The organism is Cupriavidus sp. GA3-3 (assembly GCF_000389805.1).
GTDB lineage: Bacteria > Pseudomonadota > Gammaproteobacteria > Burkholderiales > Burkholderiaceae > Cupriavidus > Cupriavidus necator_D.
In genome coordinates, this window is the sequence record NZ_KB944503.1 from 56702 (window position 1) to 171093 (window position 114392).

Annotated in this window: 94 protein-coding genes, 1 tRNA gene and 1 pseudogene (2 of these 96 running past the window's edge); 61 read left to right on the forward strand and 35 right to left on the reverse strand. The window is 66.0% G+C overall.

Features of this window, described 5'->3' with window-relative positions; translation table 11 throughout:
• The 5 genes from C265_RS27000 to C265_RS27020 form a co-directional block, all read left to right on the forward strand.
• A protein-coding gene (locus C265_RS27000; protein ID WP_010809299.1) for a phosphoglycerate kinase crosses the window boundary here: on the forward strand, positions 1-4 show its final stretch. Its footprint begins 1238 nt before the window's first position; only the last 4 of its 1242 coding nucleotides appear in the window; its start codon lies off the left edge, out of view; the stop codon is at positions 2-4.
• A 42-nt stretch (positions 5-46) separates the two neighbouring features.
• Positions 47-1084, forward strand: a complete 1038-nt coding sequence (gene fba / locus C265_RS27005; RefSeq protein ID WP_010809300.1) for a class II fructose-bisphosphate aldolase — start codon at positions 47-49, stop codon at positions 1082-1084.
• 140 nt (positions 1085-1224) lie between these two features.
• Positions 1225-3498 carry an FdhF/YdeP family oxidoreductase gene (locus tag C265_RS27010; protein WP_010809301.1) on the forward strand — a complete coding sequence of 758 codons (2274 nt, stop codon included), beginning with the start codon at positions 1225-1227 and terminating at the stop codon, positions 3496-3498.
• A 129-nt stretch (positions 3499-3627) separates the two neighbouring features.
• On the forward strand, positions 3628-6402 hold the full coding sequence (locus tag C265_RS27015) for an ATP-dependent Clp protease ATP-binding subunit (protein ID WP_010809302.1): 2775 nt from the start codon (positions 3628-3630) through the stop codon (positions 6400-6402).
• A gap of 44 nt (positions 6403-6446) precedes the next feature.
• Positions 6447-6644, forward strand: coding sequence for a hypothetical protein (locus tag C265_RS27020; RefSeq protein ID WP_010809303.1), 198 nt, complete (start codon positions 6447-6449; stop codon positions 6642-6644).
• 66 nt (positions 6645-6710) lie between these two features.
• Here C265_RS27020 and C265_RS27025 read toward each other — a convergent pair whose 3' ends face one another.
• A complete protein-coding gene (locus C265_RS27025) occupies positions 6711-7616 on the reverse strand; it encodes an adenylate/guanylate cyclase domain-containing protein (RefSeq protein WP_011617198.1) in 906 nt (301 codons plus the stop codon).
• Between the two features lie 237 nt (positions 7617-7853).
• Between C265_RS27025 and C265_RS27030 the strand changes: the two genes are divergently transcribed.
• The 5 genes from C265_RS27030 (at position 7854) to C265_RS27050 (ending at position 13540) form a co-directional block, all read left to right on the forward strand.
• Positions 7854-8624, forward strand: coding sequence for a hypothetical protein (locus tag C265_RS27030; protein WP_010809305.1), 771 nt, complete (start codon positions 7854-7856; stop codon positions 8622-8624).
• Positions 8621-9079: a (2Fe-2S)-binding protein gene (locus tag C265_RS27035; protein ID WP_010809306.1), complete on the forward strand. Its 459-nt coding sequence runs from the start codon at positions 8621-8623 to the stop codon at positions 9077-9079. Before C265_RS27030 ends, C265_RS27035 begins: the two co-directional genes overlap by 4 nt.
• A 9-nt stretch (positions 9080-9088) precedes the next feature.
• Positions 9089-11263: a xanthine dehydrogenase family protein molybdopterin-binding subunit gene (locus C265_RS27040; RefSeq protein WP_037025416.1), complete on the forward strand. Its 2175-nt coding sequence runs from the start codon at positions 9089-9091 to the stop codon at positions 11261-11263.
• Positions 11264-11891: 628 nt separating this feature from the next.
• Positions 11892-12488, forward strand: coding sequence for an AraC family transcriptional regulator (locus tag C265_RS27045; RefSeq protein WP_011617193.1), 597 nt, complete (start codon positions 11892-11894; stop codon positions 12486-12488).
• Between the two features lie 149 nt (positions 12489-12637).
• Positions 12638-13540 carry a LysR substrate-binding domain-containing protein gene (locus C265_RS27050; protein ID WP_010809309.1) on the forward strand — a complete coding sequence of 301 codons (903 nt, stop codon included), beginning with the start codon at positions 12638-12640 and terminating at the stop codon, positions 13538-13540.
• Between the two features lie 14 nt (positions 13541-13554).
• On the opposite strand, the gene C265_RS27055 is transcribed toward C265_RS27050, so the two are convergent.
• The 6 genes from C265_RS27055 to C265_RS27080 form a co-directional block, all read right to left on the reverse strand.
• The gene (locus C265_RS27055) at positions 13555-15087 is read right to left on the reverse strand and encodes a class I adenylate-forming enzyme family protein (protein ID WP_037025418.1); all 1533 of its coding nucleotides are present in this window, start codon (positions 15085-15087) and stop codon (positions 13555-13557) included.
• 142 nt (positions 15088-15229) lie between these two features.
• Complete coding sequence (locus C265_RS27060) at positions 15230-16528, reverse strand: CaiB/BaiF CoA-transferase family protein (RefSeq protein ID WP_011617190.1); 1299 nt, start codon at positions 16526-16528, stop codon at positions 15230-15232.
• Between the two features lie 96 nt (positions 16529-16624).
• Positions 16625-17782, reverse strand: coding sequence for an acyl-CoA dehydrogenase family protein (locus C265_RS27065; RefSeq protein WP_010809312.1), 1158 nt, complete (start codon positions 17780-17782; stop codon positions 16625-16627).
• Between the two features lie 51 nt (positions 17783-17833).
• Complete coding sequence (locus C265_RS27070) at positions 17834-18820, reverse strand: tripartite tricarboxylate transporter substrate binding protein (protein WP_010809313.1); 987 nt, start codon at positions 18818-18820, stop codon at positions 17834-17836.
• A gap of 119 nt (positions 18821-18939) precedes the next feature.
• Positions 18940-20148 carry an acetyl-CoA C-acetyltransferase gene (locus tag C265_RS27075; RefSeq protein WP_010809314.1) on the reverse strand — a complete coding sequence of 403 codons (1209 nt, stop codon included), beginning with the start codon at positions 20146-20148 and terminating at the stop codon, positions 18940-18942.
• A gap of 41 nt (positions 20149-20189) precedes the next feature.
• Entirely contained in the window at positions 20190-21494 is a 1305-nt protein-coding gene (locus C265_RS27080) for an acetyl-CoA hydrolase/transferase family protein (protein WP_037025424.1), read from the reverse strand.
• A 255-nt stretch (positions 21495-21749) separates the two neighbouring features.
• Between C265_RS27080 and C265_RS27085 the strand changes: the two genes are divergently transcribed.
• Positions 21750-22916, forward strand: a complete 1167-nt coding sequence (locus C265_RS27085) for an acyl-CoA dehydrogenase family protein (RefSeq protein ID WP_010809316.1) — start codon at positions 21750-21752, stop codon at positions 22914-22916.
• Between the two features lie 149 nt (positions 22917-23065).
• Here C265_RS27085 and C265_RS27090 read toward each other — a convergent pair whose 3' ends face one another.
• Complete coding sequence (locus tag C265_RS27090) at positions 23066-23581, reverse strand: Lrp/AsnC family transcriptional regulator (RefSeq protein ID WP_081050152.1); 516 nt, start codon at positions 23579-23581, stop codon at positions 23066-23068.
• 192 nt (positions 23582-23773) lie between these two features.
• Here C265_RS27090 and C265_RS27095 point away from each other — a divergent pair, with 192 nt between their 5' ends.
• Positions 23774-24790 (forward strand): 1-aminocyclopropane-1-carboxylate deaminase, encoded by a 1017-nt coding sequence (locus C265_RS27095; protein ID WP_010809318.1) that lies wholly within the window; start codon positions 23774-23776, stop codon positions 24788-24790.
• A 42-nt stretch (positions 24791-24832) separates the two neighbouring features.
• Here C265_RS27095 and paaX read toward each other — a convergent pair whose 3' ends face one another.
• Entirely contained in the window at positions 24833-25771 is a 939-nt protein-coding gene (gene paaX / locus C265_RS27100; RefSeq protein ID WP_037025427.1) for a phenylacetic acid degradation operon negative regulatory protein PaaX, read from the reverse strand.
• A gap of 131 nt (positions 25772-25902) precedes the next feature.
• Here paaX and paaA point away from each other — a divergent pair, with 131 nt between their 5' ends.
• From paaA to C265_RS27145, 9 genes are all read left to right on the forward strand, one after another.
• Positions 25903-26889, forward strand: coding sequence for a 1,2-phenylacetyl-CoA epoxidase subunit PaaA (gene paaA, locus C265_RS27105; RefSeq protein ID WP_010809320.1), 987 nt, complete (start codon positions 25903-25905; stop codon positions 26887-26889).
• Positions 26890-26943: 54 nt separating this feature from the next.
• Entirely contained in the window at positions 26944-27225 is a 282-nt protein-coding gene (paaB, locus tag C265_RS27110; protein ID WP_010809321.1) for a 1,2-phenylacetyl-CoA epoxidase subunit PaaB, read from the forward strand.
• A gap of 10 nt (positions 27226-27235) precedes the next feature.
• Positions 27236-27991, forward strand: a complete 756-nt coding sequence (gene paaC / locus C265_RS27115) for a 1,2-phenylacetyl-CoA epoxidase subunit PaaC (RefSeq protein WP_010809322.1) — start codon at positions 27236-27238, stop codon at positions 27989-27991.
• A 5-nt stretch (positions 27992-27996) separates the two neighbouring features.
• Positions 27997-28512 (forward strand): 1,2-phenylacetyl-CoA epoxidase subunit PaaD, encoded by a 516-nt coding sequence (gene paaD, locus C265_RS27120; protein WP_010809323.1) that lies wholly within the window; start codon positions 27997-27999, stop codon positions 28510-28512.
• A gap of 19 nt (positions 28513-28531) precedes the next feature.
• On the forward strand, positions 28532-29608 hold the full coding sequence (gene paaE, locus C265_RS27125) for a 1,2-phenylacetyl-CoA epoxidase subunit PaaE (RefSeq protein WP_010809324.1): 1077 nt from the start codon (positions 28532-28534) through the stop codon (positions 29606-29608).
• Between the two features lie 71 nt (positions 29609-29679).
• Entirely contained in the window at positions 29680-31344 is a 1665-nt protein-coding gene (paaN, locus tag C265_RS27130; protein ID WP_010809325.1) for a phenylacetic acid degradation protein PaaN, read from the forward strand.
• A gap of 70 nt (positions 31345-31414) precedes the next feature.
• Complete coding sequence (gene paaK, locus C265_RS27135; protein ID WP_010809326.1) at positions 31415-32764, forward strand: phenylacetate--CoA ligase PaaK; 1350 nt, start codon at positions 31415-31417, stop codon at positions 32762-32764.
• A gap of 155 nt (positions 32765-32919) precedes the next feature.
• A complete protein-coding gene (locus C265_RS27140; protein WP_010809327.1) occupies positions 32920-33228 on the forward strand; it encodes a DUF485 domain-containing protein in 309 nt (102 codons plus the stop codon).
• Complete coding sequence (locus C265_RS27145; RefSeq protein ID WP_010809328.1) at positions 33225-34889, forward strand: cation acetate symporter; 1665 nt, start codon at positions 33225-33227, stop codon at positions 34887-34889. Before C265_RS27140 ends, C265_RS27145 begins: the two co-directional genes overlap by 4 nt.
• Positions 34890-34920: 31 nt before the next feature.
• On the opposite strand, the gene C265_RS27150 is transcribed toward C265_RS27145, so the two are convergent.
• The 4 genes from C265_RS27150 to C265_RS27160 are packed head-to-tail and all read right to left on the reverse strand — an operon-like array spanning position 34921 to position 53897.
• Positions 34921-35238, reverse strand: a complete 318-nt coding sequence (locus C265_RS27150; protein ID WP_011617180.1) for a hypothetical protein — start codon at positions 35236-35238, stop codon at positions 34921-34923.
• A gap of 38 nt (positions 35239-35276) precedes the next feature.
• Positions 35277-45497 carry a neuraminidase-like domain-containing protein gene (locus C265_RS27155; protein WP_010809330.1) on the reverse strand — a complete coding sequence of 3407 codons (10221 nt, stop codon included), beginning with the start codon at positions 45495-45497 and terminating at the stop codon, positions 35277-35279.
• Positions 45498-45546: 49 nt separating this feature from the next.
• Positions 45547-45906 carry a hypothetical protein gene (locus C265_RS32375; protein ID WP_136227862.1) on the reverse strand — a complete coding sequence of 120 codons (360 nt, stop codon included), beginning with the start codon at positions 45904-45906 and terminating at the stop codon, positions 45547-45549.
• Positions 45907-45962: 56 nt separating this feature from the next.
• On the reverse strand, positions 45963-53897 hold the full coding sequence (locus C265_RS27160; RefSeq protein WP_010809331.1) for a SpvB/TcaC N-terminal domain-containing protein: 7935 nt from the start codon (positions 53895-53897) through the stop codon (positions 45963-45965).
• A 149-nt stretch (positions 53898-54046) separates the two neighbouring features.
• On the opposite strand from C265_RS27160, the gene C265_RS31875 reads away from it, so the two are divergent.
• The 3 genes from C265_RS31875 to C265_RS27170 all read left to right on the forward strand — a co-directional run bounded on the left by C265_RS31875 (position 54047) and on the right by C265_RS27170 (position 55137).
• Positions 54047-54271, forward strand: coding sequence for a LysR family transcriptional regulator (locus C265_RS31875; RefSeq protein WP_081050151.1), 225 nt, complete (start codon positions 54047-54049; stop codon positions 54269-54271).
• A complete protein-coding gene (locus C265_RS27165) occupies positions 54220-54756 on the forward strand; it encodes a DUF3016 domain-containing protein (RefSeq protein WP_011617177.1) in 537 nt (178 codons plus the stop codon). The genes C265_RS31875 and C265_RS27165 overlap by 52 nt, the downstream gene beginning before the upstream one ends.
• 305 nt (positions 54757-55061) lie before the next feature.
• Positions 55062-55137, forward strand: a tRNA-Met gene (locus tag C265_RS27170).
• A gap of 119 nt (positions 55138-55256) precedes the next feature.
• Here the strand turns inward: C265_RS27170 and C265_RS31880 are convergent.
• The 4 genes from C265_RS31880 to C265_RS27185 all read right to left on the reverse strand — a co-directional run bounded on the left by C265_RS31880 (position 55257) and on the right by C265_RS27185 (position 59014).
• A complete protein-coding gene (locus C265_RS31880; RefSeq protein ID WP_010809333.1) occupies positions 55257-55403 on the reverse strand; it encodes a DUF3096 domain-containing protein in 147 nt (48 codons plus the stop codon).
• A 175-nt stretch (positions 55404-55578) separates the two neighbouring features.
• A complete protein-coding gene (locus tag C265_RS27175; RefSeq protein ID WP_010809334.1) occupies positions 55579-55830 on the reverse strand; it encodes a hypothetical protein in 252 nt (83 codons plus the stop codon).
• A 1142-nt stretch (positions 55831-56972) separates the two neighbouring features.
• A complete protein-coding gene (gene hchA / locus C265_RS27180; protein ID WP_010809335.1) occupies positions 56973-57854 on the reverse strand; it encodes a glyoxalase III HchA in 882 nt (293 codons plus the stop codon).
• A gap of 194 nt (positions 57855-58048) precedes the next feature.
• Positions 58049-59014, reverse strand: a complete 966-nt coding sequence (locus tag C265_RS27185; protein ID WP_011617175.1) for an enoyl-CoA hydratase/isomerase family protein — start codon at positions 59012-59014, stop codon at positions 58049-58051.
• 907 nt (positions 59015-59921) lie between these two features.
• Between C265_RS27185 and C265_RS27190 the strand changes: the two genes are divergently transcribed.
• The 3 genes from C265_RS27190 (at position 59922) to C265_RS31095 (ending at position 64184) form a co-directional block, all read left to right on the forward strand.
• On the forward strand, positions 59922-60695 hold the full coding sequence (locus C265_RS27190; RefSeq protein WP_010809337.1) for an SDR family oxidoreductase: 774 nt from the start codon (positions 59922-59924) through the stop codon (positions 60693-60695).
• A gap of 30 nt (positions 60696-60725) precedes the next feature.
• Positions 60726-63500, forward strand: coding sequence for a LuxR C-terminal-related transcriptional regulator (locus tag C265_RS27195; RefSeq protein ID WP_081645165.1), 2775 nt, complete (start codon positions 60726-60728; stop codon positions 63498-63500).
• Positions 63501-63797: 297 nt separating this feature from the next.
• A complete protein-coding gene (locus tag C265_RS31095; RefSeq protein WP_010809339.1) occupies positions 63798-64184 on the forward strand; it encodes a hypothetical protein in 387 nt (128 codons plus the stop codon).
• Positions 64185-64476: 292 nt separating this feature from the next.
• Here the strand turns inward: C265_RS31095 and C265_RS27205 are convergent, their stop codons facing one another.
• Positions 64477-65496, reverse strand: coding sequence for an NAD(P)H-quinone oxidoreductase (locus C265_RS27205; RefSeq protein ID WP_010809340.1), 1020 nt, complete (start codon positions 65494-65496; stop codon positions 64477-64479).
• Positions 65497-65659: 163 nt separating this feature from the next.
• Here C265_RS27205 and C265_RS27210 point away from each other — a divergent pair, with 163 nt between their 5' ends.
• A complete protein-coding gene (locus C265_RS27210) occupies positions 65660-66532 on the forward strand; it encodes a LysR family transcriptional regulator (protein WP_010809341.1) in 873 nt (290 codons plus the stop codon).
• A gap of 173 nt (positions 66533-66705) precedes the next feature.
• Entirely contained in the window at positions 66706-67122 is a 417-nt protein-coding gene (locus C265_RS27215) for a nuclear transport factor 2 family protein (RefSeq protein ID WP_010809342.1), read from the forward strand.
• Positions 67123-67190: 68 nt separating this feature from the next.
• Here C265_RS27215 and actP read toward each other — a convergent pair whose 3' ends face one another.
• The 3 genes from actP to C265_RS27230 all read right to left on the reverse strand — a co-directional run bounded on the left by actP (position 67191) and on the right by C265_RS27230 (position 70870).
• Positions 67191-68762, reverse strand: coding sequence for a cation/acetate symporter ActP (actP, locus tag C265_RS27220; RefSeq protein ID WP_010809343.1), 1572 nt, complete (start codon positions 68760-68762; stop codon positions 67191-67193).
• Positions 68759-69073, reverse strand: a complete 315-nt coding sequence (locus tag C265_RS27225; RefSeq protein ID WP_010809344.1) for a DUF485 domain-containing protein — start codon at positions 69071-69073, stop codon at positions 68759-68761. The genes actP and C265_RS27225 overlap by 4 nt, the downstream gene beginning before the upstream one ends.
• Before the next feature lie 66 nt (positions 69074-69139).
• Positions 69140-70870, reverse strand: a complete 1731-nt coding sequence (locus tag C265_RS27230; protein ID WP_246840256.1) for a fatty acid--CoA ligase — start codon at positions 70868-70870, stop codon at positions 69140-69142.
• A 214-nt stretch (positions 70871-71084) separates the two neighbouring features.
• On the opposite strand from C265_RS27230, the gene C265_RS27235 reads away from it, so the two are divergent.
• The 4 genes from C265_RS27235 (at position 71085) to C265_RS27250 (ending at position 75871) form a co-directional block, all read left to right on the forward strand.
• Positions 71085-71873 carry an SDR family NAD(P)-dependent oxidoreductase gene (locus tag C265_RS27235; protein WP_011617164.1) on the forward strand — a complete coding sequence of 263 codons (789 nt, stop codon included), beginning with the start codon at positions 71085-71087 and terminating at the stop codon, positions 71871-71873.
• Between the two features lie 40 nt (positions 71874-71913).
• Positions 71914-72969, forward strand: coding sequence for a phosphotransferase family protein (locus C265_RS27240; protein WP_010809347.1), 1056 nt, complete (start codon positions 71914-71916; stop codon positions 72967-72969).
• Positions 72970-73079: 110 nt separating this feature from the next.
• Positions 73080-74855 carry an acyl-CoA dehydrogenase gene (locus C265_RS27245; RefSeq protein WP_037025429.1) on the forward strand — a complete coding sequence of 592 codons (1776 nt, stop codon included), beginning with the start codon at positions 73080-73082 and terminating at the stop codon, positions 74853-74855.
• 578 nt (positions 74856-75433) lie between these two features.
• Positions 75434-75871, forward strand: coding sequence for a hypothetical protein (locus C265_RS27250; protein ID WP_010809349.1), 438 nt, complete (start codon positions 75434-75436; stop codon positions 75869-75871).
• Positions 75872-75910: 39 nt separating this feature from the next.
• Here C265_RS27250 and C265_RS31885 read toward each other — a convergent pair whose 3' ends face one another.
• Positions 75911-76405 (reverse strand): 3'-5' exoribonuclease, encoded by a 495-nt coding sequence (locus C265_RS31885; protein WP_011617160.1) that lies wholly within the window; start codon positions 76403-76405, stop codon positions 75911-75913.
• Positions 76406-77076: 671 nt separating this feature from the next.
• Here C265_RS31885 and C265_RS27260 point away from each other — a divergent pair.
• From C265_RS27260 to chrA, 3 genes are all read left to right on the forward strand, one after another.
• On the forward strand, positions 77077-77682 hold the full coding sequence (locus C265_RS27260; protein ID WP_246840257.1) for a hypothetical protein: 606 nt from the start codon (positions 77077-77079) through the stop codon (positions 77680-77682).
• Between the two features lie 25 nt (positions 77683-77707).
• Positions 77708-77920 (forward strand): hypothetical protein, encoded by a 213-nt coding sequence (locus tag C265_RS27265; RefSeq protein WP_010809351.1) that lies wholly within the window; start codon positions 77708-77710, stop codon positions 77918-77920.
• A gap of 109 nt (positions 77921-78029) precedes the next feature.
• Positions 78030-79262 carry a chromate efflux transporter gene (chrA, locus tag C265_RS27270; RefSeq protein WP_010809352.1) on the forward strand — a complete coding sequence of 411 codons (1233 nt, stop codon included), beginning with the start codon at positions 78030-78032 and terminating at the stop codon, positions 79260-79262.
• A 35-nt stretch (positions 79263-79297) separates the two neighbouring features.
• Here chrA and C265_RS27275 read toward each other — a convergent pair whose 3' ends face one another.
• The 3 genes and pseudogenes from C265_RS27275 to ampC form a co-directional block, all read right to left on the reverse strand.
• On the reverse strand, positions 79298-80677 hold the full coding sequence (locus C265_RS27275; RefSeq protein WP_037025433.1) for a YncE family protein: 1380 nt from the start codon (positions 80675-80677) through the stop codon (positions 79298-79300).
• Positions 80678-80713: 36 nt separating this feature from the next.
• On the reverse strand, positions 80714-81160 hold the full coding sequence (locus C265_RS27280; protein ID WP_010809354.1) for a DUF305 domain-containing protein: 447 nt from the start codon (positions 81158-81160) through the stop codon (positions 80714-80716).
• Between the two features lie 157 nt (positions 81161-81317).
• Positions 81318-82468: pseudogene (gene ampC, locus C265_RS27285) on the reverse strand (class C beta-lactamase).
• Here ampC and C265_RS33025 point away from each other — a divergent pair.
• Positions 82361-82615: a hypothetical protein gene (locus tag C265_RS33025; protein ID WP_246840259.1), complete on the forward strand. Its 255-nt coding sequence runs from the start codon at positions 82361-82363 to the stop codon at positions 82613-82615. The pseudogene ampC and the gene C265_RS33025 overlap by 108 nt on opposite strands.
• Before the next feature lie 72 nt (positions 82616-82687).
• Here the strand turns inward: C265_RS33025 and mdeB are convergent, their stop codons facing one another.
• The 3 genes from mdeB to C265_RS27300 all read right to left on the reverse strand — a co-directional run bounded on the left by mdeB (position 82688) and on the right by C265_RS27300 (position 87130).
• Positions 82688-85384 (reverse strand): alpha-ketoglutarate dehydrogenase, encoded by a 2697-nt coding sequence (mdeB, locus tag C265_RS27290; RefSeq protein ID WP_010809355.1) that lies wholly within the window; start codon positions 85382-85384, stop codon positions 82688-82690.
• A 165-nt stretch (positions 85385-85549) separates the two neighbouring features.
• Positions 85550-86029 (reverse strand): Lrp/AsnC family transcriptional regulator, encoded by a 480-nt coding sequence (locus C265_RS27295; RefSeq protein ID WP_010809356.1) that lies wholly within the window; start codon positions 86027-86029, stop codon positions 85550-85552.
• Between the two features lie 168 nt (positions 86030-86197).
• Positions 86198-87130, reverse strand: a complete 933-nt coding sequence (locus tag C265_RS27300; protein WP_010809357.1) for a LysR family transcriptional regulator — start codon at positions 87128-87130, stop codon at positions 86198-86200.
• A gap of 165 nt (positions 87131-87295) precedes the next feature.
• Here C265_RS27300 and C265_RS27305 point away from each other — a divergent pair, with 165 nt between their 5' ends.
• The 6 genes from C265_RS27305 to C265_RS27330 all read left to right on the forward strand — a co-directional run bounded on the left by C265_RS27305 (position 87296) and on the right by C265_RS27330 (position 91986).
• Positions 87296-88060 (forward strand): SDR family oxidoreductase, encoded by a 765-nt coding sequence (locus C265_RS27305; protein WP_010809358.1) that lies wholly within the window; start codon positions 87296-87298, stop codon positions 88058-88060.
• Between the two features lie 130 nt (positions 88061-88190).
• Positions 88191-89045, forward strand: a complete 855-nt coding sequence (gene phnC, locus C265_RS27310; protein ID WP_010809359.1) for a phosphonate ABC transporter ATP-binding protein — start codon at positions 88191-88193, stop codon at positions 89043-89045.
• Between the two features lie 55 nt (positions 89046-89100).
• Positions 89101-90093 carry a phosphonate ABC transporter substrate-binding protein gene (gene phnD / locus C265_RS27315; protein ID WP_010809360.1) on the forward strand — a complete coding sequence of 331 codons (993 nt, stop codon included), beginning with the start codon at positions 89101-89103 and terminating at the stop codon, positions 90091-90093.
• 78 nt (positions 90094-90171) lie between these two features.
• Positions 90172-90984, forward strand: coding sequence for a phosphonate ABC transporter, permease protein PhnE (gene phnE / locus C265_RS27320; RefSeq protein WP_010809361.1), 813 nt, complete (start codon positions 90172-90174; stop codon positions 90982-90984).
• 4 nt (positions 90985-90988) lie between these two features.
• On the forward strand, positions 90989-91525 hold the full coding sequence (locus C265_RS27325) for a phosphonate degradation HD-domain oxygenase (protein WP_010809362.1): 537 nt from the start codon (positions 90989-90991) through the stop codon (positions 91523-91525).
• A complete protein-coding gene (locus C265_RS27330; protein WP_011617128.1) occupies positions 91522-91986 on the forward strand; it encodes a GNAT family N-acetyltransferase in 465 nt (154 codons plus the stop codon). The genes C265_RS27325 and C265_RS27330 overlap by 4 nt, the downstream gene beginning before the upstream one ends.
• A 41-nt stretch (positions 91987-92027) precedes the next feature.
• Here C265_RS27330 and phnN read toward each other — a convergent pair whose 3' ends face one another.
• From phnN to phnF, 3 genes are all read right to left on the reverse strand, one after another.
• A complete protein-coding gene (gene phnN, locus C265_RS27335) occupies positions 92028-92618 on the reverse strand; it encodes a phosphonate metabolism protein/1,5-bisphosphokinase (PRPP-forming) PhnN (RefSeq protein WP_010809364.1) in 591 nt (196 codons plus the stop codon).
• A complete protein-coding gene (locus C265_RS27340; RefSeq protein ID WP_010809365.1) occupies positions 92615-93340 on the reverse strand; it encodes a DUF1045 domain-containing protein in 726 nt (241 codons plus the stop codon). The genes phnN and C265_RS27340 overlap by 4 nt, the downstream gene beginning before the upstream one ends.
• A gap of 130 nt (positions 93341-93470) precedes the next feature.
• Entirely contained in the window at positions 93471-94205 is a 735-nt protein-coding gene (gene phnF / locus C265_RS27345; protein ID WP_011617126.1) for a phosphonate metabolism transcriptional regulator PhnF, read from the reverse strand.
• Between the two features lie 178 nt (positions 94206-94383).
• On the opposite strand from phnF, the gene phnG reads away from it, so the two are divergent.
• From phnG to C265_RS27380, 7 genes are read left to right on the forward strand one after another with little or no spacing between them, the layout of a single operon-like run.
• Positions 94384-94869, forward strand: coding sequence for a phosphonate C-P lyase system protein PhnG (gene phnG / locus C265_RS27350; RefSeq protein ID WP_010809367.1), 486 nt, complete (start codon positions 94384-94386; stop codon positions 94867-94869).
• Between the two features lies 1 nt (position 94870).
• Positions 94871-95488, forward strand: coding sequence for a phosphonate C-P lyase system protein PhnH (gene phnH, locus C265_RS27355; protein WP_010809368.1), 618 nt, complete (start codon positions 94871-94873; stop codon positions 95486-95488).
• A 1-nt stretch (position 95489) separates the two neighbouring features.
• Positions 95490-96608 carry a carbon-phosphorus lyase complex subunit PhnI gene (locus C265_RS27360; protein WP_010809369.1) on the forward strand — a complete coding sequence of 373 codons (1119 nt, stop codon included), beginning with the start codon at positions 95490-95492 and terminating at the stop codon, positions 96606-96608.
• Positions 96605-97507, forward strand: coding sequence for an alpha-D-ribose 1-methylphosphonate 5-phosphate C-P-lyase PhnJ (locus C265_RS27365; RefSeq protein ID WP_010809370.1), 903 nt, complete (start codon positions 96605-96607; stop codon positions 97505-97507). The genes C265_RS27360 and C265_RS27365 overlap by 4 nt, the downstream gene beginning before the upstream one ends.
• Complete coding sequence (gene phnK / locus C265_RS27370) at positions 97504-98280, forward strand: phosphonate C-P lyase system protein PhnK (protein WP_010809371.1); 777 nt, start codon at positions 97504-97506, stop codon at positions 98278-98280. The genes C265_RS27365 and phnK overlap by 4 nt, the downstream gene beginning before the upstream one ends.
• Before the next feature lie 5 nt (positions 98281-98285).
• Positions 98286-99014: a phosphonate C-P lyase system protein PhnL gene (gene phnL, locus C265_RS27375; protein ID WP_010809372.1), complete on the forward strand. Its 729-nt coding sequence runs from the start codon at positions 98286-98288 to the stop codon at positions 99012-99014.
• Between the two features lie 24 nt (positions 99015-99038).
• The gene (locus tag C265_RS27380) at positions 99039-100256 is read left to right on the forward strand and encodes an alpha-D-ribose 1-methylphosphonate 5-triphosphate diphosphatase (protein WP_010809373.1); all 1218 of its coding nucleotides are present in this window, start codon (positions 99039-99041) and stop codon (positions 100254-100256) included.
• Positions 100257-100443: 187 nt separating this feature from the next.
• Here the strand turns inward: C265_RS27380 and C265_RS27385 are convergent, their stop codons facing one another.
• Positions 100444-101280, reverse strand: a complete 837-nt coding sequence (locus C265_RS27385; protein WP_010809374.1) for an IclR family transcriptional regulator — start codon at positions 101278-101280, stop codon at positions 100444-100446.
• 181 nt (positions 101281-101461) lie between these two features.
• On the opposite strand from C265_RS27385, the gene C265_RS27390 reads away from it, so the two are divergent.
• Positions 101462-102448, forward strand: coding sequence for a tripartite tricarboxylate transporter substrate binding protein (locus C265_RS27390; protein WP_010809375.1), 987 nt, complete (start codon positions 101462-101464; stop codon positions 102446-102448).
• 71 nt (positions 102449-102519) lie between these two features.
• Positions 102520-104862 carry a cytochrome P450/oxidoreductase gene (locus C265_RS27395; RefSeq protein ID WP_010809376.1) on the forward strand — a complete coding sequence of 781 codons (2343 nt, stop codon included), beginning with the start codon at positions 102520-102522 and terminating at the stop codon, positions 104860-104862.
• Between the two features lie 11 nt (positions 104863-104873).
• On the opposite strand, the gene C265_RS27400 is transcribed toward C265_RS27395, so the two are convergent.
• Positions 104874-105380: a GNAT family N-acetyltransferase gene (locus C265_RS27400; protein WP_010809377.1), complete on the reverse strand. Its 507-nt coding sequence runs from the start codon at positions 105378-105380 to the stop codon at positions 104874-104876.
• Positions 105381-105537: 157 nt separating this feature from the next.
• Here C265_RS27400 and C265_RS27405 point away from each other — a divergent pair, with 157 nt between their 5' ends.
• Positions 105538-106116 carry a hypothetical protein gene (locus tag C265_RS27405; protein WP_011617120.1) on the forward strand — a complete coding sequence of 193 codons (579 nt, stop codon included), beginning with the start codon at positions 105538-105540 and terminating at the stop codon, positions 106114-106116.
• A gap of 21 nt (positions 106117-106137) precedes the next feature.
• Here the strand turns inward: C265_RS27405 and C265_RS27410 are convergent, their stop codons facing one another.
• Complete coding sequence (locus C265_RS27410) at positions 106138-107043, reverse strand: LysR family transcriptional regulator (protein ID WP_010809379.1); 906 nt, start codon at positions 107041-107043, stop codon at positions 106138-106140.
• 208 nt (positions 107044-107251) lie between these two features.
• On the opposite strand from C265_RS27410, the gene C265_RS27415 reads away from it, so the two are divergent.
• The 7 genes from C265_RS27415 (at position 107252) to C265_RS27445 (ending at position 113137) form a co-directional block, all read left to right on the forward strand.
• The gene (locus C265_RS27415) at positions 107252-109252 is read left to right on the forward strand and encodes an FUSC family protein (RefSeq protein WP_010809380.1); all 2001 of its coding nucleotides are present in this window, start codon (positions 107252-107254) and stop codon (positions 109250-109252) included.
• A gap of 26 nt (positions 109253-109278) precedes the next feature.
• The gene (locus tag C265_RS27420) at positions 109279-109497 is read left to right on the forward strand and encodes a DUF1656 domain-containing protein (RefSeq protein ID WP_010809381.1); all 219 of its coding nucleotides are present in this window, start codon (positions 109279-109281) and stop codon (positions 109495-109497) included.
• Complete coding sequence (locus tag C265_RS27425) at positions 109494-110402, forward strand: HlyD family secretion protein (protein ID WP_010809382.1); 909 nt, start codon at positions 109494-109496, stop codon at positions 110400-110402. The genes C265_RS27420 and C265_RS27425 overlap by 4 nt, the downstream gene beginning before the upstream one ends.
• The gene (locus C265_RS27430; protein WP_010809383.1) at positions 110399-111862 is read left to right on the forward strand and encodes an efflux transporter outer membrane subunit; all 1464 of its coding nucleotides are present in this window, start codon (positions 110399-110401) and stop codon (positions 111860-111862) included. Before C265_RS27425 ends, C265_RS27430 begins: the two co-directional genes overlap by 4 nt.
• Positions 111863-112043: 181 nt before the next feature.
• The gene (locus C265_RS27435) at positions 112044-112397 is read left to right on the forward strand and encodes a hypothetical protein (protein WP_037025442.1); all 354 of its coding nucleotides are present in this window, start codon (positions 112044-112046) and stop codon (positions 112395-112397) included.
• Between the two features lie 92 nt (positions 112398-112489).
• Positions 112490-112696 carry a hypothetical protein gene (locus C265_RS27440; protein ID WP_010809385.1) on the forward strand — a complete coding sequence of 69 codons (207 nt, stop codon included), beginning with the start codon at positions 112490-112492 and terminating at the stop codon, positions 112694-112696.
• Between the two features lie 105 nt (positions 112697-112801).
• Positions 112802-113137: a cupin domain-containing protein gene (locus C265_RS27445; protein ID WP_010809386.1), complete on the forward strand. Its 336-nt coding sequence runs from the start codon at positions 112802-112804 to the stop codon at positions 113135-113137.
• An 11-nt stretch (positions 113138-113148) separates the two neighbouring features.
• Here C265_RS27445 and C265_RS27450 read toward each other — a convergent pair whose 3' ends face one another.
• The gene (locus C265_RS27450; RefSeq protein WP_010809387.1) at positions 113149-114033 is read right to left on the reverse strand and encodes a LysR family transcriptional regulator; all 885 of its coding nucleotides are present in this window, start codon (positions 114031-114033) and stop codon (positions 113149-113151) included.
• Between the two features lie 121 nt (positions 114034-114154).
• Here C265_RS27450 and C265_RS27455 point away from each other — a divergent pair, with 121 nt between their 5' ends.
• On the forward strand, positions 114155-114392 hold the 5' portion of the coding sequence (locus C265_RS27455; RefSeq protein WP_010809388.1) for a VOC family protein. It continues 194 nt past the right edge of the window; 238 of the gene's 432 nt are visible here — the first part of the coding sequence; its start codon is at positions 114155-114157; its stop codon lies beyond the right edge, outside the window.

A 114392-nucleotide genomic window follows, 5' to 3' on the forward strand; every position in this document is an offset into this window, starting at 1 on the left:
CTGAACCCGACCTCACCGATTCTGCAATCAGTAAAGGAGCTTCATCATGGCACTCATTTCCTTGCGCCAGCTGCTGGACCACGCGGGAGAGTTCGGCTACGGCGTGCCGGCCTTCAACGTCAACAACCTGGAACAGATCCACGCCATCATGGAGGCGGCCCAGGAAACCGACAGCCCGGTCATCCTGCAGGCCTCGGCCGGCGCCCGCAAGTATGCTGGCGAGGCTTACCTGCGCCATATGGTGCTGGCCGCGGCCGAGACCCATCCGGACATCCCCATCGTGCTGCACCAGGACCACGGCTCCAGCCCGGCGATCTGCCAGGCCTCGATCCGCTCCGGCTTCACCAGCGTGATGATGGACGGCTCGCTGCGCGAAGACATGAAGACCCCCTCCGACTACGACTACAACGTCGAGGTCACGCGGCGCGTGTGCGAGATGGCGCATGCGATCGGCGTGTCGGTGGAAGGCGAACTGGGCTGCCTGGGCTCGCTCGAAACCGGCCAGGCCGGCGAAGAGGACGGCGTGGGCGCGGCGGGCACGCTGTCGCACGACATGATGCTGACCGACCCGGCCCAGGCGCGCGACTTCGTTGCCCGCACCGGCGTGGATGCACTGGCGATCGCCATCGGCACCAGCCACGGCGCCTACAAGTTCTCACGCAAGCCCACCGGCGACATCCTGGCGATGGACCGCATCCGCGAGATCCACGAGCAGATCCCTGACACCCACCTGGTGATGCACGGCTCCAGCTCGGTGCCGCAGGAATGGCTGGAGATCATCCGCCAGTACGGCGGCGACATCAAGGAGACCTACGGCGTGCCGGTCGAGGAGATCCTGCGCGGCATCAAGATGGGGGTGCGCAAGGTGAATATCGATACGGATATCCGCCTGGCCATGACCGGGGCCATCCGCAAGTCCTTGTCCGACGACCGCAGCGAATTCGATCCGCGCAAGGCGCTGCTGGCGGCCAAGAAGGGGGCGAGAAGCGTGGTCAAGCTGCGCTTCGAGGCCTTCGGCTGCGCCGGGCAGGCCTCGCGGATCAAGCCGGTGCCGCTGGAGCGGGTGGCGAAGCTCTATTCCTGAAGGAGCATCCGCACCACGAGCCCAGGCACACGCACCCCTCTCCCGCGAGCGGGCGAGGGGAGCAAACCGGCAGCAGGAGTTGTTCGCGTGACTAACCCCAACGCCGTCACCAGCAACCTGGCGCGGCACAAGGAGCAAACATGGCCAATCGACGCGAAGTGCCCGGTATCAGGAAGTACGACGGTCCCGCCGGCGGCTGGGGGGCGCTGAAGGCAACTGCCACGGCGATCCGCACGCAGATGGATACCGTCAAGGCGCCGATCACGCTGATGCGGACCAACCAGCCCGACGGCTTCGATTGCCCCGGCTGCGCATGGCCCGACAAGGAGCACCGGTCGACCTTCCAGTTCTGCGAGAACGGCGCCAAGGCCGTGACGTGGGAGGCAACCACCAAACGGGTGCCTCCCGAGTTCTTTGCAACCAATACGGTGTCGTCGCTGTTGAACCGGACCGACTATGAGCTCGAAGACTTTGGCAGGCTGACGCATCCCCTGGTCTATGACCGCGCCACCGACACCTTCCGCGCGGTGGAATGGGAGGCCGCGTTCGCCCGCATCGGCGAAATCCTGCGCGGGCTATCGCCCGACCAGGTCGAGTTCTATACCTCGGGCCGGGCTTCCAACGAAGCCGCCTACCTGTACCAGCTGTTCGCGCGCGAATATGGCACGAACAACTTCCCCGACTGCTCGAACATGTGCCACGAGCCCACCAGCGTGGGCTTGCCGCGCTCGATCGGCATCGGCAAGGGCACGGTGTCGCTGGAGGACTTTGACACCTGCGAGCTGATCATTTCGATCGGCCACAACCCGGGCACCAACCACCCGCGCATGATGGGGACGCTGCATGAGGCGTCGCGCCGCAAGGTGCCGATCCTGGTGTTCAACCCGCTGCGCGAACGGGCGCTCGAGCGCTTTGCCGACCCGCAGAACATGGTGGAGATGGCCACCTATGGTTCCACCCGGATTGCGTCGTCCTACTTCCTGGTCCGCGCCGGTGGCGACGCCGCCGCCATCAAGGGGGTGATGAAGGCGCTGCTGGACCTGGAAGCCAGCCAGGGCAATGTGCTGGACCACGACTTCATCGCGGTCCACACCGAGGGCTTCGAGGCGCTGGCCGACGATCTGCGGTCGACCGAATGGGCGGATATTGAAAAGACCAGTGGGCTGACCCGTGCGGACCTGGAACTGGTGGCGGCGGCCTATGCCAAGTCGAATGCCACCATCGTTACCTATGGCATGGGCGTGACCCAGCACAACGAAGGCACGGCCAATGTGCGCCTGCTGTGCGACCTGCTGATGCTGCGCGGCAACTTCGGCAAGCCCGGCGCCGGCATCTGCCCCTTGCGCGGCCACTCCAATGTCCAGGGGAACCGGACTGTCGGCATTACCGAGAAGCCGTCGGCCGGCTTCCTGCAGCGGATCGAGGACACCTTCGGCTTCAGCCCGCCCGCCGGACACGGGCACGATGCCGTCAACGCGATGCAGGCGATGATCGATGGCAAGTCCAGGGCGCTGTTCTGCCTGGGCGGCAATTTCGCGGTCGCCTTGCCCGATCCCGAGCAGTGCTTCCCGGCCATGGGCAAGCTCGACCTGAGCGTGCATGTCGGGACCAAGCTCAACCGCACGCACCTGCTGGTGGCCAGGGAGACCTATGTGCTGCCTTGCCTGGGCCGCACCGAACTGGATGTGCAGGAGACCGGGCCGCAATCGGTGACGGTGGAGGATTCGATGTCGATGGTGCATGCCTCGGCCGGCAAGCTCGCGCCGGCGTCGGAATTCCTGCGCTCCGAGCCGGCCATCGTGGCGGGCATTGCCACCGCGACCCTGCCTGACAGCAAGGTGCCATGGCTGGAGCTCGTCGCCGACTACGACAGGATCCGCGACCTGATCGAGAAGACGGTGCCCGGCTTTGAGGATTTCAACGCGCGCGTGCGGGTCCCTGGCGGATTCCGCATGCCCTTGCCACCAACCGAGCGCAAATGGGAAACGTCGTCGGGCAAGGCCGAGTTCTACGTGTTCAAGGGGCTGCATGAAGACAAGCAAGTCCATGCCGACGATGTGCTGCGGCTGGTGACCATCCGCAGCCATGACCAGTACAACACCACCATCTATGCCATGGACGACCGCTACCGGGGCGTGTTCGGGCGGCGCGACGTGCTGTTCATGAACCCGGCCGACCTGGCCGCGCGCGGCCTGGAGCATGGCGACCTGGTCGACATCGAGACTATCGCCGCGGGCCGGCAGCTGCGTTTCGAGAAGATCACTGCGATCGAATATGAAATTGCGCCCGGCTCCGTCGCTGCCTACTATCCGGAAGCAAACAGGCTGGTGCCGCTCGACTACATCGACGAGGACAGCGGCACCCCGTCCTACAAGTCAGTGCCCGTGCGCGTGGTGCGTTCGGAGGTGACGTAATGGCAGGCGAGCCCACCATCACGTAAGCACGGCTCATGCCCGCTTTCCAGCGCCGTTGTGCGCGGCCCTGAGCGCGCGCAACGGCCCTCTGTTGAAGCAATGCGACCTACCTGTGGAGGAAAGTCCATCATGCCGACCCTATGCGAAATCTGCAACGCACGTCCCGCCGTGGCGCGGGTGACGGTGGTTCAGGACGGCGAGCGCAAGACGATGTCGATCTGCGACTACGACTACCGGCAGCTGCTGCGCCACCAGGACATGCTCAACCCGTTCGACTCCCTGCTGGGTGGCGGCGGGCTGTCCCGCTTCTTCCGAGGAATGGGAGGCGGGATGGATGACGACGAGCATCCCGGATTCTCCACCGAAGTCCCGCGCGAATCCGTCGACCCCACCGATGCCTTCAGCGAGCAGACCATGGAACTGCTGCAGCGCGCCGCGGAGAAGGCCCACGAGCTGCGGCGCAATGAGCTGGACACCGAGCACCTGCTCTACGTGCTCGCCGATACCGATGTCTGCACGGCGCTGCTCAAGGAGCTAAAGCTCTCGCCGCAGGATATCAGGGGCTATATCGACGAGCACGCGCAGACCGGAACCGCCGGGCCTGACGCGGCCATCGACCGGATGACGATCTCGCCGCGGCTGAAGAAGGCCTTCCAGTATGCCTTCCAGGCCTCGCGCGACCTCGGGCATTCCTACGTTGGCCCCGAGCACCTGCTGATCGGCCTGGCCTCGGTCCCGGAAAGCATCGCCGGGACGCTGCTCAAGAAGTATGGCGTCACCCCCGAGGCACTGCGCCAGAAGGTGGTGAAGGTGGTCGGCAAGGGCGCCGAGGATGGCCGCGTCGATACGCCCACCGGCACGCCCACGCTGGACAAGTTCGGGCGCGACCTGACCGTGATCGCGCGGCAGGGCAAGCTCGATCCGGTGCTGGGCCGTGCGCAGGAGATCGAGAGCGCGATCGAAGTGCTGGCGCGGCGCAAGAAGAACAACCCGGTGCTGATTGGCGAGCCGGGCGTGGGCAAGACCGCGATCGTGGAAGGGCTGGCGCAGCGCATCGTCAATGGCGATGTGCCGGAGGTGCTGCGCGGCAAGCGCCTGGTTGAGGTGAACATCAATTCGATGGTGGCGGGCGCCAAGTACCGCGGCGAGTTCGAGGAGCGTGCCAAGCAGCTGATTGACGAGGTCACCGCCAAGAACGACGAACTGATCCTGTTTATCGACGAACTGCACACCATCGTCGGCGCGGGGCAGGGCGGCGGCGAGGGCGGGCTCGATATCGCCAACGTGCTCAAGCCGGCGCTGGCGCGCGGCGAACTGAGCCTGATCGGCGCCACCACGCTGAACGAATACCAGAAGTACATCGAGAAAGACGCGGCGCTGGAACGGCGCTTCCAGCCGGTGCTGGTGCCGGAGCCGACCGTCGAGCAGACCATCGTCATCCTGCGCGGCCTGCGCGACAAGCTTGAGGCGCACCACCAGGTCACCTTCGCCGACGACGCCTTTGTGGCCGCGGCGGAACTGTCGGACCGCTACATCACCGCGCGCTTCCTGCCGGACAAGGCCATCGACCTGATCGACCAGGCCGCGGCGCGCGTGCGCATCGGCGCCACCTCACGCCCCGCGGATATCCAGGAACTGGAGGCCGAGATCGCCCAGCTCAAGCGCGAGCAGGACTATGCGTCGTCGCGCAAGCGCTTTGACGAGGCCAAGGGCTTCGAGGACCGCATCAACGACAAGCAGAAGCGGCTTGACGAGTTGACCGAGGCGTGGCAGCGCAAGACGGGGTCGGAGACCCTGGAGGTGACGGTTGCGGCCATTGCCGAAGTGGTGTCGCGCCTGACCGGCATCCCGGTGACCGACCTTACCCAGGAAGAGCGCCAGAAGCTGCTGAAAATGGAAGCGCGGCTGCGCGAGCGGGTGGTGGGGCAGGACGACGCGGTGGTCGCGGTCAGCGATGCGGTGCGCCTGTCGCGCGCAGGCCTGGGGCAGGCTAACCGCCCGATCGCGACCTTCCTCTTCCTAGGGCCGACCGGCGTCGGCAAGACCGAGCTGGCCAAGGCCCTGGCGGAAACCGTGTTCGGCGACGAGCAGGCCATCATCCGCATCGACATGTCCGAGTACATGGAGCGCCATGCGGTGGCCCGGCTGATCGGTGCGCCGCCGGGCTATGTCGGCTATGACGAAGGCGGGCAGCTGACCGAGCGCGTGCGGCGCAAGCCCTATAGCGTGATCCTGCTGGATGAGATCGAGAAGGCCCACCCGGACGTGAACAACGTACTGCTGCAGGTCTTCGACGACGGCCGCTTGACCGACGGCAAGGGCCGCGTGGTGGACTTCAGCAATACCGTCATCATCGCCACCAGCAACCTGGGCGCGCCGATCATCATGGACAACCTGGAGCAGCCCGAGGACAAGCGCATGCCTGAGAAGGACTTGCGCGAGGCGCTGATGAAGGTGCTGAAGGGACACTTCCGGCCCGAGTTCCTGAACCGAATCGACGACATCATCGTGTTCCATGCGCTGTCGCGCGAGAACATCCGCGCGATCGTGCAGATCCAGCTGGAGCGTGTGGTGCGCACCGCCGCCGCGCAGGACATCACGGTCAAGCCCGACGATGAGCTGGTCGATCACCTGGTCGAGGTGGGCTACCAGCCTGAGTTTGGTGCGCGGGAACTGCGGCGCCAGATCCGCCAGTCGGTCGAGACCGGCCTGGCCAAGGAGATCCTCGGCGACAAGCTGAAATCAGGCGACAGCGTCGAGCTTGGCTACGACAAGGCAAGCGAAGCCGTGGTCTTCAGGAAGATGGAAGCCGTCAAGAAGCCGAAGGCAGGCAAAGCTGCCGCCAAGGGCGCTGCACCCAGGAAGGCGGACAGCACCGTCGCAGCAGGAGACTCCGGCGCTTGAGTGCAAGAGCCAGGGCAATCACGACTTTCGTGGGAGGTTCGCAAATGCAGGAGTACGACTTTTACATCAATCTGCTGAAGCCGACGCTGGGTCTCTATGTGCGCAAGGGGGAAGGACTTCAGGACCTCGCCGACGCAAAGGAGTGGCAACTTGAAGGGACGGTTCCGGAGAGCGCACTGCCACCCGGCATGTTGAAGGGTCTGGAAGCCAACGGGCACGCCTTCCAGGAACTGGGAGGGTAAGCAGCCACGCGCGGGCCGCGGCCTGCTCCTATGGGTTGCGGCCGCGCGGCTTCCTTCCTGCCAGCATTACTTCTCGTCGACAAAGAACTCGATACCTTCGTCGATGCATTCTTTCGGCTGGGCAAAGGTAATCCAGCCATGACCCCTGAGCGTGATTTCGTCACGGCGCAGGATGAGCGCGCTTTCGCCATCGATCTTCACATGGGTGCCGTTCGAGCTTCTGTCGATCAGGACAAAGCGGCCGCCGCGCGGCTCCACCGTGGCCTGGAATCTCGAAACCTGCCGGTCCGTGACGACAATGCTCATGGTCGTGTCCCGGCCGATGGTGACAGGCGGCGAGGCGGTGTTCATTTCGAAGACGGTTTCCCGATACCGCAGCGAAAGCAGTGCCGAGCGGGCCAATGCAAGATCCACCGGGGCCACCAGGGTCAGGTCGATGCTCTGCTGCCAGATCGCTTCGTACAGCTCGATCACCTGGTGCTTGCCGCGCACCTGTATCGGATACAGGTAGCGTGTCATCTGGCGCAGCCCTGCTGAGAGCTGCTCCACCGCGTTCTTGCTGGTGATGATCTGGCCCCGCGACGCCAGGCTGGCCAGTCGGGCGGCAAGGTTGACGGTGTCGCCGAACAGGTCGCCGGATTCATCCGACAGGATCGGGCCATGGTGAAAGCCGATATGGATCGCCAGCGGAGCGCCGATGATCGGCGGCAGCCCGGCGACGGCCTCCTGCATGTCCAGTGCCGCCCGCATCGCATTCTCCGCGGTGGGAAACAGCACCATGATTTCGTCACCGATGGTCTTGACCACCCGGCCTTGCGCGGCCGCGGAGTGGGACTTCATCAGCGCCAGGCACTGGCGGATTGCGCCAAGCGCCGCCGCATCGCCGGCCTGCTCGTAGAGCCTGGTGCTGTCGCAGACGTCCGCGAACATCACCGATCCATCAGAGGCGTCTTGTCGCGAATCTTGGTCCATATGCATCACAGGCCGTTTGATCGGAGCGCGCCATGCCTTCGATCGGCAGTGCGCTTCGTCTGCATGATTCTGCATCATAGAACTTCATCGCGACATTGCAGCGCTGGTGACCATCCCGCAAAAGTGCTGCTTGCCGATCCGGGCGCCTGGAGCCTCTGCTGCCGTTTCGTCTTGCCAGGGATCGCATCAGGCACTACAACGATCTAGCACGCCGACGACGGTGAAGGAGGAGGCTCCATGAAGCATGACGCCCGCAACCCCCTCGTCGCCGCCATTCGCCAGCTCTTGGCGGGGTCGGTCCTGACGCTTCCGGTGCTTGCCTTCGCTGCCGGGTCCGGCGGATCCTTCCAGCCCACGCAGGTGTCGGCCACGCCGGACCGCAATGCGGGGCTGCAGGCCTTCGCGCAGATCGAGCGTGTGCTGCTGCATGCCCGCTGCCTGAATTGCCACGTGCCGGACGGCCCGCTGCAGGGCGATGCGAAACGGGTGCATTTTCCACCGGTGCAGCGAGGCACCGACGGCAAGGGCGTGCCGCCGCTGCAATGCGCCACGTGCCATGGCACCCAGAACAGCCCGCTCGCGCATGCGCCGCCCGGGCTGGATACCAATGGCCAGCCGGGCTGGCACATGCCGCCGGCGAAGATGAAGATGTCATGGCTGGGCCTGTCCGGGCCGGCGCTATGCAAGGTCTTCCGGGACACCAGGACCAATGGCGGCCGTTCGCTGGCGATGCTCGAAGAACACATGGTGACCGACCACCTGGTGGCTTGGGGCTGGCAACCGGGGCCGGGGCGTGAATTGCCGCCGCTGGACAAGCCCGCGTTCGACGAGCAGGTGCGCCAGTGGATACGCAACGGCGCGCCGTGCGATACGCGCGAGCCGTTGCGCACCTCTGCCGGTCCTACACGCGCCGCCGCCGACGAAGCCTTGCTGAAGAACCTGCGCGCTATCGCCGGATCAGGCGCCTTGACCCAGACGAAAGGCACCAGCAACGGGAGCCAGCCATGATTTCCTTTCAACTGAACGGCAAGACCCAGCAGGTTGACGTGCCCGGCGACACGCCGGTGCTGTGGGTGCTGCGCGACACGCTGGGCCTGACCGGCACCAAGTTCGGCTGCGGCATCGCCGTGTGCGGCGCGTGCACGGTACATGTCGATGGCCAGCAGCGCCGCGCGTGCGTGACACGGGTGTCTTCCATCGCCGGCCGGCAGCTCACCACGATCGAGGGCATCGGCGAGGACCCGGTGGGGCGCGCGGTCGAAGAGGCCTGGGTGCGCAACGACGTCACGCAGTGCGGCTATTGCCAGAGCGGCCAGGTCATGTCGGCGGTGGCGCTGCTCAGGGTCAATCGGCGCCCGACCGATGCCGACATCGAACAGGCCATGAGCGCCAACCTGTGCCGCTGTGGCACCTACGCGCGCATCCATGCCGCGGTCAAGGATGCAGCCAAGGCTATCGGCTGAGGAGATGCCATGAGACTCATGCAGCAGGCAAGCGGCGGCATCGACCGGCGGACCTTCCTGAAACTGAGCTTCGGCTCGGGCTTCGCGCTCTGTGCCGTTCCGCTTGGCGCGCAGACGGAGGCGGCCGCGCAGCCCAAGGCGCCAGTGCAGCCATCGGCCTTCGTCAGTATCGATGCCGACGGCACCGTGATGGTCACGATCGGCAAGCTTGAGTTCGGGCAGGGCGTGCAGACGGCACTGCCGATGCTGGTGGGCGAGGAACTGGACGCGGACTGGAGCAAGGTGCGCTGCCAGCTGGCCCCGGCCGGCGAGGCCTATAAGGATCCGGTGTTCCATATCCAGATGGTCGGCGGCTCGACCAGCATGAAAAACTCGTGGACCCAGTATCGCGAGGTCGGCGCGCGCATGCGCGCCATGCTGCTCGGGGCGGCCGCCAGGCGCTTCGGGGTCCCGGCCGGGCAGCTGAAGGCCGAGGCCGGCGTGGTGACCGCGCCCGACGGCCGCCGGGCCACGTACGGCGAGCTGGCCGCCGCGGCCTTGGCCGAGCCGGTGCCAGCAAGCGTGCAGCTGAAGTCGCCGCAGCAGTTCAGGCTGATCGGCAAGCCCACCGGCCGGCTCGATGCGCGCGACAAGTCCACCGGCAGGCAGCAGTTCGGCATCGACACGGCGCTGCCCGGCACGCGTACCGTGGTCATGGTGCATCCGCCGGTGTTCGGCGCCAGGGTCGCGCGCTTCGACCCGGCGCGTGCCAGGGCCATCGCCGGCGTGGAAGAGGTCTACCAGGTGCCGCTGGCCGGCGGCGCGACCGGGTTGGCGATCGTGGCCAATGGCTTCTGGCCCGCGCGCACTGCGCGCGAGGTGCTGCAGGTGGAATGGGACAGCAGCGGCGTCGAGAAGCCGGATAGCGATGCGCTGCTGGCGCGCTATCGCGAGCTGGCGGCCAGTCCCGGCGTGCAGGCCAAGGCGGCGGACACTTCGGCGCTTGCCACCGCGCCACACAAGCTCACCGCCGAGTATGTCTTCCCCTACCTGGCGCACACGCCGATGGAGCCGCTCAACTGCACCATCGACTTCCGCGGCAACCAATGCACGGTGTGGGCCGGCTCGCAGTTCCAGACCGTCGACCAGGCCAACGTCGCAGCCGTGCTCGGCCTGAAGCCGGAACAGGTGACATTCAACACCATGATGGCCGGCGGCGGCTTCGGCCGGCGTGCGGTGCCCACGTCCGACTACCTGTTCGAGGCCGCGCAGGTGGCCAAGGCGCGCTACGCGGCCGGCCGGCGCGAGCCGATCAAGATGATCTGGACGCGCGAAGACGACGTGCGCGGCGGCTACTACCGCCCGATGCACCTGCACCGCGTTGACATCGGCCACGATGGCAAGGGCAAGGTGCTGGCCTGGAAGCACGTGATCGTCGGCCAGTCCATCACCAGCGGCACGCCGTTCGAGTCCTTCACCGTGAAGAACGGGGTCGACTCGACCATGGTCGAGGGCGTGAGCGACAGTCCTTATCCGTTCCCGATCGCGCTCGAGATCCATCATCCCAAGGTCAATGTGCCGGTGCTGTGGTGGCGCTCGGTGGGGCACACGCACACGGCCTACGTGATGGAGACTCTGGTCGATGAACTGGCGCGCGCCGGCGGGATCGATCCGGTGGCCTACCGCCGCACGCTGCTGCGTGAGCACAAGCGTCACCTGGCGGCGCTGGACCTGGCGGTCGAGCGCTCGGGCTACGGCAAGCGGCGCCTCTCGGCCGGGCGTGCCTGGGGCGTGGCGGTGCATGAATCGTTCGACACCGTGGTGGCCTACATCGTCGAGGCCTCGATGCGCGGCAACCAGCCGGTGGTGCACCGGGTCACCGCGGCCGTCCACTGCAATATGCCGATCAATCCGCGCACGGTCGAGGCGCAGGTCCAGGGCGGCATGATGATGGGGCTGGGCACCACGCTGCCCGGAGCCCAGATCACGCTGAAGGATGGCGTGGTCCAGCAAGGCAACTGGAACGACTACCGGGTGGCGACGCATGCGGACACGCCGCCGCAGATCGCGGTGCACATCGTGCCATCGGCCGACCCGCCGACCGGCATTGGCGAGACCGCGGTGCCGCCGATCGCACCGGCACTGGCCAACGCCGTCGCGGCGCTCACCGGCAAGCGGCATCGCAGCCTGCCGTTCACCTCGTGATCTTCGAGCAGTCGGCATGGCCTGCGTGCGGTGATCTCTCCCCAAGCGGGAGAGCGAGCACCCAGACAAAATGCCAACAGTCTTGGGTGCGCCAAAGCCGCCGGAACCAGCCTAAGCAAGATGTTCTTCCTTTCCCCTCATGGGGAGAGGGCCGGGATGAGGGGTGGTCTAGCCAGGATCCACATCAAGCGGCGCCTTCGGTTTTATCCATCACAATGCCCGTTGAAGTGCGAGGATCCGGAATTCGTGAGGCTGCGTTTTCCGGAAAATCAACCACTTATCAGTGAATTCGGCCAGCGCTTTCCAGTATTAGAAGCGGAAATAGCGAGACTGCACTGACTTGAGCGCGAATTCTGCTTCGCGCAGGTGCTCACTGTCCCTTGCCCGAGACGACGAGAACCCGTACACGTTGACGGGGGTATGCCGGAACCGGCGTTTCCTCTGGCATGCACGAGAAGTCAGCACTGGCGCGGGTTGACGCAACGGGCTTCTGATTCGGCAGTGCGGGAGTCCATCGTACACGAACGGCCATGGGGCGGCGGTGAACGGTGCATTCGGAAATGGCAGAGGCGGGCAATCCGATTAGCGGCGATCATGCAGTCTGATCCTGTCCGCATCCCGAGCCACCATGCACGTCCATCTGCAGTCCCACATGCACGTCAGCCTGCAGCGGCTGTTGCTGGCTTTCCCGCTGGCGGTCTCTGCGGCCCACGGCAGGCTGGTGCTCAGGCGCCGCGGCTATGAGCGTGTGCTGCTGCCGGGCCAGCAGCTCACCATCGAACCGTTTGAAACCTTTGCGCTGCACCTGGATGGCAGCAGCACTCAGCCGGCCGCGTGCACCCTCGAAATCCAGCGCATGATCCCCGCGGCGCAGCAGGAATGCCTGCACCACCGCATCTGCAAGCGGGTCTTCCTGCAACCCCATTACGCCTGGAATGCCGCGTTTATCGCGGAACGGCTGGGCATGTCCACGGCACAGCTGCGCCGCATGCTGTTTTCGCAGGGCACGGCGCTGACCGAGCTGTGCCGCACGCAACGGCTGATGCGGTTGCTGTTCGAGGTCATGGCCGGTGATGCCGGCATTGGCGATGCCCGGCGGCGCGTCGGCTGGCCAGCCAGCAGTGATCTGGACTGCGCTTTCTACGACCGCTTCGGCTTATCGATGGAAGCTGCCAGCCGGTTGGCGGTCGCGCGCGCAGCGCAGCGGCGGCGCTCCGTCGCCTGACTCGTTCCCAAAAATCTACCGGACGTTCGCAAGGATCCGGGATCAGGTCCCGGATGCGAGGGTGCCGGCCACTGCGAATTGCGCCCGCCAGAGTGTACTGAACGCCGCGCTTTGCGAGATAATCCGCCCTTACGCTGCGGAATGATGTCATGCGCTTTGATCTGGTCGACCTGAAACTGTTCACGCATATTGCGGAGGCCCAGAGCCTGACCGGCGGTGCGCAACGCTCGCACCTGTCGCTGGCCGCGGCCAGCACGCGCATCAAGAACCTCGAGGAACACGTCGGCGTCAAGCTGCTGAGCCGCAGCAGCCAGGGCGTGAAGGTGACCGGGGCGGGGGAGACCCTGCTCGCCCACGCGCGCCGCGTGCTGCGCCAGCTGGAGCAACTGAGCGGCGATCTGCAGGAATATGCGGCGGGCGTGAAAGGCCATGTGCGCGTGTTCGCCAACACCACCGCGATGAGCGAATTCCTGCCGGCGGTGCTGCGCAGTTATCTCGTCAGCCATCCGGACGTGACCATCGACATGCACGAGCGCCTGAGCCCGGATATCGTGCGCGCGGTGCAGGAGGGCATGGTGGATATCGGCATCATTGCCGGCAACGTGCGCACGGAAGGGCTGGAGGTGATGCCGTACCGGTGCGACCGCCTGGTGCTGGCCACCGCGCTGAGCCATCCGCTGGCCGAGCGCGGCAGCGTGGATTTTATCGATACGCTGGACTACGACTTCATCGGCCTGCCCGAGGCCAGCGCGATCCACAATTTCCTGCTGCGGGCCGCGACCGACCTGCAGCGCACGCTGCGCTGGCGCGTGCAGGTCAGCAACTTCGAGACCGCGTGCCGGATGATCGAGGCCAATGTCGGCGTCGGCGTGTTGCCGGAGACTACCGCCAGCCGCCATGCGAAGACGATGGCGCTGCGCATCGTCCAGCTCAACGATGAATGGGCCGAGCGCAAGCTGCAGATATGCGTGGCCGACCTCGGCGCCTTGCCGCTGTTTGCGCGCAAGCTGGTGGACCTGCTGGTCGAGGACGGCCTCGGGCGCCAGGACTGAGGGCGCCCGGCGGACTAGGCCTTGTCCGCCAGCATCTGCCGTAGCTGGTGCTTCAGCAGCTTGCCGCTGGCCGTGGTGGGGATCGAGGCAACGCGCAGGATCCGCTCCGGGCGCTTGTACGGCGACAGGCGGTCGACCAGGTAGTCGTGCAGCGCCTGCGCGTCGAATTTCTCGCCATCCCTGATCTCGACGAAGGCGATCACTTCCTCGTTGCCGTCCGCGGTGGGCTGCCCGATGACGGCTGATACGCGCACGGACGGATGCGTGTTGATGACCGATTCGACTTCGATCGGGTAGACATTGAAGCCCGAGCGGATGATCAGGTCCTTGGTGCGGCCGACGATGAACAGCGCGCCGCCGGGGTCCAGCCGGCCGATGTCGCCGGTATTGAGCCAGCCGTCGGGCCGCAGGGCCTCGGCGCTCAGGTCCGGTGCGCGGTAGTAGCCGCGCATCACGCCGGGCCCCCTGATCCATAGCTCGCCGGGTTCCCCCGGCGGCACCGGCTTGCCTTCCGGCCCGACTACCCGCAGTTCCGCGCCTTCGACGATCTCGCCGGCCGAGCAGTCGGTGCGCGGCCGGTCCATGCGGGTCACGAACAGCGACCCCGCATATTCGGTCATGCCATAGCCATGGTGCAGCGGCTGGCCGAACATCGCCTCGACGTCGTGCTTGAGCGTCGGATCAAGCGGCCCGCCGCCGGTGTAGAGATAGCGCAGCCGCGGCGAAGCCTGCAGGGGCGTGCCCATTGCCCGCACATGGGCGACGATGCGGTTGAACATTGTCGGCACGCCCTGCAGCAGCGTGATCGCACCCTGCCGGATCGCGGCGGTGACGTCAGCGGCATTGAAACGCGCGCTCAGGTACAGGCTGGCGCCGGCCTGCAGGGTCGAGACCAGCAGTGTCCCCAGCCCGAACACATGCGACATCGGCATGACCGCATAGGCGCAGTCGTCTGCCTGCATGCGGCGCGACTCGACCGTGACGCGCGCAAAGTGCAGCAGGCCCCGGTGGGTGACCATCACGCCCTTGGGCTGTCCGGTGGTGCCGGAGGTATAGATCAACGCGGCGACATCACGCGCGAGCGCTTCAGGCTCGCGCTCGCCGGCCTCGTCGACAGCGCCCGCCATCAGCGGGCCGAGGCCGGCCGGGGCAATCTCCCTGGCCCGGTAGCGCACGCCGTGCCGCAGGGCATCGGGCGACACCGCGTGGGTGAACAGCATCAGGCGCGGCTGGCAGTGGGCGCGGATCACCTCGATTTCCCGCTCCGACAGGCGGGCGTTGACGACGACCGGCCACGCGCCCAGTTCCGACAAGGCGAACACCAGCGTGATCACCGCCAGGCAGTTCTCGGCCGTGATCAGCACCCGATCGCCGGTGCCCACGCCCTGCGCTTGCAGGTAGCGCTGCGCATCCTCGATGCCCGCCCACAGCTGCGCATAGGTGGTGGTCCGGCCTTCCTCGAAGACGGCCACATGGCCGGGGGTCTCGGCGGCCCAGCGGCGAGGGATGTCGCTGATCCGTGGTGGGGTGTCTCGGTCCGGTGGCATCTCGCGGGAATCCTTGTGCTGGAAAAACCGTTCGGCGAGGCGGGGGCCAGCCGAACGGCGCCAGTGTATGTGCGCCCGTTGCACGGTGCAATCGGTAATCGGCAAAGGCGGATTTCTTGTCTGCCGAAAGCCGCCTGGCCGCTTACACCACGCGCCTGGCGCGCAGTGCTTCCAGTTGCTGCGGGCTCAGCTTCAGGTAGTCGCGCAGCACCTCGTCGGTGTGCTGGCCCAGCGCGGGCGGGGCGTAGCGCAGCGTCGGGGGCGTCTCTGACAGGCGCAGCGGGCTGGCCGTGGTGACCACGTGGTTCACTGGCTCGCCGGCGGGCGGCTGGGCTCCCGGATAGCGCTCTTGCTCGACGCGCAGGCCACGGTGTTGCACATGGGGGTCGGCGTGGGCCTGGGCGATATTGTTGATGGGGCCGCAAGGCACGGAATTGGCTTCCAGCAGCGCGACCCATTGCGCCGTGGACCGGGTGCGCGTGAGCTCCATCATCATCGCGATCAGCGTCTTGCGGTTGTTGACGCGGCCGGTATTGGTGGCATAGCGCTCGTCGCGCGCCCAGTCCACGCCCGCGGCGTCGCAGAAGCGTGCGAACTGCCCGTCGTTGCCGATGGCCAGCAGCATATTGCCGTCGGCGGTCGGGAAGTCCTGGTAGGGCACCACGCTAGGGTGGATATTGCCTTGGCGCCGCGGCACGTCGCCGGCGTTCAGGAAGCCCGCGCCCTGGTTGGCCAGCACCGCCATCGCCACATCCAGCAGGGCGATGTCGATATGCTGGCCGCGGCCGGTGAAGTGGCGCGCTTCCAGCGCGCTCAGGATCGCGGTGGTGGCGTACATGCCGGTGAACAGGTCGATCACGGCCACGCCTACCTTCATCGGGCCGCCGCCGGGCTCGCCGTCGGCGTGGCCGGTGATGCTCATCAGGCCGCTCATGGCCTGGATCAGCAGGTCGTAGCCGGGCCGCGCCGCGTAGGGTCCGGTGTGGCCAAACCCCGTGACCGAGCAATAGATCAGGCGCGGGTTGAGCGCGCTCAGGCTGTCATAGTCCAGCCCGTAGCGCTTGAGGCCGCCGGTCTTGAAATTCTCCACCACCACATCGCTCTGCCGGGCCAGCTCGCGGATCAGCTCCTGTCCCTCGGGCGTGGCCATGTCCACGGTGACCGAGCGCTTGTTGCGGTTGGCGGCGGTGAAATAGCAAGCCTGCCGGGTCGGCGCGCCGGCCTCGTCGGCGAGGAAAGGGGGCCCCCAGTGGCGCGTATCGTCGCCTTCGCCGGGTTTTTCGATCTTGATCACGTCGGCGCCCATGTCCGCCAGGTTCTGGGTTGACCACGGTCCGGCCAGCACGCGCGAGAGATCGAGCACGCGCAGGTGACTCAGGGCGCCGGTGCGGGCGGAGGGGGGAGGAAGGCCAGCGGCCGGCGTAGCGGTGGAATCTGTCATGTCAGGTCAGGCGGTCTCAAGGCAGGCTGCCCGTCCTGGGGACGGGCAGCGTTGCGCGCGGGCATGGTTCAGGCGTATTGGCGCGGGGCGCGGTGCTTACGCGCCGCGGGCCTCACGGATCATGTTGCGCGCGATGATGACCTGCTGGATCTGCGTGGTGCCCTCATACAGGCGGAACAGGCGCACATCGCGGTAGAAGCGCTCGATGCCGAACTCGGAAATATAGCCGGAACCGCCGAGAATCTGTACCGCGCGGTCCGCCACGCGGCCCACCATCTCGGTGGCGAACATCTTGCAGCACGAGGCTTCGGTGGAGACGTTCCTGCCTTCGTCGCGGCGGCGCGCGGCGTCGATCACCATGCATTCGGCGGCATAAAGCTCGGCCTGGCTGTCGGCCAGCATGGCCTGGATCAGCTGGAACTCGCAGATCGGCTGGCCGAACTGCTGGCGCTCCAGTGCGTAGTTCAGCGCGTCGCGCAGCACGCGCCTGGCCACCCCGACGCTGACCGCCGCAATGTGCAGCCGGCCCTTGTCGAGCACCTTCATCGCCGTCTTGAAGCCCTGGCCTTCCTTCAGGCCGATCAGGTTCTCGGCCGGTACGCGCACGTTGTCGAAGATCACGTCGCAGGTATGCGCGCCTTTCTGCCCCATCTTCACGTCGCGCTTGCCGAAGCTGATGCCGGGCGTCCTGGCATCGACGATAAATGCCGAGACGCCGGCCGAGCCCTTGATTTCAGGGTTGGTACGCGCCATCAGCGTGAACATGCCGGCCTGCGGCGCGTTGGTGATAAAGCGCTTGGTGCCGTTGACCACGTAGTGGTTGCCATTCCTGACCGCGGTGGTGCGCAGCGAACCGGCGTCCGAGCCGGCATCCGGTTCGGTCAGGGCAAAGGAGGCCAGGATCTCGCCGGTGGCCAGGCGGGGCAGCCACGCGGCCTGCTGCTCCGGCGTGCCATCCATCAGGATGCCCTGCGAGCCGATGCCCACGGTGGTGCCCAGCAGCGAGCGGAAGGCCGGCGAGGTCTGGCACAGCTCCATGACCACGCGCACTTCCTCCTCCATGGTCAGCTCCAGGCCGCCAAAGCGCTCGGGGATGGTCATGCCGAACAGGCCCATCTCGCGCATGTCCTGCACGATATCCTGCGGGATTTCGTCGGTCTCGGCGACCAGCGCCTCGGCGGGCACCAGGCGCTCGCGCACAAAGCGGCGCACGCTGTCGAGCAGGGCTTCGAGGATGTCGTTATCGCGGATCATGTCGGTTCTTCCTGGGTGTCGGGTCGGTGTCGGTTCGAGGGGGCGGGACCATCAGTCCAGCGTCACGCCCTTGAGCACGCTGGCCCACTGCGTGCGCTCGCGCGCGGCGGTGTTCACGACATCCTGCGTGGTGCCGCTCCACTGTTCGTAGCCCAGTTCGGCATAGCGCTTCCTGAGCTCAACGTCTTCCACGGCCTGCCGCACTGCTGCGGCCAGCTTCTGGGTCTGCTCGGGGGTTACGCCCTTGGGGGCGTAGATGGCGTACCAGCCGCCGGCTTCGTAGTCCTTGAGGCCGGCAATCCCGGATTCGCGGAAGGTGGGCACGCCGGGCAGCGATGCGCTGCGCTTGGGCGAGCCCACGGCGATGGGCTTGACCTTGCCGCTCTGCACATAGCCGCTGGCGGTGCTGATGATATCGAACATCACGTCGATCTGGCCGCCGATGGTGTCGGTCATGGCCGGGGCATTGCCCTTGTAGGGAATATGGTTCAGCTGGACCTGCGCCTGCCGGGCGAACAGGGCCATGGCGACGTGGTTGGAGCTGCCGACGCCCGAGGAGCCGTAGCTGAGCTTGCCGGGATGCGCCCTGGCGTAGGCAACCAGGCCCTGGGTGCCCTTGAACGGCTCCTTGACGTTGGCCACCAGCATGTTGTAGTAGCGCGCCACCGGTGCCACCGGGGCGAGGTCCTTGGCCGGGTCGTACGGCAGGCTCTTCATGATGTTGGGCGCGACCGTCAGCGCCGCGCTGGCGGCGAACCACAGCGTGGCGCCGTCGGGCCTGGCGCGGACCACTTCATAGCCGGCCAGCGTGGCATTGGCGCCGGGCTTGTTGTCGACGATGACGTTGGCGTTGAGCGCCTTGCCCAACGCCACCGCAAACAGGCGCGCGGCCTGGTCGGCGGGGCCGCCGGCCGCGTAGCCGACCACGAGGCGCACCGGCTGGCCGTTGGGCTGTGCCGAGGCAGGGGGAGTAGCCAGGGTTGCGCCGCACAGAGCCAGGGCGGCCAGCATGGCGTGGCGGCGTGAGGTGGAAATCAAGATACTTCTCCTACGTAAAGCAAAGAGCCGATGGCAAAAGCCGAAAAGCAAAAGGCAAAAGGCAGGCTCAGCCCCCGCCGTCGCGCACGGGGGCTGTACGGTGAATGGAGTGGGTTTTCTCAGTAGCGTTCGAAGACCGCGGCAATACCCTGGCCGCCGCCGATGCACATGGTTTCCAGGCCATAGCGGCCGCCACGGCGCTGCAGTTCATGCAGCAGCGTGGCCAGGATGCGCACGCCGGTGGCGCCGATCGGATGGCCCAGCGAGATGCCCGAGCCGTTCACGTTCAGCTTCTGCTCGATCGCATCCTGGTCATGCCATTCCCAGCCCTTGAGCACGGCCAGCACCTGGCAGGCGAAGGCTTCGTTCAGCTCGACCAGGTCCATCTGGTCCAGCGTCAGGTTCAGGCGCGCCAGCAGCTTCTTCACCGCGGGCACCGGGCCGATGCCCATGTGCGAGGGCTCGCAGCCGGCCGCCGCCCAGCCCACCAGCGAGGCCATGGGGGTCAGGCCCAGTTCGGCCAGCTTGTCTTCGGCCACGATCAGGCAGGCGGCCGACGCGTCATTCTGCTGGCTGGCGTTGCCAGCGGTGACGGTACCGTTCGGCATCAGCGTGCGCAGCTTGCCCAGGCTTTCACGCGTGGTTTCCGGGCGGAAACCTTCGTCGCGCGCGAACCGCACCGGATCGCCCTTGCGCTGGGGCACCTGCACGGGCACGACCTCGGCATCGAAGCGGCCGGCCTCCCAGGCTGCCGCGGCGCGTGCGTGGCTGCGGGCGGCGAAGACATCGGCCGCCTCGCGGCTGATGCCGTAGTCGCGCGCCAGGTTCTCGGCGGTCTCGATCATCCCGGAGATCTTGCCGAAGCGCTCGACCGGCTGGGAGCGTTCACGGCCACGGTCGAGGCGGTCGAAGAAGCGCACATTGCCCGAGCGCGCGCCCCAGCGCATGTCGGTGGTGTAGTACTCGATATTGCTCATGCTCTCGACGCCGCCCGCGATCACCACGTCGGCGGCGCCGCTTTGCACCATCATCGAGGCCGTGACGATGGCCTGCAGGCCGCCGCCGCAGCGGCGGTCCAGCTGCATGCCCGGCACCTCGACCGGCAGGCCGGCCTGCAGCGCGGCCCAGCGGCCGACGCAGGGCACTTCGCTGTTGGCGTAGGACTGGGCAAAGACCACGTCGTCGATACGCGCGGGATCGATGCCGCTGCGTTCCACCACGGCGCGCACGGCGGTGGCGGCCAGTTCCTCCACAGGCACCGGGCGCAAGCTGCCGCCGAAGGTGCCGACGGGCGTGCGGAGGGGAGTGACGATTGCAGCTCTGCGCATGGAAGTCTCCTTGGAACTCTGTGTTGGGATGAACAAGTAAGTCAGTTGGCCAGCGTGTGCCCGGGAAGGGCCACGAAGGCCGCGCCGCACTGACGCAGCAGGGCGTGGGCCTGGCGTTCCAGGTCCGCGCGGTGTTCGGGTGCGGCAATGTCCAGCATGCGGCGCACGCGCTGCGACAGCGTCTGGCCGCGCAGGTCGGCCACGCCGTGTTCGGTGACGATCAGGCCCGCGTCCGAGCGGGGCGTGCTGACCGGGCCGGACAACTGGGCCACGATGCGGCTCGCGCCCTTGGCGGTTGCTGGCAGCGCGACGATGGGCAGGCCGCCGCGGCTGCGCGCGGCGCCGCGCAGGAAGTCCACGGCACCGCCGACGGCGCCGACATAGACGCCGGCGGCAACTTCGGCGTTCACCTGGCCGGTGAGGTCGACCTCGATGGCGGAGTTGATGGCGGTCAGCTTGTCGACGCTGGCCAGCACCTCGGGGTGATGGGTATAGGCGGTCTCGCGCAGCTGCAGCTGCGGATTGCGGTGGGCCCAGCGCCGCAGCCGTTCGCTGCCCATCAGGATGCCGGCGATTCCCACGCCCGTATCGATGCTCTTGCGTGCGTTGGTCAGCACCCCGGCTTCGGCCAGCGCCGCAATGCCGTCGCCGATCGCGCCGCTGTGCAGCCCCAGGTCGCGGTGGCCATTCAGCGCAGCGACCACGGCCTCTGGCAGGTTGCCGATGCCCATCTGCAGGGTGGCGCCATCCTCCACCCAGCCGGCGATGTGGCGAGCGATAGCCTGTTCGGCCGGGCCGGGCGCGCTGCGGTCAAGGCTGATCGGCGGGTGCAGCGCTTCGACCTGCAGGTCGATATCGTCCGCGCTCAGGTAGCGGCTGCCGTGGGTCCACGGCACCTCAGGGTTCACCTCGGCGATGATGACGCGGGCGCGGTCGAGCGCCGCGGGGAGGTATTCATGCACCAGCCCCAGGCTGTGGCGCCCCTGCTCGTCGGCGGGCGAGACCTGCACCAGCGCCACGTCCGCCCGCAGCGTGCCCTGGCGGATCAGCCCGGGCAGGTGCGAATAGTGGCTGGGCACGATGTCCAGCACGCCGGCCCTGGCCAGTTGCCGGTGCGGGCCGCTGGCGGCGTAGCCGAAGAAGTCGAGCACATCCGCCTGGGCCGGCTGCAGCGTGTCTGACTGCCCGATGCCGACAAAGACACTGAGCCGTCCGCCCTGGGCGATGGCGTGGCGGTGCTCCACCAGTGCGCGCGTCAGCGTCAGCGGCTCGGCGGTGGCTTGCCCCCACCAGATATGGTCTCCGGGGCGGATCAGGGCTTGCAGGCGGGAGGCGAGGGTGTGCATGTCCACGGGGCAGCGGTCAGTCGGCGCATGCGCCGGATAGCCCGGAGCATGTTCCCAAAGCGTGGTTTGCGCTATTTGACAATGCCAATGGCGGACTTTGGCGAAAGCGAAAGGCCTTAACCGTCGCCAGGACTTAACCCCGGTGGAAGGCGCGCTTTCGGAAAGGCTGATTGTCCAACCGGCCGAACGCCGCGACTATTGCGGTTATCACAAGGAGGCGGCCGTCCGCCAGAGACCGAACGCAAGCCAAGCGCCATGATCGAACAGACCCAATCGAACAACTTCCAAGAAATCCGCGACGCCATCCGCGCGCTTTGCGCGGAGTTTCCCGATGAGTACTTCCGCAAGGTGGACGAGCAGCGCGCCTATCCCGAGGCCTTTGTCAATGCGCTGACCGCGGCGGGCTGGCTGGCGGCGCTGATTCCGCAGGAGTACGGTGGTTCCGGCCTGGGTCTGACCGAAGCCTCGGTCATCATGGAAGAGATCAACCGCTGCGGCGGCAACTCCGGCGCCTGCCACGGCCAGATGTACAACATGGGCACGTTGCTGCGGCACGGCTCCAGGGCACAGAAGGACAAGTACCTGCCGAAGATTGCCTCGGGGGAATGGCGCCTGCAGTCCATGGGCGTGACCGAGCCCACCACCGGCACTGACACCACCAAGATCAAGACCTCGGCGGTCAAGAAGGACGGACGCTACGTCGTCAACGGCCAGAAGGTCTGGATCAGCCGCGTCCAGCACAGCGACTTCATGATCCTGCTGGCGCGCACCACGCCGCTGGCCGACGTGAAGAAGAAGAGCGAGGGGATGTCCATCTTCATGGTGGACCTGCACGAGGCGCAGAAGAAGGGCCTGACCGTGCGCCCCATCCCCAACATGGTCAACCACGAGACCAATGAACTGTTTTTCGAGGACCTGGAAATCCCCGAGGAAAACCTGATCGGTGAAGAGGGCAAGGGCTTCAAGTACATCCTCGATGGCCTGAACGCCGAGCGCACGCTGATCGCGGCCGAGTGCATCGGCGACGGCTATTGGTTCATCGACCGCGTGACCAAGTACGTCAGGGAACGCGAGGTCTTCGGCCGCCCCATCGGCCAGAACCAGGGCGTGCAGTTCCCGATCGCCGAGTCCTTTATCGAACTGGAAGCGGCGAACCTGATGCGCTGGAAAGCCTGTGAGCTGTTTGACAAGCACGAGCCCATGGGGGCCCAGGCCAACATGGCCAAGTACCTGGCCGCCAAGGCGAGCTGGGAAGCCGGCAACGCCTGCCTGCAGTTCCACGGTGGTTTCGGCTTTGCCTGCGAATACGACGTGGAGCGCAAGTTCCGGGAAACGCGGCTGTACCAGGTGGCACCGATCTCCACCAACCTGATCTACTCTTTCGTCGCCGAACACGTCCTGGGCCTGCCGCGCTCATTCTGAGCGATGGACGGCGCGCCAGCCCCAACAATCAAGGGGCTGGCCAGATGGAACCCCGGCAGCAACGGCGCCGGGGTTCCTGCTTCGCCCAGGCCCCGAATTCCCCTCCCTGTCTCCTCTCTTCGCCCGCGCAGCCGGATCCAGCCCGATCCTCAAATCGGAAACTGCGTCGTCGACAGCACCTGCTTGAGCACCATGAACGAGCGAATCTGCCGCACGCCCGGCAGGTAGAGCAACTGCTCCGCGTGGAGGCGGTTGAAGCTCTCGCTGTCCTTGGTCCTGAGCATCATGATGTAGTCGAACTCGCCGGTGACTTCATGGCATTCCATACAGCCTGATACCTTCTGCGCCGCTTTCTCAAAGGCGGCGAAGGACTCGGGCGTGGACCGGTCCAGCACGACCCCGATGATGACCAGCATCCCCGCGTCCAGGGGAGCCGGGTTCAGCAGCGCCACGACGCCGCGGATCAGGCCATCCGCTTTCAGGCGTTCCACGCGGCGCAGGCATGCGGGCGGGCTGAGGCTGACCTTGCCCGCCAGGGCCAGGTTGGAGATGGACGCATCGCGCTGCAAGGCGCGCAGGATGGCCTTGTCCGTGCGATCCAGCACCGGCGCGGGCTGTGCGGAGGTCTCGGATTTCGAACGAAATTTTATTCTGCTTGTTGCCATTTCTACGAAATAAAGAGAATTTCTGGGTGCTTGCTGTCTATTTATCGTGCAAGAAGTTGCAGATCTTTGCAAGCACCTTTCGCCCCAGCCTTCTTATGATGATTCCAGATGCGGCGTCGCGCGGCGTCCGTGCGAATGCCGGGCTTTGCGGCTGCAAGGCGCCCGCATGCCAACCGCAACCTGGAGCCAGTCATGAACCTGAAGCAATTTCCGCGTCATTCCCTGACCTTCGGCCCGACGCCGATCCATCCGCTATCGCGGCTGAGCGAAAGCCTGGGTGGCAAGGTCGAGCTCTATGCCAAGCGCGACGACTGCAACAGCGGGCTCGCCTTTGGCGGCAACAAGACGCGCAAGCTCGAATACGTCATTCCAGACGTGCTGGCGCAGGGCGCCGATACGCTGGTCTCGATCGGCGGGATCCAGTCGAACCACACGCGCCAGGTTGCCGCCATCGCGGCCCACCTGGGGCTGAAGTGCGTGCTGGTGCAGGAGAACTGGGTCAACTACTCCGACGCGGTTTATGACCGCGTGGGCAACATCCAGATGTCGCGCATCATGGGGGCCGACGTGCGCCTGGTCAGCGAAGGCTTCGACATCGGTATTCGCCCCAGCTGGGAAGAAGCCATGGAGAGCGTGCGCAAGGCGGGCGGCAAGCCCTACCCGATTCCGGCAGGCTGCTCGGAGCATCCGCTCGGCGGTCTCGGCTACGTAGGCTTCGCCGAGGAAGTGCGGGAGCAGGAAGCCGGACTCGGCTTCAGGTTCGACTACATCGTGGTCTGCTCGGTCACCGGCAGCACGCAGGCGGGCATGGTGGTCGGATTCGCTGCCGACGGCCGCGCGGACCGGGTCATCGGCATCGATGCATCGGCCAAGCCGGAACCGACGCGCGCGCAGATCCTGCGCATCGCCCGCCATACCGCGGAGCTGGTCGGCCTCGGCCGCGACATCACTGAAGCGGACGTGGTGCTGGACACCCGCTATGGCGGACCCGAATACGGCCTGCCTTCGGCCGGCACCCTGGAGGCCATCCGCCTCAGCGCCAGGCTGGAGGGCATGATGACGGACCCGGTCTATGAGGGCAAGTCCATGCAGGGCATGATCGACATGGTCCGTCGCGGCGAGTTTCCGCAAGGATCGAAAGTCCTCTTTGCGCACCTCGGCGGGGTGCCGGCACTGAACGCCTACAGCTTCCTGTTCAAGGACGGCTGATTCCATGCGCAGGTGCGCAGCCGGGATTCCCCGGATGCCCGGTTAATCGTTGCCCGCCTGCGCGCCGGCCCCAAAGCGCAGGCGCAGGCTCCGGTCAGCATCGTGCAGCGAACCGTCCGCCGCTTCCACCACGCGGTGCAGGTAGTCTTCGCTGGCGTCTAGCAGCGCCCCGTACAGGGTGTGGCACAAGCCGCGCGCGGTGCGGCCGGGCCAGTCTTGCGGCAGCATCGCTTCGGGCAGGTTGGGGTCGCGCAGCAGCACGCGCCGGTATTCGTGCACCAGCAGCGTCCGCACAAAGAAGGCATCGGCCGGAGCAAGCCCGGCGGCCTCTTCGGCCAGCGGCGTAAAGCGGCGCAGCAGCGCCTGCCAGGCAGCGGCCACGTCGCCGAGCTTGAAGGTCTGGTGCATCAGCGCCTGCAGCGGCCGGATGGAAAACGCCTCGAGGCTGCTTGCCTCCATCACCGCCACATCGTCCTGCGCGCGTGCGGCCTGGAGGATTTCGCGCAGCGAGGCGAGGTCCGCATGGGGGTGGGCCATCACCCCTGGCGCGATGGCGCCGAAGCCCTCCCACAGCAATTCCCGCTTCAGCTTCTGCCGGACCGTGGCGCGTACGTCACCGCGCACCATCACCAGGGTCCAGCGGCCGTCCCATTCGGATGCCTCGCCCGCATAGATGCGCTTGCCGGCGTGCAGTACACGCTGCAAACCGGCGTCTGACAGCCCGTAGTAGCTGCGCCGCCCCATCCTGGTCGCGGCCAGCCAGTCGTCGGCGGTAAGGCGGAAGGTGGCGGTGCGCACCAGCCGGTCATTGATGCCGAACGGCGCCGCCAGCCGGATCAGGCTGCCCAGCCAGATGGCCTGCGGCCGCGGCGCCACCACATCGCCGAACAAGGTCACCAGCATGGAATTGGCGCCCAGCTTCAGCCCGCGTGCCAGCCGCGCCACGCGGGGAGAAACCGGATCTGTGCCTGGCGTCGCCATCGGCCCGCTCCCTGAAGTGATACACAAATGCAGATTGATTGAATCAAATTGTATCACTACCATCCGTTGCAACTGACGATGTTGATGCAGGTCAAGACCCCGATTCAGAGCAACCAAGAGCGGAGCAAAGGATGTACGCACAGCTGGTGGAGACAGGAGCGACGAGGCTTCGCGCCATGGAAGAAATGGAGCCGCAGGAGCGCGAGTTCCAGGCGCGCGTCGATGCCGGGATCAAGATCGAGGCCAAGGACTGGATGCCGGAGGCCTATCGCAAGACCCTGGTCCGCCAGATCTCGCAGCATGCCCATTCCGAGATCGTGGGCCAGCTGCCGGAAGGCAACTGGGTCACCCGCGCGCCGACGCTGGAGCGCAAGGCAGTCTTGCTGGCCAAGATCCAGGATGAGGCCGGCCATGGCCTGTATCTCTACAGCGCGGCCGAGACCCTGGGCGTGTCGCGCGACCAGATGCTGGGCGACCTGCACACCGGCAAGGCCAAGTATTCCAGCATCTTCAACTACCCGACGCTGAGTTGGGCCGACATCGGCATGATCGGCTGGCTGGTCGACGGCTCGGCCATCATCAACCAGGTGCCGCTGTGCCGCTGCTCGTTCGGGCCCTATGCGCGCGCCATGGTGCGCGTGTGCAAGGAAGAGTCGTTCCACCAGCGCCAGGGCTACGACATCCTGCTGTCGCTGTGCAACGGCACCCCCGAGCAGAAGCAGATGGCGCAGGACGCGCTCAATCGCTGGTGGTGGCCGGCGCTGATGATGTTCGGCCCGTCCGACGGCGATTCGCCCAACAGCGCGCAATCCATGCAATGGCGCATCAAGCTGTTCTCCAATGACGAGCTGCGCCAGAAGATGGTCGACCAGACCGTGCCGCAGGCAGAGTACCTGGGCCTGGCCATTCCGGATCCCGAACTGAAGTGGAACGAGGAGCGCGGCCACTATGACTTCGGCGAGATCGACTGGTCCGAGTTCTACAACGTCATCCAGGGCAACGGCCCCTGCAACCGCGAGCGCCTGCGCACCCGCGTCAAGGCCTGGGAAGAGGGCGCGTGGTTCCGCGATGCCCTGGTGACCCACGCCGACAAGCAGGCCCAGCGCGCCGCCGCGTGACCCCGCGGCGCCCGGCGCCGCCATCCATCCAACGCAATGACACAGGAGGTTGCCATGAAAGAGTGGCCGCTTTGGGAGATCTTTATCCGCAGCCAGCACGGCCTGGCCCACAAGCACGTGGGCAGCCTGCACGCGCCCGACGGCGAAATGGCGATCAACAACGCGCGTGACGTCTATACGCGCCGCAACGAGGGCGTCAGCGTCTGGGTGGTGAAGGCCGGCGACGTGGTCGCCAGCAGCCCCGGCGACAAGGGCCCGCTGTTCGAGCCGGCCAACAGCAAGGTCTACCGCCACCCGACGTTCTTCCCGATGCCGGAAGCCGTCAAGCACATCTGATACGGCCCGCATGATGGACAACCACAAGCTCGAATACCTGCTGCGCCTCGGCGACGCCACGCTGGTCCTTGGCCAGCGCCTGTCGGAATGGTGCGGCCGCGGCCCGGCGCTGGAAGAGGACATCGCGCTGACCAATGTCGCGCTCGACCTGATCGGCCAGACCCGGCTGTGGCTGGGCTACGCCGCGGAAGTGGAGGGCGCCGGCCGCAGCGCCGACCAGATGGCCTACCTGCGCGACGCGCACCAGTTCCGCAACCCGCTGCTGGTGGAGCAGCCCAACGGCAGCTATGCCGATACGCTGGCGCGGCAGTTCCTGTTCGACACCTGGCACTACTTCCTGCTCGACGGGCTGCAGCGCTCGACCGATGCCCGCATCGCCGAGATCGCCGCCAAGTCGCTCAAGGAAGTGACCTACCACGTGCGCCGTAGCGCCGACCTGGTGGTGCGCTTGGGCGACGGCAGCGAAGAGAGCCACCGCCGCATGCAGGATGCCTTCAACGACCTGTGGATGTTCAGCGATGAGCTGTTCGAGTCCGACGCGGGCGACGCCGCGCTGGTGCAGGCCGGCCTGGTGCCGGATCCCGCATCACTGGCCGAACCGTGGCAGCGCCACGTGGCCGCGGTGCTGGAAGAAGCCACGCTGCAGCTGCCTGCGGGCACGTGGTCACAGAGCGGCGGCCGCCACGGCCGCCATACCGAACACCTCGGCTACCTGCTGGCCGAAATGCAGTTCCTGCAGCGCGCCTATCCGGGCGCCAGCTGGTGAACGCCATGACTGCGCAAGCGATCGCACGCCCGGCGCTCGGGCAGGTCTGGACCTGGCTCGATACGGTGCCCGATCCCGAGATCCCGGTGATCTCGGTGGTGGATCTCGGCATTGTGCGCGACGTGGCATGGGAGGACGACGCCTGCGTCGTCACCATCACCCCGACGTACTCCGGCTGCCCGGCCATGACCGTGATCCGGGAGGAGATCGAGCGCACGCTGGCTGCGCAGGGCATTGCCAGCGTGCGCGTGCGAACGCAGCTGGCGCCGGCCTGGACCACCGACTGGATGACGCCGCGCGGCAAGGCCAGCCTGGGCGGCTACGGCATTGCGCCGCCGGCCCAGCAGGTGATCGACATCAGCGGCATCAGCCGCAAGGCGGCGCCGGCGCTGGTGGTGGCGTGCCCGCACTGCGGCTCGCGGCACACGCGGCTGGTGAGCCAGTTCGGCTCGACCGCCTGCAAGGCCCTGTACCGCTGCAGCGACTGCAAGGAACCGTTCGATTACTTCAAGGCGCACTGAGCCAGACCGGGGTAGTGAGATGAGCAAATTCCATGAACTGACCGTGGCCTCGGTCACCCGCGAAACCCGCGATGCCGTGGCCGTGACCTTTGCCGTGCCGGATGAACTGGCCGACACCTACCGCTACATCCAGGGCCAGCACCTGACGCTGCGCACCGGCATCGGCGGCGAGGACGTGCGCCGCTCGTACTCGATCTGCTCGGCGGTGCAGGACGCGCAGCTGCGCGTCGCGATCAAGCGCGTCGACGGCGGCCTGTTCTCCAACTGGGCCAACGAACAACTGCAGCCCGGCATGAAGCTGGAAGTGATGCCGCCATCCGGCCACTTCCACGTGCCGCTGTCTGCCACGCAGGCGAGGCACTACGTGGCCTTCGCCGCCGGCAGCGGCATCACGCCGATGCTGTCGATCATCAAGACTACGCTGGAGGCCGAGCCCCAGAGCCGCTTCACGCTGTTCTACGGCAACCGCGCCTCGTCTTCGGTGCTGTTCAAGGAAGAGCTGGAAGACCTGAAGGACACCTACCTGCAGCGCTTCAACCTGGTGTTCGTGCTCAGCCGCGAGCAGCTGGATATCGACCTGTTCAACGGCCGCATCGACGGCGAGAAGGTCAATGCCTTGCTCAAGCACTGGGTCAAGCCGCAGGACATCGACATCGCCTTTATCTGCGGCCCGCACTCGATGATGGAAGAGGTGTCGCAGGCGCTGCTCGACAACGGCGTGGACAAGGCCCGCATCAAGCGCGAGCTGTTTGCCACCAGCATTCCCGCGGCCCGCCCGGCGGCGCATGCGCACAAGCAGGTGGGGCAGCAGCAGTGCGAGGTCACGGTGATCCAGGACGGCCGCACGCGCTCCTTCACGCTGGAGAAGAACAAGGAGACGGTGCTGGATGCCGCGCTGGCGCAAGGCATCGAGCTGCCTTACTCATGCAAGGGCGGGGTCTGCTCGACCTGCCGCTGCAAGCGCATCGAAGGCGAGGTCGACATGGACGTCAACTTTGCGCTGGAGGACTACGAAGTCGCGCGCGGCTTCATCCTCAGCTGCCAGAGCTACGCCGTCAGCGACAGGCTGGTGATCGACTTCGACCAGGAAACCTGAAGCGCTTCCCGCGGCAATCCCTTGCCGCCATCCCGAACCATACGCAAACCATTCTGCCCCCGGAGCAAGCCGTGTCCCATCCGTTTTTTGAACGCCACCAGGCGCTGCTGGAACAAGCCACCCAAGCCATTGCCGAGCGCGGCTACTGGAGCCCGTTCAGCGAAATGCCGAGCCCCAGGGTCTACGGCGAAACCGCCAACGCCGACGGCAAGGCTGCCTTCGAGGCCCGCCTGAACCGCCCGTTCGCGCTGTCGCAGCCGGGCACCGTCGGCCAGGCCGGCAAGGAAGTCTCGCCCTACGGCGCGGAACTGGGCATCACCTATCCGAAGCCCGACCTCGACCAGCTCTTTGCCGGCATGGCCGAAGGCATGCCGGCCTGGCGCAAGGCCGGGCCGGAAGCCTGGGTCGGCGTGTCGCTGGAAATCCTGCAGCGCCTGAACCGCCGCAGCTTCGAGATTGCCTACGCGGTAATGCACACCACCGGCCAGGCCTTCATGATGGCCTTCCAGGCCGGCGGCCCGCACGCGCAGGACCGCGGGCTGGAAGCGGTGGCCTACGCCTGGGACGAGATGCGCCGCATTCCGAAGCAGGCCATCTGGGAGAAGCCGCAGGGCAAGAACGAGCCGCTGCGCATGGAGAAGCGCTACAGCGTGGTGCCGCGCGGCGTGGGCCTGGTGATCGGCTGCTGCACCTTCCCGACCTGGAACGGCTATCCCGGCCTGTTCGCCAGCCTGGCGACCGGCAACGCGGTGGTGGTCAAGCCGCACCCGGGCGCGATCCTGCCGCTGGCGATCACCGTCGAGGTGGCGCGCGAGGTGCTGCAGGAAGCCGGCTTCGACCCCAACCTGGTCACGCTGGTGGCCAACGACCCGACCGAGCGCATGGCGTCCACGCTGGCGCTGCGCCCGGAAGTGCGCCTGATCGACTTCACCGGCAGCAGCGCCAATGGCAACTGGCTGGAGCGCAACGCGCACCAGGCCCAGGTCTATACCGAGAAGGCCGGCGTCAACCAGATCGTGATCCACTCCACCAGCGACTTCAAGGGCATGGTGCGCAATATCGCGTTCTCGCTGGCGCTGTACTCGGGCCAGATGTGCACGGCACCGCAGAACATCTATGTGCCGAAGGGCGGCATCGACACGCCGGAAGGGCACCTCAGCTTCGACCAGGTGGCCGCGGCGATCGGGGAGGGCGTGGTCAGGCTCACCAGCGATGCGGCCAAGGCGGTGGAGCTGCTCGGCGCGATCCAGAACGACGGGGTGGTTCAGCGCATCGAATCGTCGCGCGCACTGGGCGAGATCGTCGCCGACAGCCGCGTGCTGGAACACCCGGAGTTCCCCGGCGCGCGCATCCGCACGCCGCTGGTGCTCAAGGTGGACGCCAGCGACGAGGACAAGATCATGCAGGAATTGTTCGGCCCGATCTCGTTCATCGTCGCCACCGACAACACCGCGCACAGCATCGCGCTGGCGCACCGCGGCGCGAAGGAACATGGCGCACTGACGTTGTCGGCCTACACCACCGATGCCGGCATGGCCGAGGGCATCCGCGAAGCCGCCGAGGACGCGGGCGTGGCCCTGTCGCTGAACCTGACCGGGGGCGTGTTCGTCAACCAGTCGGCCGCGTTCAGCGACTTCCACGCCACCGGCGCCAACCCGGCAGCCAATGCCTCGCTGTCGGATGCGGCTTTCGTCGCCAACCGCTTCCGCGTGGTACAGAGCCGTTCCCATATCTGATGCAGTCGCAGTACCCGGCGCCGGCCCCCAATAGAAATGCGGCGCAATCATAACGATGATGGAGTAGACAATGGTTCAACGCATCCCCAACCCCAACGAGCTGGAGCCGATCGAGCGCGCCAGCCGCGACGAACTGCAGGCGCTGCAGCTGGAACGGCTGAAATGGAGCGTGCGCCATGCCTACGACAACGTGCCGCATTACCGCAAGGCCTTCCATGCGGCCGGGGTGCATCCGGACGACCTGCAGTCGCTGTCGGATCTGTCGAAGTTCCCGTTCCTGACCAAGCAGGACCTGCGCGACAACTATCCCTTCGGCATGTTCGCGGTGCCGCGCGAGAAGGTGGCGCGCGTGCATGCGTCGAGCGGCACCACGGGCAAGCCGACCGTGGTCGGCTATACCGCGAAGGATATCGATACCTGGGCCAGCGTGGTGGCGCGCTCGATCCGCGCCGCCGGCGGCCGCGCCGGCGACCTGGTCCATGTCAGCTATGGCTACGGCCTGTTCACGGGCGGCCTGGGTGCCCACTATGGCGCCGAGAAGGCCGGCTGCACGGTGATCCCCATGTCCGGCGGGCAGACCGAGAAACAGGTGCAGCTGATCCGCGAGTTCGAGCCCAACATCATCATGGTGACGCCGTCATACATGCTGAACCTGATCGAGGAGATGGAGCGCCAGGGCATGGATCCGTCGGAAAGCTCGCTCAAGGTGGGCATCTTCGGCGCCGAGCCGTGGACGGATGCGATGCGCGCCGAAATCGAGGCACGTGCCGGTATCGACGCGGTGGACATCTACGGCCTGTCTGAAGTCATGGGGCCGGGTGTCGCTTGCGAATGCATCGAGAGCAAGGACGGTCCGGTGATCTGGGAAGACCACTTCTACGCCGAGATCATCGATCCGGTCACCGGCGAGGTGCTGCCGGATGGAGAAGAGGGCGAACTGGTGTTCACGTCGCTCACCAAGGAAGCGCTGCCGGTGATCCGATACCGCACGCGCGACCTGACGCGCCTGCTGCCGCCCACCTCGCGTTCGATGCGCCGCATCGGCAAGATCACCGGCCGTTCGGACGACATGCTGATCATCCGCGGCGTCAATGTGTTCCCGTCGCAGATCGAGGAGCTGATCCTGAAGACGCCGGCGCTGGCGCCGCAGTACCAGCTGGTGGTGACCCGCGACGGCCACCTGGACAAGCTGGAAGTGCGCGTCGAAGCGCGGCCCGGAGGTTCGGCACCCCTCTGCGCGGACGACCGCGCGATGCTGGAGCGCGAGCTGAAGGACCAGATCAAGACCTACGTGGGCGTGACCACGCGCGTGCAGGTGGTGGATGCGGACGGCATCGAGCGCACCACGGTCGGCAAGGCACGGCGGGTGCTCGATATGCGGCCGAAGTTCACGCACGAGCAGCCGGTCGGGGCGATCTGAACGTATCGCATGAACTGACAAGCCATTGCATGTGTGCTCCCTCTCCCCATGCGGGGAGAGGGAGCACACCGCCGCAAGAGTTCAAGTCTCAACGAACCACTCAACGATGGCGCCCACCCAGAGGCGCCGTGCCCCCTGCGCCAAAGGAGACCACCATGGACGCGCGACAACTGGAAACCATCCAGAACCACCCCGATTTCATCCGGCTGACCAACGGGCGGACCCGCCTGGGCTGGTCGCTGACGCTGGTCATGCTGGCGATCTACTTCGGCTTTATCCTGCTGCTGGCGTTCTCGCCGGCCACGCTCGGCACACCGCTCGGCGCGGGTGTGATGACGGTGGGCATTCCCGTCGGCGTGGCGGTGATCGTCTCGGCCGTGCTGCTGACCGGGATCTACGTGTACCGGGCCAACCGCGACCTGGATCCGCTCAACGAACGCGTGCGCAAGGAGTGCCGGGCATGAAACCCGCCAACCGTTACCTGTGCGCGGCCCTGCTCGGGCTTGCCAGCATGGCCGCCGCGGCGGCCCCCGCCATCCAGGGCGATGCCGCGCCGCGGCCGCTGAACTGGAGCGCCATCGTGATGTTCCTGCTGTTCGTGCTGTTCACGCTCGGCATTACCCGATGGGCCGCGCGCCGCACGCGCTCGGCATCCGACTTCTATGCCGCCGGAGGCGGGCTGAGCGGCTTCCAGAACGGCCTGGCCATCGCCGGCGACATGGTCTCGGCTGCCTCCTTCCTCGGCATCTCCGCGATGATGTTCGACAAGGGCTATGACGGACTGATCTACGCGCTGGGCGTGGTGGCGGGCTGGCCGATCATCCTGTTCATCGTCGCCGAACGGCTGCGCAACCTTGGCCGCTATACCTTTGCCGACGTGGTGTCATACCGGCTGGCGCAGAAGCCGGTGCGGATCACCGCCGCCTGCGGCACGCTGACGGTGGTGATCATGTACCTGGTGGCGCAGATGGTCGGCGCCGGCAAGCTGATCGAGCTGCTGTTCGGCACCAGCTATGAGTCCGCCGTGGTGATCGTCGGCCTGTTGATGGTGCTGTATGTGATGTTCGGCGGCATGCTGGCCACCACCTGGGTGCAGATCATCAAGGCCGCGCTGCTGCTGGGCGGCGTGACCTTCATGGCGGTGATGGTGCTGGCGTACTTCGGCTTCAGCCCGGAAGCCATGTTCGCCGGCGCGGCGAAGGTGCATGACAAGGGGCTAGCGATCCTGTCTCCGGGCGGGCTGGTGTCCAATCCCATCGATGCGATCTCGCTGGGGGTGGGCATGATGTTCGGCACCGCGGGCCTGCCGCACATCCTGATGCGCTTCTTCACGGTGGCAGACGCCCGCGAGGCGCGCAAGTCCGTGCTCTACGCCACCGGCTTCATCGGCTACTTCTACGTGCTGATCCTGGTGGTGGGCTTCGGTGCGATCGTGATGGTGGGCGCGGATCCGGCCTACCGCGACGCGGCCGGCAAGATCATCGGCGGCAGCAATATGGTGGCGGTGCACCTGTCGCACGCGATCGGCGGCGATCTCTTCCTGGGCTTTATCTCGGCGGTGGCGTTCGCGACCATCCTCGCGGTGGTGGCGGGCCTGGCCCTGTCGGGCGCTTCCGCGGTCTCGCATGACCTGTACGCCAACGTGTTCCGCCGCGGGCAGGCCAACGAGAAGGACGAGATCCGGGTGTCCAAGGCGGCCACCCTGGTGATCGGCGTGCTGGCCATGGTGCTGGGCGTGATGTTCGAGAAGCAGAACATCGCCTTCCTGTCCGGCCTGGTGCTGGCGATCGCGGCCTCGGTCAACTTCCCGGTGCTGTTCCTGTCGATGTTCTGGAAAGGCCTGACCACGCGCGGCGCCGTGGCCGGCAGCCTGGCCGGGCTGGTGTCAGCGGTGGCGCTGCTGGTGCTGGGCCCGACGGTCTGGGTGGGCATCCTGCATCATGACAAGGCGATCTTCCCGTATGCCAACCCGGCGCTGTTCTCGATGACGCTGGCCTTCGCCAGCGCCTGGCTGGCGTCGGTGCTGGACCGCTCCACCCAGGCCAGCACCGAGCGCCAGCGCTATGGTGCGCAGTTCGTGCGTGCGATGACCGGGATCGGGGCTGCCGGGGCGAGCCAGCATTGATCCGGGGGGGCAGGGCCGCGTAGCAGCAACGCTATTCGGTCAGTGGTTTCTGCGGCAGCCGCGCCGGCGGGCGCGGCTCTTCCCCGGTAATGGCGGTGAACTCGCCGCGGGTAAGGTTCTGCTTGTCGCCATTCGACAGGTGCAGGACTGCATAGACGTCGCCTTCCTCCTCCGGCAAAACCCGCACGCTGATAATGTGGTCGGGGTTGAGAAAGAAGCCCGGCCTCAGCTCGATAAGATGCCCGGGCATGCTCTGCTGAGGCGGCGGAGTCTTCGCCGCTCGCGCAGCGGAGCCGTGCCCTCGGCGTGGGAGGTCCGTGTTTTCATCAGGTGGGGGCTTCTTCTCCATTTGCCAACTCCTGCTATGGCCCGGGCACGGGCATTACTTCAACAGATCGTCATGCAGTCGCCGTCGCAAGCCGGCAGCTTCGGCAAGCAGCGTTCCGGCGGACCGGCCTCGTACGAGCACACCAGATAGGCACGGTGTACCACACCGGCGTCTTCCGGAAACAGGAAGTCGCCGATCACGACCGGTCTCTCGTCGCTCAGGTACGGGAACGGGTACTCGATCACACCATGGAAGAGGCACGGCCAATCCTCGCTGGCCACGCAGGTCAGGAAGAAGCGGTCGCAGCACGCTTCGCCGTCGTCCTCGCATGTGCAGTCGCGATCTGGCACGAACTCGATCTCATGGTTGCGCGCGCCGCTGCAGCCTTGGGCCTCGAACCACAGTTCGACGCGGCGCATGCGCACCGGCCGCTGGCCCGGCAGGTACGGGAACATGCCGCGGCTCATGCGCAGCGTGAGCGCACGCGTGCAGCCGGGCATTTCTGCCGCCGGCACGGCTGCCTTGAACCGCTGCCACGCATCGGCGAAGTCCTGCTTCCAGTCAAAGAAGCGCAGCCCCGCGCCGGGCAGCAGGCAGGACGCGGCGGCCCAGCTTGCCTTGCGCAGCAGCGCTCCGCCTTCGCGAGCGGTGTAGCTCAACTGGACGATCAGGTCGCTTACCGTGTCAATGTCGAACGCGTTGGTCTCGATGGGCAGCTCGATGCGCCAGCGGCTGACCGCCCCGGCGTATTCGAACGGCAGGTAGCGCTCGTCGCGGAAATTGAGCTCGAACAGCCCCGAGTCGTTCTGCCCGGTGGAAGTTGCGATCGCTTCGGTTGCGCCATAGCGCTTCACGATGCGCGGATCATCCCTGGTCGCCTCGTAGCGCCGGCGCTCGCAGCAGCCGCAGGTGCATTCGCCAGGGCAGCAGTCTTCGACGTCGAGCAGCGTGGGCTCGATGCGGGTCGCGCTGCTCAGCAGCGTCAGCTTGCAGTGCACGCCCGTGTAAGGGCCCACGACAGAGGGGATGGTCAGGCTGACGCTCTTGACGCGGCGCAGGTAGTGTCCGGGGTATTCGCGGTCGAGGCGCCATTCGGGAATCTCGATCTCGCACATGCCTGTCGCCTTCAGCTGCAGGAACGCGAGCGGAAAATCAATCCGCAGCGACAGCCGCGTCACCAGCTCCTGCTCGCGCCGGTTCTGGTCGTAGTACGCCTTTTCCATTGCGCGCAGCGACGTCGACAGCCGCTCGCCGGCCAGCAGGCCTTCGTGCAGACCGTCCCAGATATCCGGTGGCAGTTGCGTCTGCGTGGTCAGCTCGCGTTCCAGCTGGAACGCGCGTTGTGCCTGGCGTGCCCAGCACCAGGCGATCTCGAACATCTGGTGGTGCAGCGCCGCTGTCTCCTGCTGCAGGAACAGGTAGAGCGCGTGATTGGTGAACTTGTCGCGCAGGAAGTCCTGCAGCTCCGCCGCCTGCTGCTTCTGCTGCACCAGGTTGTTCAACTGGCGCAGCGCCACGCCGCGGCGCCGCTCGGCGCCAAGGATCTGCCGCTCGATCTGCTGGATCTCGATATCGAGCACCGTGACCTGGAGGATCCAGTCCGCCTCGCGACGGTCCCATCCACCCTCGGTCAGTGCCAGGCCGGCCTGCGTGCCGTTGATATCGGCAACCGTGTAGAGAATCCTGGCGGCCGCGGCGAACGCGTGGGCCAGCTTGGTGCCGATCGGCATCTGGAACACCGACACCGGGGTGGACGCGATCCCGGCAACGCCGGTCGTATTGTCCGGAATCAGGTTCATGACCTGGCCGACACCTTCCACGATGTTGCCGGCGGCGCGCGTGGTCATGGAAACGCCGGTCAGGTTCTGGTAGGCCTGCTCCTTCGGGATCAACCCATTCGCGATCAGGTCGCTGTAATATTGCCGCCGCGCCTGCGCCCCCTGCTTGGTCTTCTGCAGTGCCTGCACCTGCCAGTCCGCTTCGCGGAATTCCATGCGGCGGATCTCCTCGGTCAGGTTGAGGAGCTGGCGTTCGTGCGCGGCACGCATGGCCGCGAGGAACTCGGCATCCCCTTTCTCGAATGCGGCCTGCAGCTCGGCGCCAAACGTGCGGACCTCGTTCGCCGTCTCCACCGCGCGCTGGATGAGGAAGGGGAAGCGGTACGGGCTGGGCGGACAGCAGCAGCCGTCGTCGTCAAGGCAGTTCGCGGCCGCGGTCTTCCATCCGCGCCGCACCGGATTGTCGCCCCAATATGAGGTATCCAGATTGGGGACGCCGCCCGCCAGCCGCGCCTTCGTCAGGCAGCGGTGCAGGGCGTCCAGCTGGTCGGCGACGCGGTCGTAGATCTCCATCAGGCGCGGGTTGAGCGGGGCGAACCGCGGGATAAACGCGGTTACCGTCTGCGCTTTGGCGCCATCATCCTGGCCGAAGATCGTGCGCGGCCGCTCGCCGAGGAATCTCGAGAGCGTGTCGAGGCGCAGCCGCGCCATGGCGTAGCCCTCGGGGGAATGCCGGCACATTGCCGCCTGCGTATGCTGAAGCAGCGTCTCGAGATACGCCAGGACGACGCTTCGCTGCCGGGACGCAAGCTCCGTCCTCACCAGTGTGTCGCAGCACGGATCCTGGCCGGTGCGCATGCGGCCGCGCGTCGACGCCGCCGCGCGCGGGGTCGATGCTGCGGCAATGCCGCGGCCAGCGGGCTGTGGGGGATTGGCCGGGGTATTCGGATTTGGCTCGTTCGAGCCACCGGGAACGTTGGTCCCGGGGATCGTCCCGGTCGACGGCGGCTGCGGCGTGCGGCAGGTCGCCCAGCGCAGGTCCTTGTCGCCAGGCGCGAAGTAGAGCTCGTACCATTTCAGGGCTGCCTCGAAGCGGCAGTGGGCGCGCAGCGTTCCGGCGACCGTCATCGCGGTCGAGTAGAGCGAAGGCTCAAGCGGGGCGCCGGAGGTGAAATAGACGAAGAACGGATATGCCTGCAGCAATGGAGCGAGCGGTGCCGGCGCCAGGGGCGTCGCGATCACCTCGGGCGTTACGACGGCGGTATCCGGCGTAATGTCGTAGCGGAAGCCCCACGGCGACGGGTCCGTATGGCCCGGCGGGAGCGCCGCCGCGTTCGTGATCCGGAACCGAAGAGAGTCAACCTCGCGGCCCAGGAATTCGAGCTGTGGCTCGCCGCCGGCAGGATTGACATGCGCGCCGTCGTCGGTGATGCGCGGGGTCTGGAATTCTCCGTTATGCACGCGGCACCATGCGAGCTTCACCATCGGCCGCGGCGGCCAGGCCAGCAGCTGCGGCAGGCGGTCACGGCGATGCCAGTCCGAGGTCATGTCGGGCGGCACGACACCCCAGTCCGGGTCCTGGAACAAGGATGGATCGGCGGGATTCAGAACACCCGGATCGTAGTACTCGGAGTTCACCAGCCAGAAGTAGTACTCGTCCATGACCGGCGCATGCACGCGTCCGCACTCGGCACAGCACACCGAGCCCGACGTCTCCGGCAGCATGAACGCCGACGTGGCGGGCGGCTCCCCGGCAGCGGCAATGCGCAGGAACCGCGTGCCGAGGCGGACCGCCGCCTGCAGCCAGAGCGGAAGCTGCGGAGACTCAGCGCCGGGCGGTGTTCCTGTGGACGCGTTGGCAGGCACCGTAGCGGCGAGCATGCCGCGAGCGGCCCCCGGGACATTGTTCGTCGTGCCCGGGGTCGGGCCGGCAGACAGCTGGAGCTGCGACGGCGCCAGCCAGCTGGGTCTCGCGTGGCGCTCGGGCCGCCCCATCAGCCCGAGGTTCTCGGGCTGCGGCACCTGCTTCAGATGCGACGGGTCGCGATGTTGCAGCGCGGTCAGTGACGGATGGGCCGGCCAGTAGGGTCCGGGCCAGTACTCCATGCCGCCGGGTTGCGGCGCAGTCAAGGTGGCGCGCCGCAATTCGGATTCGAGGAAGCGGAACGCTTCGGCCTGGAGCGCGCGTTCGTGCTCGGTCCACTCGACGTAGTTCTCCTGGTACAGCGTGCGGCGGCGGCAGGCCTGCCAGATGTGGAAGGTCACAAAAAGCTTGTCCCATGCCGAGGCAAACGCCGGGGTCACCACGAAGGTCGGCTCCTGCGCCAGGCGTGCGCGTTCCACGAACGACTGCACCGCCGTAACCGCCTCTTCAATGCGGCTGATCTTCTGGCAAATGCCAGCATCGACGTCGACCAGCAACAACGCGCTGAGATCCTTCGCCGACGTCGCGAACCCGCCTGGCACAAACGGAAGCGGGACCCGGTTCATTCCGGTGAGATACGCGACCAGCGCGGTGCGTCCCCGCTCGCGCAGCAGGTTGTTGAGGTGCTCGATGTCGGCGTAACGCAGCGGGTTGCCGCGCTCGATCATGCCGTCGCGGTAGAACCTTGTCAGGTTCGCGTTGCCGCTGGCCATTGCCGCCGGCGCGCTCGCTGCCCAGGCATCGGGCTGTGCCTGGGCGAGGTCGAGCGGAACGAACGCCTTCAGCAGCCGCCTCACCCACGACGCGGCGTGCCAGACGCGGATTGCCCAGCGATCGTCCGACAGCCTGGCCCAATCGACGGATACGCCGTCGTGGAATTCGAGGACAAGCGCGGCATGATCCATGTCGACGCCAAGGTCCATCAGCAGCGGCACGGGATCGGCGGGCTGCTGGTTCGACGCCTCGACGAAGCAGAGCCACGCGAGGCGCTCAGCCCGTTGCTGGACCGCCCGCCGCATCACCGTGTAGTCATGGACGCGCTCGAACCAGTCGAAGAGCGCCTGCCGGCGCTTGACCGACGGCGTCGCGCGCTGGTCGAGCGGCGCCGGTGGCTTGCGCTCCGGATCGCCATTGTAGGTGTCGCCAACCGGCAGGAAATTGAAGTCCAGATACGCGCGGTGCGATGTATACGGGGTGCCGGGAACGTAGGTGAAGCCGGCAAACAGGCCTGGCGACGACAGCATGTACTCGGCCTCGGAAACGTTTGCCCGCGCCACCAGGCGTGCCGACAGTCGCAGCCGGTGGCAGAACAGCAGCGCCTTGAATGCGCGCTGGTAGGTGCGGCGGATGTCGCGCAGGCTGCTGGTGTACTGCAGGGCCAGATACGCCTTTGCCGACGGCACCGCCGCCTGCGCGCTGGTCAGCTCACCCGGTGAGACGTCGCGATACAGGCGCTCGGCCGGCAGCTCCGCAATGCAGTCATCGGTGTCCGGGCCCTGGTACTTCACCGTGAAGCCGGTGCGGGCGCGCGCCAGCTCCTGCTTCTCGTCGAACTCGGGTGGCGATTCCTCGAAGTCGATATCGATGAAGTAGGCGCCGCGCTTCAGATGCAGCGGGCCGGACGCACGGTCCGCCGCCGGCTCGTCCGCCCAACCGTAGTTCAGCAGTCGGAACGTCTTCTGGCCGCGCCGCAGGTTGACGCGCCATTTGTTGTGGCTGCACGCCTCGAAATCGGGCGCATCGCAGTCCGGTGCCGGTGCGCCGGCGAAGAATGTGTACGTGCCCGATGTCTCGACGATGAGCACGCCGGTCCAGCGTGCGGTGTAGCCTTCGGCGCCCGCCAGCGGCTGCCCGTCTGACTCGCGGATCGCCAGGCCGTTGCGCAATACGGCGAACTTCAGTGCCGCCGGCGGCAGTGTGAAATCCAGGTCCGGCACGACCCCGGGAAGCGGCGCATTCCAGGCGTTGCCCGCCTGCGAGAACGCCGTCATCGGTCCGCGCAGTTCGGGCCATGAACTCCCGCTCGCGCCTTTCACCTCACCGAGCAGTCCGGTGCCGGTAAGGCCGGTCAGGGCGGCAAAGGCACCGCCCGCTGGCAACGGCCATGAGAAGCTGGCGGGCGGCTTGCCGTTATCCTGCTCCCACGCCGACGCTGCCTTGTTCTCGTCGCCGAGCAGGCGGAGAAGGATCAGCCACGCCAGATCGGCTTCCGCGTCGGTGCCGTCGGAGGCGTAGCCCACATGCGCGGCAAGGTGCTCCGCGACGATGCGCGCGCGGCGTGAGAACTCCACGAACGCGCAGCGGAAGTATTCCCAGCGCCGGGTCTCATCCGCTTCCTGGACCAGCGCTTGTTCAGCGGCGGCGAGGCTGGGGAACAGGAACGAGAACCGCGCGAGCTCGGCACGCGGGGCGAAGTACAATTGTTGCACCGCCTTGCGCTCGGCGTGCGTCAACTGTTCGATCGCATTGAGCTTGAACAGCACGTCCTGGTCGAGGAGCGGCAGGGACGTCGCCAATTCCTTGGCGACGGCATCGTACTGGAACGGTCCGGGATGCGGGTGGTTCCACATGCTCGCGACGGTGGCCCCGAGGGCTGAGCGATACTGGCGCGCCTGCGGACTGACCGGAAATCCCGCGTCAGCAAGCATTCCTGGGAAGAAATGCTCCCCAAGCTCGCGCAGCGGATCGGTGCCCGGCGCAGGCTCGTACCCGAAGTCGGTCCGCATCGCGGTGACGAGAGCGGTCCAGGTCAGCGCGGCGATTTCCTCTTCCGTTGCGTGGACGTCCAGCAGCTTGCGCCGCAGGCACCACAGGTCGTGCGGATGCCCTTCCTCCGGGAAGTCGAACGGCTGATCGAGCGCTTCGTTCTTGTCCTGCTGGCAGAAGGGATCGTCGCCGTCGAGATGCTGGTCGACCGAGAACAGGTACAGCAGCTCGCCGGTGGTGAACCACGAGCCATAGACCTTGGCCAGGATTTCCGTGAAGCGCAGGGTGCCGGACGGTTGTGCATTCCACGGCCTCGCGACCGGATCGAAGCCGCTCAGCAGCGACAGCGTGTCGAGGTTGTCGCGCAGGATCTTGATGAACTCGGGCGGACGATGGCGGCGGTGGCTGCCCGGACGCCGGCCGGGCGCGTGCCCGCGCTCGGCGCGGTCCTCGATACGCCCGAGCAGATGGTCCACGGCCCAGTCGAACGACGCGGCGGGCGCGGCGGCCCACAGGCCAAGCAGGCGTGTGCGAGCCGATCCGGTTGCGTCCGGTGCCGCGTCCGGGTCGGTGCCCAGCACGAGCCGCCAGTCGTCTCGCAGGATCTGGAAGGCGGCCAGCTGGCGGATGAACACCGGGTTGACGTTCGCACCCTGGAACAGGCCGAGCACCAGACTGATGTCGCGCAGATCCGCAAAGCTGTAGCCCGCGCCGGGCAGGCACCTGAGCGATCGCCACAGGCGGATGAAGACGATCAGCCGCCGCAGCGCATCTTCAGGCGCCTGCGGATTGACGAACTGGATGACGAGATCTTCCGGGCAGCACGGTTCGCAATCCGGGAATCCGGCATTCGGCGTCGTCCCCGTGGCGCCCGTGGTCCGCCCGGCAGCGGTCCCTGACGCGGCCGGTTGCCGTTCAAACTCGACAAACCTGGCTTTCCAAAGCTCGAGGAACTCGCAGTAATCCAGCCCTGTGCGCCTGAGGAACTCCGGCACATGCACGACGATCGACTTCCAGTCGACCCCGTTGATCGTGGCCGACGGGAAGCCGTACATCTTGAGCAGGTCGGCCGGGCCGATTGGATCGACGTACAGCGTCTGGTACTCGTCCGGGGACAGGCGCAGGTACTCGATTGCCAGCTCGATCCGCACCGGATACCGCCACAGATGCTTCTGGAAGTCCGCCGCCTCCTGCTTCGCGTCGATCGCGAACTCGGTGATCTCTTCGCGGAACGCGCGCATGGTCGCGAACCGCGACGTTCCCATGCCGCACAGGTACGTGCGCGAAATGTCGAGCGGCTGCGAGTAGGGCAGCAGCGGCGAGGAAAAATCGCCGGCGAGCTTCACATAGGCGCCGGGCTTCTTCACTGGCGTTGCCGGCGTCGAATGCTCCGGCAGCGCGGCGAACAGGGTATTCGGCGCGTGCCCGGTGCCGTCGTCCGCGTCGGCGGGTCTTAGCGCGTGCCCGCCCAGCGTCGTGGCGCTGGTGTCATAGACGACGCCAGGAGCGCCGTTGTCGGCGAGGTCCTCGAGGTTCTCATTGACGATATCGATCAGCGGCAGCGTGGTGTGGACGTTTGCGGCGGTGGCGTGAAGGCTGCCGAGCGCACCACGGCGCGGCGCGACCAGGTCGGCGAGCGTGGCGCCGGTTGCCGCCGGATGCTCGCATGTGGCGCCGATGCCGGTCGCGAGCAGATCCTGCAGATACGTCACCGGCCCGAGCGGCGACAGGTGCCATGGCGGGATGCAGTTGATGAGCGATCCGTCCGGATTGACTGGCGTGAACGGACCGGGAAGCGCCGGCGGTGCAGCGCCCGTCGCGCCGCCGGCCGCGGCCTGGATTGCCGCGGCAAACGGATAGGCCACCGTTCCCGTCAGCGCGTACTCGAACTCGGCGGCCGACAGCGCCTGGATTTGTGCCCGCGAGGTGAATCCGCGCGCGTAGAGCGCTTCGAGCAAGGAGAACTGCAGCGCCGCCGGCCCGACACCGGTGGTCGCGCGCAGCAGCTCGTCGATGGTCTTGAGCGCGTCAAGCAGCCACGCCTGCGCGGCCGCATCGCTGGGGAACACGGCCTGCAGCGCGTTCACGATGGCGGGCGCGCCCCAGTTCGCCACCGGAAATGCAAAGCCGGGGGCGGCCGCGAGGAACGCAGCGAAGGGATCGCCGGCGGCGATCGGAATCGACAGCGCGTTTGCGATCGCGCCCACAGGCGGCGCCGGCGCGATCGACAGCACTTCAAAATACTTCCGCAACTGGCGGATGAACGCCTCGACCCGCTCCGCGGGCGTGCCAGGGTTGGTGAAGTCCGGAAGCAGGCCAACGTTGGCGGGGAGGAAGAAGGCGTGCCACTGCTGGACCGTGCGTGCCTTGAGCTGGGCCACGTTGGCGACCGGGATGCCCTTGATCGCGGCGATCAGCGCGGCAGATGCCGGCGTGACCGCAGTCTGCTGCGTGATGACGGCGAGTACCAGGTCGAGGTGCCCGGGTACCAGCGCGGCCGGGAACGGGCTCTGTTGCCAGAACGGGTCGATCGACGGCACCATCTGGGCCAGCCATGCCGTGACCAGCGCGTTCACGTTGGCGTTGAGCGGACAGAGCGGGGCGCGCTGCACGCGGCCCCGGCCGATTGCGGCGAGCCGGCGCGCCGCGTTTTCGGGCGTCGTGGCCGGGGCGGCGATGATATTGGCGTCCAGCGCGGCCTTGATGGACGCAACGATGCGCGATTCGTCATCGTCGGTGGCCATCCGGTAGCGCTCCTGGGCGGTGACGTTCGTCGCCAGGACCGCCGAGAGCGCATAGAAGTATTCGGCAGGAACCTGGAAATCCAGGACCAGCCCGCCATCGTTCACGATCACGACGTCTGCCCGACGGAACGTTGCGCCCGGGGCCGGCGGAGGGCCGGGTTCCACCGGGAAGCGCAGGCCAACGCGTCCGGGGTTCGCGCTCTGCTGTCCGGACCACACCGCGGCTGACGCGGCGAAGACGTACTGCGCCAGGCGATCCGCGTTGGCGTTCTGTAGTGCGTAATACCCGAGCAGGCTGGCTTCATACTGCTTCCGGTCCATGTCCGCCTTGTCGCGCTCGTCGGCGCTCCACGACGTGTCGGTCGGCGGGCGCGTATACATGTCCTCGAGCCGGCGGTTGTTCGGCCGCTCAGGCGGAGGCGCGATCTGGCGGTTCCAGATGATCTCGCGCGAGACCTGGCGCGACTGCGCCGCGGTCAGCGGGCTCCGGTTGGCGAGCGTGGCGCCGCCGCCCGGGTCCTGCGCCAGCACCTTGTTGATCGCATTGCGCAGCGGCACGAACTTGGGCGGCGTGCCGTCGGGCGGCAGCTCAACGAAGGCGGCATTCGGATCGAGCGCGACCGCGGGGTCCGGCAGCGTCAGCACGACCGCGGGGGGATCGACGCCGATGTAGGTCAGCGGATTGTTCGAGAGCGGTGCGTTCGGCTCGACCTTCACGTTGAAGTCGAGCCGCTCGTAGGCAACGAGTTGCGTGCCCTGCCTGATCTCGAGGCGCAGATCGGTCGTGTTGAACTCCGCCGCGGGCGGGGTCAGCTCGATGATCGCCGTCGCCACCGCTTCAAGGCGTACGTCCGGGAATGGCGGCGCGGGCAATGGGTTCACCTGCACCGGATATACGGAGAAGTGCTGCACGATCCGCTGGTTGGCGGGATTGAATGCCGGGCCAACCGCATTGATGCCCGCATTCGGGATCCAGGCCCCCTGCGCCTGCCCAACCAGCGTGCCATCGGCTGAGTTGCCGAACGACAGGTCGAACGCGCGGATCGTCAGGTTGTTGAGATAGCTCTTGAAACTGGCGCCGCTGGTCGGCTTCATTGGCGCGAGGCGGACAAGGATGACTTGTGGCATGACGCATTCCCCCTATAACACTTCACCGATCCGCGTGTTCCGCAGAACGTCACGGCGAAGCCGTATTCGTTTGGGGCCCGGAGCCCCACAGCATTTGCCAAGCGCGGTCGACCAGAGGCACAGCAAGGCGCTCAGCAAGGGCCCTGAGTTGATGTAGTGGGCTTGGAGGGGGAGGCCAGACCGCTATCGCCGGACCCAGACTAAAGTCCGGCAGTTCGTTTGATGGTCCAGCAAACGGATCAACGAGGCCTGCCTTGGGGATGTTGCCCGGTTCAGAACCAATGAAAGTCTTGCCCGGTCCTATGCCGATGCCTGCCCCCTCGGGCAGCCAGGTGAGCAGCGCGCCCGGCAGCAGGATGGAGAAAAAGTCCATCGGGCCGATAAAGAACTCGCGAGGAACTGGTTTCATACATTTCCGTTCACAAATCTGTATAGATTAGGATGCGAGCAATAGTCGGAATTTCATTACGGCTTCTCGCTCGTTTTGCGAGTCACGACATTTAAATATTTTCCTTTCAAGCTCTCCGTTTTTATGGTGTTGTTCTGTTGCGTGAATCGATGCCAGCCAATGTCGCTACGGCGCAATGGCGTCGATGTTCGCTTGTCGTCGCCGTATGATGAAACACCTTCGCTGCCGAAGACTTCAAGGCCAGTAATTTTTGCTAGCCGATAAGCGAAGGTATCCTCAATCGGTCCGGTCCATGTGGACGAACCGACATGCGTACCTTCTTTGCCGCCAGCGGTTCTGCACATTCCCAAGACAATGGTCGCGTCCTTTTCGAACGCGATCTTCTTGTCATTGATCATTTTCTCCAAGTCTGAAAGTTTGGCCGCACGCTTGGCGTCGAACGTGGCACCGCCCGGCGGCTTGTCGGTGTATAGGCCGGCGCCAGGTCCTTCACCGCCCAGTCCAAAGGGTGTGCCATGCGATAGGACCACGAGTTCCTTGATCGACCCGGCGTTCTTGAGTGCATCGAGTAACGCTTTGCCGGAATCGACTTGCACGACATCATAGCCTTCGGCTTTCAACGCGGCCTCAGACGCCTTATACTCGTTTTGAGACTGACGATAAGCACTCCACAATTTTTTATTTGCTTCGTATTTTTTCAAATCAGAAGAATATTTCTTTTTTGCTTCTTCATACTTTTTCATGCTTTCCACGAATGCTTTCTCAGCTTTGTTCTTATCTTTTTCGTATTTCGCCTTCTCTTTATCTGAAGCATTTTTTCCGGGGGCTTTGATCGTCGGCTTCTGGGGCTTTATGGGCTCCTTAGGTCGGGGGAGTTCCTTTCCCGCCGGCTTGGATTCATTGTGCATGACAATGGCGAGCTTTTTGCCGCTCTGGCCGTCAGGATCGACGAAGCCCGTCGGATTGCCGAAGCAGTATTGGTAGAGGTTGGGACCCTCCTCCTCGCCTGCCGGATCGCAGGCCGTCCATCGCCCGAGCCACGGCGCGTAATACCTCGCCCCGTGGTAGTACAACCCGCTCTCCTCATCCTGCTCCTTGCCGGTATACCGATACCGTTTCGCTGTCTCGGTCTGGCTGCGTACGGCCTGATAGGTCGAACTACCGTAGGGTGCGTATTCCTCGTAGGAAATGATCTGCGCCTGTTCATCCAGTTCCAGGCTGGCTGAGCCGAGGTGGTTGCCGAACTGGTAGCGGATCAGTTGCCGGGGTGCGTGGTCGCCGCCCGCCGAGTCAAACGTCCGCGTCTCCACCACCGCAATGCGCTGCTTGTCGTCCATCACGTGCAGCGTCTCGCGCTCCAGGGTGGCGGTGTTGGCGTCAATGGGGCCGACGTGCTTGCGGAAGATCTCGAAGCCGCCGAGGTAGATGCGCTCTTCGGTAAGGCCCGGCGCTTTCTCCCACACCTTGCGCACGCGCTGGCCTGAGGCGTCGTAGACGTACCAAGCCGCGCCGCCACCGCCCAGGTCGGTCTGGCGCAACTGATCCTTGTAGTCCCAGTGCATGTTGGGCCCGAGCAGGCCGCCGCCCAGGTGCGGCATGCGCAGCATGTTGCCGTGAACGTCGTGCAGGTAGGTTTCCGGCTGCGGCGTGTTACCCGCCGGGTTCAACGTGGTACGGGTCAGGCGGTTCCTGGTCTTGAGCAGCGCACCGCCGTTGCCGTCTTCGATCAGACTGGCTTCGAGATAGTCGTAGGCGCGTGTCCAGCCCGGATGCGCCGGGTCGTTGCCGCGATGCTGCATTTGCAGGAAGTTGCCGACGGCGTCGTACACATAGCGCTCGATGTACGTGCCCATGGCGTTGCCGTTGCCGGGGTGGTCGAGTCCTGTGTGGAAGGCGTTGGATCCATCGGGTGCCGTTGGCGGCTTTCGCTCGCCGCTTGCCAATTGACCGAGGTGTTCGCGGCCGGTGGCCTGGATCAGGCGGTAGAGGGCGTCGTAGACGTAGTCGTTGCTCGGTTCGACGCGCTTGTTCCGGAAGTAGATGGTCTGCTGCGCGTCGTCCTGGATGTGGGTGATGTTGCCGGCCGGGTCGTAGGTGTAGTGCAGGTTCTGCACCTGCTTGCCCGGCCAGCCGGCACCGGGCTGCTGCGGATCGTCGCCAGGGAAGTCCGCCGCCTTGCGCTTGGTCAGCAGTTGGGTGAGGCGGAAGGTGAGCGGGTCGTAGCGGTAGAAGGTGCTGGCGCCGTTCTTGTAATCGATGAGCAGGCGCTGGCCCTTTGCGTCGTAGTCGATGTCGGCGACGCCGACCAGCGATGGGGCCTCGTTGGCCGGGTCGAGTAGTGCAGCAGGTTCGGCAGCGCGTTCCAGCCACACGTCCACCCGCTCCAGCAGGTTGGCCTCGTTGAACACCGGCTGGATGACGTTGAACTTGCCGCGCCCCAAGCTGCTGCGCGGCGCGATGGACTGGATGGGACGGTTGAGTGCGTCGTAACAGGTGCCGGCCTCGAAGGTTTCGACGTCGAGCTTCGGGTCGCGCAGCCAGTCGGGGATGGCGGTGTAGTCGCTGACCAGTTGCCGCGTGCTGTACAGCAAATTGCCCTTGAAGTCGTACGCATCGGTCGGATTGCTGTTGGCATCCACTCGCGCATTGGTCGCGACGTGGGCCGAATCGAAGTGGCGATAAATGCGGGTGCGCAAGTTGAGCACTTCGGCGTTGCCCAGTGTCTCCCCGTACTCGATCTTGTCGACCAGGATCTCGCGATTCAGGGTGCGCGGATCGGACTCGTTGGTCGTGCCGCGCACGGTCTGCTCGACGGGGCGGCGCAGCAAGTCGTAGCCAGTGGTGAAGTTGTGGCCGCGGCTGTCCCAGGCTCGGATGGGTTTGCCGCCCACCTCGTTGAGCATCCAGAGCGCGCCGGCTTCCATGCTGAGCTGGTGGATGCGGTTGCCAAGCATGTCGTAGGCGTAGCGCATGACGATGCGACCGAGCGGGTCGCCCGCCTGCCGGATGGCGTCGCGCATGGCGCGCTGGTTGCCTTCGATATCCAGCTCGACGCGGGTGGCGAAGCTGTCCTCGCCGCCGTCGAGGTCGTGACCGAGGCACACGACGCGGTTGCGCGCCACGGTGAGAAAGGGGCGGCCGAGCACATCGAAATGCGCGGTGGTGGGCGTGTCGGCATGTGCTGCAGCCCGTTGGGCAGCGTTACGCTCGTCCGCTCCCAGGGCGCCGCCAATGCGTTGTACATACCAGGTTTGCCAAGGCTGCGCGGGATTGGCTGGCGGGGCCTTGAAGAACTCGGCGACGTAGCCGCGGATATCAGCGTCGGTGCGAGGGTCACCGGTCTGGGCGTTGCGCGCGGCACAGGTGTCGTTGACGTCGTAGGTGGTCTGCTGCCAGGGGTCGAATACCACCTTCTCGTAGGTGTGGTTCGGGTGCAGCGTCGCGATGACACGCTCGGCCGGGTCGTAGAACAGCACCGGGCTGACGCCGACCATGATGCCGAATTCGTAGTCATGCGTGGCGCTGAAGAAGGGCTCGTACTGGCGGACCGGCTTGCCTTTGTTGTTGAAGATGGCCCAGCCGCTGCCAACCCAGCGTGGATTGACGATGGGCGCGGCTAGGTTGCTGACATCCAGCGGTCCCGGCTCGGCCTGGATCTTCTTCTGGATCTCACGGCCGAAGCCGTCGGAGTAGGAGAAGCTGAGCTGGATCTTCAGGCCCTGGGGCGGCAGCGGGCTGCTCGCGTGGGTTTCGCGCGCGAGCGTCGCGGCGCAGGCGGGCTGCCACTTCGTCGGGTCGTTGGGGTGGGCCAGCCGCGTGCGGCGGAAGCGGTCGAGGTCGTAGACGATGCGCGTGGTAGCGTCTTTCAGCAGCGCGGCTGCGACGGCGTGCGGATCGGCAGCACCAAAGCCGTCGAGCTGAGCTTGCGTGAGGTCGGTGACAAAACCAGCCAGTGTGTCACCTTCCATCTGTGCGGGCAGCGGCTTGCCCATCACGGCAGTGCCGACCACCATGCCGAGCGTGTCAAAAGCGACTTCGGTCTGGTTGCGGTTGGGATCGCTGACCAGGCGCGGCTGCAGGACGCGGCAATCGTTGCTGTCCACCGTGACGCGGTTGCCGAGCGCGTCGCGGGTTTCGACCATCAGCAGGTCGTGGGCGTCGAAGTCGACGAAGGCGTTCTGGCCGAAGGGGTCGCGGTAGCGACGCGGCCGAAAGAAGTGCTGCCGCGCCTGCGCCAGTTCGGTGGCGGCGTTGTCGGCAGGATCCGTGCTGAAGAAGGCCTGCCCCGAGGGCATCCACCAGTGATCGTCCGCGTCGCTCGCGGGGAAGCGGCTGTCCGTCTTGAGGGTCTGGCTTCGAAGGTAACCGCCCCGGTTGCCGGCCTGTCCGCCAAGGACGGCCGCCGGATCGGGCAGCAGGGGTTCGGCCGCCTGCCCTTGGCGCGGACGCTGAAAGGCCTGTTCGATCAGGCCTGGGGTGAAGGCGAGCTTGTAGCTTTCGCCGGGCAGGCCAAACGACTGCGATTCTCCGAGCGGCAAGAGGCCGTTTAGATTGTCGCGCCGGTAGAGGGTGCGCAGCCATTCGATCGGGCGGCGGCGCTGGCTGCCGGCGGCTGTGGCCTCGTAAGCGACATCTGGTGCGGTGACCTTGTGGCGTAGCCGGCCGGCAGCGGCAGGATCGGGCTCGACGAAGTCCGTGGCTTGGTAGCGACCGTCCGCACCAGTGGCGGCGTAGCCCGTCAGCTCGAACGTGATCGCCTCGCAAGGCAGTGGGTTACGGCGCGTGTCGGATGACTCAATGGCATTGGTGACACGGTTTTCGGTGTAGGTGAGCAGCGATGTTGTCTGCCGTTCGCGATCCCACTGCGTCGACAGCGGTGAAGCGCGGCGTCCGTAGCCGATAGCCGCTTGCTTGAGCACGTTGCCGTAGTCATCGACCTCCAGCGTCAGCGCGTGCTGGATGCGCGGGTCGGCTGGGTTGCGCTCGTAGTGGTAGCTGAGGGACTCGCAGGGGTGGGTGAAGAAGACGGCGTGGCGATTGGCGCCACGGGGCTGCAAGGCGCGGATGCTGAAGTTCTGCTCGGTGACGGTGTAGGGCGTACGGGCACGCTGGACCTGATCCGGCGTGGCGCCGGGGTGGTCGGCGTCATCGGCATAGACCTCCTGGCGCAGCATCGAGCCCTTGAGGGTGCGGCAGGCTTCGCGCTCTTCTTCCAGGGTCAGGCCAGGCGGGACGATGGTGTCATCGAGCAGAAGCGGCCGCGCGGTTTCGACGGTCAGTCCGGGCTCACGGAAATACTCATTCTCGAAGTGGCGCGAGACGCGTTCCCGACCGAGGTAGACGCCGGTATGGAACCAGCTCTTGGTGTGCACGGGCGGCACGTGCGATGCGGCGGCGATGTTGTCTGCCGGGACAGTGCCACCGGCGAGGGCGGCGAACTGCTCCGTGTCCCATTGCTCGACCATCCCGAAGCCGCGGAACTCTCGTTCCTCGCCGTCGAAATAGCCGTGGTGGTAGGCGTAGCGGGTGACGAAGCGGTTGCGGCTGATATGGTCGCAGGTTTCCACGCGCTCGACCACGTGGACCGGAAACGGCAGCCGGGTGATCCACGGCTTTCCGTCGCGCTTGTCCTGCAGGTAGAACCTGGTGGAGGGGGCGTAGTCGACGCGGGTCTCTGCCCCGAGGTTGTTGACGGTCCTGACCAGCAGATGCGGCTTGTGCCCGCCCATGAGGTTGACGTAGCGCATCGAACGCCGCGCGTCGCCCGGCAGCGCCGATGACCAGACCAGGCAGGCCGTGCCGTTGCCGAGCAGGTCGGTGGCCAGTATGCTTGCCAGGTCATCGATGCGCGGGAACACCTTCAGCACGTGTGGCTGGCTCCAGCCGTTGCCGGACTGGTTGAAGTACAGCCGCACGCCATCGCGGTGCAGGTAGATGATGTCGGTGGTGCCGCTGCCGTCAATGTCGGCCAGGCGGAGATAGCGATGGTCGAACTGGCCCGGATGGTCGAACCAGGGCGCGTTGTCCATCGTGATCTTGGCGCCGAAGCGGCCATAGCCCAGGTTCGGCCAGTAGCAGACTTCCCCGTTGCGGATGCGGACGATGTCGGTCAGGCCATCGCCCGAGAGATCGGCCAGGTAGAGCGACTGGGTGCCATCGGCAAAGATGACGCGCGGGCCTTGCTCTTCATCGAGCGCCTGCGCGACGTGCCGTGCCGGGCCGAAGCCATCTTCCCCGAGCAAGGCATGCCAGACAAAGGCATTGTCTTCGGTGATCAACACGTCGGCACGGCCGTCGCCGTCCAGGTCCACGAACCTGAGGTTCGGATCGCGCAGATTGCGGTTCAGGCGCGAGGCGAAAGGACGGAAGGGTTGCCAGCCTTCGGCCTCGTCATGCTCGTACAGGCCGGAGGCGGCGCCTTCCATGACAACCACGTCGGGCTGGCCGTCGCCGGCGAGGTCCATGAACTCCGCGCCGCCGGACAAGCTGGCACCGGGCTTCATGGCGACGGCTTCGAGCGGCGCGAACTTCGCCCTCACTTCCTGCTGGCCGCCCGGCAGCCTTTCCGGTATCGGGCTGAGATTGCGCTTGTAGTACCAGGCCCCAGCCTGCTCGGTGAGGATGCCGGCAAGCCCCTCGCCGTGCAGGTCGGTCCAGCGGTAGCTGCTGCCGTCCAGGCCGATGGGCGCGCTCTCCAGGCTCTCCGGGTCCACTTCCTCCACCACACCCTGCACCTCCGGCGCGGTGTACTCGAACTCCAACGGCGGAAAGCTGCGCCGGTCGTAGCCGCCGTTGTGCCGACGATAGCCGGTCTGGGTGACCGCGCGCAGGAACGCGTAGATGGGGTTGTGAACGTCAGTGGGGGCGCCGTCCGAATAACTGAAGTCGGTGGAGCGCACCAGGCAATCGCGCTCTACACCCGCTTCGCCCGGGAAGTGGTGGAACATCAGGACACGCCGGCAGATCCGGTAGGTGCGCAACTCGAAGCCGGCGCGGTATGCGGAAAATGGATCCTGGCGCGCGGGCCACGTGCCCGTTTCGACGGGCGTCGGCGCGCTGGCGTCGTGCTCGCCGTAGTCGAAGACGACCTCGAAGAGCCAGGCGTTGCTTGCGTCGCGCGCGCACGAATCAGAGGGCTCGGGCCAGGGGGCATCGTCCGTCAGTATCGGGAAGTAGGGCGAACGATGGCCATAACGAATGCGCTTGAGGTAGCGCTGCGCGGAACGGGACGCATCCGTGCGGTTGCGCTCATGTGCCCTGGCAAGTCCGTTGCCGGCCGTGTCCTCAAGAATCCGCGCCGAGTCTTCGGGCTTGTAGCCATAGACAATGACGTTGCCCTTGTCATCATGGCTCTGGCAGATCAACCAGCTGAAGACGCGGCTTGGGTCCGCTGGATCGGCAATGCGGCTTTCGGCTGTCCTGCCGTACCAGGTAGTGACGTTGCTCTTTGAAATGGAGCGCCAGAACACGTCGCTCGCATCGGCGAGGTTGGTCCAGCGCTCAATGCGGGCGAACAAGCCCTCGATGCGCGGCCGGAAACGGTCTACCCGGTACGTCATTCCATTGACGGTGCGCGCGGGCAACTGCTCCCGCTCCCATTTCCCTTGCGCATTCGTGAGCACCGGGACCAGGTCCTCGGTGCCAGAGATCATGTAGACGTCGGGTGCGTCCACATGGTCGAGGTAGGTCGGAAGCCCCCGATCGGTCTTGCGAGTGATCGCAGGAAGCGACAGGTTCCAGCCGAAGCCGAACGGACCGTTGCCCGCGCCTGAATCGTAGCTCAGAGAAAGCTGGGGGCCAAAGCCCGAACGGCCCGGGCTTGTTGCGATCGGCACCGAAATCGAAGCGGTGCCGGTGACCGGGTTGGCCCCGAACTTCTCGCCGAGACCGCGGATCGCGCCGCCGCCCCTGGGCAGCGAGATCGACGGCGCAGCCTGACCCTGAGTCCCCTGGTTGCCTGAACCCTCGCTCGCTGCCGTGCCTGGAATCATGACAGGCGCTCCCGGTGTAATGCTTTTGTTCTTGGCTCCTGCGCGGAGACGCACGTGAAGGCGGCCCTTGCAATGGATGCAGCGTAGAAGACCGCGGCCAAAGTGCAACTGCGAGCCGTTTAACTCTGATCTGCACATTCCCGGGTTCGATGGCACCCGGATACCCGGATGAGCTTGCTGCCTTCGCAAGCATCGCGAGGGAGCAAAGCTTCAGGGGCGCAGCAGCAAAATTGGGGGTGGTTCAGCCTGCACTCAGCCAGATGGTCCGAAGCGATCGGGGCGGTCTAGAATCAAGGAGCGTACTACCGTTCTGGAGCTTGCCATGGCCAGATCCCTCCGTCTGCTGGCTGCCTGCGCGGCAGCCCTCGCTTTGAGCGCTCTTGCTGCGCCGCCGGCCGGAACCCTGATCCTTAGCTTCAATCATCCCGAGACATACACGGATGCCGCCTATCGCAGCGCGTACGGCAGCGACAAGGAGAGGGCGCAGGTGATGAACGATATCCGCGCCCACTTCCACGAACTGGCCGCCCGCCACCTGCCGCCTGGCTATACGCTGAACATCGAAGTGCTCGATGTCGACCTGGCCGGACATTTCGAACCGTGGCGTTTTCCCGGCTATGACTTGCGCGTGGTGCGCGATGTCACCTGGCCGCACATGAAGCTGCTCTATGAACTACGCGGCAGCGATGGAGCCGTGATCGGCAGGGGCGAGCAGCGTATCGCCGACCAGACCTTCAATATGGGTGTCAACGTCTACAGTCCCACCGACAGGCTGCGCTACGAGAAAGCGATGATGGACCGTTGGTTCGACGAAGCCGTGACACGCAAGATCCCGGCGCGCCAGAGCGATCACGCCTGATTGGCTGCCTTCCGTTGCGCCAGCGCCGACAAGACGGCCTGGCTCATTGCGCCGACCCCGGCCTTGATCGCGGGCTCAGGCGCCGGCGCAAAGAATGGCGAATGGTTCGATGGCAGCGCCGCGCAGCCGGTCTTGCCCGGATCGGGTGGACGCTCCGGTAGCGCGGGCAGGGCGGCTGACGCGTTCGTGGCGGCCCGTTCATGACAGTGTCAAAAGCAGTCGCCCCGAGAAGACCTGCTCGGCAATCTGCACAGTTTTTTGGAATAGGGGTATCCAAGTGCTGCCAACCCGCGTATATTTCGCCCCGCGGGGTGGAGCAGTTGGCAGCTCGTCGGGCTCATAACCCGAAGGTCGCAGGTTCAAGTCCTGCCCCCGCAACCATATTCGCCCAGGCCCCGCCGGAGCTATCCGCGCGGGGCTTTTGCTTTCATGCCGGAAGATGGTGAGGGGGGCGTCCGCACACCCGGCAAGCTCCCGACCAGACGCAGGCCCCGGCCCGCTCAGCGCAGGTGCCCGCCAAACAGTCCGAGCAGGCCGATGACAATGAGGTAAATGGCGACGATATAGTTAAGCAGCCGCGGAATGACAAGAATAAGGATGCCGGCGATCAACGAGATTAGCGGGCCGGCGCTGGTAATGAAGTCCATGATGGGCCTGTGTGATTGGGGTTGATCTGTCGGGCGCTCCTGGGGGCGGCTGTTGGTGGTTACATGGCAGCCAGCTTCGTGACCTTAGTGGCTTCGAGGCTGATGCCTGCCATCAGTCCGCCATGATTTGCTCCGGTGCTCGAGCTATGAAAACGGTGGCGCAGAGAGGCAAAGCTCAGCCGAACACACGCGATCGCAGGTCGTCCTCGAAATCGACAGTCCATTGCGCACCCAGGTTTCCGTCGTATTGGCGGATTTCCCTTCCGAAGCCTACCGAGACGGTGCGCCTGCGTGGCGGCCCAGCGCCTGCAGCGTCTTCAACCGCTGTTACGGTAAATCCGTCGGGTGCGACCCCGTTACGCAGACAGGTCTCGCGGAAAGCTTCCTGCTCCAGCGGAGGGAACTGATTCAGCATCGTCTCCAGCATGGGTGTCTCCTGATGCCGACATGTAACGAGGAAAGGCCGAAGCGGCCAAGGGCGGCCCGTCGGCTGGCCGCCTTTGCCATTTCGCCCGCGGTGCGATGGCTCGGGTGCTGACCCTCTCCAGGGCGGAGGACTGCCGCTCGGGCGGAACGCGTTGTCGATGGCCTGCCATGGAATCCTGAACACCGATTCGAGGGATTCGCTGTAGTACTCGTTGCTGCTCCTTCGTATCGACAGGAACATCCATACCTATGCCCAGAGGATAGTTTATTTACGCACCGGAAGGGCGCGTTTCGGCATCGGTCACTGGTGGCGGGGCGTAGACATAGGGTCAGGGGTCGCGAGTGCTCCAACTTAAATGCATACACACCAGGTCAGTCTTGCAACGGACGCCTGTTCTGGGTCTCGTACAACGCCACGATAACCGTGTACATCATTCCGACTAGACATGGGGTGCCCAAAAGGGTCTGCGCTTGTCCCATTAGCGCAGTAGTCGGCACTGGGTGACGACGGCCGATTATAAACACAATGAAATGCACGATTGGACAGTGTGGCTAGAGTGTATCGCTCGTTAGAACAAAATGGCTTTCCGATCTTTGGCCGTGCATTGGTAGATGCGATTTGTGTGTGGAGTCTCATTCAGTCGAAAATTATTCTCACGACGGAACTTCGAGAACGACCAGCCGCCTGCACTAGTTGATATATCGGGAGTGATTCGCCGATCTGAAAAGCTAGCTTTCATCCAGCGAGCCAGGTTGGGCCTCCACGGGAGGATGCGGCACATCGTCTTGCACCTATAGGGACCGATAGGGGACGCTGATGCACCTTGAGTCGGCAAAGATTCCTGTTTCTTCGGTGGCTGAGAGGCCAGGCCACCTTTCTATCCGCAACCCATCTCAGTCATCCAGACTACCTTGCAATTAAGACCGGTAAGCGATCTGGAACGGCCATCCAGAATGCTCTTGTTTGCAGCGGTGCCTCAAATTAACGGACGGGATCAAGCGTTGTCCTCACGAAGAAAGAGCGAGGAACGCCTCGCGACGAGGGACCGGAGAATGGTCTCTCGCCGCCAGAGGCGTTATCACGGTTTGCGCAGGCAATTTAATCATGCGCCCGAGCAGACGAAGTCCATGATGGTGTGAGGACTAGCGCGCACCCGTACTCTGCACTTCTTCCAGTAACGCGCGCGCAGCCAGTTTGCCAAGATTGTTGCCAGCGAATGGACTATCGCCTGTGAGGAGCTTCCGGTCACGGAAAGTACTCCCATCAATTTTAGTATTGACGATCTCTACTCCCATCGCTGCGAGTTTCTCTCCAAAGAACCAACGCAATGGGCCGGGCATATAGCCAATATCTGGCGTCTGCTTGTCCATGGAATCCGGGAATGCGCAGATGCGGTAGCCGCGGAACAGGTCTCCCCCGTTAGGTTCGTCGACGCCGGCGGAAAGCAGGGCCGCAGGCCCATGACAAAGCGTGATGATGAACCTGTCGTTTTGCATGGCCCACTGAAGGGTTGCCTTCATATCTGCGCTGAAGGGCAGCCCCATCAGGGCGCCATGTCCCCCAGGGATAAAAACGGCAATGTAGTTTGCGTCCTTGTCCAACGAATTGACTACGTCAGCAAGCTTAAGGGGCTGTTGAAATTTTTGCTCGTACTTCGCGTAGAGGGACTTTATCTCGGCGTCCTCAGAAGGGAACGCCCACCATTCGAACTTGGTCGGATTGCCCGATAAAGTGGCAATGTCGAACTCGAAGCCCGCGCGGTCCAGGTGATACATCGGCAGCAGGGTCTCGACGGGATGGTTGCCAGTAGAAAAGAAGGTACCGTTTCCGGTCAGGAGATAGCGCTCGTCCGCAGCGACGAGTAGTACTTTCCAGCGACCTCCCCGATAAGCGTCCGGATAGTCGGCGTCGGAGAGGTTCGACTTTGGCGATGTGAATTGTGAGAGCGAGTATGGGGAGGGAAAGAACGCCTTGTGCTCGGCTGGGTCAGGCGTCGGCTGCTTGCTGTCGGTCTGGGACGTCATGATAGGCTTCCTTCTAAAAATCAGTTCTAGAGCTTAGTTTTCACCGGTTTTTTTTACATCAAATGGGGAATTCCCCCGATCACCAGCAAGGACCATGCATTCCGGCGCCTTGCTATGTGCACTTCACCTTCCCGCTCGTATCAATGTTTTTTTCGCACTTGCGGGCAACCACGGTTCGGACGCAGGTCGATCGCTTAATCGGCGGGCGGCAGCTTCGCGGACAGTTCAGGAAAATGGAGTTCGCCTTCGTAGGTCTCAGCGCCAGCTTTGAGTATCGCCTTGACCCGCGCCTGTATCGCTTCGTTGGCTACGCAAAGGTCGGCCTCATGCGCTTCCATCAACAACCCTTCGGAGAACGATACGTCCGACCCCATGTCCACGGCCTTTTTCAGATGGGCAATCGTGGTGGTGGGGAAGGTTGCAATGCGGCGGGCGAGCTTGTCCACGAATTGCCCCAGTTCTCCTGCCGGCAGCGCTCGATTGATATAACCGTAGTGGTCGGCCAGTTCTGCCGAGAAGTCTCCGCCGACGAGCAGCACCTCAAGGGCACGTGCGCGCCCCATGCGCCGCGGCAGGCGCTGTGTGTTGCCCCCGCCGGGGACGAGTCCGCAGACGACTTCCGGCTGGCCGAACACAGCCTTGCCGATCGCGGCGAAACACATGTCCGCGGCCAGCGCGATCTCGCAGCCACCACCACGAGCGATGCCTTCGACCTTTGCGATCACGGCTTTTGGCATGTTGCGCAGGCGCTCTCCGAGCATCTGGGTCAGACGGAATGTGCGTGTATTCGAAGTCGTCTTCGGCGCCGAGCCGACACGGTGCAGGCCCGAGTGTGCGATAAAGAATTTCGGCACAGCGCTCTGCAGGATGATGACGCGTACGCTCGCATCCTGTTCCAGTTGTCGGGTCACCCGATCGAACTCATCCGACAGTACCTCATCGAGCAGGTTGAGCGGCGCATAGTTCAATGTTACGGTGGCGACGCCGTGGTCTTTGGTGACCTGGATATGTTTGTAATCGGCGTAGTTTGCGCTGGCCCCTTGGGGCGAAGCGGAGCTTTCGGACGCGGCCCCAGTTTCGGCCGAGACGAGCAACATTCCCGGCGCGAGTGTTGCAGCGCCGACGGACTGGACAAATGAACGCCTGGAGATAGTCGACATGGCAGGTCCTTGGATTCATCTACCGCTTGCCGAGCCAGGCTTGGCCCGTAGTTCGCGGCGGGTCGAGTGATGCGGTTGCCCTCCACCGGGGCGTCGCGGTTTCCCCCAGGCGCCGCGGAGGAAGGTGGCTATGTCAGCAATTTCGGAATTGACGCGGCGGCGATCGAAGGTCAGCATCCCGAATGGCGTGAGTACGCCTTCGGTTGACTCCGCTCCACCACCATTACAGTTCAAGTCGAGGAACATGATTTTGCTTGGTGCGCCGACGACGAATCGCATGACATTCTTTCGAAGTGCTTTAGGATGCACACTCCAATCCAATGGCCTTGCGATTCCCATTAGCGAGTAATTGTTCGTGGAAACGCGAGACACGCTGTTCGCATCGTTAACGCAATCATTCCCGTATCGCTGCGGTGTTTGCAAGGAGCCTCCCTAAGTGGGGGGGTACCCAGGTCAGGTCTTGGCAATGCTGAAGTCGGCGCTCGGATTAGTCCAGGAGGCTTCGGTTCAGCACAAAGCAACGCCCGGAAACAGTGAAGAGTTGGCAGCGCCGGTCATGCCCCCCACCTCCCCCCCCTATGACGGTATCCTATGCCCTTGTGGCTTGATTTCCGTTTCCGCGATCATCCGTTACAGTCGTATCCAGCCCTGCTCGGGTGATCCTAGTGAAGAAAAGTTAGACGCGAGGGGCAAGAAGCGCGAGGGGTAGCTAGTTGGCATTCCGGCGACTGCGGATAGCAATGCTTGTAGTAGCGCCGGGTACACCAAGGTACCGACCATGGCGGAGGTGGGCGGTGAAAGGCGTCGGCGTACTCGGCGTCCGGTGTTGCGGTGGGCGAACCTGCTGCTGGCAAAGTTGGAGCAGTAAGGGCACACCCCCGCCTAGTCTGCGACTCAGGAGCGTAGTATGGGGAAGACTGTATTGGTGACTGGCGCCGGCAGCGGCTTTGGCAAAGGGGTGGCGCTGGGACTCGCGCGCAGCGGGCATAACGTTATTGCAGGAGCGCAAATCTGGCCGCAGGTGACGGAATTGCGCAATGCGGCGGAGCTCGAGGGCGTCCGGCTGACGGTAATCAAACTCGACATGTTGGACGCGATCGACCGGCAGCGCGCGTTCCAGCACGAGATCGACGTGCTGTTTAACAATGCTGGCATCATGGAGGCGGGGCCGGTGGCGGAGATTCCTATCGCGCTGGTGCGGCGGGTATTCGAGACCAATGTATTCGCGGCACTCGAGATGGCGCAGGGGTTCGCCCGACAGATGATCCGGCGCGGCAGCGGCAAGATCGTCTGGACGTCTTCTGTTGCCGGTCTGGTCAAGGTCCCCTGGGTGGCGGCGTATGCGGCATCCAAGCATGCGGTCGAGGCGCTGTGCGCGTCCATGCGTGAGGAGCTGAAGCCTTACGGGATACAAGTCGCGACCGTGAATCCTGGAGCCTACCGGACGGGTTTCAACGACACCGGCATGGAAAGCATGGACCAATGGTGGGAAGACGGAAAGCAAGCGATGCGGCCACGCGTGAAGCGTCCGCTGAATAACCAACATGACCCGCAGGAAATGATTGATGCCATGATCGATGTCATCACCGCCGCGTCGCATCGCTACCGAACCATCAAGCCTGATTCCGCCGCTGAGATGGTGCGCCGGGAGCAGCGTGATGAATGGGATGTGATCGTCTAGTGTGCTGCATGCTGTCAGGAAGAGTCACGAATGACGCAATCATCTCCGGTCGCTGCTGCGCAACTGCCCCAATGGCGGCCAGCTTTGATCCTGACAAAGCTGGCGCCACCGCGAACGCGCCACTATATCCATCGTGAACGCTCCATTGGGCTATTGCGGCCTGGCATGGAGCGCAAGCTGACGGTCCTGGTAGCCCCCGCCGGCTTCGGCAAGACGTCGCTGTTGAGTGAATGGAAGAAGGTCTTGGCGCAGGAAGGCTGCGCCGTTGGCTGGCTCAGCATCGACCGCGATGATGATGACCTCTTCCAGTTCGGCGCTTATCTGCTCGCCGCGGCAAGGGAAGCTTGCACGCAGGCCGGCGAGCCGATCCCTTGCGGCCTGAAGCCCGACCCGCTAGCGCCGGCGGACACGATGTTTGCGGAACTTCTCAATGCGGTCTTGGCCCTGCCGCGCCAAATGGTGTTGGTGCTGGATGATTTTGACCGGCTGGCATCGCCAGCCATTCACGAGGCGGTGTTCAGGCTGCTCCGATATGCGCCGGAGAACCTGCATCTGCTCGTCGCGGGGCGGGGCGAGCCGGGCTTTCCGCTGAGTTACTTCGAGGCCCGGGGCCAATTGCTGAAGCTGGATGCGGAGGCCCTGCGCTTTGACAGCGCCGAGGCGCAGGCGTTTTTTTCTGCCGTTTCCGGCCATGCCCTGAGCGCTGCCCAGATCGAGGTGCTGCTGCGAGCGACAGAAGGCTGGGCGGCTGGCTTGCAATTAGCGACGTTTGCATTAAGCGCAACCGACAAGCCTGACGTCTTTGCTGAGCGCTTGCCATTCGCCCGGCGCAGCGTTGAAGCGTATCTGAACGAGAACGTATTTGTTCACGTCCCCGAGCCGCTACAGACTTTTCTCCTACAGACCTCGGTGCTGGACCGGATGTCGGTGCCCTTGTGCGATGCAGTGACAGGCTCCAGCGAGTCGCATGCCACTTTCGAGTGGCTGATGGCTCGGAATTTGTTCGTCAGACCCTTGGACGCCGAGGGCCAGTGGTATCGCTATCACGCGCTGTTTGCCGAATATCTGAGAAAACGCCTGGTGAGGGAGCGTCCCCACGAAGTTGCCGAATTGCATCGCCGGGCCAGTGAATGGTTTGCGGCGCAATCGCTGTGGCAGGAAGCGGTCCGGCATGCCTTGGCCGCGGGGGATGTCGATCGCGCCGCCGGCTGGGTCGAGCAATGCGCGATGACCCTGGTCGAGGCCAGCGACGTGCGGACGGTGCTGAGCTGGGTTGCCAAGCTGCCCCCCGAGGCGGTGCATGGCCGGCTGCGCCTGCGCCTGGCGCAGGCTTGGGCGCTCGCGTTGACGATGCAGACAGTGGCGGCCAAAGCGGTGTTGCAGGCGGTCGAGGAGGACATTGGCCACGGGCGGCTGCCCTTGACCGAGGTAGTGCGCGTCGAGTTGCAGGCGGTCACGGCGCTAATCGCGGGTCTGTCCGATGAAAGCGAACTCTCATTGGAAATGGGCCGCAAGGTGCTTGCGCTCGGCCCCGACACCGGCTCATGGGAGGAGGGCATCGGGCTGACCACACAGATCTTCGGGCTCAGCTATGCAGCGGGATTTGACGAGGTCGAACGCCTGCGGCGCACGCTCACCCTCAATACCGGCGCTGATACGCCGATCTACGCCAAGGTGTACCGGCAAAGCATGGTTGGGCTCAGCTTGTTCGTGGAAGGCAGGCTGGGCGAGGCCGTTCAGACCCTGGAGGATGTGCTGCGCGAATCCAACGCGCGCGCCGGCCGGCAGTCTGCCGCATCGGTGCTCCCGGTCGGATATCTGGCCGCAATCCACTATGAATGGAATGACCTCGACAGGGTCGCGGAACTGCTGGACGAGCGGCTCGAGATGGCGCTGCAATCTTGCTCGCTGGGACCCCTGATCGGCTTCTGCGTGACGCTGGCCCGTCTGCGGCTGCTGGCGGGGAAGCAGGATGAAGCCTATCGGATCGTGGAAGACGCGGAAGCCGTAGCCAGAAGCCGCCAATGGCTGCGCATGCAGGTCGCGTGCAAGGCCGAGGCGATCCGGATCAGTATTGGTGCCGGAGATATCGGCCGTGCCGCGCGCATCGGGCACGACCTGGATGGGCTGGTCGGGCAGAAACCGGCGACCTTGCGTGGCAGCTACCTGGAAACCTGGCAACGCTTCCAGGTGGCGCATTGCCGGCTGCTAGTGGGGCGCGGCCGACCCGCGCTAGCTGTTCCCATCCTGCAGGGGGTGCAGGCTGAGGTCCGTGCGGCGGGCATGCAGTACCTGTCCGCCCAGATTTCAGTGATGCTGGCGGTCGCCCTGCACAGTGCGGGGCAGCGTGCGGAGGCTGTGCAGGCCATGCGCGCCGCGCTCACCTATGGCCAGGCGAACGGTCTGCAGCGGGTGTTTCTCGATGCCGGCCCTGCGGCCCGGGAAATCCTTGACGCGCTGTGTCTGCAGCAAGACCGCCTGGCCGAGGTTGAACCTTGGTATGTGAGGAGGCTATGCGCCGGGTTCGATGCGCCGGCAAGCGAGCCAGACGCCGCGGATGACCAGGCGGAGCCGGTGGCCGCCAGCAGGCTAAGCGCCCGTGAAGTGGAAATTCTCGACTACGTGGCACGAGGACTTTCCAACAAGGAGATTGCCCGGGCCATTCGTGTCGCCCCGGAAACCGTGAAATGGCATCTGAAGAATATTTTTGAGAAGCTGAAAGTGAACTCCCGCATCCAGGCGGTCCGCAGTGGCCTGGGCCGGGACCTGCCACGGGTCGCGGAGCGCCCCGTGGCGCGAAGCTAGGTTCCCGCGGGAGCTATCCGATCGCGAACCCATCAACACGCTCCATGTTCTTCCTGACCACCGGCGCGCTGTCCGACTATGTCGCCCGCGTCCAGTCATTCTCACCGCGATGGCGCTGCAGACTGTTGCGATCCTACCGTTCCTTATCGCTAATTGTGTCGCCACGCTGGTGCTCGCACGCATCACCCGGGGCGTTGCCACCGGCGTGGCCTCAAGCGTGCTCGGCGCCGGGCTGCTCGACCTGGACACCGTTCGCGGCGTAATGATCAACGGGCTGGCCCCGGGCTGTGTCTCGCAATGGGCGCGCTGGTCACCGGCGTGCTGGTCCAGTATCTGCCTGTCCCTCTGCACTCGGCGTATTTGTTGCTGCTCGCGATGACGCTGCTGCAAGGTATCCTGACGCTGCGCTTGCCGGAGACCATTGCACGCCGCGTCGACGCTTTAGGTTCTCTGCGTCCGACTATCCGTGTCCCTGCGCAGGCGAGGTCCGCGCTGATCCTGTCGTCGCCGACCAATGTCGCGGTCTGGTCGATGAATGGGCTCTGTCTTTCCCTAGGCCCGACGCTCGCCCGCAGTGTCACGGGTTGGCAGGCACCGTTGAGGGGAGCCTTGCTGGTGTTCGTGCTATCAGCGCAGCGGCCGCGACGCTGGCCGGGCGTCCGTGGACGGCACGGCAATCCATGATGGCGGGAGCGCTGTGCCTAATGACGGGCCTCGGCGTCACCCTGCTCGGGGCGAACTGCAGGGTATCGGCATCTTTTTCTTCGGCCTCGGCCGGGTGGCGGCAACCTACTGGTTTGGCGGCGCGCTGATCCTGTTGTCGATGGTAGCGGCCGTCGCCACCGTGTTCTGCCATCCACCTCATCGCAGCCTTGACGGGCACCTCGGCTAGGAATGCGTGCGCACGCGGCAGGCATTCCGGAACGGCCGGGGCGCACGGCATCGCTCGCACCCCTGTACTTGCCGCCCTGTGCCGTTACTGGCCCATCGTGAGCACGATCTTGCCGATATGGGTGCCGGAGTCCATCAGCTCATGGGCTGCCCGCGCCTGTTCCAGTGCGAATGTCTGGTAGATGAGCGGCTTGACCGCGCCAGATGCCATCAGCGGCCAGACCTGCGCCTCGAGCTCGCGGATGATCTCGGCCTTTTCTTCAGGCGTGCGCGAGCGCAGGGTCGAGCCCATGTGGGTGAGGCGCTTGGTCAACATCGGGAACAAGTCGACTTCCTTGGCGACGCCCTTGATGACACCGATCTGCACGATGCGCCCGTTAATGCCCGCGGCAGCGTAGTTGCGCGGGACATAATCGCCGGCGATGATATCGACAATGACATCGGCACCTTTGCCTTCGGTGACGCGCATGACGGCCTCGACAAAATCCTCTTCCAGGTAATTGACCGCGTAATCGGCGCCAAGTGCGAGGCTGGCGTCGCGTTGCGCGTCCGAGGCCACGGTGGTGATGATCTTGGCCGCACCAAAGGCCTTGCTGAGCATGGTGGCTGTGGTGCCGATCCCAGACGCGCCGCCATGGATCAGGACGGTGTCGCCCTTGGTGAACTTACCCCGCTGGAACAGATTGAGCCAGACGGTCATAAAGGTTTCTGGCATCGCGGCAGCTTCCACCAACCGCAGACCATCGGGCAGGTGCAAGGTATTGTGCTCGCTGGCGACACTGTACTCGGCGTATCCACCCCCCGGAATCAGGGCGCAGACGAGGTCGCCGACTCTGAATCCGGTGACGCCCTGGCCGAGGGCCGCGACTTCGCCCGCGACCTCGAGTCCGGGGATGTCGGAGGCGCCGGGAGGCGGATCGTACAGCCCCTTGCGCTGGAATACGTCGGGGCCATTGACGCCTGCCGCATGGTGGCGGATCAGCAGCTCGCCCGGGCCGGGCGCGGGCACTGGCCGCCGTGTGGGCACCAGCACTTCCGGGCCGCCGGGATGCTTGATTTCGATGGCCGTCATCGTATCGGGGATGTTATGCGAAGGCGAAGGCATGAAATTTCCTGATTAACTCGTGGAGCGCGGCGCAGATCTCCGTCGTGGGAATTGCTGTCGCGGTTGAGGCAGTATAGGTTTCTGCGATTCAATGATGTGATGCAGGGTTTCATGGCTGACATGCAGAATCGCATCGGACGATTTGTGCGGTTGAGAGGGGGATATGAACTGGGACGATGCCCGGGTTTTTCTCGCGCTGTATCGGGATGGCACGCTGCGCGCCGCGGCGAGATCGCTTGGCGTGGACCAGGCCACAGTAGGGCGGCGCCTTGCGGCACTGGAAAGCGTGGTTGGGGCAACCCTGTTCCTGCGCACGTCAAGCGGCTATGTGCTGACCATGGCGGGCGAGAGCGTGCTTGACGCGGCGCAGCGCATGGAGCACTCTGCCAATGACTTCCAGCGGTTGACGCAGGGACTCGACGACCGGCTCGCGGGCGAGGTGAGGATCACCACAACCGATTCGCTGGCGATGGATTTTCTGATGCCAGCGCTCGAGGCGCTACACGCAAAGTACCCCGAGGTCGTATGGCAGATTGATGCATCGACCCGGATGCTGAACCTGGCAAAACGGGAAGCGGATATCGCGATCCGCACGGCCAGGCCGGACAACCCCGACCTGATCGCACGCCGTCTGGCCCAATGGCCGATGGGGCTGTTCGCCTCACCAGGCTACCTTCGCGTGCATGGAGAGCCCCAGGCCGGTATGGCCTTTTCCGGCCATGACCTGGTGGTGTACCAGCCGTATGTGCTTGGGTCGAGGGAGCCAATGTTGGTGGGCGAACCCATTTCCGGCGGGCGTATCGTGGCGGCCGTCAATTCCAGCCTGATGTTGCGCAGTGCCATCAAGGCGGGGTTGGGTGTGGGCGAGATTCCTGTCTACATGGGCAAGGCCGACGACCTGGTCAGGCTCTGGCCTGAGCGTTGCCGCGACGTGCCCTATGAGGTGTGGCTGGTGACCCATAAGGACTTGCGCCACACCGCGCGGATACGCGCTGCGATCGAGGAGATCGCGCATGCCTTCGAACGCCTTCGGTAGGAGGAAGGAGACAGCCAGGCCATTCCCGGCTGCCGGCGTTGGCGCAGCCCCCCGTTCGGGGAGGGGCATTGACAGGGCTCGGCGAAGCGAGATGATGATGACTGCACGGGCGTGGCGGACCTATCGGGCGCCATGCCGGCCTGCCCCATGATCCATTTCCAGGGAGATCCGTGATGAGCCAAATCGAGATCGTCAAGGCGTTCTTCGCGCGCTACCGTGAGCATGACATAAACGGCATGCTCGCCATGTTTTCGCAAGATGCGCGTATCGATTATGTCCCCATGAGGCTGGAGGGGCCGGCCGGCGAGGCCGGCAAGACAATCTGGCGCGCCCTGATGGATGGTTTCCCGGATTTGAGCAACCAGGTCACTGCGGTCTATGGTGACGATGACCAGCGCACCGCAATTGCCGAGGTCACCATCACGGGCACGCAGGCTCGGGACGTGCTAGGGATCGCAAGCCGAGGCCAGTCCTTCTCGCTGCCGCACGTCTTTATCGTTCGTATGGACACGGATGGCAGGATCGAATTCATGCGCGCTTACTGGGACAACGCGGCGTTCTATGCCGCGCTGACGCCTGCAGCGACCTAGCACGGAGCTACCGCAGCGGGTTGCACGTCTGTGTGGCGCGCTACCCGCGCCGGGTCATGCGCCAGGGGTCAGTGGCTGGATGGTGCCGCCGCCCCATGGCCGGTCTGTGCGCGGACCAGTTGCGCGTCGAAGGCCTGGCGCTCTGCCTCGGCCCTGGCGCTCCGGTCGAAGCGCGAGCACAGGTATGTGACCAGGAACGCGAGCGGGACTGTGAACAGCGCCGGGTGGTCGTACGGAAAGATGGCTGAGGGGTGCCCCAGCACGTTCTTCCAGACGGCAGGGGAAAGTACCACCAGCGCGACCGACGACGCCAGGCCCGACGCCACGCCCCAGACCGCGCCGCGGCTGGTCAGGCCGCGCCAGTACATCGACAGCACCAACACCGGGAAATTCGCCGAGGCCGCTACATTGAAAGCCAGCGCGACCAGGAACGCCAGGTTCTGCCCTTTGAAGGCAATCCCCAGCAGCACCGCAACGATGCCGATGGCCAGCGTGGCTTTTTTGGTGACGGCGATCTCGGCTGCCTCGGTGGTAGTGCCGCGCCGTAGGACACCGGCGTAGATGTCGTGCGAGATCGCCGAAGCACCGGCCAGCGTCAGGCCCGACACCACGGCGAGAATCGTGGCAAAGGCGACGGCCGCCAGGAACCCGAGGAACAGGTTGCCGCCGGTCGCGCTGGCCAGGTGCATCGCGACCATGTTGCCACCGCCGAGCAGCTTTCCGCCGACATGGCCGCCTTCAAAATAGCGTGGATCGGTACCGACGATCACGATGGCCGCAAGTCCGATGGCAAACATGGCGAGGAACATGTAACCGATGCAGGTGCTGGCTACCAGCACGCTCTTGCGTGCTTCGCACGCATTCGGCACCGTAAAGAAGCGCATCAGGATATGCGGGAGTCCCGACAGCCCGAGCACGGTGGCCACACACAGCGAGAGCGCCGAGACCGGATCGGCGAACAGCGTGCCCGGCGCGAGCAGGGCGGGGCCGCTGCGGTGCACCGCGATTGCCCTGGCAGCCAGCGCTTCAAGGCTGAAGCCGAAATGCCCCAGCGCCAGGAACATCAGCAACGAGCCGCCGAACAGCAGCAGCACTGCCTTGACGATCTGCACCCATGTCGTCGCGATCATGCCGCCAACAGTCACATAGATCATCATCAGCACGCCGACCCCGATGACGGCATAGACATAGTCGATGCCGAACAACAACTGCACCAACTCGCCGGCGCCGACCATTTGCACGATCAGGTAGAGTAGCACCACCACCAAGCTACTGGCCGCTGCAATGCAGCGCGTGCTGACGGGATCGAGCCGGTCTGAAATAATGTCGACGAAGGTGAATTTGCCGAGATTACGCAGTCGTTCGGCCATCAGGAACAGCATGACCGGCCAGCCGATGAAGAACCCGACGATATACAGCAGGCCGTCAAAGCCGCGCGCATAGACCAGGCTGACCACGCCGAGCAGCGTGGCCGCCGACATGTAGTCGCCCGCCACGGCCAGGCCGTTCTGCATGCCGGTGATGCCGCCGCCTGCGGTAAAGAAGTCATTGGCGGTCCGGGTGCGCGAGGAGGCCCGGTACGTGATGCCCAGCGTCAGCGCGACGAAGAGCAGGAACATGGAAATGGCCTGGAGATTCATTGTCCGGCCTCCGACAGGATCTGCTGCACCATCGCTTCCAGCTCGCCGTTGGCCCGGCGCACGTAGAACCACGTCGCCCCCCACCCCAGCAGCATGATTCCAATGGCAAGGACGATGCCAAGGTTGAACAATGTTTCCGGATGAAGCCGCTCGGCCAGGCGCTGGGGCTGCATTGCAACCGCGAGCATCAGCGCGAGAAAGGGGGCGAGGACCAGGGCCAGCAAGGCCCGCGAGAGGCGAGCGCGTCGGCGGACCAGTTCGCCGAACCTGGGATGGCGCCTGATGCGCTCTGTTGTGGTGAAAGCTTGCATTGCTTTGTCTCCTGAAGCGGGTTTTCTAGTGAGAACGCACTTGCCACGCCGGCATTGGCTACCGGCTCATGGGTGGGTGCCGGAATTGGGGGAGGGGGGCGGGGCGGCCTGGTACTTGTCGCGGAGCAGGCGCTTGTTGATCTTGCCCACGCTGGTCTTTTCGATCGCCTCGACAAAGAGCACCCGTTCCGGCACCGCATACTTCGAGATCGCGCCACGGCGGACGAAATCGCGCAGATGCTCCTGGATCTCTTCTGCTCCGGCCGACTGTCCCGGCCGCAATACGATCAACGGCAGCGGGCGTTCGCCCCACCGCGCATCCTTGATGCCGATAACCGCCACTTCGCTCACCGCGGCGTGACGCGAAATCAGGTCTTCGAGCTCCAGTGACGACACCCACTCGCCACCGCTCTTGATCACATCCTTGATGCGGTCGGTGACCTGCAAATAGCCATCGCTGTCGATCGAGCCAATGTCGTTGGTATGGAGGTAGCCACCGGCCCACAGGTGCTCGGACTCCGCCGCATTGCCGAAATAGCCTTGCGTGAGCCATGGCGCGCGGACCACGATTTCGCCGCTGGCCTTGCCATCGTGCGCAATGTCGCGCATCTCGTCATCGACGATGCGCAGGTCGACCAGCGGAACCGGCAAGCCTGTCTTGGTGCGGACGTCGAGTTCGGTGGTGGCATTGCCAAGCAGCGAGGTCTTCACCTGCGCCAGTGTGAGGATGGGGCAGGTTTCCGACATGCCGTAGCCGGTGAACACGTCGATGCCGCGGTCGATCGCGGCCTGCGCAAGGCCGCGCGGCAGCGCCGACCCGCCCACGATGATCTTCATGCCGCTCAGATCGACCGCGGCTGAATCCGGGTGCGACAGGATCATGTGGAGCAGCGTGGGCACGCCGTGGGAGAAGGTGATGCGCTCGCTTTGCACCAGCCGAAGGAGTTGGTCCGCGGCATAGCGACCCGGATAGACCTGTTTCATACCAAGCGCCGTTGCCACGAAGGGCATCCCCCACGCGTGCACATGGAACATCGGCGTCAGCGGCATGTAGATATCGTCCCGATGCACGCGTCCCTGAGTCGGCGCGCCGGTCAGTGCCGCCATGGTCGCCAGCGTATGGAGAACAATCTGCCGATGGCTGAAATACACCCCCTTGGGCAAACCGGTGGTGCCGGTCGTATAGAAGGTAGTTGCCCGTGCGTTCTCGTCGAAGTCGGGAAAGGGATAGTCTGGTGGCGAAGCGGCCAACAGCGTTTCGTACTCGGCGACAAAGCCTTCGGCCAACGGCGCGCTCTCGAGAGAGAGCGTGTCGTCGCCGATCAGCACCAGGCACTCGACGGATTCCAGCTGGTCGCGGATTGCCGCTACGACCGGCAGGAAGTCGGCGTGGACCATCAGAAGCCTAACGCCAGCGTGGTTCAGTGTGTAGGCGATCTGTTCCGGCGACAGGCGCACATTTACCGTCATCAGCACCGCCCCCATCATGGGGATGCCGAAGTAGCTTTCGAGGTAGCGGTGGCTGTCCCAGTCCATGACTGCCACCGTATCGCCCGGTGCAATGCCGAGCGATTGCAGGCCGCTGGCCAGTTGGCCGATTCGGTGCCGCATGGTCCAGTAGCTGTGCCGCACCTGACCGCGGTAGACGATTTCCTGTTCCGGATTGACCGCCAGCGGCGCGTGCAGGAGCTGCTTGATCAGCAGCGGATAGGCATACGCCGACGGCGTGCGGTGGATTGGGGTAGGCCGTGTCACGGAGGAGCTCCTTGATCGCTGTGGCAGCGGCCTGGGCAGCATGCGCCATGACTTGCATGCAGCGCCAGGGACGCCGGATGCCTGCCAGCGTAAGCGCCGTGGCACGGCTTTCCAGCCCCCCAATAAGGGAGGCACCGGGCATCCTGAGGGTTGCCCCCGGGGGCATTGTGAGGTGCCTCCCCGTTCGGGTGGCTGGCTTCCCAGACGTGATGGCTTAACCTGCGCTCCGACAACCGCGTCGAAGGAGACTGCAAATATGGCTTCCCCACCTCGTCCACAACCTGTCTTTCCCGATCTGGAGGGCAAAGTGGCACTTGTGACCGGCGCATTCGGCGGGCTTGGCCGCCACTTCGCGCTGACCCTGGCAAACGCTGGATGCCGCGTAGTGCTTGCCGGCCGCCGACTCGCCGAAGGGGAGCGCTTGCTGGCAGAGATCCGGGCGATGGGCGCAGACGGATGTGTTGTGCAGTTGGATGTGTGTGACCCCGATTCCGTATCCGGCGCATTCTTCCAGGCCGAGCAGGCGCGGGGAACTGTGGACATCGTCGTCAACAGTGCTGGCATTGCAACCACCGGGCCCGCGCTAGAGACCAGCGAGCAGGATTGGGCGCGGGTCATCGATACCAACCTCACCGGCGCCTGGCGTGTGGCGCAGTACGCCGCGCAGCAGATGCGCGAAGCTGGCCGGCAGGGCAGCATCATCAATATCGCTTCCATTCTGGGTCTGCGGGTGGCGCAGCAGGTTCCCGCATACACGGCCGCAAAGGCCGGTTTGATCCACCTGACGCAATCGCTGGCACTGGAATGGGCGCGTCATGGCATCCGCGTCAACGCACTAGCGCCGGGGTACTTTGCTACGGAGATTAATCGCGCCTTCTTCGACACGGCCAGCGGGCAAGCGATGGTCCGGCGGATTCCTCAACGGCGCCTGGGACAGCCCTCCCAGCTTGATGGCGCCTTGCTGCTGCTGGCATCGGGGGCATCCGATTACATCACCGGCGCCGTATTGCCCGTCGACGGCGGGCATCTGGTCAGCTCGCTCTGATGCGTCACGCGATTTCCCACACCAGCCAAAGGACAGTCCAATGAACGATACGACTTACCGCAATTGGGACGCGCTGGCCCGGCTGCTCCACGCGCGCGGGCTGATCAACCAGGCATCGCTTACTGCCACCCGGCTTACCGGTGGCCAGTCCAATCCGACTTTCCTGGTCTCCTCCGGTGCACACCGCTACGTGCTGCGGATGAAGCCTGCCGGGCACATCCAGCCCAAGGCGCACGCCATCGACCGCGAGTTTCGCGTCATGAGCGCGCTCCAGGGCAGTAATGTGCCCGTCCCCGCCGTGTACTTGTACAGCGAAGACCTGTCCGTGGTTAGCAGCCCGTTCTACCTGATGGAGTACCTCGATGGCAGGGTAATGGTGGACCAATCGCTGCCGGGTATGCAAAGCGCCGAGCGGAGTGCCATCTACGCGGAGATGAATCGCGTGATGGCAGCGCTGCACCGCATCGATGTCCAGGCCGTAGGGCTTGCCGACTACAGTCCTGTCGGTAACTACCTGGCGCGTCAGATTGCCGGATGGACGCGCCAGAGCCGCGCCACTGGCGCGCTCGAAAGTTCCGCCATGCAAGCGCTGATGAGCTGGCTCCCAAGGAACATCCCCGCGGTCGAGGAGACGCGACTCGTCCATGGCGACTTCCGCCTTGACAATCTGGTCTTCCACCCGAGCGAGTCCAGGGTCATCGGGGTGCTGGACTGGGAGTTGTCCGCGCTGGGAGATCCGCTCGTCGATTTTGCCTATCATTGCCTGAGCTGGCACATCCCTTCATCGCTGTGGCGCGGTATCGCTGATCTCGACTTCGCAGGCCTCGGTATCCCGAGCGAACAGACATATTTGCAGTGGTATGCCGAAGCCAACGGCAGTGCGGGTCTCGAGCACTGGGACTTCTACATTGCCTACAACCTGTTCAGGTTGGCCGCCATTATGTTTGGTATTGCAGAGAGGGCACGGCAAGGCAACGCTGCCGCTGCGGATGCCGTCGAGACTGGCCGAAAGGCCGGACCGACAGCCGACCTGGGATGGCATTACGCGATGCGCTATGAGGCCATCCGCAATCGTAAGACGCATGCGCTGTCCTGATGAGGACATAGGTGACGCACTTCCTTGGCTATGTCTTGGTCATGCTCCAGGCAATAGCCCCCAGCCTTCTTGCACTTCGCTCAAATTCGCTCATTTAGGGACACTAGCCAATGACGTACCGTGCTCCTCTTAAAGAAATGTTTTTTGTCTTGGACACCTTAGCCGGTCTTGAGGCTATCAATAGACTGCCTGGATTTGAGGAGGCTTCACGGGAAACCGCATACTCTGTCCTGGAGGAGGCTGCCAAGTTTAGCGAGCAAGTAGTTGCACCACTAAACCGAGTCGGTGATCTGGAGCCAAGCCGGTGGCAGGAAGAGGAGGTGATCACGACGCCGGGGTTCAAACCGGCCTTCCAGCAATTCGCGCAAGGCGGATGGCAGGGAATTCAACATTCGCAACAGTTCGGTGGTCAAGGGCTGCCGAAGTTGATCGCGACTGCTTGTCACGAAATGCTGCACTCGGCGAACCTGTCATTCGCGCTTTGTCCTATGCTGACCGACGGCGCCATCGAGGCGCTGCTGACGGCAGGTTCCGACGCCCAGAAGGCCACCTTCCTGCCCAAGCTGATCTCGGGCGAGTGGACCGGCACCATGAACCTGACCGAGCCGCAGGCGGGCTCGGACCTGGCCGCGGTGCGCACCCGCGCCGAGCCGCAGGGCGACGGCACGTACAAGGTGTTCGGCACCAAGATCTTTATCACCTACGGCGAGCACGACATGGCGCAGAACATCGTGCATCTCGTGCTGGCCCGCACTCCTAACGCGCCTGAAGGCGTGAAGGGCATCTCGCTGTTCATCGTGCCCAAGTTCCTGGTCAATGACGATGGCAGCACCGGGGCGCGCAACGACGTGCATTGCGTCTCGATCGAACACAAGCTGGGCATCAAGGCCAGCCCCACGGCGGTGCTGCAGTTCGGCGACCATGGCGGCGCGATCGGCACGCTGGTCGGCGAAGAAAACCGCGGCCTCGAGTACATGTTCATCATGATGAACTCGGCACGCTTCTCGGTCGGCATGCAGGGCATCGCCGTATCCGAACGCGCCTACCAGCAGGCGGTGGCCTTTGCGCGCGAGCGCGTGCAGAGCCGCCCGGTCGATGGTTCGGCGCGCGAGGCGGTGACCATCATCCACCACCCTGACGTCAAGCGCATGCTGATGACCATGCGCGCGCTGACCGAAGGCGCGCGCGCCGTGGCCTACGTGGCCGCGGCCGCCAGCGACGCGGCGCACCAGCATCCCGACGAAGCCGTGCGCGGGCAGAGCCAGGCGTTCTACGAGTTCATGGTGCCGGTGGTGAAGGGCTGGAGCACCGAACTGTCGATCGATGTCACCAGCCTCGGCGTGCAGGTGCACGGCGGCATGGGCTTTATCGAGGAAACCGGCGCGGCGCAGCATTACCGCGACGCTCGCATCCTGCCGATCTACGAGGGCACTACGGCGATCCAGGCCAACGACCTGGTCGGCCGCAAGACCGTGCGCGACGGCGGCGCCGTCGCGCGCGCTATCTGTGCGCAGATTGTGGAAACCGAAGCCGCGCTGGGCCAACACGGCGGCGCTGCCTTCACCGCGGTGCAGGCGCAGCTGGCCAGGGGCCGCGCCGCGCTGGAAGCCGTGGTGGAATTTGTCGTTGCCAACGCCAAGGCTGATCCGAACGCGGTCTTTGCCGGCAGCGTGCCGTACCTGAAGCTGTGCGGCATCGTATTTTCCGGCTGGCAACTGGCCAGGGCGATGCTCGCTGCAGATGCAAAATCGGCCGAGGATCCGAACTTCTACGCCGCCAAGATCGCCACGGCGCTTTTCTTCGCGGAGCACGTCCTTTCGCAGTCTTCGGCTATGTGTGCCGCCGCGACGGCTGGAGATGTGGAGGTGACCTACTTTAGGGTTTAACGTGACGACCGACTGGTTCGCTCTGGCGAAATCTCAGCTCTTGATTGTGCCGTCAAATGAGCTTCTTATGGTCTTGATAGGCTGGGCAATTGAGGGACAGCCGTGGTGGTTATTGGTGCGCTCATATCTTGTGGATGACTGTTAGCTGTACAGATTCGGCCGTTGCATCGTAGAAAGCCATTGGCCGCTCATGGCCGGGAGGCGCCATTCGATCACGGATTTGGGCAGTCTCCATCCTCAAGCCTTCTTTGCACGTCTCGGTCTCCACCCAACTTTCGAACTGGGTAACGGCTGCGGAGTCAAAAGTTCGAGTCAGCAGGAATCGCAGTCCCTTTGACTCATGGTGGGAGCTAACGTGAGCCGGAGGATATCAATCCTAGCTCTATCAACATCTGTCTCAGTTCATCGCGTGAGAACCTTGATGCATCATAGAGCGCGTACACAAACGACTTTTCTGGGCAGTTGACCTTGTCGAAATAGCAGCCTTGCAAGATGAGGGAAAGCTAGAGTAGACAAGCGGCGTGCAGCGCCAACGAATATACACAGCGGAAAAGGGCACCCTTGGGGAGATAAAGCAAATGATTTCATACCAAGAAGGGTGCATTCGAGTTGAGCGCCTAGTTCAGCTCATGAATTACCGGGGACTGCTGACCGCGGCTGGGTTATCGACTGAAGGGGACGGGGCGATCTATTACATCCGCGAGATGCTGGAAGAGCTCCTGGAGGATTTTCGCCCGGTAATCTTTGCAACAGAGCCCAGTTCAGTCGTTGACACTACGGAACAGGTTTCCCAACTTATCGATAAAGTCCTTGGGCTAACGACGAGGTGGGTAACACTGATCATGGGCCCACTCGATCGCAGCTACCAGGTTTGCCCGAAGGATGGTGACGTAGGCTACACGCCGAACTTGGCGGAAGCCGCCGAATTTGAAAAGGAAGAGGAAGCCAACCAGGCGAGCCACGATCATTGCGATCCGGGCGTTGTGGTGATGCGCGACACTGCCGTCGGAACCTGAGGACCGAGCATTTGATCTTGATAGCGAGTTGGCCACTTTTTACAGCTTCGCGCGTCTCCGCGTATCGTTCCACGCCAGCCAACCAAAACGATGAGCATGCGCATCATGCCAAGCGTGGTGCCACGGTTGATGAGAATCATCGTGGTAGCGACACACGGCCTTGTGGAAAACGGTCGTGTCAATGAGCGGACGCAGATCAAATCGTCCGGAGATGTTTGCCGGGAGTGGATTTCCTACGATCTCACAAAGGATCTCCCAATCCCAGTCACTATCACAGGCAATGGTTAAGCTGCGGGGAAGGGTGTCGATCCACTGTCTGAGGTCATCTGTGAGTTTTGCACGATCGACGGCCGCATCCTGGAAACGCCCGAGCAGGGGTAGAACGTTGGCTCGTACAAAACGGCTGCAGTTATCGAGATCGAAATCCCGTAGTTCTCGGTAAAAAGCGTGCTGGCCATCCTCCGACACCATCCCGATGCTGATCAATTTTCGCTTAGTGAGATTGGTGAACTCGGTATCCAGGAATATCAGCATCGAAGGTCTAGACGGGCGAGGCATCTTCGAATCGGAGCCCACCGGACGTCTACAGGAATCATGCTTATAGGGATTCTCGCACGTTATACAAGTGCGTTGGAGGCAGAAAGGCATGCACGGAATGCAGAGGCGTCGACCTATTGCGCAATGATGTGCACGAGGTCTCAAAAGAAATCACAGAGTCACTTTCGGGGCTAAATCCGACGAATTCGTGCACACTTTTGCGTTGGAGCACTGACTGCACGCAGCGCTTGCTCCAGCCAGCGGCGCAACCTTCTTGATTTAACATAACACTTATTATGCGCGCATAGAGTGTAGCGGCTAAGCGGTAATGTCCGGTTCTGGCTAAGTTCAAATGTCCGAGTTTGGCAGGCGTAAGCTTGACGGCTTCCAGCGCGCGGGAGCCCGTCATGCCAGCAGGAGCCATTACCATGACGATGCGGAAGATCGACCGGCGCAAGGTCCCTGCGAGAAACTTGAGAATCCTGAGAAAGTTGAGTAAAGTGCAGGTGCCAATCCCGATGTGAATCCGTCCTGGCGTTGGCTCTAGCGTCGTTAGCCCAAGATCGGTTGTCCTGTGCGCGATCTGATCGCGAAGCGAGCATCCCCCCCGCCTTCGCCCCGCCCCGGGTTGTCATCTGATGGAGTTTGATATGACACCGCGTACCCACGTGCCGGCCGCCATTGCGGTCGGCCCCCAACTGGTCGAGAAATTGGTCCACGACATCGACGAGCAACTGGAACACACCATCGACGTGGGCGAACGTGCCCGCGTGATGGACATCGTGCGCCAGTGCCTGACGGCAACGCTCGGACACCCCGGCTCGCCGGCGGCAGATGTCGAGAACCGGCTCGCCGTGTCATATCTGAAGCCCTCGGAGGTCATTGCACAGGGTCTGGTGGCCATGTCGCAGGCGACACTATACCGCGCAGTGGAGGATGCACGCTTTTACTGTGTCACCCCGCGCGGCAAGGCGATCGGCCGCGCCTTCCCGGCCTGGCAATTCGCGCCGCCGGTGCCGGAGCTGCTGGTTCCGGTGCTGCGCCAGATGAAGAACCTGCCGAGTAGCGAAATCCATGCGTTTTGGGTCACCCCGGTCGATGCCTTCGACGACCTGACGCCTGCCGAAATGCTGGCGGGCAAGGCGTTCCAATCGCGCGCGGCACTTACCGCCGCGCAGCGTGGCCACCTTGCACAATCCGCCGGCGAGCGGCAGGGCTGGGTGATCGCGCAGTTGACCGCGCTGCCCTCGCGCAGTTCGGATCTGATCAGCTGATGTCGACGTCAAAAATCATTGGGACTTGACTGGCGATGGAGCGCCGGTCGGTTTCCGGTATCCGTCGCGCAAGCACAGGAGCCATCTGGCACTGGCCATCCAGTCCGATTCGCTTGAGCAATGGCGCTGCCAGGTCGATATACGGGTGACGCCGTTCGCGGACATGCCGGAGTTCGAAGCGTTGCGCGCCGACGCGAACTACGCCGCCCCGTTCGAGGGCGGGTTTTTGTTGGACTGAAGCCGACTGCTCGGCCACGCCTTTTGCGGAGCCACAGGAATTCCGCATATGGTAAGGCCGAATTTGGGAGGCATAACTGGCCGATGAAGCCTTAACCGAGAAACCGCCGATGCCCACCAACCCCGCCCAGGACTCAAACCGCGCCGCTGACGCAACCACCACACGTGGCACGGCTCCAGAGGTTCTTCGGGCGTTCCTGAAACTTGGCCTGACTTCGTTCGGCGGCCCGATCGCGCACCTCGGTTACTTCCGAGCCGAATTCGTCGAGCGCCGCCGCTGGCTGGACGACAAGAGCTACTCGGACCTGGTCGCGCTGTGTCAATTCCTGCCGGGGCCAGCCAGCAGCCAGGTTGGCATGGCGCTGGGGCTGCAGCGGGCGGGCTGGCTTGGCGCGCTGGCCGCCTGGATGGGCTTTACCCTGCCCTCTGCGATTGCACTTGTCCTGTTTGCCTTTGGCATTGCGCGCTGGTCCGGCGTTGCGGATTCCGGGGCAGTCCACGGCCTGAAGGTGGCGGCCGTGGCGGTTGTCGCACAGGCGGTATGGGGCATGGCCAGGTCGCTGTGTCCGGACCGGCTGCGTGCCGGCATCGCGGTCGTGGCCGCGCTTCTGGTCCTCGCGGTGCCAAGTGCGGTGGGCCAGGTTGCCGCCATTGTGCTGGGTGGCCTGGTTGCGCGCTGGACCTTGCAGCTGAACCATCTGCCTCCTGCCCAGCATCTCAACTACGGTGTGAGTCGCCGGGTCGGCGCTTTGCTTCTCGCGTTGTTCGGCGTGCTGCTGGTGCTGCTCCCGGCCCTTGCCGCAATGACTGGTTCGATGGCGGTGTCGGCCGTGTCGGTCTTCTACCAGGCCGGAGCGCTGGTTTTCGGGGGTGGGCATGTCGTACTGCCGCTGCTGCAGGCTGGCGTGGTGCCCCCTGGCTGGGTCGGCAACGATGCATTCCTGGCGGGCTACGGCGCAGCACAAGCAGTTCCGGGTCCCCTGTTCACCTTTGCCGCGTACCTCGGGGCGCTCTCGCCCGCGCCATTGGGTGGATGGGTGGGCGCGCTGGTACTGCTTCTCGCGATCTTTGCACCGGCGTTCCTGCTGGTGGCCGGCGCATTGCCGTTCTGGGAAAGCCTGCGCCAGCGCGACGGGGTGCAGAGCGCGATGGGTGGCATCAATGCAGCCGTCGTTGGCGTACTGGCCGCCGCGCTGTACGACCCGGTGTGGACCAGCGCGATCCACTCGAAGGCGGATTTCGGCCTGGCGCTGGCGGCCTTCGGCTTGCTCGTCTACGGCCGCGTGTCCCCCGTACTGGTGGTGGCCGGCGCGGCGCTGGGTGGGTGGATCCTGGCGCTCTAGCCGGGGATCCGCCAACCCAGGTCGCCACGCTCAGATCACGGCACGCTCACCAACACCGCCGCGGCCGGATCCGCCGCCGCATCGCCCTCCATGACGATCAGCTTCGCTGGCGCGGCGCTCTTTGGCGAAAGCGTCGTCACGACTTCGCGCAGCGGGCCAATGGCGGTGCCGTTGGCCATGCCGGCCGCATTGGTGCGGAAGCTTGCCACGGGCGTGGCCTGCCCTGCGACATAGACGCTGTACGTGGTTTGCGGCTTCAGCTTGAACAGGGATACTTCCAATGCGTCGACGACACCGAGATTGCGCGCGACCACAAAGCCCTTGGCATCGCCACGGACCGGTTTAAGGGCGATGTTGACCGGATCGCTGTTCGCTCTCTGCACAAGGTTGGCGGTCCCGTCGCCGCCTGGCACTGCGTTGGAGACATAGACCAGTGCCTGCGGCGCCTGGCCAACCGGCACGCGGGTCGTGACCTGGTTCGTTGCGGTGTCGATCACGTCGACGGCGTCGCCGTTTTCCAGCCCGACATAGATGCGTGAACTGTCATCGGCAGCCCAGATGCCGTGCGGCAGCGCGCCGACCGGAATGGTCGCGACCAGCCGCGGTTCGGCCTCGGTGGTGAATACCTTGACCACGTTTTCGCCGCCCACTGTCACATAGGCGAACGTGCCACGCGCGGTCCTGGCAAAGGCAAGGTGATTGGTGATGAAGCCGGAGTCGAAGACGCCCTTCACTTCCAGTTTCTCGGTGTCGATGCGGGTGACCTTGCCCACGTCCTTGTGCGTCATCCACACCTCGCGGAAGTCCGGCGTGAACTGCAGGAACGGTGAGAACGGGCTGGTGACACTGAGGCGCTTGACCACCTTGTGTGCCCTGACATCGATGACATCCACCACGGGGTTGAAGCTGGACACCACGAAGGCGAGCTTGCCGGCAGGATGGAACAGCACCATGCCCGGCCCTGCCGTGGTCTGGATGCGGCGGGTTTCCCGGAATGTCACCGGGTTGATGACGGAGATATAGTCTTCGCCGCGCACGACTACCCACACCTCTTTTCCATCCGCGGTAAAGAAGCCCTCATGCGGTGAGCGGCCGATATAGGCAATGCCCTTGACCTTGTTGGTCGCCGTATCGATGAACGCGACGGAATTCGATCCGTTCGAGATCGCGATCAGGGTCCGATGGTCGGGCGAGAAGCCAAGGCCGTGGACATTGAGCTCGCCCTTGTAAAGCGGCGACAGCACGTCCGGCCGCGCGTTGCCAAGGCGGATCTGCCCAAGCAAGGTGTTGCTCGCCGGATTGATCACTGAAACGGTGTTGCTGTTCTGGTCGGCGGTGTAAACGCGATCCCGTGGCTGCGGCGCGGCGACTGCGAGAGGCGCGGCCACGGCAAGGATAAGGGCATGTCTTTTCATGATTCGGTCCAGAAGCGGGCGGTGTATGTCCGCCGGTTAGCGAGGATCGGTGGCGCCAGGTGCCCTGGCCTGGCTGCGCTGGAGCCAGGCTTGCATCAGGCGGATCTCGTTTTGCTGCTCGGTGATGATGGCCTGTGCAAGATTGCGCAACTCCGGGTCTTTGCCATACAGCAGCAGCGCCTTGGCCATGTCGATCGCGCCCTGGTGGTGCGGAATCATCATGGTGACAAAGTCGTGGTCGGGGATGCCGTTCATGGCTGCCTGCGCCATACCGTGATCCATTACGGCCATGGCGTCAACCATCAGGCCGGCAAACGGTTTTGCGGTGCTGGCGACAAAGGGCGGCGGCACCTGCCCCGCAGTGGTTTGGTGATGGTGGTGGGCTTCCTGGGCTGGCGCGGCAAAGCTTGCAGCCCATAGAAGCAGCGCCGGCACGATGCGTGCCGCGGTGCCGACGCCATTGCTTGGGGTTCTCCGTTGCATTGCAGGGTCTCCTTTCTACCGGGCCTGGCGTTAGCCGGCGGCCGGGGGGTACCTGCGTATACACATGGAGGGCGTGGACTATTCCATGGAAAGCCGGATTTTTTGCGGACCAGCCGCTGGACAGGCCTGCGATGCGTGACGCAGCCCCACCCTCCCCTTACGGGGTATCCGCCCGTCCCGGCGCACCGTCCAGGGCCGCCAGTATCCGAAACGCTGCCTTTACCCGCTCCGGTACCGGGAAGTTCTTGTTCGCCAGCATCACGATGCCAATCCGCTTCGCCGGCACAAAGACCACGTAGGCGCCAAAGCCATTGGTCGAGCCGGTCTTGTTGACCAGCACATCGGCGGGCGATGACAGCGGCGGCTCCAGCCGGCTCACCTGGTTCGCCTCGAGCACGACCTGCGGTGAACTGCCGGCCAGCACGCTGTCGACCCGTGTGGGCCAGGCGTACATTTCCCAGCCCAGCCCCTGCACCATGTCGCCGACCTTGAAGTACCCGGTGTGCGTCCCGGCAATGGCACGCCGCAGCTTGTCGTCCAGGCCGGCACTGTCGATGTTGGCTTCGACAAAGCGGATCATGTCGGCCGCCGTGGTTTTCACGCCGTAGGCTTCGGCATCCAGCACGCCGGGCGTCACGCGGACCGGCTTGCCGTCTTTCGAATAGCCATAGGCGTAGTCGCCCATGCGCGCTTCGGCACCCTGATGTAGGTGTGGGCCAGGCCCAGCGCCGGGAACAGCGTCTTCTCCATCAGGTCATCGAAGGGCTGGCCCATGCTGCTGGCGGCCAGGTAGCCGAACAAGCCGATGCTGGGATTCGAATACTGGCGATGGCTGCCGGCGGCATATCTGGGGCGCCAGCCCCGGAAATAGTCGACCATCGTCCTGGTATCGGTGACCGCATCCGGAAACTGCAGCGGCAGGCCGCCGGCGGCATAGGTGCCGAGGTCGAGCAGGCTGGTCGCGCCCAGGCTGCTTCCCGCAAGCGCCGGCAGGTATTTCCCGGCAGGGTCGGCCAGGGACAGGGTGCCGCGGGCCTGTCCATAGGACGCGAGCGTCGCGGTGAAGGTCTTGCTGACCGAGCCGATCTCGAAGAGCGTGTCGCCGTCGACCTTGCGCCGGCCCTCCTTCGCCGCGACGCCGTAGTTGAAGACGTAGCGCTTGCCGCCGGCCGTGACGGCAACGGCCATGCCGGGGACGCCGTGCGCCGCCATCAGGGGGCGGATGGCATCGTTCACAGCGCGTTCTATCTGGCGCTGGCCGACACTGTCGGCGGCACTGGCGTTGGCCGCGAAGAGGCTGCAAGCCATGGCGATGGTGGCGATGCGGGCAACAGGAATCCGTTTCATATCCGGCGCTTGGCGATCATGCTGGGGGGGCGGCGCCGGACCATGGCGGTGCGCGCCCGTGGCGGCACGGACGCGCAACTGGAGCGGCTGCAGAAGTACAAAGCTTAACAGCCGCCGCCGTCGCATGTGGAGTCCCGCACCGAAGCGCCCCGCCTGGCCTGCAAGGTGAAGCCGGCGATATCAGAGCGAGGACGGCGCAGGCTTGTCCGTGTCGATGCCGTAGCGCGTGATCGCCTCGGCCACCACCGACGCCGGCACCGTGCCCTGCGCCGCAAGCGCGCGCAGCGCCGCCACGCAGACATAGGCGCGATCGACCTCGAAGAAGCGGCGCAGCGACGGCCGGTTGTCGCTGCGGCCATAGCCGTCGGTGCCCAGCACCGTGAAGGGAGCCGGCACGTAGGGCGCAATCAGTTGCGGATAGGCGCGCACGTAGTCAGTGGCCGCCACCACCGGCGCGTCGCCGGCCAGCAGCGCTTCCACATGGCTGGGGGCGATGCTGTCCTGCGGATGATGCAGGCGCTGGCGCGCGGTCTCGCGCGCCTCGCGCTCCAGCTCGGAGAAGCTGGTGACGCTGAACACCTCGCTGTCGACCTGCCAGTCCTCGGCCAGCATCTGCGCCGCGGCCTCCACCTCGCGCAGGATGGTGCCGCTGCCGAGCAGCCGCACCCTGGCGCGCCCGCCGCCTTCCACCTGCGCAAGCCGGTACATGCCGCGCACGATGTCGCGCTCCACGCCCGCCGGCATCGACGGCTGGGCGTAGTTCTCGTTCATCACGGTCAGGTAATAGAACACGTCCTCCTGGCGCTCCATCATCGCGCGCATGCCCTCGTCGACGATGACTGCCAGCTCATAGGCGTAGGCGGGGTCATAGGCGCGGCAGTTGGGGATGGTGGCGGCAATGATGTGGCTGGTGCCGTCCTGGTGCTGCAGCCCTTCGCCGGACAGCGTGGTGCGGCCTGCCGTAGCGCCCACCAGGAAGCCGCGCGCACGCTGGTCGCCGGCGGCCCAGATCAGGTCGCCGATGCGCTGGAAGCCGAACATCGAGTAGTAGATATAGAGCGGCAGCATGGCCGTGCCATGGTTGCTGTAGGCGGTGCCCGCGGCAATCCACGACGACATCGCACCGGCCTCGGTGATGCCTTCTTCCAGGATCTGGCCGCGGATGTCCTCGCGGTAGTACAGCATCGAGCCGGCGTCCTCGGGCTCGTACAGCTGGCCCTGCGATGAATAGATGCCGACCTGGCGGAACAGGCTGGCCATGCCGAAGGTGCGCGCCTCGTCGGCGACGATGGGCACCACGCGCGGACCGAGCGCCTTGTCCTTGAGCAGGCCGGTCAGCATGCGCACCATTGCCATGGTGGTCGACATCTCCTTCTGGTCGGCCGCCACCGCGAACTGGCCGTATTGCGCCAGCGGCGGCACCGCCACGGTGTCGGCCTGGCGCTGGCGCGCCGGCAGGTAGCCGCCCAGCGCCTGGCGGCGTTCGCGCAGGTAGCGCAGCTCAGCGCTGTCCTCGGCCGGGCGGTAGAAGCGCATCGATTCCAGGTCCTCGTCGGACAGCTCCAGGCCGAAGCGGCTGCGGAATGCCTTCAGCGCCTCGATGTCGAGCTTCTTCTGCTGGTGCGTGGTGTTCTGCGCCTGGCCGGCATTGCCCATGCCATAGCCCTTGATGGTCTTGGCCAGGATCACCGTGGGCTGGCCCTTGTGCGCGCGTGCCGCGGCAAAGGCCGCATGGAGCTTGCGCAGGTCGTGTCCGCCGCGGTTCAGCGCCGCCACCTCATCCGGCGTCATATGCGCGACCAGTGCCTTCAGCGCTTCGTTCTGGCCAAAGAAATGCTCGCGCCCATAGTGGCCGTCCTTGGCCTTGTAAGTCTGGAACTGGCCGTCCATGGTCGAGGCGAAGGCGCGCAGCAACGCGCCGGAGTGATCGCGCGCGAAGATCGAGTCCCAGGCGCTGCCCCACAGCACCTTGATCACGTTCCAGCCCGCGCCGCGGAACAGCGCTTCCAGCTCCTGCACGATCTGGCCGTTGCCGCGCACCGGGCCGTCCAGGCGCTGCAGGTTGCAGTTGATGACAAAGGTCAGGTTGTCGAGCTTCTCGCGCGCTGCCAGCGGCAGCGCGGCGATCGATTCGGGCTCGTCCATCTCGCCGTCGCCGAACACGCCCCACACGTGCCGGCCCGAAGTGGCCTGCAGCCCCCGGTGCTCCATGTAGCGCATGAAGCGCGCCTGGTAGACCGACTGGATCGGGCCCAGCCCCATCGAGCCGGTCGGGAACTGCCAGAAGTCCGGCATCAGCCAGGGGTGCGGATACGAGCACAGGCCCTGCCCCCCCGCCTCGCGGCGGAAGTTGTCGAGCTGGGCCTCGGACAGGCGTCCTTCCAGGAAGGCGCGCGCGTACACGCCCGGGGCCGAGTGCGGCTGGAAGTAGACCAGGTCGCCGCCGTTGCCGGCATCGGCGCCCTGGAAGAAGTGGTTGAAGCCGACCTCGAACAGGTCCGCCGCCGAGGCATAGCTGGAGATATGCCCGCCCAGTTCACCGTAGGCCTGGTTGGCGCGCACCACCATGGCAAGGGCATTCCAGCGCACGATGCCGGTGATGCGCTCTTCCATCGCCAGATCCCCCGGATAAGGCGGCTGGCACTCGACCGGGATGGTGTTCAGGTAAGGCGTGTTGCTCTGAGCCGTGGTCGACACACCCAGCGCGGGGGCGGCATCGAGCAGCCGGCCGAGCAGGAAGCGCGCGCGCTCCTGCCCGCATTGCGCCACCACTGCCTCCAGCGCGTCCAGCCATTCGCGCGTCTCCTGCGGATCGTCGTCGCCGTCGGGCATGGCCTGGGCGAGCAGGCGGGCGTGTGGGGAGGCAAGGTCGGTCATGGGGAAGTCTCCAATGGGTTTTGTCCCATTCTATGGAGTGCCCTCCCGCATGAGGTGCTGAAATTGACTGCCTATCCGGCAGGTGGCAGCACAATCCACTGCCGCTCACCATAAAAACCACTCGAAAATGCTGAGGCCGCGGCATATCCCACGCCGAACGCCGGGCTAGCGCGGATTGCGCAGCGGCAAGGCTGTGTCGTACATCACCTGCTTGAGTGCGAAGCTGCTGCGGATGTTGGCGACGCCGGGGATGCGCGTGATCTCGTCGACGATCAGCCGCTCCACGGCCTGCACGTCGGCCACCACGGCGCGGATCAGGTAGTCGGCATCGCCCGTCATCAGGTAGCACTCCATCACGTTGGGCAGCGCGCGCACGGCGCGTTCGAAGGCATCCAGCCCCTCGCGCGCCTGCCGCTCCAGCGACACGTGGATAAAAACGTTGACGTTGAGGCCAAGCTTCTGCGGATCGAGCAGCGTCACGCGCTGCCGGATGATCCCGCGCTGCTCCAACGCGCGCACGCGCGCCAGGCAAGGCGACGGCGAGAGGTTGACGCGCGCGGCCAGCTCGACGTTGGTCAGGCTGGCGTCGCGCTGCAACGCCTCGAGGATCCGGATATTGATTTCATCCAGTTCGGGTTCCTGCATGGGGTTCCTGTATGGCCGGCTCGATGTGAAGTGCATGGCGCCCTGCCTCCTTGCGGAAACGGGGCGCCGGGCAGAGCGCTAGAATACAGGCCGCGCGGCGCGGGCGGCAAACCTCCAGGCTTGCAGGGCCGCCACATGGCGATCGTGGAACCCGGCCAGCAGCCGGCATCAGGTTCCCGCGCCCTCCCCGCGTGCCTGCGCCCATGCGTCCCAGTACGGCGGACTGCCGATGGCCGTGCGCACGCACTCCGCAAACGCGCGCAGCCGCGCCGACACCCGCCGGCCTTCCGGGTGGGCGATATAAATGGATTCCGGCTCGGCCCGCAGGCCGACCTCGATCACGGCCAGCGCCCCCTGCCGGATGGCATCGCCGGCAATAAAGGTCGGCAACAACGCGATGCCGACTCCCGCGATGGCGGCATCTCGCATCATGTCGCCGTTGTTGACGCGCAGCGCAACGGCGGCACGGGCGATTTCGGTGCCGTCGGGGCCGTGCAGGCGCCAGTCAGCCGCGCCGCGGTTGGCGTAGAAGATGCCACGGTGCTGCTGCAGCTCCGCCAGCGTTGCCGGCGCGCCCATCTGCGCCAGGTAATCCGGGGATGCGACCAGGAGGCGGTGGCTGGGGGCAAGCTGCCATGCCACCAGGCGCGAGTTCTCCAGCGGGCCGTGCCGCACCACGGCGTCATAACTGTCGGTGGCCGCGTCCACGCGGCGGTCGTCCAGGTCCAGGCTCAGCTCCAGTTCCGGATGCCGGGCCAGGAACGGATAGATGGCAGGCCCCAGGTGCATCCGGCCAAATGTGACCGGCGCGGAAATCCGCAACGACCCGGCCAGGGTGCCGCGCCGCTCGGCAACATCGGTTGCCGCCGCCTCCACTTCATGCAGGATGCGCGTGGCCCGCTCCAGGAAGGCGGCGCCATCCTCGGTCAGCGACAGCCGCCGCGTGGTCCGGCGCAGCAGGTTGGCACCCATCGCCTTTTCAAGCTCGGCCAGGCGTTCGCTGACAACGGACTTGGACAAGTTGAGCCGCCTCGCGGCCTCGCTGATAGAGCCTGCCTCGACCACGGCGACAAAGCTGGCGACACCTTCTAGCTTGAACATTGTTCGGCATATCCGGAAAGTTGTTCCGCGATCTTCAGTCTAGTTCGAACCACGCGCGTTGCCCATACTGGTTTCACGAGGCAGCAGGACGGTTCCTGCTGCCCTACCCGCAAAACCGGCGCTGTGGACCTGCAAGTTGCCCCCGCGCCAGACCGGAGATCGATCATGGGACGTTTGTCTGGAAAAGTTGCCATCATTACCGGCGCCAGTGCCGGCATTGGCCGCGCCACCGCATTGCTGTTTGCCGCCGAGGGCGCCAGGGTGGTAGTCGGTGCCCGCCGCCAGTCCGAACTGGACAGCCTGGTGGCGCAGATCCGTGACGCCGGCGGCGACGCGGTGGCGCTCGCCGGCGATGTGCGGCGCGAGGAATACGCCAGCGCGCTGGTGGCGCTGGCGGTCGAGCGCTATGGCCGCCTGGATATCGCCTTCAACAACGCCGGCACGCTCGGCGAGGGCGGGCCCAGCACCGGGGTTTCGGCGGATGGCTGGAACGACACCCTTGCCATCAATCTCACCGGCGCATTCCTCGGCGCCAAGCACCAGCTTGCACAGATGCTGAAGGATGGCGGCGGTTCGGTGATCTTCACCTCGACCTTCGTTGGCTACACCGTCGCCTTTCCCGGCGTGGCCGCGTATGCGGCAAGCAAGTCCGGCCTGATCGGCCTGACGCAGGCGCTGGCGGCCGAGTATGGGCCGCAGGGCATCCGCGTCAATGCGATCCTGCCGGGCGCCGTGGACACGGACATGTATCGCACCATGAACGACACCGCGGAATCACAGGCGTTCATCACCAACCTGCATGCGCTCAAGCGCGTGGCCACGCCGGAAGAACTGGCGCGCTCGGTGCTGTACCTGGCATCGGACGATTCGGCTTTCGTCACCGGCACGGCATCGCTGGTGGATGGCGGCGTCTCGATCACGCGCACCTGACCCCACCGGCGCCGGCGGCCAGCATGGCCGCCGGCGCCGCCAACCAGTTTCAGCCCCCCTTCCGCTCAAGTCATCGTTCTGTCATCCGCCCCGGCCAGAATGCGCAGGTCATTCACGTCAGGGAGTCGACATGACGCACGCAATTGAAGTCCGCGGGCTTTCCAAATCGTTCCGCGCGGACCGCAAGGCGCTTGACGATGTCACGCTGCACATCGCGCCAGGCGAGATGGTCGCCCTGCTGGGTGCATCGGGATCGGGCAAGTCCACGCTGTTGCGCCACGTGGCCGGATTCATCACGGGCGATGCCGGCGCCGGCGAAATCCTCGTCAACGGCCGCCATGTGCAGCGCAACGGCCGCCTGGCCCGCAACGTGCGCAAGGTGCGTGGCGAGATCGGGTTTGTGTTCCAGCAGTTCAACCTGGTGGGCCGTCTTCCGGTCATCACCAACGTGCTGGTCGGCATGCTGGCCCGTGTGCCCAAGTGGCGCAGCCTGCTGCGCATCTTCAAGGCCGATGAAGTCCAGGGCGGGCTCGATGCGCTTGCGCAAGTTGGTATAGACGACTATGCGTTTCAACGGGCCTCGACGCTGTCGGGCGGCCAGCAGCAGCGCGCCGCCATCGCCCGCACGCTGGTGCAGAACGCCAGCGTGATCCTGGCCGACGAGCCGATCGCCTCGCTCGACCCGGAATCGTCGCGCCGGGTGATGTCGCTGCTCAGGCAGATCAACCGCACGCGCAAGGTCGCGGTGCTGGTGTCGCTGCACCAGGTGGACGTGGCGATGCGCTACTGCCCCCGCGTGGTGGCGCTGCGCCACGGCAAGGTGGTCTATGACGGCCCCTCAGCCGCGCTCACGCCCGGCATGCTGCGCGATCTCTACGGCACCGAAGCCGACGAGCTGCTGCTCGATTCCGTGCCCGACGAAGACGTATCCACTGCGGCCATGCCGGCACCGGCAATGGTCACGATGAACCTGGCGGCCGCCTGAACGGCCGCCTGTCCAGACCGCTTTATCCCAGAACCGCTTCCCACCGGAGTTGTCCATGCTTCGCAGAACCTTTCTCGCCGTCGTGGCTTCGGGCGTGGTCGCCCTGCCCGCCTTCGCGCAGGACGCCAAGAGCCTGAACATCGGCTTTATCTCGACCGAATCGTCGTCGAACCTGAAGTCCGCCTGGCAGCCGCTGATCGACGATCTCAGCAAGACGCTGGGTGTACCCGTCAAGCCCTTCTTTGCGTCCGACTACGCCGGCATCATCGAGGGCATGCGCTTCAACAAGGTGCAGATCGCCTGGTTCGGCAACAAGTCGGCCATGGAGGCCGTGGACCGTGCCAACGGCGAGGTCTTTGCCTCGGTGATCGACAAGGACGGCAACCCGGGCTACTGGTCGGTGCTGATCGTCAACAAGGACAGCGACCTGAAGAGCGTCGAAGACGTGATCAAGCGCGGCAAGGACCTCAGCTACGGCGCCGGCGACCCCAATTCCACCTCGGGCACGGCCGTGCCGGGCTTCTACCTGTGGACCGCCAACAAGGTCGAGCCCAAGACGCTGTTCAAGGCCGTGCGCATCGGCAACCACGAGACCAACCTGCTGTCGGTGCTGAACAAGCAGGTCGATGTGGCGGTGAACAACACCGAGAACATGGAGCGCTATCGCATCAACACCGGCAAGAACGCCTATGACCAGGTGCGGGTGCTGTGGAAGTCGCCGCTGATCCCGGCCGATCCGATGGTCTATCGCAAGGACCTGCCGCCGGAGGTGAAGAAGAAGATCCAGGCCTTCTTCGCCAACTACGGCAAGGGCGCAGACGCCGCCCGTGAAAAGCAGGTGCTGGCCACCCTGACCTACCAGGGCTTCCGCACCGCCAGCGATGCGCAGCTGGTGCCGATCCGCCAGATCGAACTGGCCCGAGAAAAGGCGAAGATCGAATCGGACACCACCCTGGCCGCTGCCGACAAGGAAAAGCGGCTGGCCGAGGTGACCCGCCGCCTGGCCGAGCTGGACAAGGCCGCCGGCAACGCCATCAGCACGCAATAAGCCCATCCCGACGAGGCCGGCGGCCCCCCGCCGCCGGCCCCGCATCGCTTTCGTTCCCCGCTTGATTCCGGATTCCCCATGACTGTCACCGCCAGGCCCGGCCTGCCTCCCACGCCCCAAAGCAACGTGCGCCCGCCGCGCACTTCCCTTGCCGTGATGCTGACCTGGGCAGTCCTGCTGGCCATGCTCGCCCTGTCCTGGCAGGGGGCCGACATGCGCCCGCTGGACCTGCTGCGCGACTCGGACAATATGGCGAAATTTGCCGCCGATTTCTTCCCGCCCGATTTCCGCGACTGGCGGCACTACCTGGACGAGATGCTCGTCACCGTGCAGATCGCGCTGTGGGGCACCGCCCTGGCCGTGGTGATGGCGGTGCCGCTGGGCCTGCTGTGCTCGGCCAATATCGTCCCGGCGTGGGCCTACCAGCCCGCACGCCGCATCATGGACGCTTGCCGCGCCATCAATGAGATGGTGTTCGCCATGCTGTTCATCGTGGCCGTCGGTCTGGGCCCGTTTGCCGGCGTGCTGGCGATCTGGATCCACACCACCGGCGTGCTGGCCAAGCTGTTCGCCGAAGCCGTCGAGGCCATCGACCCGCGCCCGGTGGAAGGCGTGCGCGCCACCGGCGCCGGCCCGATCGAGGAGATCGTCTATGGAGTGATTCCGCAAGTGCTGCCGCTGTGGCTGTCGTTCGCGCTGTACCGCTTCGAGTCCAACGTGCGCTCGGCCTCGGTGGTTGGCATCGTCGGCGCCGGCGGCATCGGCACCGTGCTGTGGGAGATCATCCGCAGCTTCCAGTATGGGCAGACCTGTGCCGTGATGATCATCATCATCCTGTTCGTCTCGGCCATCGACATCATCTCCGCACAAATCCGCAAGGTACTGGTCTGACATCATGCTGAACCTGTCCCGCATCGAAACGCTGTTTGCCGACCATGGCAATGCCTGGTACGGCGGCGAAGCCATCAGCCAGACCGCGCACGCGCTGCAGTGCGCGCAACTGGCCGAGCAGGCCGGCGAGCCCGAGCCGCTGATCGTCGCGGCCCTGCTCCACGACGTTGGCCACCTGCTGCTGGCCGAAAGCACCACCACCGACATGCGCCACCAGGAGGCCGCCGCCGATGCGCTGGCAGAACTGTTCGGTGACGAAGTGACAGAACCCGTGCGGCTGCACGTAGCGGCCAAGCGCTATCTGTGCGCGGCCGATCCGGCGTACTTCGCCACCTTGTCACCGGCTTCAGCGCAAAGCCTGGCGCTGCAAGGCGGTCCGTTCGGCGCCGCACAGGCCGAAGCGTTCACCGCCAGCCGCCACGCCGCTGCCGCGGTGCGCCTGCGCCGCTACGACGACCTCGCCAAGGTGGTCGGCCTGGCCACGCCGCGGCTGGCGCACTACCTGGACATGGCCGCGCGTTGCGCGCGGACTGGCGCATGAACACCATCGCTGAAGCCGTGCTTACCCTGCGTGAAGTGCGCGGTTCCGACGCGGAACTGCGGCACCTGTCCGCGCTGCTGGCCGCGATGGACGATGAAGCGCCGCTGCCGCTGGCCACCATGCGCGAGCGCTACGCGACCATGCGCCGCTATCCGGACTACCGCTGTTACATGATGGTGGACGAGGACGAGGTGCCGCTGGGCACCTTCAGCCTGCTGGTATTTCCCGTGATGGTCCACGACGGGCGTCCCGAGGCCATTGTCGAGGCCGTGGTGGTGGCGCCGTCCGCGCGCGGCAGGGGCGTCGGCAAGGCGATGATGCGCGAAGCGATGCGCCTGGCCCGCGAGGCCGGGGCGGCCAAGCTGGTGCTGTCGTCCAACGCGCGGCGCCTGCAGGCCCACCAGTTCTATCGCCGGCTCGGGTTCACCGAGCACGGCATCAGTTTCAGCATCGAACTCTGATGGCAAGGCCGTGCCGGAAGCTTCGCTTCGGCACGGCCTTATCAGCTTAATGTTGCGCTATCGGAGGTAGCCCCAACCAGCCGCGCGAACGCCTCCGCCGCGGTTTCCAGGGCGCCGCTATTGTCGAACTCGACCAGGCGGCACCCTGCCGGCACGGTGAAGGCCTGCGCCGCGCGCGCCAGGCGCCGGGCAATCGCTTCTTCCGACTCGCGGCCACGCTGGCGCAGCCGCGTGGCCAGCACCTCCGGCCGGACGCGCACATGCACGGCGCACAGCTTCGGGTAGCGCGCTACGGCTTGGGGCAGGTACTCGCGCGAGCCATTGACGATCACCGTCAGCCCCCTGGCCAGCCACTGCTCGATCTCGATGCCGATGCCGTAATGGAGCCCGTGGCTGTGCCAGTCCAGCGCCAGGCAGCCGAGCGCCTGGCGGCGCCGGAACTCATCCGTGGTCAGCGCAACGGAGGCCTCGTTGGCATCGGCCTCGCGGGTGATATAGCGATGCGCGATGACGATGCGGTGGTCCGGCCCGAGGCGTTCGCGCAGCGCGCGCAGCAGCGAGTCCTTGCCGCTGCCGGACGGCCCCATCAGGTAGAACAGGCCGTGTCCGTCGGCCGCGCCATGTGCGTTCATGCGTCCAGGTACGCCGCGCCGGCGCCGTCGGTGGTGCTGCCGTTGAATCCGTAGTGGCGGGCAACGATAAAGTCGTCGCCCGGCTCCGGCTGCACGAATACGCTGATCCCGTCCACATGAAGCGGCGCCTGCAGCAGCTTGCCGCTCGCGGCCCCCAGGCGCTCGAGGGCGGCGCGCTGGCCGGCAGTATCAAGCATGCCAGTCAGCGTGATATGGAAGACGAAGGTACCGAATACATACGGGTAGCCCCATGCGTCGAGCATGCGGCGCTCTTCGTCGGTCAACTGGTCCGGTTTGCGCCGGCCGAGTTCTTCGGCCGTGGGCGGCGCGCGGAAGCGCTCGAATGCCAGTACGCAGGCATCGGCGAGCGCCTGCATCGGTGGCGATCCGCCATCGGCCAGGCACCACGCCACAAAACCCCGCAGCGCACACAGCGCCAGCGGTGCGTCGAATGCCTCGCGGCCACGCGCGAAGTCACGCGCAGCGGCGTCGAGCATCGGCCCGTTGCTGCCCTGCACAAGCCGGAACGGCGGCTTCAGCGTGGCATGCAGGCCGTAGCGCGCCGGGGCCTTGACCCATTCGTCGGGCGGCGCCGCCATGCCCGCCGGCGCGGGCAGCGCGGCGCCGGTATCGGCGTCGCGGCCGAGCCACTGGCTGCCAAACGTGCGGAACGGATCTGAGGGCGCCAGGTAGATGGCGTAACGGTGCGCTGGCAAGGTCATGCGGCAAGGTTACCAGCGGCGCCCGGCGCCCGGCGGCGGCGACTGCCCTGGTTTTGTGGTCTGGACCGCAGACACCTTAGCGCAGGCAGATGACAGCCGGATGTCTAGACCAATGCCACGTCGCTCCGCCTCAATCACTGTCGGAAACCGTCAGCTGCACCCAGTCCCCCGCAAACCGCACCACGCTGTACTGCACCGGCGCCCCGTCGATATCAACGTTCAGCGCCTCCACCTGCAGCACCGGGCGCGTCTTCGGCTGGTTCAGCAGGCGCGCCACCGGGGCGCTGGGCATGGCCGCCGTGATGCGCGACCACTTGCGCGTGTAGTCGGCAATGCCGAAATGCGCCAGCGCGCGCGATACCGATTGCCTGGCGCGCAGCACCTCGTCGATGCCCGGGAAGCGCTTGAGGTCAAAGTAATGCTCGGCAACGTCGATGGTGCGCTCTTCGGCCTTGCCGATCATCTGCACGTGCAGGATCTCCGCCGTGCGCGCCAGGCCCAGTTGCTTTGCCACTTCCGGCGCGCGCACCACCTGGCTGTCGATGATCTCGGCATGTCCGCGCATGCCCTGTGCGGCCAGGTTTTGCGAGAAGCGCGTGCGGCGCCCGATCGCGTAGTCGATCGCATGCTCCTGCACGAAGGTGCCGCGGCCCTGCTCGATCCGCACCAGGCCGCTCAACTCCAGCTCGCCCATGGCGCGGCGGATGGTGTGGCGGTTGACCGCGAAGCGCGTGGCCAGTTCAGGCTCAGGGGGCAGCTGTTCGCCGGGCAGGTACAGCTTCTTGCGGATGTCGTCCGCCAGCGCCTCGCCAATCTGGCGCCATACCGCCACGCCGGAACCCCGTTCCACTTCTCGATCAGACATCTCGCGCTGCCCTCTTGTCATCAAGCGTTCACCATTGCCATGCGATTGTGCCTCAACCGCGCCGCGATGGCGGGGTGCCCGAGCAATGCCCCGCCCCGTCATGAAACGTTCATCTGCCTGTGGTCTAGTAGCTGCGTGTTCAAGCAGTGACATCTAAACGTATAGACGTATAGGGGTGATGATGCAAAGCGAAACCGCGCAGGCCCATGCCGCCCGCGCCGCCTGGCTCCGGATCCTGGCGACGGCGCCCGCCGACGCGCTCGACGGCGCTTACCAGCGGCTTGGCCAGGCGCAAGCGCTGCCGGCCTACCGGCTGCTGCGCAAGCCGGAGTCCGGCATGGCCATGGTCCGGGCCCGCGCAGGCGGTACCGGTGCCCAGTTCAACCTGGGGGAAATCACGGTCACGCGCTGCGCGGTCGTGCTGGAAGACGGCGCTGCCGGGGCCGCTGCAGGCGTGGCCTATATCCAGGGCCGCAGCGCCCGCCACGCCGAACAGGCCGCGGTGCTGGACGCGCTGCTGCAACGCCCGGCCTGGCACCAGCGCGTGCAGGAGTTCGTGCTGGCGCCGTTGGCAAGCACGCAGGCGCAGCGCGCCGCACACGCAGCAGCCACCGTCGCCCAGACCCGCGTCGAGTTCTTCACCATGGTCCGGGGAGAGGACTGAAATGACTGCCATGCAACCGATCCTGTCCGCCCCGGCCGCCTCGCTGCTGCCGGGTTTCAACAACCCGGTCGACGACGCCCAGCAGGTCTTCCGCGCCGCGCTGCAGGCGTTTGCCCATCCGGGCCGGCTGCAGACGCTGCCCGTGGCCAGCGGCCTGCCCGGCGGCCTGTCGCCCGCGCTGGCGGCGCTGCTGCTGACGCTGGCCGATCCCGATACCCCGGTCTGGCTGCCTGCCGGCGTGCCCGCCGCGGCGCGCGCGTTCCTGCGCTTCCATTGCGGCTGCCCGCTGACCGACGATGTCGGCACCGCCGCCTTTGTCTGCGTGCCCGCCGGCTATGCCGTACCGGCACTGGCGGATTGCGCGCAAGGCGACCCGGCCTTCCCCGACCGCTCGGCCACGCTGCTGGTGGAGGTGGCCTCGCTTGCCGAAGGCGACACCCTCACGCTGCGCGGCCCCGGCATCGAAACCACGCAGGTGCTGCGCGTGGCGGGGCTGCCCGCGGACTTCCGCGCCGGCTGGCGCGCCAACAACGCCGGCTTCCCGCTCGGCGTGGACCTGCTGCTGGCCAGCGGCGACCGATTCTGCGCGCTGACGCGCACCACGCTGGTGGAGGACTGACATGTATGTAGCCGTCAAAGGTGGCGAGCGCGCCATCCTCAATTCCTACCGGATGCTCGATGCCTACCGCCGCGGCGATACCGCGGTGCCGGAACTCACGCTGGCGCAGATCCGCGAACAGATGCCGCTGGCGGTGTCGCGCGTGATGGCCGAGGGCTCGCTGTACGACCCGCACCTGGCCGCGCTGGCCCTGAAACAGGCCGCTGGTGACCAGATCGAGGCGATCTTCCTGCTGCGCGCCTATCGCACCACGCTGGCGCGCTTCGGCTATACCCAGCCGGTGGATACCGGCGCGATGCGCCTGCAGCGCCGGATCTCGTCCACGTTCAAGGACGTGCCGGGCGGCCAGGTGCTGGGGCCGACCTACGACTACACCCAGCGCCTGCTGGATTTCACGCTCGAAGCCGGCCGCGACCCCGAGCCGCTGCCGCCCTCGCCCGAACCCCTCGCCGCCAGCATGCCGCGCGTGACCGGCCTGCTGGAAGCGGATGAACTGGTCGAAGCCGACCAGATTCCCGCGGGCGACCCCACGCCGCCCGACCTGACGCGCGAGCCGCTGAGCTTCCCCGCCAACCGCGCCGCGCGCTTGCAGAACCTGGCGCGCGCCGATGAGGGTTTCCTGCTGTCGATGGGCTATTCCACCCAGCGCGGCTACGGCAACTCGCACCCGTTCGCGGCCGAGATCCGCTTCGGCGCGGCCGAGGTCGAACTGTTCGTGGAAGAGCTTGGCTTCGCCGTCACCATCGGCGAGATCGAGCTGACCGAATGCCAGATGGTGAGCCAGTTCGCCGGCAATGCCGACGAAGCCCCGCGCTTCACGCGCGGCTACGGGCTGGTGTTCGGCTACAACGAGCGCAAGGCCATGTCGATGGCGCTGGCTGACCGCGCCATGCGCGCCGAAGAACTGGGCGAGGCCGCCGACGCCCCGGCCAACGATATCGAATTCATGCTGTACCACAGCGACAACGTCGAGGCCTCCGGCTTCGTGCAGCACCTGAAGCTGCCCCACTACGTGGACTTCCAGGCCAACCTCGAACTGCTGCGCCGGCTGCGTGCGGAACAGGATGGCGCCGTGACCGCTACCGTGCAGGCGCAACCGCAAGAGGAGACGCTGGCATGACCACCCCCGACACCACCATGGCAACGGGCATTGCCCGCGATGACCACTACAACTTCGGCTACCTGGACGAGTCGACCAAGCGGATGCTGCGCCGCGCGCTGCTCAAGGCCGTGGCGATTCCCGGCTACCAGGTACCCTTCGGCAGCCGCGAAATGCCGCTGCCCTATGGCTGGGGCACGGGCGGCATCCAGGTGACGGCCGCGATCATCGGCAAGGATGATGTGCTCAAGGTGATCGACCAGGGCTCGGACGACACCACCAACGCCATCAATATCCGCCGCTTCTTCGGCCGCGTCACCGGCGTGCAGACCACCGAGCGCACCGCCGAGGCCAGCATCATCCAGACCCGTCACCGGATTCCGGAAACGCCGTTGCACGCGGGCCAGACCATGGTGTTCCAGGTGCCGATCCCCGAGCCGCTACGCTGGCTGGAGCCGAGCGAGGGCGAGACCCGCACCATGCACGCACTGGCCGAGTACGGCGCGATGCACGTCAAGCTGTATGAGGACATCGCGCATCACGGCCATATCGCCACCACCTACGACTACCCCGTGATCGTCAACCAGCGCTACATGATGCGGCCGTCGCCGATCCCCAAGTTCGACAATCCCAAGCTCGACCGCAGCCCCGCGCTGATGCTGTTCGGCGCCGGGCGCGAGAAGCGCGTCTATGCCGTGCCGCCGTACACCGCGGTCAGGAGCCTGGACTTCGCCGACCATCCCTTCACGGTGGAAAAGTGGTCCAGCTGCTGCGCCCAGTGCGGCGCTACCGACAGCTACCTGGACGAGATCATCACCGATGACGCCGGCACGCGACTGTTCGTGTGCTCCGACACCGAATACTGCGCCGACCGCCAGGCGGCCCAGGCCGTCAAGGCCGCTGCCGGAGGTGCCCGATGAGCGCCACCCCGCTGCTGTCGGTGCGCAACCTGACGCGCACCTGGGACGGCCTGCACGGCTGCCATGACGTCAGCTTCGACCTGTACCCGGGCGAGGTGCTGTGCGTGGTGGGCGAATCGGGCTCCGGCAAGAGTACGTTGCTGCAGGCCTTGTCGATGCAGGCGCCGGCGCAGCGCGGCAGCGTCAGCTACGACATGCGCGAGTCCGGCCTGACCGACCTGGCCACGCTGTCCAGCGCGCGCCTGCGGCTGCTGGCCCGCACCGACTGGGGCTTCGTGCGCCAGCATGCGCGCGACGGCCTGCGCATGCAGGTCAGCGCCGGCGCCAATATCGCCGAGCGCCTGATGGCCGTGGGCGAGCGCCACTACGGCAACCTGCGCGAGGTCGCCGGCACCTGGCTGGAGAAGATGGAGATCGACCTGGCCCGGCTGGACGACGTGCCCGGCACCTTCTCCGGCGGCATGCAGCAGCGTTTGCAGATCGCGCGCAACCTGGTCACGCACCCGCGCCTGGTGTTCATGGACGAGCCCACCGCATCGCTGGACGTGTCGGTGCAGGCCCGCCTGCTAGACCTGCTGCGCCGCCTGGTGGCGGACCTGGGCCTCGCCGCCGTGCTGGTCACGCACGACCTGGCCGTGGCGCGCCTGCTCGCGCACCGCACGCTGGTCATGCAAGGCGGCCGCGTGGTGGAGCAAGGCCTGACCGACCAGATCCTCGACGACCCGCAGCACCCGTACACGCAGTTGCTGGTCTCTTCCATCCTGCAGGGCTGACGACGATGCACGCAGAACACCACCCCCAGAAACTGGTCGAGGTCCGCGGCCTCGGCAAGATGTTTACGCTGCACAACCAGGGCGGCATCCGCCTGCCGGTGCTGCGCGCGATGGATTTCGATGCCACCCGCGGCGAATGCCTGGTGCTGTCCGGGCCCTCCGGCACCGGCAAGAGCACGCTGCTGCGCTGCCTGTACGGCAACTACCTGGCCACCGAAGGCAGCATCCGCCTGCGCGATACCAGCGCCGAGGGCGAGCCGTGGGTCGAGCTGACCCACGCCCCAGAACAACGCGTGCTGAAGTTGCGCCGCGACGTGATCGGCTATGTCAGCCAGTTCCTGCGCGCGATTCCGCGCGTCGGCGCGCTCGACGTGGTGGCCGATCCGCTGCAGCAGCGCGGCGCCAGCCATGAGGAGGCCCGCGCCCGCGCGGCAGAACTGCTGGCACGGCTGAACCTGCCGCGCCGGCTGTGGGACCTGCCGCCGGCCACTTTCTCCGGCGGCGAGCAGCAGCGCGTGAACATCGCGCGCGGGCTGATCGGCGGCCACCCGATCCTGCTGCTGGACGAGCCCACCGCCTCGCTGGACGCCGACAACCGCGCCGTGGTGGTCGAGCTGATCCGCGAAGCCTTGGCCGAAGGCCGCGCGCTGATCGGCATCTTCCACGATGAAGCCGTGCGCGATGCCGTGGCCACGCGCCTGCTGCCGCTGCAACCCGCTAGCGCCCTTGCCTGATTTGATCCCAGAACGGAGCCGGACATGTCTGCTACCTACCTGACGCACGCCACCCTGGTGCTGCCGGACCGCGTGCTGCACGACAGCGCGCTGCTGATCGAAGATGGTCGCATCGCCGCCATCGAACCGGCACCCGCAGCGGTCCCCACCCACGCCACCGTGATCGACCTGCATGGCCACTCCGTGATGCCGGGCCTGGTCGACGTGCATTGCGACGCCATCGAGAAGGAAGTCGAACCGCGCGCCAGCGTGCTGTTCCCACTGGACTTTGCCGTGGCTCAGGTCGACCGCCGCAACGCCGCGGCCGGCATCACCACGCCGTACCACGCGCTGTCGTTCGCGGGCAACCAGTTCGGCGTGCGCAATGTCGATACCGCGGCCACGCTGGTGCGCACCCTGGCCGCGTATCGCCGCCACAGCCTGGTCGACAACCGCATCCATTGCCGCTACGAAGTCACCGATTCCAGCGCCGTGCCGGTGCTGGAATCCCTGATGGCCGAGGGCGTGGTCGACCTGCTGTCCGTGATGGACCACTCGCCGGGCCAGGGCCAGTTCAAGACCATGGATGCCTACCTGGCCTACATGATGGGCAACCACGGCATGAGCCGCGAGCAAGCCGCCGATGCGGCCGACAAGAAGGCCGCCGCGCTGGAAGGCGCGCATGAGCGTGTCAACCGGCTGGTGGCCAGGGCGCATGCGCTGGGCATCCCCACCGCCAGCCATGACGACGATTCGCCGCAGCGCATCGCCGCCATGCGCGCGCTGGGCGTGCGCATGAGCGAGTTCCCGATCAACCTGGAAACCGCGCAAGCCGCGTGCGCCCAGGCGCTGCCGACCATCCTGGGCGCGCCCAACGTGCTGCGCGGCAAGAGCCAGAGCGGCTCGATGCGCGCCATCGACGCCATTCACGCCGGCGTGGGCACCATCCTGTGCTCGGACTACCAGCCGTCCACGCTGATCGCCGCCGCGTATGCCGCCGCGCGCCTGGCCGACCTGCCGCTGAACCAGGCGCTGGCGCTGGTCACCGTCAATCCAGCCGACGCCTGCCTGCTGGACGACCGCGGGCGCCTGGCGCCGGGGCTGCGCGCGGACGTGATCGCCGTGTCCGGCGTGGCAGGCCAGCCGATGGTCACGCATACCTGGTCTGGCGGGAGGCTGGTGTTTGCGGCGGGGTATCCGTCGGTGCGGCACGTTGGCGATGCCGCCATGCCGCGCGAAACCGCGCTGCGCGAGGTGGCATAAGGAGGATTGGCCCGGATTCGTAAAATTCCGGTGCGCCTCCGCCAGACTGCTGATCTGAACAGGAAATCGAGCGCAATCTCGGTCATCGCTTGTACGAGCCTGCGTCCGGTCAGGCCGGCAACACAGTAGCGCTGGCTACGGCCGTTCGCTGCTGGCCGATGGCGGCTTCACCCGCTGAGCGATCGGATCAGGCCCCGGGGTTGAACCCCAGCGCCGTGCTGACCGCGCGCGCCTCGCGCCGCACGGCGCTGCCGATGGGCCCGTCGATGGCGGGATCAAAGCCGCCGGTGGCGCCCAGCGCCGTCAGCACCGCGCAGACGCGCCCGGTGTAGTCGCGCACCGGCGCCGCCACGGCGCTGATGCCGGTCAGGTTGGTGTCGCGCACCCAGGCGCAGTCGTCGGCCTGCACCGCGCGGCGCAGCGCGCCGATGGGGTCTTTGCCATCGAGCAACGCCAGCCGCGCCGGACTTGCCGCGGCCAGCTCCTCCTCGGCCTGGGAATGCACGCGCTTTTCATCGAGCAGGCCCAGGAACACGCGCCCGGTGGCCGACCACAGCAATGGCATCACCGAGCCCGCGCGCACATTCACCGTCACCGGCAAACCCGGTTCCTCAAAGCGCATGATGGTCGGCCCCTTGTTGCCCATCACCGCGACAAAGCAGGTCACCTCCAGCGCTTCACGCAGGCGTACCAGCGAGGCTTCGGCCAGCCGGATCGGATCGGCCTGGCGCATCGCCGCCATGCCGATCTGCAGCGCCTCGAAGCCCAGGTGGTATTGCTGCGTGCCCGTCTCCTGCGCCACCAGCCCCTCTTCCACCAGGCTGACCAGGTAGCGGTGCACCTTGGCCGGGCTTTCGTCGATATGCGCGGCCAGCCCGGTCAGGCTGGCGCGTCCGCCCAGCCGGGCCAGTCCCTTGAGCACGGCCATGCCGGTGACCGCCGATTGCACGCGCTGGCGGCGTTCGCGCGTGCGGGGCGCGTCGGCGGGTTCGATCGGAGGTTGGGCAGCTTTCGGTCGGGGCATGGCGGGAAGATCCGGCAAACGGTGAGCGGTCATCACATGGAAGGCGGATCAAGCCATGCGGCCGCTGCAGGACAGTTCAAGGTTAACCCGCATTCAATCATTACGCAATGCGTATATGATTTACGCGAAATAGAAACACCGGTGCCATACACCGGGCTGACCAACAAGGAGACAAGCCCCCATGCCCCGCCTCAACTTCAAGCGCCTGGCCATTGGCGCGCTGGCCCTGCCGATGCTGGCCGCCGCCCCCGCGCATGCCGCCGACGCCTACCCTGCCAAGCCGATCCGCTGGATCGTCCCCTACGCCGCCGGCGGCGGCTCGGACTTCCTGGCGCGCACCATCGGCCAGGGGCTGTCGGCCAAGGTCGGCCAGCCGGTGGTGGTGGACAACAAGCCGGGCGGCAATACCGCCATCGGCGCGGCCGAGACGGCGCGCTCGGCCGCCGACGGCTATACCGTGCTGTCGGCCGACAACGGCACGCTGGTGTTCAACCCGGTGCTGTACAAATCGCTCTCCTACAACCCTGGCAAGGACCTGGCTCCGGTGACGCTGCTGGGCCGCTTCCCGATGATCCTGGTGGTCGGCGCGGCCAGCCCGGTCAAGAGCGCCAAGGAATTCATCGCCCAGACCAAGGCCACCCAGGGCGGCATCAATTACGGCTCGGCCGGCGCGGGCAGCCCGCACCACCTGGCGATGGAGCTGCTGAAGGTGGAAGCCGGCCTGTCGATGACGCATGCCCCCTACCGCGGCGCCGCGCCGGCGCTGTCGGACGTGGCCGCCGGACAGGTGGTGGCGATGATGGTGGACTACGCCGCCGGCGCCGGCTTTATCAAGGGCGGAAAGGTCCGGCCGCTGGCGGTGGCCAATGCCACCCGGCTGCCGCAGCTGCCCGACGTGCCGACCTTTGCCGAACTGGGCTACCCGCGCGTGGAAGCTGCCGCGCTGGTGGGCATGGTGGTGCCGGCCGGCACGCCGCCGGAGGTGGTCAACACGCTGAACAAGGACGTGGTCGCGGCAATCCGCGAGCCCGCTGTCAACAAGCGGCTGGTGGACTTCGGCGTTGAGCCGGTCGGCAACTCGCCGGCTCAGTTCAGCGAGCTGCTGCGCAGCGAGTCCACCCGCTGGACCAAGCTGATCCGCGACCTGAAGATCACGCTGGACAATTGAGTCCGGCCGCAACACCGAATGGCCGTCCGGCCCTGACCGGACGGCCCTGTTTTTCGCCAGGAGTACGCAGCATGGCCAACCCCTCCCCCAGCGCCGCGCGCAGCGGCTGCCCGATCGACCACAGCGCCTTGACCGCGCCCAACGGCTGCCCGGTCAGCCACAACGCGGCGCAATTCGATCCCTTCGGCGACGGCTACCAGCAGGATCCGCCCGAATACGTGCGCTGGTCGCGCGAGCAGGAGCCGGTGTTCTACAGCCCCAGGCTGGGCTACTGGGTGGTCACGCGCTATGAAGACATCAAGGCGATCTTCCGCGACAACCTGACCTTCAGCCCGTCAATCGCGCTGGAGAAGATCACGCCCACCGGCGACGAGGCCAATGCCGTGCTGGCCTCCTACGGCTATGCCATGAACCGCACGCTGGTCAACGAGGACGAGCCCGCCCACATGCCGCGCCGGCGCGCGCTGATGGCGCCCTTCACGCCCGCGGAACTGGCGCACCATGAGCCGCTGGTGCGCCGCCTGGCGCGCGAGTATGTCGACCGCTTTATCGACGATGGCCGCGCCGACCTGGTCGACCAGATGCTGTGGGAAGTGCCGCTGACCGTGGCCCTGCATTTCCTGGGCGTGCCCGAAGAGGACATGGACCTGCTGCGCCAGTACTCCATCGCCCATACCGTCAACACCTGGGGCCGGCCGAAGCCGGAGGAACAGGTGGCGGTGGCGCATGCCGTGGGCAATTTCTGGCAGCTGGCGGGCCGCATCCTGGACAAGATGCGCGAGGACCCGTCCGGCCCGGGCTGGATGCAGTACGGCCTGCGCAAGCAGAAAGAACTGCCCGATGTCGTCACCGACTCCTACCTGCATTCGATGATGATGGCCGGCATCGTTGCCGCGCACGAGACCACCGCCAACGCCTCGGCCAATGCCATCAAGCTGCTGCTGCAGCATCCGGATGCATGGCGCGAGATCTGCGACGACCCATCGCTGATCCCCAACGCGGTGGAAGAATGCCTGCGCCACAACGGCTCCGTCGCCGCATGGCGGCGGCTGGTGACGCGCGACGCCGAGGTCGGCGGCATCCGCCTGCCGGCGGGCAGCAAGCTGCTGATCGTCACGTCTTCGGCAAACCATGACGAGCGCCATTTCGCCGATGCCGACCTGTTCGATATCCGCCGCGACAACGCCAGCGAACAGCTGACCTTTGGCTACGGCTCGCACCAGTGCATGGGCAAGAACCTGGCGCGCATGGAGATGCAGGTCTTCCTGGAGGAGCTGACACGCCGGCTGCCGCATATGCGCCTGGCCGAGCAGACCTTCACCTATGTGCCCAACACCTCGTTCCGCGGCCCTGAGCACCTGCTGGTGGAATGGGACCCCGCGCAGAACCCCGAGCGCCGCGACCCGGCCCTGCTCGAGGTGCACCAGCCGGTGCGCATCGGCGAACCGTCCGCGCACACCATCGCCCGCACGGTGGTGGTCGAGCGCGTCACGCCCGCCGCCGACGGCGTGGTCCGGCTGCGGCTGGCGGCGCCTGACGGCAAGCCGCTGCCGCGCTGGGCGCCGGGCTCGCATATCGACGTGGAATGCGGCGATACCGGGCTGTCGCGCCAGTATTCGCTGTGCGGCGATCCGGACGACACCGGGGCGCTGGAAATTGCCGTGCTGCGCGACCCCGACAGCCGCGGCGGCTCGGCCTGGGTGCATGGCAGCGTCCAGGCCGGCGACCGCCTGCGCATCCGCGGGCCGCGCAATCACTTCCGCTTCGATGAAGGCTGCGGACGCGCGATCTTTATCGCCGGCGGCATCGGCATCACGCCGGTCAGCGCGATGGCGCGGCGCGCCCGTGCGCTTGGCATCGACTACGAATTCCACTACTGCGGCCGTTCGCGCCAGGCGATGGCGATGCTGGATGAACTGCAGGCCCTGCACGGTGCGCGGCTGCACGTCCACGCCAGCGATGAAGGCCAGCGCGCCGACTTCGGCAAGCTGCTGGCGCGGCCGGACCCGCGCACCCAGATCTACGCCTGCGGCCCGCAGCGCATGCTGGATGCGCTGGCCGAGAGCTGCGCGGCGTGGCCGGAAGATGCGCTGCGAGTGGAGCACTTCGTATCGAAGCTGGGCACGCTGGATGCGTCGAAGGAACTGCCCTTTTCCGTCGAGCTGAAGGACTCCGGCCTGGTCATGGAAGTCCCGGCCGGCCAGACCCTGCTGAGCGCGCTGCGCGGCGCCAATATCGATGTGCAGAGCGATTGCGAGGAAGGCCTGTGCGGGTCCTGCGAGGTGCGCGTGCTGGCCGGCCAGGTCGACCATCGCGACGTGGTGCTCACGCGCAGCGAGCGCGAGGCCAACCAGCGCATGATGGCGTGCTGCTCGCGCGCCTGTGGCGGCGGCCGGCTGGTGCTGGAGCTCTGAGCGCCCGCCCGTCAGGCGGTGGCGTTGAAGGCGTCGTGGTATTGCACGCTGCCCGCCGGATAGCCGCCGTCGAACGCCAGTGCCTGGAAGTACTCGGGTGGCACGCCGTCCAGCACCAGCCCGGGCCGCGCGGCAAAGCCGAAGCGGCCGTAGTAGCCGGGATCGCCCAGCACCACGCAGCCGGCGGCGCCAAGGCGGCGCAGCTGGTCCAGCGACGCGCGCATCAGTTGCGAGCCAATGCCCTGCCCCTGCAGGTCCGGCGCCACCGAGATCGGGCCCAGTCCGTACCAGCCGGTCGCGCCGGATGAGACCGTAACCGGCGAAATCGCCACGTGTCCCACCAGTTCATCGCCTGCCTGTGCCACCAGCGACACCGTCAGCTGGCCGGCGCGGCGCAGCGCATTGACCACGAACGCCTCGGTGTGGCTGGTATGCGGCGCCGTCAGGAAGGCGGCGGTGGTCAGCCGGGCAATGGCGTCGGCGTCGGACGGTGCTTCTGGGCGGATCTGCACGGACATGGCGGGACTCGGGACTTCGATCAGGTCTTGGCGACCCGGATTCTACGCTCTCCTTCACTGGCATGCCGCGGCCGCCAGGGCAAGCCACCGTTGCGCCGTAGGACAACGCCTGACAACGGCGGCAAGGCGCCAAGGCTAAAGTAGCAGCGCGAACCCCATGCAATCCTGTTCCCGTTGCGTCATGCGCCCTGCCCCCGCTGCCCCCGCCGTCCCCGACCACCATCCTTTGCGCAATGCCGCTGTGTGCCTGGGCCTGTCCCTGCTGGCCGGGCCACTTGCCGTTTCCGCCACCGTGGCCGCCACGCCTGCGCCGTCCCCGCAACTGTCCGGGCTGGCCACGCTGCTGCTGGGCACGGTGCGCGGCAAGCCTACGGGCATGAACGGCGTGACCCGCCTGACCGCGGGCGATGTCGACCGTGAGCTGCGCATGGCCTGCCAGGAGCTGATGCGCGCCGGCCCGGTGGACCTGGACGACACCACCCGCTTCGACGGCTGCATGACGCGGCCGGGCAAGATCGTCGAGTTCCAGCTGAAGGTTTCGGGGGTGGATGCGGCGCGTGACGATACCCGCGAGTTCATGGCGACGGCCAAGCCTATCCTGGAGCGCGGCATCTGCCGCAACCCGGATGTGCCGGTGCTCGGCAAGCTGGGGGTCAGGCTGCGCTACCACTACGTGGCCGGGCAGAAATCGCTGGTCTTGCTCGATATCCTGCCGGACCAGTGCCTGAAGAAATGAGGCCGCCGCAAGCGCGCCGGTTCAAGATCCCGTTCCGCCCCCAAGCACCTCTTCGCAAACCGCCAGCCATGCCCGCGCCGCATGCGACAGGTAGCGTCCCGGCGACCAGATATGCGCCATGGTCCAGTCCATTGCCGGCGCGGTCAGCCGCGCCATGGCCAGTGTGTCCTGGCCCTGCAGGCGCTCAGCCAGCGGCTGCGGCAGGAAGGTAGTGCCCAGCCCCGCCGCCGCCATCGATGCCAGGAAATCCCAGTGCCCGCTGCGCGCCACCACGCGCGGCTCGATGCGTGCTTCCAGAAACGCCTGCCGCAGCATGCGCGTCAGCGAGAAGTCATCTGTCAGCATCACCAGCGGCTCATCGCGCAGAGCCGCCAGCGTGACGGTGCGCCCGCGCGCCCACGCGGCCTTGCGCGGCCCCACGGCCCAGATCGGGTAGCGGCCGAACTGGCGCGTTTCCAGCGCCAGGCCACTGTCGCCCGGCAGCACCGTGGCGCCGACCTCCAGCTCGCCGCTTGCCACCAGCTGCTCCACCACCTGGCCGCCGTGCTCGTCCAGCGTCAGCGACAGGTTGGGATAGCGCTGCCGGAACGCGCTGACCGCCGGTGAAAAGAACAGGTTGACCATCGGCGGGATCCCCACGGTCAGCTGCCCCCGGCCCAGCGAGGACAGGTCGGACACCTCCAGCGTGAGCCGGTGCACCACGCCCAGCGCCTCCTGCCCGCGCTCGTAGACCACGCGGCCCACGTCGGTCAGCCGCACGCTCTTGCCTTCACGGATCAGCAGCGGCTGGCCGACCTCGTCCTCAAGCTGCTTGACCATCTTGCTGATGGTCGACTGGGTGACGAACAGCGAGGCCGCGGCCTGAGTAAAGCTGCGCAGCCGGGCAGTCTCGACGAAATAGCGCAGCGCGCGGATATCGATGGGCATGGTGCTGAGGGACGGCGGGCCGCCGGCAGGCCGGTTTCGCCACCCATGAACAAAGGGAATGGAAAGGCCAATATTAAATCATGAATGGAATGCGAAAGGTTTGGCTACACTTCGCTTCCACACATCGCCCCCGCCCAACCGCGCCGCCAATGAAGCGTGGAGCGGCAGGCCGCGGCGTGCCCTCAACTCTTCTTGAAGACCCCGCTCCATGGCTAGCTGGCCGAATGCACGACAGTGGCTGTTCTCGCTGAAGGCATTCGCCGCCGCGATGCTGGCGCTCTATATCGCGCTGGCGCTGGGCCTGCCGCGGCCTTACTGGGCCATGGCGACGGTGTACTTCGTTTCCCATCCCCTGACCGGCGCCACCCGTTCCAAGGCGGCCTACCGCGTGGCCGGCACGATGCTGGGCGCCACCGCCGCGGTGGCCACGGTGCCGCAGCTGGTCAACATGCCGATCGTGCTGATGGGTGCGATCGCGCTGTGGATCACCGTGCTGGTGTACCTGTCGCTGCTGCAGCGCACGCCGCGCAGCTATGTGTACCTGCTGGCGGCCTACACCCTGCCGATCGTCGCGCTGCCGGCCGTCAGCGCGCCGGCGCAGATCTTCGATATTGCCGTGGCCCGGATCGAGGAAATCGTGATCGGCATCGTCTGCGCCGGGCTGGTGGGCTCGGTCGTCTTCCCGGCCAAGGTGGCGCCCGCGCTGCGGTCCCGCGCAGCCACCTGGCTGGCCGACGCGTCGGCCTGGGCATCGGACATACTCACCGGCAGCCCGCGCGCCGACGACAGCCGCCACCGGCTCGCTGCCGACATCCTGGCGCTGGACCAGCTGGTCAGCCAGCTGGCCTATGACACTGAGGGCAGCCACACGCTGCGCCATGCCCGCGCGCTGCGCCAGCGCATGACCATGCTGATGCCGCTGCTGTCGTCGCTGGAGAGCGTGCTGCACGCGCTGCGCGGCCATCCGGACGGCATCCCGTTGCCAGTGCGCGAGGCCATGGCGGCGGCGACCGCCTGGCTGGCGACCGATGCTGCCACGCCGCCTCCGGTCGCCGCGGGCGGCTGGCTTGCCGATGGCCGCGCGGGCGAGGTCGACTGGCAAGCCAGCCTCGCCGCCACGGCGGCGGACCAGCTGCAGCGCCTGGGCGCGTTGTACGCTGAATGCCGCGCCCTGCAGCAAGGCATAGGCGACCGCAGCGCCGGCGCGCCGCAGCTGCGCGGCAACGCGGCCCCGGAGGCTGCAGGCCATCACCACGACCACGGCATGCTGCTGTTCGGCGCCGTGTCGAGCGGCCTGGCCGTATTCTGCGCGGGGCTGCTGTGGATCTTCTCGGGCTGGGAGGGCGGCGCCGGCGCGGTCGCGGTGGCATCGATCGCCTGCTGCTTCCTTGCGGCCATCGACGAGCCGCGCCGCATGGCCGGTGCCTTCCTGCGCTGGAGCACGATCTGCCTGCTGGTGTCGTGCGGCTACCTGTTCCTGGTCGTGCCGCACGCGCACACCTTTGAAGCGCTGGCCGCGATGCTGGCGCTGCCCTATCTCGGCATTGGCCTGCTGATTGCGCGGCCCGGCTTCCAGTTGATTGCGATGCTGCTGTCGGTCAACACGGCCTCGTTCGCCAACGTGCAGACCGTGTTCGATGCGGATTTCCTCGGCACCTTCAATACCTGCCTGGCCAGCGCCGCAGCCATGCTGTTCGCGCCGCTGTGGTCGATGGCGGTACGCCCGTTCGGCGCGCGCGCGGCGGCGCACCGGCTGGTGCGCGCCAGCTGGCAGGACCTGGCCCAGGCCGCCACGCTGCGAGCGGCCGATGGGGATGCGCGGCTGGGCGCGCGCATGCTGGACCGGCTCGGCCAGCTGGTGCCGCGGCTGGGGGCTGCCGGCGATCCCTTGTCGTCCGACGGCTTCCACGCGCTGCAAGTCGGCTACTGCGCGCTGGCGCTGCAGAAGGCGCTGCCGGCCTTGCCGCCCGCGGCACGCAAGCCGGTGCGCCGCGTGCTGGCCGCGGTGGCAAGGCATTTCCGCGCGCGGCTGCGCGCGGGCCATGCCGTGCCGGCTCCGGCGGGGCTGGCCGCCTGGGTGGCCGATGCCATCGCCGGCGTGGCCGCGTTGCCCGCAGGTGGCCGCCCTGACCACCGCGGCACGCTCGGCGCGCTGGTGGTGCTGCAGGTCACGCTGCTGCCTGGCCCTGCGGCTGCCCTGTCGCGCTGACCTCTCCAACTCTCCGCTGCCGCCGAATGCTCAGTGAAATCGACCTCTATGGCGTATTCGTGCCAGGCGTGCTGGTGCTGATGGTGCTGGCCTTCGCCGCCACTACCGCGATCCGCATGGTGCTGGCCGCGCTCGGCTGGTACCGGCATATCTGGCACCGCTCGATGTTCAACCTTTCCCTCTATGTGATCGTCCTTGGCGCCGTGGCCGCAGTCTTTGTCGCGGTGCCGGGACTGCCGTCATGACCTTCCGACTCCGCCCCCTGCTTCCCTTGCTGCCAACGCTGCTGGCAGCCATCGCCGCCCTGCTGGTGCTGCGCCACCTGTGGGACTACTACACGGCCGCGCCATGGACCCGCGACGGCCATGTGCGTGCCGACATCATCCAGGTGGCGCCCGATGTGTCCGGGCTGGTCACACGCGTACTGGCGCGCGACAACCAGCATGTGCAGCAAGGCGAAGTCCTGTTCGAGATCGACCGCGACCGCTACGCGCTGGCCCTGCAGCAGGCGCTGGCCGCGGTAGCGACGCAGCGCGCCGCGCTGGCGCAGGCGCGGCGCGAAGCCGCGCGCAACCGCAATCTCGACGGCCTGGTTGCCGCCGAAGTCGCGGAACAGGGGCGTGCCCGCGTAGAGCAAGGCGAAGCCGCGCTGGCGCTGGCCGAAGCCGCGGTGCGGCTTGCCCGGCTTGACCTGGAGCGCACCAGCGTGCGCAGCCCGGTGGCGGGCTACCTCAACGACCGGCTGCCGCGCCTGGGCGACTATGTCTCGACCGGCCGCCCGGTGCTGTCGATGGTCGATGCCGGGTCCTTCCACGTGGAAGGCTATTTCGAGGAAACCAGGCTGCACCGGATCCGCATCGGCAGCCCGGTCGACGTGCATATCATGGGCGAACCCCGGCACCTGCGCGGGCACGTGCAGAGCATCGCAGCCGGCATCGAGGACCGCGACCGCAGCGCGGGCTCGAACCTGCTGCCCAACGTCAACCCGACCTTCAACTGGGTGCGGCTGGCACAGCGCGTGCCGGTGCGCATCGTGCTGGAGGACGTGCCCGCGGATGTGCGCCTGGTTTCCGGCCGCACCGCGACTGTGGCCGTTCGCGAAGCCAGGCGCGACGATGACGCCGGCCGCCGCACGGGGCCCCGGTCGTGAAGCGGCGCCATCCCTGGCTGGCGTGCGCCGCGGCCTGCCTGTGCGCCTGCACCACCGTGGGCCCGGACTATCGTGTGCCGGATCATGCGGCAGTGCGCGCGGCCGCCGCCAACGGCCCGCTTCAGGGTGCCAAAGCGCCCGGCGTGGCCATCGCGCCCGTGCCCGACGACTGGTGGCGGCTCTATGACAACGCGCGGCTCGACCGGCTGGTCGAACATGCGCTGGCCGCCAACACCGACATCCGCGCCGCCAGCGCCAACCTGCGCCGCGCGGTGGCCCTCCTGCACGAGGTGGAGTCCGAGAACCTGCCGCAGGGCGGCGCCAGCGCCAGCGTTTCGCGCGCGCAGCTGTCGGGCGAAAGCTTCCTGCAGACCACCAAGCCACCGGTATTCAACCTGGGCGACTTCGGTTTCGGCGTGTCCTACCTGATCGATTTCTTCGGCAAGCTGGCCCGCGCCGACGAGGCCGCGCTGGCCGGCGCCGAAGCCAGCGCGGCCACGCTCGACATGGTGCGCGTCACCGTGGCGGCGCAGACGGTGCGCGCCTACGTGCAGGGCTGCGCCGCCACGCATGAACTGGCCGCCGCCACGCAGCAGCTCGCGGTACAGCAACGCACGCTGGACGCCACCGGCCGCCTGGTCGACGCCGGCCGCGGCGAACCCGCCGACGTGGCGCGCGAGCGTGCCCGCACCGAAGCGCTGCACTCTGCCTTGCCAACGCTGGAAGCCGCGCGTAGCGCCGCACGCCACCGGCTGGCGCTGCTGCTGGGCAAGCCGCCTGCGGCACTGCCAGAGGCCGAGGTGGACTGCCATGCCGAACCCACGCTGCGTGTGCCGCTGCCAGTGGGTGACGGCGCAGCGCTGCTCAGGCGCCGGCCCGATATCCGCCAGGCGGAACGCGAACTGGCCGCGGCCACCGCTCGCATCGGCGTGGCCACGGCAGACCTGTATCCATCGATCAGCATCGGCGCCAGCGCCGGGCTGACCGGCGTGCTGAGCCACCTTGGCAGCGGCCCGACGGCGCGCTGGAGCGTGGGGCCGCTGCTGAGCTGGTCGCTGCCGACCAACGGCGTGCGCCATCGCATCCACAGGCATGAAGCCGCGGCCGACGCCGCCCTGGCGCGCTTTGATGGCGCGGTGCTGCGCGCATTGCAGGAAACCGAAACGGCGTTGTCGGCCTACACGCGCGAACTGGAACGGCACGACGCCCTGCACGCGGCGCGCGAACAGGCCGCAGAAGCTGCGCGGCTGCAGCGCCGCCTGCAGCAGGCGGGGCGCATCCCGTACCTGGCGCACCTGGACGCCGAGCGCACGCTGGCCGATGCGGAGGCCGCACTGGCTGCGTCCGAAGGCCATGTCGCCGCGCGCCAGGTCGACCTGTTCCTCGCGCTTGGCGGGGGCTGGCAGGCCGGCGGCAAGGTGGCCGCCATCAATGCGACTGGCAATGAAAAAAACGACTGATCTTTCGACGTTTAAATCATCACAGGAATGCATCGACCTGACTAAACTTCGTCCCGTGCCGCGCGCTTCCCACGCGACGGCACCGCCCAAAAGGCGAACCCGGACGGCGCGGGTGGCGGATCCGCCATCCCCGCGCGGCCCTTCGCGGGCCATGCCGTCCACCCACCCAAAAACAGCAGACATGCATAAAAACGCTCTCAAAGCCCTTCTTGCCACGACCCTCTCGATTGCAGCACTCGGTGCCGCCGCACTGGCCAGCCCTGCCATGGCGCAAGGCCTGAACGACCGCGGCGTCGCCGCCGACCGCAACGGCTACAACCTGCACAACGGCAAGCGCAACCCGTTTACCGACGGTGCGCACGTCAATGGCAAGCGCGACCCCTTCACCGATGGCGCGCGCGTCAACGACCGGCGCGACCCGTTCACCGACGGCGCCAACCGCGCTGCCGCCGGCATGGAAGTGGCAGGCATGGACCGCAGCGGCGTGTCGGCACCGCCGGCCCATGGCGGCTCACGCGTATCGGCTGCCGCCTGACCGGCGCCTGCCCGCGCCACGGCAGCCGCCGTGGCGTGTCGACGGGGCGCAAGGCCCCGTCTCTTTTCCCATACCTCCCTGAAGGCCCCCTCATGAAAACCATCCTGTTCGCGCTGCTCGGCCTTGGCGCCCTGGCCGCGTCTTTTCCCGCGGCCGCCGGCCCTGACTGGGCTCTGATCGAGCGCGGCCGCGCCGCTGCCAGGACCGCAGCCGAGCGCACCGCACAAGCCCGCAATGCCACGCCTTGCGCACAAGTGGAAGTCGCCGCGTCGGCGACTTCGCCGGTTACATCACGCTGAGTGCTTCTGAGATGCGCGCTCGGGTGCTAGATTGAGAAGGCGTGCCGCCGCCAGGCGCCGGCCGTGCCTGACAAGCCACCCCACCAGAAGAGCGAGGAGCCGCGCATGTCCCTTCCCCACCTTGAATCCGGACAGATCGCCAGCGTGCTGCCACTGGGCGCACGGCTGGACCAGACCGCCACCCAGGCCCTGTTCAAGGAAGGCCCGCTGGAGGTGATGCGGCTGGTGCTGAAGGCGGGCAAGCATGTGCCGCCCCATGCGGTAGATGGCCCGATGACTGTGCAATGCCTGGAGGGCGAGGTGCGTGTGCGGGTGGACGGCGCCGAGCGCCAGTTGCACCAGGGCGACCTGCTCTACCTGGGGCCGAGCGTGCGCTACGACGTGACCGCCATCTCCGATGCCTCGGTGCTGGTCACGTTGGTCCTGCCCGGCAGCCGCTGAGTATCGCGCCTTTACACCACGGCAGGCTGCCAGCGCGCGCTGGCAGCCACAAAGGCATCGATCAGCGCCGCCACCGGCGCGCGGCGCAGTGCCGATTCGCGCACCAGCACGCCCACGTCGCGATAGAGCGGCCCGCCCGGCAATGGCGCCTGCACCACGCCCGCGGACTGCTGCAACGGCACCAGTCCGGACGGGATGATGGCGCAACCCAGGCCAGCTGCCACCATCAGCAGGATCACGGCCGGCTCATCCAGCTCCATCCCTTCCCTGACCCATAGCCGCTGCCGCTTCAGGTAGCCGTCCACCAGCTGCCCGCCGGTGCTGTGGCGGTTGTAGCGAATGAACGGAAGCGTCTCCAGCAACGCGCGCAGGTCTGCAGGCGCACCGGCGGGCCCGATGCCGACAAAGCCCTCGCGCACCAGCGGCACCCACTTGAGGTCCGGCGGAAAGCCCAGCCGCGGCCGGATCAGCACGGCGATGTCCAGCTCGCGCGCATCCACCTGCGTCAGCAGCTGGGTGGACATGCCCGGCACCACGTTGACGTGCGAGTCCGGAAACCGCCCCCGGAAATGCCGCATCGCATCGGCCAGCAAGGTGGCCTGGACCGTCGACACAGCGCCCAGCTCCACCGGCGCGGCGTCGGCATGCGGGCCGGCGCGGTCCTTCATCGCGGCATAGAGCTCGACAAAGCGCCGCGCTTCCGGCACCAGCCGGCGCCCGGCTTCGCTGAGCGCGACCGACTTGCCGGTGCGATCGAAGAGTACGCAGTCCAGGTCCTCTTCCAGCCGCCGGATCTGCGTGCTGACGGCCGACTGCGTCAGCGCCAGCCGCGCCGCGGCGGCGGAGAACGAGCCGGTTTCGGCGGCCACCAGGAAGGTCTGGAAGTAGCGGATCATCTATTGAAAATTCTGATACTCAGGCCAAAAATGATTCGCTTCATATTACGGGTTGTGCTGGCTACAATCAACGCGCAGGCCAACGCCTGCCCGCATAACGACCCCGACAAAGGCTTCCCGCATGAGCGCGACTTCCTCTATTCCCCTGTTCCACCTGGCTTTCCCCGTGCGCGACCTGGCCGAGGCAAGGCGCTTCTATGGCGACTTGCTTGGTTGCCCCGAAGGGCGCAGTTCCGAGGCCTGGGTGGACTTCAATTTCTATGGCCACCAGGTGGTGGCGCACCTGTCGCCCGAGGAGTGTGGTCACCGCGCCACCAGCGCCGTCGATGGCGACGACGTGCCGGTGCGGCACTTCGGCG

What these genes read in the sequence shown, in the direction of transcription:
- fba (WP_010809300.1), top strand. Translation starts at nt 47, where the DNA reads ATGGCACTCATTTCCTTGCGCCAGCTGCTGGACCACGCGGGAGAGTTC.
- C265_RS27010 (WP_010809301.1), top strand. Translation starts at nt 1,225, where the DNA reads ATGGCCAATCGACGCGAAGTGCCCGGTATCAGGAAGTACGACGGTCCC.
- C265_RS27015 (WP_010809302.1), top strand. Translation starts at nt 3,628, where the DNA reads ATGCCGACCCTATGCGAAATCTGCAACGCACGTCCCGCCGTGGCGCGG.
- C265_RS27020 (WP_010809303.1), top strand. Translation starts at nt 6,447, where the DNA reads ATGCAGGAGTACGACTTTTACATCAATCTGCTGAAGCCGACGCTGGGT.
- C265_RS27025 (WP_011617198.1), bottom strand. Translation starts at nt 7,616, where the DNA reads ATGGACCAAGATTCGCGACAAGACGCCTCTGATGGATCGGTGATGTTC.
- C265_RS27030 (WP_010809305.1), top strand. Translation starts at nt 7,854, where the DNA reads ATGAAGCATGACGCCCGCAACCCCCTCGTCGCCGCCATTCGCCAGCTC.
- C265_RS27035 (WP_010809306.1), top strand. Translation starts at nt 8,621, where the DNA reads ATGATTTCCTTTCAACTGAACGGCAAGACCCAGCAGGTTGACGTGCCC.
- C265_RS27040 (WP_037025416.1), top strand. Translation starts at nt 9,089, where the DNA reads ATGAGACTCATGCAGCAGGCAAGCGGCGGCATCGACCGGCGGACCTTC.
- C265_RS27045 (WP_011617193.1), top strand. Translation starts at nt 11,892, where the DNA reads ATGCACGTCCATCTGCAGTCCCACATGCACGTCAGCCTGCAGCGGCTG.
- C265_RS27050 (WP_010809309.1), top strand. Translation starts at nt 12,638, where the DNA reads ATGCGCTTTGATCTGGTCGACCTGAAACTGTTCACGCATATTGCGGAG.
- C265_RS27055 (WP_037025418.1), bottom strand. Translation starts at nt 15,087, where the DNA reads ATGCCACCGGACCGAGACACCCCACCACGGATCAGCGACATCCCTCGC.
- C265_RS27060 (WP_011617190.1), bottom strand. Translation starts at nt 16,528, where the DNA reads ATGACAGATTCCACCGCTACGCCGGCCGCTGGCCTTCCTCCCCCCTCC.
- C265_RS27065 (WP_010809312.1), bottom strand. Translation starts at nt 17,782, where the DNA reads ATGATCCGCGATAACGACATCCTCGAAGCCCTGCTCGACAGCGTGCGC.
- C265_RS27075 (WP_010809314.1), bottom strand. Translation starts at nt 20,148, where the DNA reads ATGCGCAGAGCTGCAATCGTCACTCCCCTCCGCACGCCCGTCGGCACC.
- C265_RS27080 (WP_037025424.1), bottom strand. Translation starts at nt 21,494, where the DNA reads ATGCACACCCTCGCCTCCCGCCTGCAAGCCCTGATCCGCCCCGGAGAC.
- C265_RS27085 (WP_010809316.1), top strand. Translation starts at nt 21,750, where the DNA reads ATGATCGAACAGACCCAATCGAACAACTTCCAAGAAATCCGCGACGCC.
- C265_RS27090 (WP_081050152.1), bottom strand. Translation starts at nt 23,581, where the DNA reads ATGGCAACAAGCAGAATAAAATTTCGTTCGAAATCCGAGACCTCCGCA.
- C265_RS27095 (WP_010809318.1), top strand. Translation starts at nt 23,774, where the DNA reads ATGAACCTGAAGCAATTTCCGCGTCATTCCCTGACCTTCGGCCCGACG.
- paaX (WP_037025427.1), bottom strand. Translation starts at nt 25,771, where the DNA reads ATGGCGACGCCAGGCACAGATCCGGTTTCTCCCCGCGTGGCGCGGCTG.
- paaA (WP_010809320.1), top strand. Translation starts at nt 25,903, where the DNA reads ATGTACGCACAGCTGGTGGAGACAGGAGCGACGAGGCTTCGCGCCATG.
- paaB (WP_010809321.1), top strand. Translation starts at nt 26,944, where the DNA reads ATGAAAGAGTGGCCGCTTTGGGAGATCTTTATCCGCAGCCAGCACGGC.
- paaC (WP_010809322.1), top strand. Translation starts at nt 27,236, where the DNA reads ATGATGGACAACCACAAGCTCGAATACCTGCTGCGCCTCGGCGACGCC.
- paaD (WP_010809323.1), top strand. Translation starts at nt 27,997, where the DNA reads ATGACTGCGCAAGCGATCGCACGCCCGGCGCTCGGGCAGGTCTGGACC.
- paaE (WP_010809324.1), top strand. Translation starts at nt 28,532, where the DNA reads ATGAGCAAATTCCATGAACTGACCGTGGCCTCGGTCACCCGCGAAACC.
- paaK (WP_010809326.1), top strand. Translation starts at nt 31,415, where the DNA reads ATGGTTCAACGCATCCCCAACCCCAACGAGCTGGAGCCGATCGAGCGC.
- C265_RS27140 (WP_010809327.1), top strand. Translation starts at nt 32,920, where the DNA reads ATGGACGCGCGACAACTGGAAACCATCCAGAACCACCCCGATTTCATC.
- C265_RS27145 (WP_010809328.1), top strand. Translation starts at nt 33,225, where the DNA reads ATGAAACCCGCCAACCGTTACCTGTGCGCGGCCCTGCTCGGGCTTGCC.
- C265_RS27150 (WP_011617180.1), bottom strand. Translation starts at nt 35,238, where the DNA reads ATGGAGAAGAAGCCCCCACCTGATGAAAACACGGACCTCCCACGCCGA.
- C265_RS27155 (WP_010809330.1), bottom strand. Translation starts at nt 45,497, where the DNA reads ATGCCACAAGTCATCCTTGTCCGCCTCGCGCCAATGAAGCCGACCAGC.
- C265_RS32375 (WP_136227862.1), bottom strand. Translation starts at nt 45,906, where the DNA reads ATGAAACCAGTTCCTCGCGAGTTCTTTATCGGCCCGATGGACTTTTTC.
- C265_RS27160 (WP_010809331.1), bottom strand. Translation starts at nt 53,897, where the DNA reads ATGATTCCAGGCACGGCAGCGAGCGAGGGTTCAGGCAACCAGGGGACT.
- C265_RS31875 (WP_081050151.1), top strand. Translation starts at nt 54,047, where the DNA reads ATGGCACCCGGATACCCGGATGAGCTTGCTGCCTTCGCAAGCATCGCG.
- C265_RS27165 (WP_011617177.1), top strand. Translation starts at nt 54,220, where the DNA reads ATGGCCAGATCCCTCCGTCTGCTGGCTGCCTGCGCGGCAGCCCTCGCT.
- C265_RS31880 (WP_010809333.1), bottom strand. Translation starts at nt 55,403, where the DNA reads ATGGACTTCATTACCAGCGCCGGCCCGCTAATCTCGTTGATCGCCGGC.
- C265_RS27175 (WP_010809334.1), bottom strand. Translation starts at nt 55,830, where the DNA reads ATGCTGGAGACGATGCTGAATCAGTTCCCTCCGCTGGAGCAGGAAGCT.
- hchA (WP_010809335.1), bottom strand. Translation starts at nt 57,854, where the DNA reads ATGACGTCCCAGACCGACAGCAAGCAGCCGACGCCTGACCCAGCCGAG.
- C265_RS27185 (WP_011617175.1), bottom strand. Translation starts at nt 59,014, where the DNA reads ATGTCGACTATCTCCAGGCGTTCATTTGTCCAGTCCGTCGGCGCTGCA.
- C265_RS27190 (WP_010809337.1), top strand. Translation starts at nt 59,922, where the DNA reads ATGGGGAAGACTGTATTGGTGACTGGCGCCGGCAGCGGCTTTGGCAAA.
- C265_RS27195 (WP_081645165.1), top strand. Translation starts at nt 60,726, where the DNA reads ATGACGCAATCATCTCCGGTCGCTGCTGCGCAACTGCCCCAATGGCGG.
- C265_RS31095 (WP_010809339.1), top strand. Translation starts at nt 63,798, where the DNA reads ATGGGCGCGCTGGTCACCGGCGTGCTGGTCCAGTATCTGCCTGTCCCT.
- C265_RS27205 (WP_010809340.1), bottom strand. Translation starts at nt 65,496, where the DNA reads ATGCCTTCGCCTTCGCATAACATCCCCGATACGATGACGGCCATCGAA.
- C265_RS27210 (WP_010809341.1), top strand. Translation starts at nt 65,660, where the DNA reads ATGAACTGGGACGATGCCCGGGTTTTTCTCGCGCTGTATCGGGATGGC.
- C265_RS27215 (WP_010809342.1), top strand. Translation starts at nt 66,706, where the DNA reads ATGAGCCAAATCGAGATCGTCAAGGCGTTCTTCGCGCGCTACCGTGAG.
- actP (WP_010809343.1), bottom strand. Translation starts at nt 68,762, where the DNA reads ATGAATCTCCAGGCCATTTCCATGTTCCTGCTCTTCGTCGCGCTGACG.
- C265_RS27225 (WP_010809344.1), bottom strand. Translation starts at nt 69,073, where the DNA reads ATGCAAGCTTTCACCACAACAGAGCGCATCAGGCGCCATCCCAGGTTC.
- C265_RS27230 (WP_246840256.1), bottom strand. Translation starts at nt 70,870, where the DNA reads ATGCTGCCCAGGCCGCTGCCACAGCGATCAAGGAGCTCCTCCGTGACA.
- C265_RS27235 (WP_011617164.1), top strand. Translation starts at nt 71,085, where the DNA reads ATGGCTTCCCCACCTCGTCCACAACCTGTCTTTCCCGATCTGGAGGGC.
- C265_RS27240 (WP_010809347.1), top strand. Translation starts at nt 71,914, where the DNA reads ATGAACGATACGACTTACCGCAATTGGGACGCGCTGGCCCGGCTGCTC.
- C265_RS27245 (WP_037025429.1), top strand. Translation starts at nt 73,080, where the DNA reads ATGACGTACCGTGCTCCTCTTAAAGAAATGTTTTTTGTCTTGGACACC.
- C265_RS27250 (WP_010809349.1), top strand. Translation starts at nt 75,434, where the DNA reads ATGATTTCATACCAAGAAGGGTGCATTCGAGTTGAGCGCCTAGTTCAG.
- C265_RS31885 (WP_011617160.1), bottom strand. Translation starts at nt 76,405, where the DNA reads ATGCTGATATTCCTGGATACCGAGTTCACCAATCTCACTAAGCGAAAA.
- chrA (WP_010809352.1), top strand. Translation starts at nt 78,030, where the DNA reads ATGCCCACCAACCCCGCCCAGGACTCAAACCGCGCCGCTGACGCAACC.
- C265_RS27275 (WP_037025433.1), bottom strand. Translation starts at nt 80,677, where the DNA reads ATGAAAAGACATGCCCTTATCCTTGCCGTGGCCGCGCCTCTCGCAGTC.
- C265_RS27280 (WP_010809354.1), bottom strand. Translation starts at nt 81,160, where the DNA reads ATGCAACGGAGAACCCCAAGCAATGGCGTCGGCACCGCGGCACGCATC.
- mdeB (WP_010809355.1), bottom strand. Translation starts at nt 85,384, where the DNA reads ATGACCGACCTTGCCTCCCCACACGCCCGCCTGCTCGCCCAGGCCATG.
- C265_RS27295 (WP_010809356.1), bottom strand. Translation starts at nt 86,029, where the DNA reads ATGCAGGAACCCGAACTGGATGAAATCAATATCCGGATCCTCGAGGCG.
- C265_RS27300 (WP_010809357.1), bottom strand. Translation starts at nt 87,130, where the DNA reads ATGTTCAAGCTAGAAGGTGTCGCCAGCTTTGTCGCCGTGGTCGAGGCA.
- C265_RS27305 (WP_010809358.1), top strand. Translation starts at nt 87,296, where the DNA reads ATGGGACGTTTGTCTGGAAAAGTTGCCATCATTACCGGCGCCAGTGCC.
- phnC (WP_010809359.1), top strand. Translation starts at nt 88,191, where the DNA reads ATGACGCACGCAATTGAAGTCCGCGGGCTTTCCAAATCGTTCCGCGCG.
- phnD (WP_010809360.1), top strand. Translation starts at nt 89,101, where the DNA reads ATGCTTCGCAGAACCTTTCTCGCCGTCGTGGCTTCGGGCGTGGTCGCC.
- phnE (WP_010809361.1), top strand. Translation starts at nt 90,172, where the DNA reads ATGACTGTCACCGCCAGGCCCGGCCTGCCTCCCACGCCCCAAAGCAAC.
- C265_RS27325 (WP_010809362.1), top strand. Translation starts at nt 90,989, where the DNA reads ATGCTGAACCTGTCCCGCATCGAAACGCTGTTTGCCGACCATGGCAAT.
- C265_RS27330 (WP_011617128.1), top strand. Translation starts at nt 91,522, where the DNA reads ATGAACACCATCGCTGAAGCCGTGCTTACCCTGCGTGAAGTGCGCGGT.
- phnN (WP_010809364.1), bottom strand. Translation starts at nt 92,618, where the DNA reads ATGAACGCACATGGCGCGGCCGACGGACACGGCCTGTTCTACCTGATG.
- C265_RS27340 (WP_010809365.1), bottom strand. Translation starts at nt 93,340, where the DNA reads ATGACCTTGCCAGCGCACCGTTACGCCATCTACCTGGCGCCCTCAGAT.
- phnF (WP_011617126.1), bottom strand. Translation starts at nt 94,205, where the DNA reads ATGTCTGATCGAGAAGTGGAACGGGGTTCCGGCGTGGCGGTATGGCGC.
- phnG (WP_010809367.1), top strand. Translation starts at nt 94,384, where the DNA reads ATGATGCAAAGCGAAACCGCGCAGGCCCATGCCGCCCGCGCCGCCTGG.
- phnH (WP_010809368.1), top strand. Translation starts at nt 94,871, where the DNA reads ATGACTGCCATGCAACCGATCCTGTCCGCCCCGGCCGCCTCGCTGCTG.
- C265_RS27360 (WP_010809369.1), top strand. Translation starts at nt 95,490, where the DNA reads ATGTATGTAGCCGTCAAAGGTGGCGAGCGCGCCATCCTCAATTCCTAC.
- C265_RS27365 (WP_010809370.1), top strand. Translation starts at nt 96,605, where the DNA reads ATGACCACCCCCGACACCACCATGGCAACGGGCATTGCCCGCGATGAC.
- phnK (WP_010809371.1), top strand. Translation starts at nt 97,504, where the DNA reads ATGAGCGCCACCCCGCTGCTGTCGGTGCGCAACCTGACGCGCACCTGG.
- phnL (WP_010809372.1), top strand. Translation starts at nt 98,286, where the DNA reads ATGCACGCAGAACACCACCCCCAGAAACTGGTCGAGGTCCGCGGCCTC.
- C265_RS27380 (WP_010809373.1), top strand. Translation starts at nt 99,039, where the DNA reads ATGTCTGCTACCTACCTGACGCACGCCACCCTGGTGCTGCCGGACCGC.
- C265_RS27385 (WP_010809374.1), bottom strand. Translation starts at nt 101,280, where the DNA reads ATGCCCCGACCGAAAGCTGCCCAACCTCCGATCGAACCCGCCGACGCG.
- C265_RS27390 (WP_010809375.1), top strand. Translation starts at nt 101,462, where the DNA reads ATGCCCCGCCTCAACTTCAAGCGCCTGGCCATTGGCGCGCTGGCCCTG.
- C265_RS27395 (WP_010809376.1), top strand. Translation starts at nt 102,520, where the DNA reads ATGGCCAACCCCTCCCCCAGCGCCGCGCGCAGCGGCTGCCCGATCGAC.
- C265_RS27400 (WP_010809377.1), bottom strand. Translation starts at nt 105,380, where the DNA reads ATGTCCGTGCAGATCCGCCCAGAAGCACCGTCCGACGCCGACGCCATT.
- C265_RS27405 (WP_011617120.1), top strand. Translation starts at nt 105,538, where the DNA reads ATGCAATCCTGTTCCCGTTGCGTCATGCGCCCTGCCCCCGCTGCCCCC.
- C265_RS27410 (WP_010809379.1), bottom strand. Translation starts at nt 107,043, where the DNA reads ATGCCCATCGATATCCGCGCGCTGCGCTATTTCGTCGAGACTGCCCGG.
- C265_RS27415 (WP_010809380.1), top strand. Translation starts at nt 107,252, where the DNA reads ATGGCTAGCTGGCCGAATGCACGACAGTGGCTGTTCTCGCTGAAGGCA.
- C265_RS27420 (WP_010809381.1), top strand. Translation starts at nt 109,279, where the DNA reads ATGCTCAGTGAAATCGACCTCTATGGCGTATTCGTGCCAGGCGTGCTG.
- C265_RS27425 (WP_010809382.1), top strand. Translation starts at nt 109,494, where the DNA reads ATGACCTTCCGACTCCGCCCCCTGCTTCCCTTGCTGCCAACGCTGCTG.
- C265_RS27435 (WP_037025442.1), top strand. Translation starts at nt 112,044, where the DNA reads ATGCATAAAAACGCTCTCAAAGCCCTTCTTGCCACGACCCTCTCGATT.
- C265_RS27440 (WP_010809385.1), top strand. Translation starts at nt 112,490, where the DNA reads ATGAAAACCATCCTGTTCGCGCTGCTCGGCCTTGGCGCCCTGGCCGCG.
- C265_RS27445 (WP_010809386.1), top strand. Translation starts at nt 112,802, where the DNA reads ATGTCCCTTCCCCACCTTGAATCCGGACAGATCGCCAGCGTGCTGCCA.
- C265_RS27450 (WP_010809387.1), bottom strand. Translation starts at nt 114,033, where the DNA reads ATGATCCGCTACTTCCAGACCTTCCTGGTGGCCGCCGAAACCGGCTCG.